The sequence below is a fragment of the Bacillus sp. KS1 genome (assembly GCF_020075515.1).
GTDB classification, from domain to species: domain Bacteria; phylum Bacillota; class Bacilli; order Bacillales; family Bacillaceae; genus Bacillus; species Bacillus velezensis.
In genome coordinates this window covers 171,966-287,308 of sequence record NZ_JACAWW010000019.1, presented here as the reverse complement: position 1 = coordinate 287,308, position 115,343 = coordinate 171,966, and the positions used below count along the sequence as shown (strand labels likewise).

Genomic DNA, 115,343 nt, shown 5'->3' with positions numbered 1-115,343 from the left:
CGGCTTAGGAGGCGACCACGGCTGAAACAGCTGATTGGACGGATAATATTGGTTCATATCAGCTTCCGGCAGCACATTTTCATGCTTTTCAGGGATTGGCGGCACATACGGAATTGACGGCTTCGGTTCTTCCGGTATGGTGTCTTCAATGTCCACAACTGATTTCGGTTTTTCTTTGGCATATGGATGCTCATGCTTATGCGCAGACGTTCCGAAGCCGGCCTTGGGTTCTTTTCTGACCGGAACGGCTTCTGAAGGCACCTTTATCTTCATTCCAGGCATAATTAAGTCTGGATTGCTAAGCTGATGATTCAGTTTTTTTAACTCTTCAAGATCAACTCCGTATTTTTCAGCTATTTTCCAGAGCGAATCGCCTTTTTGAACGATATGAATTTTCAACGTTTTCCCCTCCTATGCACAAAACGTGAACGGTACATTTGTCATTACAATACGTTTCTTCACACTATATGCCGGTGGACTGGGCATGATGATAAAAAATTTGGGAAGGAGGGGAAATTTTTATGATTACGTATGACTCAGCATTCTGTTCAAAGCACGAAGCGCTTCTGTCCGAACCGCTTCCGGAACTTTAATGACACCCTTCGGCTCGCCTTTTTCAAGCTGCTCAAGCGACCACAATAAATGCGGCAGGTCGATTCTGTTCATTGTCAGACACGGACACATATCGGGATTCAATGATTCAATCTGTTTATCCGGGTGCGAGTGAATGAGGCGCTGAACAAGATTCATTTCCGTGCCGATCGCCCACTTGCTTCCCGGTTCAGCCTGTTCAATCGTATCAATAATATATTTGGTAGACCCGCTGTCGTCACTGAGCGAGACCACTTCCCGCGAACATTCCGGATGAACGATAATGCGGATGCCGGAATCCCGCTGCCGCAGCTGAGAAATATTTTCCGCTGTAAACTTTTCGTGTACGGAGCAATGTCCTTTCCAAAGGATGACTTTAATGTTTTCCGGATGGTCAGTAAGCAATCGGTTCTGCCCCGGGTCCCATACAGCCATTTCTGTCAGCGGAATGCCGAGGTCATAGGCTGTATTTCTGCCTAAATGCTGATCCGGCAAAAATAAAATTCTTTCTTTTTGTTTAAAAGCCCATTTCAGCACACTCCGGGCATTCGAAGAGGTGACGGTCGCTCCACCGTGCCGACCGACGAATGCTTTAATTTCCGCCGTCGAGTTAACATATGTTAACGGAATGATGGTGTTACCGTACAGTTCTTGAAGCTCTTTCCATGCTTTGTCCGTCTGCTGAATATCTGCCATATCAGCCATCGAGCATCCGGCGCGCATGTCGGGCAATATGACGGTTTGGTTATCATCAGTCAGCATATCAGCGGTTTCCGCCATAAAATGCACGCCGCAAAACACAATATATTCCGCCTCTTTATTTTTTTCTGCCACTTGAGCAAGCTGCAGGGAGTCACCTGCCGTATCGGCGAATTGTATCACTTCGTCTTTTTGATAGTGATGCCCCGGAATGAACAGGCGCTTTCCGAAATCCCGTTTAATGGCGGCGACACGCTTTTCCATTTCTCCGGTGCTCATGTCTTTATAATGGCTCGGCATCATTTCGGCTGATGCAGTTAACACGTCAAAAATAGACATCTTAAAAATCCCCCTGTTCCGCAGCCTCAACATCCATGCTGATGTCGGCGCTTTTTACTGAATGAGTCAGAAATCCGAGTGAAATATATTGGACGCCCGTCCCTTTATAAGCGGGCAATGTGTCGAGCGTTATGCCTCCGGATGCTTCCGTTTTGATATGGCCCGGTGTCATGCCTGCAAAACGCCGGACGGACTCAGGCGGACAATTGTCAAACATAATAATGTCTGCGCCCGCTTCTATTGCCTCGAGCAGCTGCTGTTCGGATTCGATTTCGACTTCCACCGCAAGCATCTGCCCCGCCGTTTTTCTTGCCCGCTCCACGGCCGCCTTTATCGATCCGCAGGCGGCAATATGATTATCTTTAATCATGATGCCGTCATATAAGCCGAAGCGATGATTAAAGCCGCCTCCGACCCGAACGGCGTATTTTTCCAGCATTCTGAGCCCCGGTGTCGTTTTTCTCGTATCACAAAGCTTGATGGACGGATCATCAAGACGCCTTTTGGCCTCGTCCGTCATTGTCGCAATGCCTGACATTCTTTGTATGAGATTCAGAATGACCCGCTCCCCAGTAAGAAGAGCTGCCGCCCGGCCTTCCATTTCAGCGAGCACGTCTCCTTTTTTCATCCGTTCTCCGTCTTTTTTCAGAGGGCGGATGCGGATATCATCGTGTAAAAGCTTCCATCCTTCACGGATAACGTCTTCTCCGGCAAACACGCCGTCTGTTTTTGCGATGATCCGCGCTTTACATTGCTGATCAGAAAAAATCGCTTGTGACGTCGCATCACCCGTTCCGATATCTTCCTGAAAAAAATGAGTCAGCATTTGTTTCAGCTGCAGAATGTCCATAGTTCCCCAATCCTTTCGTTTTTTCTGATAACCGTTCCAGATGTTGAATGAATGATTTGTTTTCCGTGCCAATCTTTCTCCGTCCCGGGAAAATCAGTGCGAAAATGAGCGCCTCTGCTTTCTTCCCGAATAAGGGCTGAGGTGACAACAAATTGCGCAGTCTTCCATAGGCAGGATAGCTCGGCTTGTTCCATTGTGATATCCTTCACATTTATATGATGCACAGATACGTTGTTAAGCCAGGATGTCAGCGCCTGCAGGTTTTCTTTTTCCCTGACGATACCCGCTCCGGTTGTCATTTTGGCTTGAAGCATATGAATCGTTGTGTCCGGCACTTGTAAGATGACATCAGTTTTCTTCGGGGTTTTTTTATATCTTCCGTTTAACGGTGTTTGAATGATATGTTCAGCACATCGTTGCCCGCTTGCCAGGGCTTCCAGCAGTGAGTTGCTCGCAAGGCGGTTCGCCCCGTGCAAGCCTGTGCAGGCGGTCTCGCCTATGGCGTACAAATCAGGCACGGACGTTTTCCCCCATGTATCGGCTTTTACTCCGCCCATTAAAAAATGCATTCCGGGTGCTATGGGGATCCCGCTTTCAAGATCAACGCCGGCTGTTTGACAAATTTCTGTTATGGTCGGAAAACGTTTGTTAAAATCGGCTATTCGGCTGCAATTTATAAAAACAGGATTTTCTTTCATCATTTCTTCATAAATCGCCCGTGAAACCACATCCCGGGGCGCCAAATCCTCAAGCGCGTGTCTGCCAGCCATGATCCTGCGCCCGAAGCGATCCGCTAAATATCCGCCTTCTCCTCTCACTGCTTCAGAAATCAGACCGTAAACAGTCCCGTTTTTCACAAGGAGGGTCGGGTGGAACTGGGTGAACTCCATATCCGTGATCTCAGCTCCCGCGCGGAAGGCAAGAGCGATGCCGTCTCCCGTTATGGCGGAATCATTTGTGTGATATTGGTACAGACTGCCGCAGCCGCCTGAAGCAAGCACTACACAATCCGCTCTTCTGTAAGAAACGGCGCCTGAAGCATCCTTTACGGCAACGCCTGCGCATCGCCCGTGTTCAATCAGCAGATCAACAACCGTCTCGTGTTCAATGATCCGAATGCCGTCCCTCAGCTGCCGAACCAGAAACTCAACCAGCATCCGTCCGGTCGCATCTCCCCCGGCGTGCAGAATCCTCCTTTTGGAATGAGCGCCTTCCCTGCCGAGACAAAACGTTCCGTCCGACTTCGTATCAAAAGGGAAATGGCCTTCTATCAGCCTGTTTATCATGCTCTGTCCGCTTTGCAGCAAATGCCGCACGGCTGTCACGTCATTGTGTCCGCATCCCGCATACAGTGTATCGTTCACATGGGATTCTATCGAGTCATCTTTTGCGTATGAAACAGCAATCCCGCCTTGAGCATAATACGAATTGCTGTTCGTTACGTTTCTCTTTGTGATGACGGTTACTTGGTATGACGGAGGAAATGAGGAAGCACAGGCAAGGGCCGCCGTCCCCGTACCAATGACGATAATTGTTTTTTCAGACATACATCACCCTCCCATTATATTTACACCTGTCTTGACACCTATATTTACACAACGATAAAATAAACTCAAGCTTTTTTTAACATAAACGGATAGGAGACGGGCTGTATGATTTATCTTGATTACGCGGCGGGAACGCCTTTAAGCAAAGAAGCCGCGAAAGTCTTTCAGCATCTCAGCACAGAGGTATACGGCAATGCTAGCAGCCTTCATGACGCCGGAGGAAGAGCGGCGGACGTGCTTGAATATTGCAGACATTCTGCAGGAAAATTGATCGGCGGAGCGGCAGACGGCATTCACTTTACAAGCGGCGGAACGGAATCGAACATCTTGGCCGTCCAATCATTGCTGTACGGTCTGCCGAATCATAAAAAACATTTTATTACGACCGCAATGGAACACCACTCGATCCATAATGCCGCGGCGTTTTTAGCTGACCGGGGAATTGATGTCACCATCATATATCCCGACGAAAACGGCCTTATAACCGAGGACATACTGGCGGCTCATATCCGTCCTGACACGGGGCTCGTTTCCATACAGCACGCCAATTCAGAAACCGGCCTCATCCAGCCTGTGAATCGTCTGGCCGCTTTTCTTCACCAGAGAAACATTTTACTGCATTGCGATTGTGTTCAAAGTTTCGGCAAACTGCCGATTGATGCGGATCAGGCGGGAATCGACGCCCTTTCCGTCTCCGGTCATAAAGTATACGGCCCGAAAGGCACCGGGGCTGTTTACATTCGGCCCGGTGTCAGCTGGAATCCGGTTTATCCGCATACCGTGCATGAAAACGGGTTCAGGCCCGGTACGGTGAATGTGCCGGCCATCGGCGCTTTTACCGCTGCTGCGGAGTATGCAGTGAAACATATGGAGGAACACCGTGAGCATGCTGACAGGCTGAGGAATTATTTGTATGACCAAATTAGGCGTCAAGGCCTCCCCATTTCATTTTCAGAGGAAGAAACCGGCGGTGAATGCCTGCCCCACATTGTCGGGTGTTTTTTTCACTCCTTTGAAGGACAATATATTATGTTAGAATGTAATCGTAACGATATTTGCATCTCAACCGGGAGCGCATGTTCCGCCGGCAGCCACGGCCCTTCTTCAGCTATGAAGGCGCTGAGAAAAACCGAACGGGAAGCGCGGCAGTTTTTCCGGATCTCATTCGGAAACGAAACAACATGTGAACAGCTCGATATGCTGATACATACATTTACGGCGCTATGGGAGCAAAAGAAAGGAGAATCAGCAATTTGACAGAAGGAACGAAGCTTACAGGGGCGAAAAGACGCGACATGCTGCTTCATTGGCTGAAAGAAGCCGGCTCGCCATTAACAGGAGGCGAATTGGCCAAAAAAGCAAATGTCTCAAGACAGGTGATCGTGCAGGACATATCACTCTTGAAAGCAAAAAACGAGCCGATCATCGCGACGAGCCAAGGCTACTTATACATCAGCATGAATGCCGGCGGCGGAAATAACGCCGAACGGATTGTCGCCTGTCTGCACGGCCCGGAGCGGACGGAAGAAGAGCTTGAACTCATTGTCGATGAAGGCGTCACCATAAAGGACGTCATTATTGAACACCCCGTGTACGGCGATTTAACCGCCGCCATAAGAGTCAGCACACGGAAAGAAGTCAAACAATTCATGGATCACATTAACTCGACAAATGCCGCTTACCTTTCACAGCTGACCGGAGGCGTGCACCTTCATACGTTAAGCGCCCCGACAAAAGAGCGGATTGACCAAGCCTGCCAAGCGCTGAACGACGCGGGTATTTTAATAAAAGATTAAAAAAAAGCCCCCTGAAGGGCTTTTTTTATATCGAATAGGATTGATATGTTCCCAGAAGCTTGACCCGGCAGCCGAGGGCTTCCATCTCTTGAACGGCACCGGGAATGAGAACCTGATCCATCGCCTGTTCAATATCAATAATAAAGAAATAGTTGCCGAGACCGGTTTTTGTCGGGCGCGATTCGATCTTTGATAAATTCAGGTTTCTCCATGAAAAAGCGGACAGCACCCTGTGCAGCGCACCTGATTGGTCATCTTGGGGAAGCGTTACCATCATCGTCGTTTTCGGCCGTGAAGACAGTTTCGCATTCACTTCGAATGAGACGTCTTTTTCAGGTGAAAGAATGACAAATCTCGTGTGGTTGTCCTGATAATCCTGAATATCCCGCTTCACGATGCTCAATCCGTATGTAGCGGCGGCCATTTCATTTGCAATCACGCCGATCGGAAGGTCCGAATGCTCACTGACATACTTGGCAGCCGCACCTGTTGACTTCGCATACTCATAAGGAACGGACGAAAAATGCCGGTGAAGAAATTTGTGGCATTGCGCAATCGCATGGGAATGAGAATAAATTTTCTCAAGCTTTTTCCACTCATTTTCTCTCGAAGGGTGAACGAGCAGATGCTGGTGAATCGGCAGCGTCATTTCCCCCACGATCGCAAGAGGCTGCTCATGAATCAAATAGTCAATCGTTAAGTTAACCGAGCCCTCCAGCGCGTTTTCCAAAGGAACAAATGCAAGATCAACTTCTCCCGCAACCGCCGCATCCATGCATGCCGGTATTGTTTGATAAGGTGCTTGTGTCACGCTGTTTTGAAAGCAGGAACTGACTGCTAGATGTGTAAATGTGGCTTCTGGCCCTAAATAACCGACTTTCATGTCTCTTCTCTCCTTACGCGCCTGACCCTAAGATCTCAACTTTTTCTATAAAATCAAATTTTCTCAGTTTATTCATTAACGTATGAATGTTTTCTTCCATTGCGGACGTACTGATTGAGAGCGTGACATTCGCCCTGCCCTGAAGCGGAATCGTCTGGTGAATGGAAAGCACGTTGCTTCCTGAGTCAGCCACCGCCTGCAAAAGCTGGGATAACGCGCCTGACCGATCCTCCAAATGAAAGAAAAGTGTGATTATTTGTTCTTTAACCATCGTGTAAAAAGGGAAAACCGCATCTCGGTATTTGTAAAAAGCGCTTCTGCTTAAATCAACTTTCTGCACGGCATCTGCAACCGATTCAGCCTTTTTTCTGTCGAGCAGCTTTTTGACTTCAAGGGTTTTCCGCATCGCATCAGGCAGAACGTCTTCACGCACTAAATAAAATGTCTCTTCTTTCACCTGCACCCCTCCCTTTTACATCAGAGAGCCTGCAATGCAAGCTCTCCATTTTTTTAATCAATAAATTCAAATTCAAATTCCAGAAGCCGGATGATATCGCCGTCTTTAGCACCGCGTTCTCTGAGCGCTTCATCAACGCCCATACCGCGCATCTGTCTTGCAAAACGCTTGACGGATTCGTCACGGGAGAAGTCAGTCATTTTAAAGAGGCGTTCCAGACTGTCACCTGAAAGCACAAACGCACCGTCCGGATCACGGGTAATGTTAAATGGAATTTCTTCGTCTTCCATCGTGTACATTACGCGGTTTTCCGCCAGTTCTTCTTCATCATACAGCGGGAATTCAGGCGTTGTTTCCAGCTGGTTGGCGACTTCAAACAGAAGATCGCGGAGCCCTTCTCTCGTCACCGCGCTGATCGGGAAGACAGGATGGTCATCCTGAAGCTTTTCTTTAAACGCTTTAAGATTTTCAGCCGCTTCGGGCATGTCCATTTTATTCGCAACGATAATTTGCGGACGCTCCGTCAGCCGCAGATTATATTCACTGAGCTCCTGATTAATGGTCACATAATCCTCATACGGATCACGGCCTTCCATCGCTGACATGTCAATGACGTGAACGATGACGCGCGTCCGTTCGATATGGCGGAGAAATTGGTGGCCTAAGCCGACTCCTTCATGCGCTCCTTCAATCAAACCGGGCAGATCCGCCATGACGAAGCTTCTTCCGTCATCCGTTTCCACCATGCCCAGATTCGGAACAAGCGTTGTAAAATGATAATCGGCGATTTTCGGCTTTGCCGATGAAACGACAGACAGAAGCGTAGATTTTCCGACGCTCGGGAAGCCGACGAGACCTACGTCTGCAAGCACTTTCAGTTCAAGCACGATATAGCGCTCTTTTCCGGGCTCTCCGTGCTCTGACAGCTGCGGTGCCGGGTTGGCCGGTGTCGCAAAGCGGGTATTTCCGCGTCCGCCGCGTCCGCCTTTTGCGATGACGGCGCGCTGCCCGTGCTCTGTCAGATCGGCAATGACCTGTTTTGTATCGTCATCCGTTACGACTGTGCCGGGCGGAACTTTAACAACCATATCGTCCGCATTTCTGCCGTGCTGGTTTTTAGACATGCCGTGCTCGCCGCGTATCGCTTTGAAATGGCGCTGGTACCGGAAGTCCATGAGCGTGCGCAGTCCTTCATCAACCTCAAAAACGACGTCGCCTCCATTACCTCCGTCACCGCCGGCAGGCCCGCCTTTCGGCACATATTTTTCACGGCGGAACGCAACCATTCCGTTACCGCCGTCGCCGCCTTTTACATATACTTTCACCTGATCTACAAACATAATATCCTCCGTTCTAAACCGTAAAAAACCGCTAGTTCATTCCAATTTCGGCCACACATTCATGGCCGGTCAGCTCAAATTGCATGACATCAAAGTCCTCATACCGGGATTTGCGAAATTCATCAAACACATCTGCATTTGCAATCGTTCCATGAAAATCGAGATATACAATAAGCTGTCTGTCAGGGTGATCCGTCTGCAGCGATACGGTCAGATGATTTTCACTTTCATTGCTTACTGCCAGACCGAACAGATGAAACAGTTTTCTCATCAGGTTCGACAGCTTTTGATCATATGCCGATAAATCTTTAATTTCTCCGAGCACTTCGTATTCGAGTCTCATATAACGGGACTTCCAATTAAATGTCAGAAAGTCAAACGCCAAGTGCGGGGTTTTCAGGTTTGAGAGCTTTGATTCGTGCTTTGCATCTATGACCATTTCGTCAATAATTTCAACGACCCTGTCATACTTCTGCAAACTTAAGTTTCCTTTTATCAGCTGCAGCTTATTCATCCAATCATGACGGAAATGGCCCATTAATTGGATCAGCTCATTAATCAGAGCCGCATCGCTTACAGGTTCTTCTTGTTTCTTCGATACATCCTTCATTTTCGCACTCCCAATCGTTTAATTTCTTTTTAGGAGTCTTGATAAGTGTGTACTATGAATTATAACAGAGAAGGCTTTGTTAAAAAAACACTTGTTTTTCCTGGTTCATCATGTTCCTTTTTCGGATCGCATACAATGCGGATGCCAGGCAGAAACATTTTTGGTATCACTGCTTGGGGAACATATCCAGTGGGTATGGGAAGCTGATGTCCTCATTCAAGGCGGGGTTCACTCACGCATCCTCTGCTTTTCATTCTTGATGTTACTCCGCTTACTGCAAAAAAAACTCCAGTCAACGACCGGAGTTTTTTGTGTCATTATTGAGCTACAGGATATACGCTCACTTTTTTGCGGTCACGGCCGAAACGTTCGAATTTAACAGTTCCGTCGATTTTAGCAAAAAGAGTGTCATCTCCTCCGCGGCCCACGTTTTCACCTGGGTAGATTTTCGTTCCGCGTTGACGGTAAAGGATAGATCCGCCTGTTACGAATTGACCGTCTGCACGTTTAGCGCCTAAACGTTTAGATTCAGAGTCACGTCCGTTCTTTGTAGAACCTACACCTTTTTTAGAAGCGAAAAACTGAAGATCTAATCTAAGCATGTAACTCACCTCCTATATTTGGTTTGCAGTCAACCGTAAGTGTTCACTGTAATCCCGCTCGATCGTTTCAAGAGAAACAATCATGCCTTCAATCAGCAGCTGCGCTTTTTGCAAAGCTTCCTGATCAGCGGCTTCAGGGAATTCAAAGTAGAAATAACCCCCGTCCTCGCCTATATCAAGAATCGGTTCGAGAGGAGCCAGCGCGATAACCGCATTGACCGCTCCGAAAACGACAGCCGTGACCCCGGCGCATACGAGATCTCGTCCATGTTCAGCAAAATCGGCATGTCCCGTCATTTCAAAGGACAAAATGCCCCCGTCATTCCGGGATCTTCGAATTGTTGCCTCAATCATGCTTACGCGTTGATTTTTTCGATTGTCAATTTAGTATAAGGCTGACGATGACCTTGTTTTTTATGAACATTTTTCTTTGGCTTGTAACGGAAAACAGTGATTTTTTTCGCACGGCCTTGTTTTTCAACTTTAGCTGTAACTGTCGCGCCTGCAACTGTTGGGTTGCCGACTTTCACGCTGTCTCCGCCAACAAACAATACGTCTTCAAACGTCACTGTTTCACCTGCTTCAGCAGCAAGTTTTTCGATGTAAACAGTTTGACCTTCTTCAACTTTGATTTGTTTTCCGCCTGTTTTAATGATTGCGTACATTCTCTGCACCTCCTATTAGACTAAGACTCGCCAGCAACAGGGGGCTTTAAAGCTCTTATCACCTGTCCCGAGCGGTTGTAGCATTGGTGCTACATCCATAACATTAAAAAATATATCAGAACCAAAAGGATATGTCAATCTATTTCTAGTAAGGCAGCAGCAGGTCTTCCATAGAGGAATCTGTCCGTTTATCGGCAAAATACGCATGAAGCACTTCATTTTCATCGAGCTGGCTGAGCTTTTCTCCGGCTTTTTCAATGATAATGGGGTGCTTGCATCCCCGTTTGAATTCGGCCATGACATGCTTTACTTTGGCATCGGCAGCGACCGTCAAAGGATGCAGCATGGCGACATCGCGGTTTTTGCCGTAGTATCTCTCCAAAAGAAACCTCAGCTGAATATAATGCCGCTTCCGGTATTCATCCCATAAAGAAGCGGTGAGAAAGACGAACAGCACCCATGCGCTGACCTGAAGGGGGACGGCCAGCACAATCCAGCAGCAGAGCAAAAGCGCGGAAACGGCCGATGTCTGCAGGCTGAGAAGATGCGCTTTTTGAAAAGCCATTTGTTTGGAGAAGTATAAAAACACAAACTTTCCGCCGTCAAGCGGCCAGATCGGCAAAAGATTGATGAAAAGAATGGAGAGATTATAAAAGGTAAACATCTCAAATGTCTGCTCACTTGCAAAACCTGACATGAAAAAGAGCCAGGCTGCCGCCTGAAGCCACACATGCTGAAGCGGGCCCGCCAGGATGACCGCGAATTCCTCTTTAAGCGGCCGGTTTCCGTGCTCCTCCACCTCAACCGTCCCGCCGAAAGGGAGCAGAAAGATTCGTTTAATGCGCCACGAAAAAAACACAGCCAGAGCAGCATGCCCCAGCTCATGAACGGATACGACCAGCAAAAGACACAGCAGCGCTTTGATGTGCCCCGTCATAAGACCAAGCCCCATGATAATCCAAAGAAAAGGATGGACATGAACTTTGAAAAGGAGGCTGAGCCATTTATTCATCAAAAGTGATCACCTGGATCGGATCTATGAATCTATCGCCATCCTGGATCGCGAAATAGTACTGACCTTTACTTTTATCGTTGAGCTTGATCGAACCGATCTTTTTCCCTTTATCGACAAAGTCGTACAATGAAACGTTAACATCTTTTAGCCGGCCGTAAATGCTGCTTGTATTGTCGGCGTGCTGCACCTTCACCGTCAGTCCTGTTTTTTTATCTTTGCTCACTTCCATAATGTAGCCTTCTTTTACGCTGTCAATGGCTTCACTGGCGGTTTCGACGACGACGCCCTCTCCGTTATTTTGAAAGTCCTGCTGGATTTTCCCCGCGGCAGGAACGGCCATATCCTGACTGACCGCCACCTGACCGTCCTTCTTTTTCGTTCCCGGCGTAAGAAAAGCGAGCGGGTTTCCGAAGGAAGATACGAACCAATTGCTTACGGCAGCAAACTGAAATTCTTTTTGAAAGGTTTCTGCGATCGCCGGTTTGATCTGACTCAGCGGCTGTTTGTCAGTTTTATAGGCAATAGCGGAGATCAGTACGAGACAGGCGGCCAGCAGGCATTTTAAAATAATAGAATGAGCGCTGATCAATGGATGCCGTCCGTTAAATTCGGGCGGGTGTTCCGTTTGATATTCGTAGTCCGGTAGAAGCTTGTGCTTTTCCTGCTCCTTGACTGTCTGCCACGCGGGAAAATTCTGCGTTTGGGCGTTTTGAACGAAAGTCCGTTTTGATTCAGGCCGCTGTTTTCTTCTTTTGGCCAGTCTTTTTCTAATTTCATCAGCTCTGTGACTCATCGCCATCATCCTTTGCAATCGTTGGGTTTGTACATCCTATGTCTTGTCCATTGCAAATATGCGCTCTTGAAAAACAAAAAAGACCTGATAAGCTGGGCTTCATCAGATCTTTGTATTCTGGTATATATTATGAACGCACGCCGAAAAATGACTTGATTTTCGCCATCATCCCTTTTTGCTGCTCTTCAAGCACCTGCAAAGGAACGGATTCTCCTAAAATGCGCCGGGCGATATTGCGGTACGCAATGCTGGCGCGGTTTTTGGAATTCATGGCAATCGGTTCGCCGATATTTGAAGCCCTGATCACTTCATCATCGTCAGCAACGATTCCGAGGAGATCAATAGACAGATGATGAACAACTTCATCCACATCCATCGTGTCACCGTTTTTCATCAGATGATTTCTGATGCGGTTCACGATAAGGCGCGGCGGTTCAATATCTTCCTGCTCCAAAAGTCCGATAATGCGGTCAGCGTCCCGCACCGCTGATATTTCCGGCGTCGTCACAACAATCGCCTTATCAGCTCCGGAGACGGCATTTTTATAGCCTTGTTCAATTCCGGCCGGACAATCAATAATGACATAATCAAATTCCTGCTTAAGCTCCTGCACAAGCGATTTGATCTGCTCAGGGACAACAGCCGTCTTGTCGCTTGTCTGGGCAGCCGGCATTAAATGAAGCAGATCATCAAAACGTTTGTCTTTGACAAGCGCCTGATGCGTCTTGCATCTGCCTTCAATTACATCTACTAAGTCGTAAATAATTCTGTTTTCAAGACCCATTACGACATCAAGGTTGCGCAGTCCTATATCTGTGTCTACCAAACAGACGCGCTTCCCTAAAATGGCTAAGGCGGTACCGAGGTTTGCAGATGTTGTTGTTTTACCTACTCCGCCTTTTCCCGAAGTTATTACGATAGCCTCACCCAATTTCACATTCCTCCCTCAAGCCTTGTTAGATCAGGTCTTAAATGAGCCAATTGCTGAAGGCGTTCAATGACCATATTTCCGTCAGTATCTAAATAAGCACATTCCATGTCGTTCCCTTTTTGAATGTGGTCTGGGGAGCGATTTAACACGTGATTGATCCTCAATTGTGTCGGCATCATTTCGGATGCGGCGATCACAGCCCGGTTATTTCCGTTATAACCCGCGTGGGCAATCCCTTTTAATGAACCGAGAACAAATATATTTCCTCCGGCTCTGATCGTACCGCCGGGATTCACATCTCCGATTAAAAGCAAATCTCCCGTCACGTGAAGCACCTGGCCCGAACGGACGATTTTGGAAACAGAAACAATTTCCTGCTCCTCTTTCATCCGCTGCGCTTCTTCTTTGGCGATGACTTCACTGTCAATTGAATGCACGACTAAATCTTTCTTTGACGCGATCAGATCAGTCAGCTGCTCTGCCTGTTCCTGATACAGATACCGATGCCCGAGTTTAATATGAACACTGATTTTTTGGCCTTTGCCATCAGTATATTGTTCAATCGACAGCATGTTTTGAAGACCATCGAGAAGCTCATCAAAAGAACACGCATCATCCAGATGCAATGTTAAGCCGTTTTTTGTTCCTTTTATTGTTACATATTGCTGCTTTTTGGTCTTCATCAATGTTCACCTCAACAACATACTCTTTTCGTCAAAAAAAGATAAAATCCTTTTTACTCATCTCTTAATTCTTTCTTCAGACTTATATAAAACAGCCTGAAGGGCAGGACTAATATAATGGCTCCCGCAATATTCAGCAAAGCGGTCGGCAAGAACCGCTGAATGACAAAATCGTTAAACGTCATTGTGCCGCTGCGGATTAACGTCTGAATGCCGTAAACGTAAAATTCAAGCACACATACGCTCAGCACCGCGACCAGAATGACCATCAGGGCGTTTGTCTGCAGCACTTTAAACGCTTTGGCCGCCAGATAGCATAAACCGGCAAAACCAAACATATAAACGCCTAAAACACCCGTATAATTGATGTCATAAAGAAATCCGAAAATCAAACCGTAGATCACCGCATGCTTTTGGTTGATATAAGCGGACATAAAAATCAGCGCAAGCAAAAGAAAATGCGGAACGACCTGCTGCTCAACGGAAACGAAAGGAAAACGCACCAGATCGGTATAGATGCTTTCCGCACAAAAGACCAAAATCATAATCAAAGGGAGAAGGAAACGTTTCACGATCCTTCCTCCCCTGTTGCTACGCTTCGGTTCACGACGATGACATGGTCAAGATCGTACAGGTCGGCAGCCGGTTTCACGTAAGCGATTTTCGTCAGGCCGTAAGCATCTGATTCTACATCGGTCACTTCCCCGACCGTCAGCCCTTGAGGAAATACGCCGCCCGTTCCGGATGTCTCCACGAGGTCGCCTTTTTTCACTTCGCGTTTTTCATCCGGCTCAAGGATGGTCATTTTCAGGGTCTGTTTCTTTTTATCATACCCTTCAATTAAACCGTAGCCTTTGCTTCCCTTTTTGCCGGAGATTTTGGTGGCCACTCTGTTATTGCGGTCAACATCGCTCAGCAGCTGAACGGCGGATGTGAAACTGTTGAGTCCGCTGCTTTTGATCTTCCCGACCAGCGCACCCTTTTCGTTCGTGACAGCCATGTCTTTGGCAACTTTCTGCTTCGTTCCCTTATTAATCATGATCTGCTTGTACCATTGATCAGGGTTTCTGGCGATAACGGTCGCTAAAATCGGATCATAGTCGGAAATTGATTTGACATGCCCGAGTTCATCACGCAGCTTCTTGTTTTCATCTTTGAGTTCTTGGAGCTTCGCTTCATATTGTGTCTGTCCGTCCAGCTTTTGTCTTAAGCGTTCGTTTTCCTTGTACGTGTTTTTCAGGTCTTTTATGTCCCCGAAGAACCCTGCAAAATATTCGGCAGGCGTGTGAAAAATGTTTTGAAATACTCCCGTCGTATCACCGATCAGCTTTTCAGGCCAGGTGGTATTACGGCCGTTCTTCAGCGAGAATCCAATCATAGCCACCAATATGATAATACACAGAAGTAATAGCATTAACCGTTTGTTCGGCATCGTGATACACCTCTTCTATTTAACTCCTGATTATCTTGTTTTTCCTTTGAAAAGATGGATGTGCTCCAGTGCTTTTCCAGTGCCGATCGCAACACAATCCAGCGGATCTTCAGCGATAAGAACAGGCATTTTCGTTTCGTCGCTGATGACTTTGTCGAGATTGCGGAGCAGGGCGCCTCCCCCTGTTAATACAATACCTCTGTCCATAATATCAGCGGCCAGCTCAGGCGGTGTTTTTTCAAGCGTGCTCTTCACCGCGTCAACGATTGAGAGAACTGTATCACGCAGTGCATTTGCAATTTCCGTTCCCGTGATTTCGATCGTTTTCGGCAGACCTGTCAGAAGATCGCGGCCGCGGATTTCCATTGACGCATTTTCTTCACCGGTTTCTGCTGAACCGATTTCCATTTTAATAGCTTCCGCCGTACGGTCACCGATCATCAGATTATATGTTTTTCTGATATAGCTGATGATTGAGTCGTCCATTTCGTCACCGGCTACGCGGATTGACTGAGACGTAACAATGCCGCCTAAAGAAATGATCGCCACTTCAGTTGTTCCGCCGCCGATATCAACGACCATGCTGCCCGTCGGCTCCCATACCGGAAGATTCGCGCCGATTGCTGCCGCAAACGGTTCTTCAATCGGATAAGCGTCACGTGCGCCCGCTTGTCTTGTCGCGTCGATGACCGCCCGTTCTTCAACGGCCGTAATACCTGACGGCACACACACCATAACGTAAGGCTTTCTCGCAAACAATCCTTTATTTTTCACAGCCTGATTAATGTAGTATTTCATCATTGTCGCAGTTGTTTCATAGTCAGCGATAACGCCGTCTTTCATCGGACGGAGCGCGACCACGTTGCCCGGAGTTCTTCCGATCATGTTTTTCGCATCGTTACCGACCGCAACGATGGACTTCGTATCCGTTTGCAGAGCAACGACAGACGGCTCTCTCACTACGATTCCTTTTCCTTTAACAAACACAAGCGTATTCGCGGTTCCCAAATCTATACCAAGGTCTCTTGTACCAATTCCGAACATATGTATGTATCTTCCTTTCTTAAAGCAAAAATACCCTAAAGGGAAAAACTCATAAAATCTATTATATCTTAAATCAACGAAAAAAAAAGTGTTACAAATATCCTTTTTCCTTTAAACTCACAAATTTTTTGTCACCAATGACCAAATGATCCAGCAGCTCGATGCCGATTAAATTTCCGCACTCAAAAAGCCGCCTGGTTACCTCTATATCTTCCCTGCTCGGTGTAGGATCTCCTGAAGGATGATTGTGAACACAAATGAAGGACGCGGCGGATCGTTTGAAAGCTTCTTTAAACACCTCCCGCGGGTGGACAATAGATGAATTCAGACTTCCGATAAAAACGGTGCGTTTATGAATGACTTGATTTTTGGTATTTAAATATAAACAGACAAAATGCTCCTGGGATAAAAAGCGCATATCCTCCATCACATACTTCGCCCCGTCTTCCGGAGAGCGGATGACGCAATGCTCCCCGGCGGATGTCTTATGAATGCGGCTCCCCAGCTCAATTGCGGCAAGAATCTGAACGGCTTTCACCGTGCCGATTCCCGGAATGCTGGAAAGCTCCTGGGCAGAGGCGCCTTTTAACAGTCGCAGCCCGTCAAACGTCCGCAGCAGCCGGTGAGCGAGGTTCATGACGGACTCATGTTTCGTTCCCGTCCGCAGCAGGATGGCGAGCAATTCATTGTTAGAGAGGTGTTCGGCTCCGAAGTGCAGAAGCCGCTCTCTCGGTTTTTCTTTTTCGGGGAAATCTCTTAATTTTAACGGCAGATCACGGATGATCAACCCCTCCTTGTTCCCCTTCCCGGTTTGAACATCAAGCTTTTATATTAAATTCTTTCAAGGCTCTCATTGTTTTAGCGACAGGAAGCCCGACGACAGAATAAAAATCACCGTCTATTTTTTTCACTAAAAGCGCGCCTTTTCCTTGGATGCCGTATGCACCTGCTTTATCCATCGGTTCTTTTGTTTCAATGTAGAGCTGTATGTCGTCTTCACTGAGCGGCCAAAACGTCACTTCCGTCGTGTCACAGAACGTTTCTTTCCGGTCATGCGTCTGAATGCTGACCGCCGTAATGACTTGATGGCTTCGGCCGGAAAGCCTCCGCAGCATGTGTGCCGCTTCTTCTCTGTCATGCGGTTTGCCGAGGCATTCGCCGTCTATACACACCATCGTGTCAGCCCCGATAACGACTGCATCGGGATTTTCGGCCAATACAGCTCCGGCTTTTTGCTCGGCCAAACATTGGACGTTTTCTTCCGGCGAAAGGTTTCGATTTAATTTTTCTTCCGTGCGGCTTGCAATAATGCTGTAAGGAATCTGAAGAAGATTAAGGAGTTCTTTTCTTCGCGGAGATTGTGATGCGAGTATTAAGCGTTTTGTCATGATTGTCATCCTTTCAGGGTTTGCTTAAGAAAAAAAGATACTTGTCTATCCTACCAAATCAAACGGGCAACCACAATTTCAGAAAAATAACTTTTTGATGACAAAATAAAAAATCCCGCCGGATGACGGGAAATGAGATATTATTTTACAACACTTAAAAGCTCTTTTTGGGCTTTCCAGCCGGATTCCGAACCCGACGTTTCCAGTTCTTTCAGCGCTTGAAGCACGGCCTCTTTCTGCTTTTTGTCAGCGGCGTCTGCACCGTCTGCCGCTTTTGCCGCTTCAGCCACTTCCGTTTTTGAAAGATCTTTGCCGGTAATCGCTTTGGCGGAGAGTTCAGATGCTTGTTTAAAAGAGTCTTCCAGTCCTGAATCGACAGCAAAGCTGAGCTCTTTTCCGCCCCAAGCCTCAAAATCATGGTCTATCAGCGTCTGGCCCAATTGCTGTGATAAGCTTTTTTCTGCTGCAAGCCCGGCGATCACATAAGTGTACCCGTCTTCTTTTGCCAAAGAAACGGCCGAGTATCCTTTTTCAGTCAGCTGGTCAACAAGCGTCTTCGCTCCTTTTTCTGATGAAAATTTTCCGGCCTGCACCGCATATGTTTTATAATTTCCATCGGAAGCTTCCGCATCTCCTGTGCCGGCTGTTTCAGATTTGTCTTTAGAAACATCTCCCGCTTTTACCGTCTGCCCTTGTGAACCTTTGTCAGCTGACGCCGGAGCGGAGGCTTCTTTACTTCCCGACATGTTTAAGGCGACAAGGCCGAGCCCGGTGCCTAAAACAGCCGCAACGGCAATTGTCGTGACCGCTTTTTTAACTGGAGAAGACGGCTGCTTCTTTTTCGGAAAATGAGGGCCGGTTTTTTTCTTCTTGTATGGCGGCACGACTTTCGGGTCATCTTCAAATACCTCAGAATTCTTCTCATGATCCCAATTGAAATCTTCTTCTTTCGGATCTTCATGGGATGCGGCGGTCTCCTGCTCCGCCTTTTTTGTTTCTTCCCAATTTGAAAATGTGACGGTCTTCTCCCCGCCTTCTTTCACATCTTCTTGTCCATACATCGTTTCTTCTTGTCCGTTAATGGTTACTTTAAGGGCATTGTTTTTGGCTTTGCTGTGCTTTTTGCTCTTCCTTTTTTTCAACGTCTCTTCCCCCTTGCATTCGTCTTGGCCGTACCTTGAACTGATCATGGTTCACACTTTAGCATAGGCGTAAAAAAAAAGAACAAGACTTTTGTCGTCTTGTCCAAAAAACGTTCGCCAAATTTTTCAAGCCCCGCCTGAAGCGAGCTTGATGTAAAACGAAAACAGCTCTTCACCGTATAAATAACTCAAAGCGCTCCCGGCTGAGATGGCCGGCGCAAACGGAAATGGCTGCTTTTTACCAAGCCTGCCCCGGGCTGCGGCGCACATGCCGTATACGGCTCCGATCATAACGGAAAGAAAGAATGCAATGAGCACGAGCTTCACGCCGAGCGTCAGGCCAATCACCCCAAACAGTTTCACATCACCTGCGCCGATGCCTCCTTTACTGGCAAACATGATAAAAACAAGCAGAAAACATACGCAAACGGCTCCGGCAAACCCTGCATACCATGAATCCAGCGGAGAAAACATGCGGCCGGCGATGAAAAGCGGAAGAAAAAACAGCAGAACTTTGTCAGGAATCAGCATATATTGCAGATCCGTCATAGTAACAATCATGAGCAGAGACAGAAATAACAGCGCGACTAACAGTTCTTTTGAGAAACCGAAATGAATGCCTGCAGCCGTGAATAAACACGCCGTCCAGCATTCCGCCGCCGGATACATAACCGACAGCTTTGCACGGCAGTTTCTGCATCTGCCTCTTTGCAGAATATAGGAAACGACGGGCACAAGCTCCCCCCAGGAGAGCGGCAAGCGGCAAAACGAACAGGCTGAACGCGGCGAAACAACCGAGATTCGAAGCGGGATACGGCACGCTGCTGTATAAAAAAAAGAACCGAAAATCAAACCGAGAAAAAACAGAATCAAAAGCACTCAGACCACACCTTTACTATCAATCTGGCTCAGATTATAGCAAAGAAAAACACCATGACTGAAATGGCTGAAAATATATTTTCAGCATAAAAACACCCGGCAAAACCTGAAAAGGGTCTGCCGGGCATCCGAGGGGCTGTCAGATAAGCCGCTTTCTCATTTCTGAAATAAAATATAAGGAACCGGTAATGATGATGACATCATCCGCCCCGTCTTTTTGTTCTATCCATTCTTTCACACTGTCCGGGTTCTCATCGAAGCTCTTATCCGCAAGACTGCTTGCGTTATAAAGGGCTTCGGCGCTTGAAGCACGCGGAAAGTCAAATGATACAAAGTGAATAGAGTCCGCTTCGGTTTCAAGCTTTTTAATCATTTCCTGATACGGTTTGTCTTTTAATGCGCTGAATACAACATGGACGTTTTTATCGGCAAAGCGCTGCCTGATCGTTTCTGTCAGTGTGTCAACGCCTTCTTCGTTATGCGCGCCGTCCGCAAACACTAAAGGGCGGCTTTGAAGACGTTCAAACCGGCCCGGCCATGATGCTTTTATCAGTCCGTTTCGCATTGCTTCTTCAGAAATGGCTGCGGCTCCCAGACGATTCATCCATTCAGCGGCCAATATCGCCAATGCCGCATTCTGCCTTTGGTGAATGCCGATCAGCGACGTTTGAATGTTTTCATAGCATTTCGTTTCCGTTTCCAGCGAAAAGCTTTCACCGGACGGAAGCGCCGCTTCATTAAACAGTCTGCACGTTTTATATAGTGACTGATACGGAGCCTGCTTTTTTTCGGCTTCTGCTTCAATAACGCCGAGTGCTTCCGGCTGATTGACGCCCGTAATAACCGGAATAGAATTTTTAATGATACCGGCTTTCTGCCCGGCGATCTCCTCGATGGTATTGCCTAAAATCGCCATATGGTCATGTCCGATACTTGTAATGACCGACAGGAGCGGATTCACAATATTGGTTGAATCAAATGTGCCGCCGAGCCCCGCTTCAAAAATGACAAAATCGATATCAGTCCGCTTCGCAAAATATAAAAATGCACACGCTGTAATGATTTCAAATTCTGTCACCGTTCCGGCATCGGTCTTATCAAGCTCATCGACTATCGGTTTTATGTCATTAACGAGTGTTCTCCATTCCTCATCAGAAATCGGCGTGCCGTTGACGCTGATACGCTCATTAAACGTAATAATGTAAGGCGATGTGAACGTGCCGACCGTATAACCGGCTTCTTGAAGCACGGAACGGATAAAAGCGACGGTCGATCCTTTGCCGTTTGTGCCCGCCACATGAATAGCGCGAATGTTCTTTTCCGGGTGTTCCAGTTTTTCCATCAGCTTTTCCATACGGAGAAGGCCCGGCTTAACGCCGAACTTGAGTCTGCCGTGAATCCAGCTGATCGCTTCTTTGTACGTATTAAACAATGAAATCCCCTCTTTTATACGACAAGGCGGTTTCTTAGGAAACCGCCCCGCTGTTTTATCAGCCTTTCAGCTCTGCAATCCGCTGCCGGACAGCTTCGCGTTTTGCCGTGTAGTCTTTCTCTTTTCCGCGTTCTTCTTCAATGACATGTTCAGGAGCTTTTTTAATGAATCCTTCGTTGCCGAGTTTTTTCTGAACGCGTTCGACCTCTTTTGTCAGCTTGTCGAATTCTTTTTGCAGACGGGCGATCTCCTCATCAATGTTAATCAGCCCTTCAAGCGGCAGAATGACTTCCGCTCCGGTGACGACCGCTGTCATCGCTTTGTCTGCCGCAGTGATATCCGTCCCGATTTTCAGCGTGCTCGGATTCGTAAAGCGTTCAACGTAAGAACGGTTCTTTTCCAGGCGGCCGGCAATGTCTTCGGTAGCTGTTTTAATGTAAAGCTCAACCTGCTTGCTCATCGGCGTGTTGACTTCGCTCCGGATATTGCGGACAGAACGGATTAATTCAACGAGCAGTTTCATATCCGCCGCTGCCTCTTTATCCGTATGCTCCGGCACCGGAACCGGCCAAGAGCTGATCGTGATTGACTCGCCTTCATGAGGAAGGTGCTGCCAGATTTCTTCCGTTAAGAATGGCATAAACGGGTGAAGAAGACGCATCGTCTGGTCAAGCACGTATGCCAGAACAGAACGGGTTGTTTTCTTCGCCGCTTCATCTTCCCCGTACAGCGGAAGCTTCGCCATTTCGATATACCAGTCGCACACATCGTCCCAGATAAAGTTGTACAGGTGGCGTCCGACTTCACCGAATTCATAACGATCCGCAAGCTGTGTTACGTCTTCTATCGTTTCATTCAGTCTTGTGAGGATCCACTTATCAGCAACTGATTTTTCACCGGACAGATCAAGCTCGTCATACGTCATGCCGTCCATGTTCATTAATGCAAAACGGGAGGCGTTCCAAATTTTATTTGCGAAATTCCATGTGGATTCCACTTTTTCATAGCTGAAACGGAGATCCTGTCCCGGTGAACTTCCGGTTGCCAGGAAGTAGCGCAGTGAATCCGCTCCGTACTTGTCGATGACATCCATCGGGTCCACGCCGTTCCCAAGGGATTTACTCATTTTTCTGCCCTGCTCGTCACGGATTAAGCCGTGAATCAGCACGTCTTTAAACGGACGCTCGCCGGTAAACTCAAGGCCTTGGAAAATCATCCGGGATACCCAGAAGAAAATGATGTCATATCCCGTTACAAGAACATCGGTTGAGTAATACCGCTTAAAGTCTTCAGCGTTTTCATCAGGCCAGCCCATTGTAGAAAACGGCCAAAGCGCGGAGCTGAACCATGTATCAAGCACATCTGAATCCTGTTCCCAATTTTCGCTGTCTTCAGGCGCCTCAAGGCCGACGTACACTTCTTTTGTTTCTTTGTGATACCAAGCCGGGATGCGGTGGCCCCACCACAGCTGACGGGAAATACACCAATCACGGATATTTTCCATCCAGTGCAGGTACGTTTTCTCGAACCGGTCAGGAACGAAGTGAACTTTCTCTTCTTTTGACTGAAGGTCAACCGCAGCATCGGCCAGCGGCTGCATTTTGACAAACCATTGTGTGGACAGGTACGGCTCAACAACGGCGCCGCTTCTCTCACTGTGGCCGACAGAATGCATATGGTCTTCGATTTTAAAGAGAACGCCGGATTCCTGAAGATCTTTGACGAGTTTTTTGCGGCATTCAAACCGGTCCATGCCGTTATATTGCAGCGCTTTTTCATTCATTGTTCCGTCTTCATTCATGACGAGAATCCGCTCTAAATTGTGGCGGTTTCCGAGTTCAAAGTCATTCGGATCATGGGCAGGCGTGATTTTAACGGCGCCTGATCCGAATTCCATATCAACATAATCATCGCCGACGATCGGAATTTCGCGGTTTGTAATCGGCAGAATCACCGTTTTGCCGATTAAGTGCTTGTAGCGCTCATCTTCAGGATGAACCGCGACAGCCGTGTCGCCAAGCATCGTTTCCGGACGGGTGGTCGCGATTTCAATTGAGCCTGAACCGTCTGCTAACGGGTAGCGCAAATGATAAAACGCGCCCTGTACGTCTTTGTAAATCACTTCAATATCGGATAAAGCCGTTTTTGTGGCAGGGTCCCAGTTGATGATATATTCGCCTCTGTAAATCAAGCCTTTTTTGTACAGCTTGACGAATACTTCCCGCACGGCTTTGTTCAGCCCTTCATCAAGAGTGAAACGTTCACGTGAATAATCGAGTCCGAGTCCCATCTTGGCCCATTGGCTGCGGATGAAATCAGCATACTCTTCCTTCCACTTCCACGTTTCTTCCAGAAACTTTTCACGGCCGAGGTCATAACGGCTTGTGCCCTGTTCGCGGAGTTTCGCTTCGACTTTTGCCTGAGTGGCGATGCCGGCGTGATCCATGCCCGGAAGCCAGAGCACGTCATAGCCCTGCATGCGTTTCATACGCGTAACGATATCTTGCAGCGTCGTATCCCACGCATGTCCGAGGTGCAGCCTGCCCGTCACATTCGGCGGCGGAATGACGACAGAATACGGCTGTTTCGTTTGATCGCCGCCCGCTTCAAAATATTTTCCTTTCAGCCAAAAATCATAGCGGCCTTTTTCAATCGCAGACGGTTCATATTTTGTCGGCATTGTTTGTTCATTTGTATCCATGATAACCCTCCAGCATGTTTAGAAATGGCTGAGCAACTAAAAAAGAGCCTTCATCCTGATAAAGGACGAAAAGCTCTTTCGCGGTACCACCTTTTTTCATGAACAGATTTGTTCATGCACTTAAACGGATAACGGGTGCGGCCCGAATTTCTCTACTGTATGTTCAAGAAATTATGCTCCCGGGCGACCTTCCAATGAGACGGCATAAGAAGCCTTTCAGCACAGTAGCTTCTCTCTCTTCATGCGTCTTTCTTGTACTCTTCCCGTTCAAAGCAGGTGTATTTATATCAGCTCATGATCTTATTTATTATGTTCTTTATTATAGTAAAAGTGTTTTTGATTCGTCAATCATCTTTTCCAAAAACCGCTGCCGTCATACATAAATGGGCATGCACCCCGCCCTTTCCCTTACATACGATACATAGAAAGGCGAATGTGAGGAGGAATTGCCCGTGAGAAAAAAATTCAATTCTTATTCGCTCCCCCAGTGGGCCAGACAGGTCCGCCTTGTATCCGCGCAAGTCATAATCCCGATTACGATCTTTCAGGGGATCAGGACGATTTTCTTTCCGACGACTTTTGATGTCCTGCTGCTTGCCATCCTGCTGTTTTTAGCGTGCGCCCTGCATTTGGAATGGATATAAAAAAACGAGTCCCGTTATGAAGAGGACTCGTTTTCCGCTTTTATTTTTTTCTCCCGTTCAATCTGATGAACCTTCATGAGAAAAGGCTCAACATTTTTCATCTGCCAAAACGCTCTTAATAATTGCGTGCACTCTTCTTTTTCAGAGCCCCTTTGGCCGGTCTGATACCGTTTCAGCACTTTGTACATGGCGGACGGATAAGCCATATAGCTGAGAAACAGGCTGATTTCCGCTTCACGGAGCGGGAATGATTTGTGATACGTATAAAACCAGTCCAGACATTCCGGGCATGCTTTCGGATAGCTTCTGAACATTCTGGAGTAAAAGCCGAGCAGGTCGTTTTGCGGAGGGCCCAGCGCAGCTTTCTCGAAATTCGTGAAAAAGCCCGATCCCGCATCATTATACAGAAAGTGGCGGCTCGATAAGCTGCCGTGGTTGATCACCGCTCTCGTCTTGTCATGATCCTTTGCCGCGTCAAACCATTCTTCCAGACGTTCCAGAGCAAAATTGACGGCGGAAACCGTTTCTGTAAGATACGTAACAGCCTGCAGTTCAAAAGGTGAAAGATACCACTCTTTTTCCGCCCGTTCGGCGAATTGTTCATAGACAAGCTTATCATTTTCCCAATCTCTTTTCGTTGCTTCATAAAAGCCGCTGATATCTTCAGTCCGAATTTGGATGTCCCGCACAGTCGCAGAATGGAGCTTCGCGACCTCTTTAAAAAGGTAAACATGTTTTTGATCCCGTTCCTCTTCCTGATCGTACTGAAGCCAAGGCATTAAATAATAAGAATTCTCCGTCTGTCTTCCGGCAAAAAAATCGCCGGTATACGTGCGGCAGATCGGCACAAATGATCGGTAGCCTTTCTCCTCAATTTCAATCATAATATCCGTAAATTCACTGCTGCGGGCCGGCTTGAGCTGTTTCAAAGCAAAAATGCCGTAGTTTGAGTAGACCTTCCAAACATGCGGGCTGACAGGCTCAATATACTCAGCCGCCAGCCCGTATTCCTGAAGCACTGATTGGACTGCTTCCATTCCATTCACCACATTTTTACGGCCTCTTTGTGCTTACGCATGGCTGTTATTATATTCAGGTATATACAGAAGCTGACCTTCTTCAAGCTCGTCATCAAACGATAAAGCATTCGTTCTGATGAGCTGCTGGGATGTTATGTCATATCGTTCACACACCCGGTCGATAGTATCTTGCTGCTGTACGATACAAATTTTCATTCTTGAAAACTTTTCTTCTTCCCTTGTAAATAATTTTGTCAAGTAATGAGAGTTGTCATTTTCCTTCTGCTCGGTTCCCGGTGCCGCTTCTTCATTCTTTCTTTCAGGCTTAAGCGGCTCAGGCTGTTCAGCTTGCGCCGGCTCCTCAGGCGGCAGTTTGGAAAACTGAAAAGACAAATCGAGAGGCTTCCCGGTTTCCTCCTCCGGCGGCGCCATCTTCCTTACCTCAATTTCAAACCCTTCTTCATCCTGAGCCTCTTCTTCAAGCAGCTTAGGAGCGCTGTAAAACTCCTCTTCCTGCCGTTCCGGAACGAACTCGCGATAAACGGGCGCCTGCTCTTCTTGAAAAACCGCAGGCTCATCTTCGTCTTCTGACGCCTCATGATCGCTCTGACGGAGAAGCGGCTCGGCCTCTGGCTGCTCTTCTTTTTGAAGGAAGGGCTGTTCCGCAATTTTTGGTTTTTCCGCATGCGGAGTCAGAGTGAACGCAGGGAAAACCGGTTCTATATCATCTTTTGGCTCTTCCTGCACTTCTGCTGAATCATCCTCAAATGCAGGTTCATTCCTCACAGCCGACATGATTGCAGGCTCCTCAGCTTCTTCCGGCTCTTCTTCGTGTTGGAAGGAAACAGGAGGAGGAGGCTCAGTAAATGAAACAGGTTTCGGCACCTCTTCCTGCTCCCTCAGATTCGGGGCATTCTCCTGCTCTTCTTCTTCCCGCTCCCTCAGAATCGGGGCTGCTTCCTGCTCTTCTTCCTCCTGCTCTCTCAGAATCGGGGCTGCTTCCTGCTCTTCTTCCTCCTGCTCCCTCAGAATCGGGGCTGCTTCCTGCTCTTCTTCTTCCCGTTCCCTCAGAATCGGGGCTGCTTCCTGCTCTTCTTCTTCCCGTTCCCTCAGAATCGGGGCAGTTTCCTGCTCTTCTTCCCGCTCCCTCAGAATCGGGGCTGCTTCCTGCTCTTCTTCCTCCAGCCTAATTAAAGGCGGGATTTCTTCCTCGTTCTTCTCGGTTTCTTGTGCTGCTTCTTCTGATACAGTCAAAGGTATTTCAGGCTCATGGCGTATCATTAATTCTGGTTCGTTTTGGTCCTCAGAATGATGTCCGGCAAGATTGATCATTTCTTCTCTGGCAAATTCAGGCGCCACGTACAAAGGGATCTCCGGCTCTTTTAGCTCGGATTCCTCAAGCAGCCCTTCAATTGCCAAATCAGCTTGAATGGTTAAGATCCTTGAATCCGTCAGCTGATAATCAAAGGCATCGATAAATACGAAAACATCATTGAGGTGGCTCACTTTATTTTTCGGAATCGTAATGTCCACCGGGAAACAATGAATGAGCTCGGCCGTGCCATCCTCCCTCGCCCTCACTTCCTCTACATGCCTCAGTTCCCTATCAAGCTCTTCAAAATGACTGCTGTGATCTATGTTGTACTCGCCAGTAAGTTCTAATGATCCTTTAATTGAGACATAATCATTTACTTCCTGCACCCTGATGTCAGGGTCTAATGAAATCGAAAGTAATTCAGAAACTTCCTGTCCTTTTTGGAAACAGATTGATTCTTCAACAGAAAATTGCAATCGGTGATTATGCGGCAAGTTCATATCCTCCTTTCATCTAATCCATACAATTAGATGTCACTAAAGGTGTATGCCGCAATCCGGGGAAATATGATAATGGAGGCATTGAAAAAAGCCGATACAAGTCTTGCTTGCATCGGCTTTTCGGTATCAGCGGCTGATCGCCTGGAACACTTTCTCAGCGGCTTGAATGGTTTTTTCAATATCCTCCATTGTATGCGCAGTGGAGAGAAACAATCCTTCAAATTGAGACGGCGGCAGAAATACGCCTGCATCAGCCATCCCTTTATAATATTTGGCGAACAGCTTTAAATCAGAAGATTTGGCTGCTTCATAGTTAATGACAGGCTCATTTGTGAAAAAGAAGCCGATCATTGAACCCGCCCGGTTAAACGTGTGCGGAATGCCATGTGCTTCAGCTGCTTTTGAAATGCCTTCTTCAAGCATATCGCCTTTTTTCACAAATTCTTGGTAAGATTCAGGTGTGAGCTGCTGTAACGTCTCAAGTCCCGCTGTCATGGCAAGCGGATTTCCTGACAATGTTCCCGCCTGGTAGATCGGACCGCTCGGCGCGATTCGTTCCATAATGTCAGCTTTTCCTCCATACGCACCGACAGGAAGACCGCCGCCGATGACTTTGCCGAGACACGTTAAGTCAGGCGTCACGCCGAAATACCCTTGCGCACAGTTATAATCCACGCGAAAACCGGTCATGACCTCGTCAAAAATGAGCAGCGCGCCATACTGTTCCGTAATGTCGCGAAGTCCTTGTAAAAAGCCTTCCTGCGGCGGAACAACGCCCATATTGCCTGCTACCGGTTCAACAATGACCCCGGCAATATCTTCACCGTACTCCCGGAATGCGAGTGCAACGCTTTCCAAGTCGTTGTATGGAACGGTAATCGTATTCATTGCTATTCCTTCCGGCACGCCTGGGCTGTCCGGAAGGCCGAGTGTCGCCACTCCGGATCCCGCTTTGATCAGCAGCGAATCACCGTGGCCGTGGTAACAGCCTTCGAATTTCAAAATTTTGTTGCGGCCGGTATATCCTCTTGCAAGACGCAGGGCGCTCATTGTCGCCTCTGTGCCGGAGCTGACCATCCGCACGATTTCAACAGACGGCACACGGTCAATGACCAATTTGGCCAGTTCGTTTTCCACTTCAGTAGATGCCCCGAAACTTGTCCCGTTCTCGGCTACTTTTTTCAGGCTTTCAACGACCCGGTCGTTCGTGTGGCCCAAAATGAGCGGCCCCCAGCTCAGGACGTAGTCGATATATTCATTGCCGTCAATATCAAAAATTTTCGATCCTTTTCCGCGCTGCATAAAAATCGGGTCCATATCAACTGATTTAAACGCGCGCACCGGGCTGTTCACTCCGCCCGGCATCAGTTTCTGCGCTTCTTTAAAAGCGGCTTTTGATTTTTCATAGCTTCTCATCTGCCTCAGCTCCCGTCAAATGAAATCGTTACTCAGCAAGCCATTTTGCTGCGTCTTTTGCATGATACGTCATAATCAGATCGGCTCCTGCACGTTTCATGCTCGTTAAAATTTCCAGCACCATTTCTTTTTCTTTAATCCAGCCGTTTTGGGCTGCCGCTTTCACCATGGAATACTCCCCGCTCACATTATATGCGACCAGCGGCAGGTGATGGCGGTTTTTCACGTCACGCATAATATCTAAGTATGACATAGACGGTTTGACGATTAAAAAGTCAGCGCCTTCTGCCGCGTCTGATTCAGCCTCACGGAGCGCTTCCAAGCGGTTGGCCGGATCCATCTGATATGTTTTTCGGTCTCCGAACTGCGGCGTGCTGTCAGCCGCGTCACGGAACGGACCGTAAAATTCACTTGAATATTTCACGGCATAAGACATGATCGGAATATTCGTGAATCCTTCTTTGTCGAGCGCTTCCCTGATCACTGTGACAAAACCGTCCATCATATTTGAAGGAGCGATGATGTCTGCGCCGGCTTTGGCCTGGCTGACGGCTGTCTGCGCCAGCAGCTCAAGCGACTCGTCATTTAAGATTTCTCCGTCTCTCACGACGCCGCAATGGCCGTGATCCGTGTATTCACAGAGACACGTATCAGCGATTACGATCATTTCAGGATAATGCTTTTTAATTTCAGCAATCCCTTTCTGCACAATGCCGTGATCATGAAAAGCCTGGGTTCCGCAGGCGTCTTTTTCTTCCGGCACGCCGAAAACGATGACCGACTTAATGCCGAGCGATATCAGCTCAGCCATTTCATCCTTTAACAAATCGAGTGATACATGATAAACCCCCGGCATGGAAGGAACTTCTTTTTTTCCTTCGAGCCCTTCAACGACAAATAACGGGTAAATAAAATCTGAGGGGTGAAGACGTGTTTCTTTTACTAAATCTCTCATCGCAGCGTTCGCGCGCAAACGGCGGTGTCTGTTAAATGTTTGATTCATCATTATCAATCCTTTCCCGACATGCTGCACATGACGTCCAGCATGCCTTCAATCGTATAAGTGTCAGGCACATGGGATGAGATCCCGTATTCCAAGAGCGCTTTCTCTGTCAAAGGGCCGATGCTGATATAGCTCGCACCGCTGTTTTCCCACGCTTTTTCTCCGTCTCCGACCGCGTGCATAAACGTATGCACCGCCGATGAGCTGGTAAACGTAATAAAATCAAAATGAGAGCGGGATGCAGCCCGTCTCAGCTCGTCCATGCCTTTTTCATCCTGAATGGTATTGTATAACACCCATTCCCTTATTTGATAGCCAAGCGGCTCAAGCTCCGCTTTTATGACATCGCGTGATAAATTGCCCTTTATCACTGAAATGGGTTCGGCAGCTGATGCGTGCCGTTTTAAAGTATCAGCCAGACATTCCGCCACATACTCTTCAGGCATCGCATCCGTCCGGGCTCCCCGCTCTTTCAGGGCGCGCGCAGTCTTTTCACCGACGGCTGCGATTTTTTTCCGTCCCGAAAGCGCAAGACCGTGACGATCAAGATAGGAAAAAAAGAACCGGACACCGTTTACGCTTGTAAACACAAGCCATCCCGGCTCAGAAAGGTCTTCCCGGAGACTGTCCGCACATTCATCCGGGAGCGCTTCCTGAAAAGCGATCAACGAAGCGGAAACAGCCGTTCCGCCGAGCGCCTCCACTTTTTTTCGGAACGGTGCGGCCTGTCTTTTGTTCCGGGTGACAAGCACGGTTTTTCCTTGTAAAGGAAGGTCATTTGCCATCCTGATCGAGCTCCTGTTTTACACTGTCGATTAATGCTTTGGCTCCTTTTTCAGACATCATCGCCGCACAGCGTTTTCCGATTTCTTCCGGATCATGTCCCGCCGCTGTTTCTTTATAAATCGTCTTTCCGTCCGGAGACGCGACAAGACCGACGAATTCAACCTCATCCCGGTCATTGACGGACGCATACCCGGCTATCGGCACTTGGCAGCCGCCTTCCATCGCGTGTAAGAAAGCCCGTTCGGCTGCCACCGTGCGCTGCGTATACTCATCGGTAAATTGCGCAAGCAGCTTCAAAAGCTCCTCATCCGACTCTCTGCATTCAATGGCAAGAGCGCCTTGGCCGACCGCAGGCAGACAGCGGTCCGGTTCGAGAAATTCAGATACGACATCATCTTTCCAGCCCATTCTCGAAAGCCCCGCAGCCGCTAAAATAATAGCATCGTAATCTTCCGTTTCAAGCTTTTGAAGTCTCGTATCGATATTGCCTCTGATCCACTTAATTGTAAGGTCAGGGCGTTCAGCAAGAATCTGGGCGCTTCTTCTTAAACTGCTGGTGCCGATGATGCCCCCTTCTTTTATGTCGTCCAGCTTTTGATGCCCTTTTGAAATCAGCGCATCACGCGGATCCTCACGTTTCGGTATGCAGCCTATGACAAGACCCTCAGGCAAAACGGCGGGCATGTCTTTCATGCTGTGAACCGCCATATCAATCTCCTGATGCAGCAGCGCCTGTTCAATCTCTTTGACAAACAAACCTTTGCCGCCCACTTTTGACAGCGTAACATCGAGGATGCGGTCGCCTTTTGTGACAATCTCCCGGATTTCAAAGTCATAGGAAGGGTTCAATTCCTTCAATTTGTTAATCACCCATTTTGTCTGGGTCATAGCCAGTTTGCTCCGTCTGGAACCTACCTTAATCGTTCTCATTTTCTTTCCTCCCGAATCTGTTTGGGCGCGTGCGTTAACTGAACCAATGGAATTGCGACAGGCTTCCGAGCAGGAAGTAATTAATCATCAGCACGAGAAAACATGCTGAATTCCATAACGCCGCCACTTTTCCCTGCAGTTCCTTAATCATTCTGATATATAAATAGTAGCTGTATAAAAGCAGCACAATAAACGAACCGAGCACTTTTGAATCAAACCAGTACAGCGTTTCCAGCGACACATACGCCCAGATCACGCCTAATATCAGGCTCAACAGCAGCATCGGAACCCCGATGACATTTAAAACGTAAGCCATATAATCAAGTTTTGACAAATCTTCAATTCTCAACAGCCATTTTCCCCACTTTTTCTTCTTTAATAAAGAATATTGAAACTGATAAAGAAGCGAAAAAACAAAAGAAAGGGAAAAAGCGCCGTAAGACAGAATCGCCATTGTAATATGAATGACCAAAAGTTCTGAGACCAGCTGGCCGGAAAAAGCGGCCGAATGCTGATCCGTCGGTGAAAACGTATGGATCGCAATCATCGAGAAACCGATGACATTCGTGAAAAACACGATAAAATCAACGCGCAGAATCTGCGTGACCACAAGTGAGAGCGTGACAAGCACCCACGCATAAAAGTAAAGGGCCTCTGTAATATTCAAGACCGGAAATCTGCCCGTCTGCCACATGAAATAAGAAAGATAGACGGTTTGCAGAGTCCAGACAATAGAAAGCAACCAGAAGGCCATTTTCCCAGCCTTCCGGTTGTGTTGAAGAAAATCTATAAAGTAAAAAAGGACGCTTACTGCATAAATAACAATTGTCGCTTCATTAAGTCTTGCCATTGCTGTATCAATCATACAGCCCTCACTCACTTACAAGCGGACGTAAGCCCGTTTTTGCTTCTGCCTTTTGAAACGAATGAACCGTCTGGCGGTTATCCAGGCTTTTGTCCAGCTGGCGGCCGGCCTCTTCCTCAATATCGAAAATCTGCATAAACAGCTTCAGCTTTTCATCTGAATCCGCTTCAGCCGCAAGCTCTTTCGCTTTCAGAATCGGGTCGCGCAGCATTTGGTTAATGATGCTTTTCGTATGTTTGCTGAGAAGTTTTTTCTCTCTTACCGTCAGATGAGGCAGCTTGCGCTCAATGCTCTGCATCGTATCGGACTGGATGGACAGCGCCTTTTCACGCAGCGCCGAAATGACCGGCACAACGCCGAGCGTATTAAGCCACTGCTTAAACTCAACAATTGCCGCTTCAATAAACAGCTCGACTTTTTCAGCGGTTTCACGGCGTTCTTGTAAGTTGGCTTCAACGATTCCTTCAAGGTCATCAATATCATACAGAAAAACACCTTCAAGATCGTTCAGCGCCGGATCGAGATCTCTCGGCACAGCGATATCCACCATAAATAACGGACGGCCTTTCCGCTGTCTGCCCGCTCTCTCCATCATTTCTTTAGACACGACGAAATCACTTGCGCCTGTCGAACTGATTAAAATATCAGCTTCAGCAAGTGCATGTTCAAGCTGGTTTAAGCTGCGCGCTTCTCCGGAGAAACGGTCAGCAAGCGCTTTTGCCTTCAAAAACGTTCTGTTGATGACCGTTACTTTGCCGATACCCTGACCGTGCAGGTTTTCTGCGGCGAGCTCGCCCATTTTTCCCGCACCGAGAATCAAAATGTGCTTATTTGACAATGAGCCGAAGATTTTTTTCGCGAGTTCAACGGCGGCGTAACTGACGGAAACGGCATTGGCGCCGATATCGGTTTCGGCATGCGTGCGTTTGCCGACGGTCACCGCCTGTTTAAACAGCTCATTGAAAATGGTGCCGATCGTCTTTTCTGCCTGCGCCGTTTTAAAGCTCGAGCGGACCTGGCCGAGTATTTGCGTTTCTCCGATGACCATGGAATCCAAACCGCACGCCACACGGAATAAATGCTCGATCGCCGCGTCGCTCTCATAAAATTTCAGAAACGGAGACAGCTCTTCTTTCGGCAGCGAGAACCATTCGGATAAAAATGTCTTTATATAATAACGGCCGGTATGAAGCTGGTCGACCACCGCATATATTTCGGTGCGGTTGCAGGTTGACACGATAATGTTTTCAAGAACGCTTTTTTCTTCTTTTAAACGGAGCATCGCTTCTGCAAGCTCATCCGGCTGAAAACTTATTTTTTCACGTATTTCAATAGGGGCGGATTTATAATCTACTCCCACAACAAGAATATGCATCGCTTTCATGCACCCCCGTACATCGCAATTTATTTATAATCATTCTAACATAGAATTTATTATTTAGAATGATTATAACATAGTTTCTTCGGAAAAAATGTGAACAGATTTCAAAAATGTTGTGCTATAGTATAAAAAGCTCGTTTCCACTGTAATCATCATACTAAAAATCCTTTACTGCGGGTAGGTGACAGGATGAAAAAAACATCAATTTTATTACCGGGACTTCTGCTTGCCGCTTCATTATTCGCATGGCTTCAGAGCGGACAGGTTCACCTGTTTGCGAATCAGGGGGAATGGCCGGTGCTCCTTATGCTCTTGGGCGCCATGCTCTCGTACCAGGGCAAAAAGGAAGCGGCCGGGCCTCACGTCCTGATCGGCATGCTTCTTTTCGGCATAGGTTTACACTTTTTCGCCAAACCTGAGCTCTCATGGTGGCCGGGAGATTTTGAAATGATTCTCTTCGTCTTCGGATTCTCCTTATTTGCGGCAGCCAGAAAAGAATATGTATACGAAGCGGTTGCCATGATTGGTTTTTCCCTCTTTTTATACTTCTTTAAACAAATTACGGCGTGGCTGGAGTCCGTCCATATTCCGACGGAACACTTCAAAACATACTGGCCGTATGTTTTCATCGGAATCAGCCTTTTATTATTGTTTATCAAGCGGAACAAAACTATACGATAAAACCCAAAACGCACTGCGTTTTGGGTTTTTCATTACCGGCTGATCATTTTTTTAATGGCTCCCCATGCTTCATCTTTGCCTTTTTTCGTTTCAGAGGAAAATAAAATCAGCTCATCTTCAGGATCCATATCAAGCGTCTGTTTGACAACCTTTAAGTGCTTGTCCCATTTTCCTTTTGGAATCTTATCCGCTTTTGTCGCGATAACGATGACGGGAATGCCGTAATACTTCAGGAATTCATACATGTTCACGTCTTCAGCAGACGGCGCGTGCCTGAGGTCGACAATCTGCACGCAGGCTTTCAGCTCTTCACGGGTCGTCATATAGGTTTCAATCATTCTCCCCCATGCTTCCCGCTCGCTTTTGGAAACTTTCGCAAATCCGTACCCGGGAACGTCGACAAAATGCAATTCATCATTGATGATGTAAAAGTTTAGGGTCTGTGTTTTCCCCGGTTTTGATGACGTTCTGGCCAGGTTTTTCCGATTGATTAATGAATTGATAAAAGATGACTTTCCTACATTTGATCTTCCCGCCAGCGCGATTTCCGGAAGCCCTCCATTAGGGTACTGTTCGGGTTTGACCGCGCTGATCACGATTTCTGACTTTGTGACTTTCATTTCTTCTCTCCTACTAAGGCATGTTCCAAAACGTCATCCAGGTGAGAAACGAATATAAACTTCAGTCCTTCTCTGACGCTTTCTGGAATATCCTCTATATCTTTTTCGTTATCTTTAGGCGCAATAATAGTGGTCAGGCCCGCTCTGTGCGCGCCGAGCGCCTTTTCTTTCAGTCCGCCGATCGGAAGCACGCGGCCCCGCAGCGTGATTTCTCCCGTCATACCGACTTCGCGTTTTACCGCACGGTCCGTTAATGCTGAAACGAGCGCCGTGGCCATCGTAATTCCGGCAGAAGGGCCGTCTTTCGGCACCGCTCCTTCAGGGACATGGATATGAATGTCATACTTCTCATGGAATTTCGGGTCGATTCCGAACTGTTCCGCTTTCGAGCGGACATAACTGAAAGCGGCCTGCGCTGATTCCCGCATGACATCTCCAAGCTTCCCGGTCAAAATCAGCTTTCCTTTTCCCGGTGACAATGACACTTCGATTGACAGCGTATCTCCGCCGACCGTCGTATACGCAAGCCCCGTGACAACCCCGATTTGATCTTCGGTTTCCGCCTGTCCGTATCTGAATATCCGTTTTCCGAGATAGTCGGCCAGATTTTTCTCTGTAACGGTAATGCGTTTTCTTTCCTCAGACACAATGGCTTTTGCAGCCTTTCGACAAATGGCGGCAATCTGGCGTTCAAGCGTTCTCACGCCGGCTTCCCTCGTATAGTAGCGGATGATGTCCGTAATCGCCTGATCCCGAATCTGCAGGCTGCTCTTTGTGAGCCCGTGCTCTTTGATTTGTTTCGGAAGCAGGTGGTCTTTCACGATCTCCAGCTTTTCGTTTTCAGTGTAGCCTGACAGGCTGATAATCTCCATTCTGTCTCTGAGAGGTCCCGGTATGGAAGCAAGGTTATTCGCAGTCGCGATAAACAGCACTTTCGATAAATCGAACGTCTCTTCAATATAGTGGTCGCTGAATGTGCTGTTTTGTTCCGGATCCAGCACCTCAAGCATCGCCGAAGACGGATCGCCTCTGAAATCAGACGACATTTTGTCGATCTCATCCAGGAGAAAGACCGGATTTTGTTTACCGGCTTTTTTCATCCCCTGTATAATACGGCCCGGCATCGCTCCGACGTATGTGCGCCGGTGCCCGCGGATTTCAGACTCATCGCGCACTCCGCCCAGTGAAATTCTCACAAAACGGCGCCCCATGCTCGTACTGATTGATTTTGCAAGAGATGTTTTACCGACTCCCGGAGGTCCGGCCAGACAAAGAATCGGACCTTTCAGCGTTTTCGTCAGCTGTTTCACGGCCAAATACTCCAAAATCCGCTCTTTCACTTTCTCTAAGCCGTGGTGCTCTTTATCTAAGATTTCCCCGGCTTTTTTAATATCAAGTTTATCTTCTGTTTCATCCGACCACGGAAGGGCGATGAGCCAGTCAATATAGTTGCGGATAACAGAGCTTTCCGCTGAGCTTGACGGCACTTTTTCGTAACGGCTTAATTCCTTAAGCGCCGTTTCTTTGACACGCTCAGGCATGCCTGCTTCTTCTATCTTTTCCGTGAGCGACTGAACTTCGCCGGTTTTTCCTTCTTTGTCGCCAAGCTCCTTCTGAATGGCTTTCATCTGTTCACGCAAGTAGTATTCCTTTTGAGTGCGTTCCATCGAACGTTTGACGCGCTGACCGATTTTTTTCTCAATCTCCAGCACTTCTTTTTCATTATGAATGGAACGGATGACCTTATTCAGACGTTCTTTAATATCCGCCGTTTCTAAAATGTCCTGCTTGTCCTTTAATTTCAGCGGGAGATGAGAAGCGACGATATCCGCCATTCTGCCGGGCTCTTCAATATCAGTCACAGCCGCATACGTTTCTGCGGAGATTTTTTTAGAAATTTTTATGTACTGGTCAAAATGGTCCAGCAGCGTCCGCATAAGCGCTTCGTCTTCCACGTCTTTTGAATCATCCTCATGCATCAGCTGTATATCGACCGAAGTATAATCTTCGAGCTCGGTGTATTCAAGGATCTGCGCCCGCTGAATTCCTTCTACAAGCACTCTGATCGTACCGTTGGGCAGCTTCAGCATCTGTTTAATTTTTGTATAAGTGCCGACGGCGAAAATATCCTCTTCACCCGGTTCGTCTATCGAAATATCCTGCTGAGTGGCTAAAAAAATCATATGATCATGCATCATTGCCTGTTCAAGAGCCTGAACCGACTTGTCACGGCCTACATCTAAATGTAAAACCATTGTCGGGTATACCAATAAGCCTCTTAAAGGGAGGAGCGGGATGCTGCGTTTTGTATCTTCTGCCATGTGACTGACACCTCCGTGACTTTAGTATGAACCATTATAATACAACTTTTTCATCGTTGTACAATTCCGGGATCGGGCAAAATCGGCTTATCCGCCTGCCCTGTATATAAAACAGTCTCTTCGTAGTATACCCTTTCTTTCTGTTCTGAAAAAGGAAAAGATGTCCTCCATAAAAAAACCCCATTATAAAAATGGGGTTTATACGGATTCTTTATTCATTTGGATATCAAACGGTTTTTGTTCTGAAGGAGGGTCAACCAATATGACGTCCAGCACTTCCTGGAACGTTTTTACCGCTTTAATGGTGATTCCGTCTATTCGTTTCAGAATGGACTGCTGATTTTCATATGGGATAATGACCGTTTTTGCTCCGGCCTGTTTTGCGGCTTTAATTTTCGGAATGACGCCGCCGATCGGTTTGACAAGCCCCGTCAGGCTGATTTCTCCCGTCATCGCCACTGTATGGTCGATCGGGATGCGGTGAATCGCGGAAAAAATCCCCGCGGCCATCGCGATACCTGCTGAAGGTCCGTCAATCGGGCCTCCGCCCGGAAAATTGACGTGAATGTCATAGTCTGAAGGTTTGATGCCCATTGTGCGCAGAACCGTCAGAACATTTTCCACAGATCCCTTTGCCATGCTTTTGCGGCGGATCGACTTCGATTGGCTGCCGATGCTTTCTTCCTCTGCAATTCCCGTGATATTCAGGCTTCCTTTGTCCTGCGCAGGTGTGACATTCACTTCGATTTCCAGCAATGCGCCGCTGTTCGGCCCGTAGACAGCAAGTCCGTTCACGATGCCGACTTTCGGTTCATCGGCGATTTTCTGCTCATTTTTAGGTGTAAGCTGACTGGAATGAACAACCCATTCTATATCTTCTGTCGTAATTTCTTGTCTGTCCTCAGTCACCGCCATGCCGGCGGCGATCTGGATCATATTGACGGCTTCACGTCCGTTTCTCGTATATGCGGTCAGCACACTGAGAGCTTCGTCAGAAATCTCTTTCTGAATTTTGTCGGCTGCTTTTTTCGCAACGATTTTAAGTTCATCCTTTTCCAGCTCGCGGAAAAATACTTCAAGACAGCGCGAACGGATGGCCGGCGGAATTTCATTCGGCATTCTCGTTGTCGCTCCGATCAAACGGAAATCTGCCGGAAGCCCATTTTGAAAAATATCATGAATGTGATTCGGTATTTGCGTATTTTCTTCACTGTAATACGCACTGTCTAAAAATACTTTTCGATCTTCAAGCACCTTCAGCATTTTATTCATCTGAATCGGATGAAGCTCACCGATTTCATCAATAAACAATACCCCGCCGTGAGCATGGGTCACAGCCCCCTGTTTCGGCTGCGGAATGCCTGCTTGGCCCATCGCACCCGCTCCCTGATAAATCGGATCATGCACTGAACCGATAAGCGGATCGGCAATCCCCCGTTCATCAAACCGCGCGGTCGTCGCATCAAGTTCAACAAAAACAGCCTGCTTTTGAAACGGTGACTGTTTATGTTTTTTCGCTTCTTCCAATACCAGCCGCGCCGCAGCCGTTTTTCCGACTCCCGGAGGACCGTAAATAATGACGTGCTGCGGGTTCGGTCCGCAAAGCGCTGCTTTTAACGCTTTAATTCCGTCTTCCTGGCCGACAATGTCCTGAAAGCTTTTCGGCCGCACCTTTTCTGATAAAGGTTCTGATAAACTGATGGCGCGCATTTTGCGCAGCTGTTCCATTTCTTTTTTTGATTCTTTATCTATCGTCACTTTTTGTGTACGCTGGTTTTTGAGCAGATTCCAAAAATATAATCCGATGACTATCCCGAAAAACAGCTGTACAAATAATGCGATCCCTGTCCAACTCATGCTGGTCCCTCCTGAAAAAACGATTTATGTATCCAATTCATTCCTCTGTCCGCTAGTATCTCCCAGCAAAGCCCGGAATAAACATTTTCAGAAGGGTCAGGACAAGAAAAAAACCTCCTGATCAATTCGAGTCAGGAGGTTTTGTCATGTTATGCTGATGTTTTATCTTGGCCGACAACTGTGCCGTCTTTTAATACAAGACGCGGTGCTTCACCGTCTGCGACTGTCGCTCCGGTAATGACACATTTTTCAATATCATCGCGGGACGGCAGATCAAACATCACGTCAAGCATGATGCCTTCAATGATAGAACGCAGGCCGCGTGCGCCTGTTTTACGCTCGATCGCTTTTTTCGCAATTTCAGATAATGCCTCGTCTTCAAATTCAAGCTCGACATCATCAAGTTCTAACATTTTCTTGTATTGTTTGACGAGTGCGTTTTTCGGTTTAGTCAGAATTTCAACCAGTGCCGTTTCGTCAAGCTGCTCAAGACTTGCAATGACAGGAAGACGGCCGATGAATTCAGGAATCAGACCGAAACGGAGCAAGTCTTCCGGAAGAACTTTAGAAAGCAGTTCTTCTTTTTCCAGGTCTGCCGCTTTATTATCTGACCCGAAACCGATGACTTTTTGTCCGAGACGGCGTTTGATGATTTGTTCAATGCCGTCAAATGCACCGCCGCAAATGAACAGAATGTTCGTCGTATCGATCTGGATGAATTCCTGATGAGGATGTTTGCGTCCTCCTTGAGGCGGCACGCTTGCAACCGTTCCTTCAAGAATTTTCAGCAGCGCCTGCTGAACGCCTTCGCCTGATACGTCACGTGTAATGGACGGGTTTTCAGACTTTCGCGCTACTTTATCGATTTCATCGATATAAATAATGCCTTTTTCTGCTTTTTCCACATCATAGTCCGCTGCCTGAATCAGCTTGAGGAGGATGTTTTCTACGTCCTCACCGACATATCCGGCTTCAGTCAGAGATGTAGCGTCCGCGATCGCAAACGGCACGTTCAGAATACGGGCAAGCGTCTGGGCAAGAAGTGTTTTCCCGCTTCCAGTCGGTCCGATTAAAGAAATGTTACTTTTAGAAAGCTCAACATCATCCACTTTACTGTTGGAATTGATGCGTTTGTAATGGTTGTATACCGCAACCGCAAGTGATTTCTTCGCCTGATCCTGTCCGATGACATATTCATTCAGAATCTCACGGATTTCCTGCGGCTTCGGAACGTCTTTAAATTCGACTTCTTCTTCCGTACCAAGCTCTTCCTCTACGATTTCTGTACAGAGCTCAATACATTCGTCACATATATATACACCCGGTCCTGCAACCAGCTTACGAACCTGATCTTGCGTTTTTCCGCAGAACGAGCATTTCAATTGTCCTTTTTCCTCGTTGAATTTAAACATTCTTTCACCCCTTAATCTTGTCTCACTTTTTCTTTTACCTGAAGGGCAAAAGAAAACGGTTCTTGCTACGATCGAGTATGTATTGCATTTTACCATACTTTCCAGTAAGACGGTAACAATGTGTTTCGCACTTGCACATTCTATATGTATGACGAAAAACAGCCCGGCAATGACTATCTTGCCCCAAGAAAAAGAGTTATATCATAATTGTACAAAACAAGGCACGAATTAATCGCGCCCTGTTTTATTATGTCTATTATTATGAACCATATTAACGGTTTTCTACAAGAAAATCAATTGCTTTTCGAACTTTTAAATCTTCTTTCATCGCGTCAGTTGAACCGATTGCCTGCTTGATGTTTTCAACCGGCATGTTGTAAGCTTCAGCCATTTTAGTCAGCTCAGCTTCAACTTCTTCGTCTGTTACTTCAAGGTTTTCAACTTGAGCGATCGCTTCAAGAGTCAGGTTTGATTTTACGCGTTTTGCGGCATCTTCTTTCATTTGCTCTTTTAACGCGTTTTCGTCTTGGCCTGAGAATTGAGTGTAAAGCTCAAGGTTCATGCCTTGCATTTGCAGACGCTGTTCGAATTCTTTCAGCATGCGGTCAAGCTCAGTGTCGATCATCGCTTGAGGAACATCAGCTTCAGCGTTTTCAGATGCTTTCAGAACAAGCTCTTCACGCAATTTAGCGTCAGCTTCGTTTTCTTTTGCTTCTTCAAGGCGTTTTTTTGTTTTCTCAGTTAATTCAGCAAGCGTTTCAACTTCTTCGTCAATGTCTTTTGCGAATTCGTCGTTAAGCTCAGGAAGCTCTTTCGCTTTGATTTCATGAATTTTCACTTTGAAAACAGCTGGTTTTCCAGCAAGCTCTTCAGCGTGGTACTCTTCAGGGAATGTTACTTCAACATCCTTTTCAGCGCCTGCTTCAAGGCCTGTTAACTGTTCTTCGAAGCCCGGGATGAATGAACCTGATCCTACTTCAAGTGAGTAGTTCTCAGCTTTTCCGCCTTCAAACGCTTCGCCGTCAACGAAACCTTCGAAGTCAAGAACGACTGTATCGCCGTTTTCAACAGCGCCTTCTTCTTTCACGACAAGCTCAGCCTGACGCTCTTGAAGCGCTTTAAGTTCGTTTTGTACATCTTCGTCAGTAACGGCAGTGTCATCTTTTTCGATTCCTAAGCCTTTGTAGTCGCCAAGTTTCACTTCCGGTTTTACAGTCACTTTTGCAGTGAAAATCAAGCTTTCGCCTTTTTCGATTTTTTCAACATCGATTTCAGGGCGGTCTACAGGCTCAATGCCGGCTTCTTCAACCGCTTTAGGGTATTCTACAGGAAGTAAAATATCTAAAGCATCCTGGTAAAGAGCTTCAACGCCGAAACGCTGTTCGAATAAACCGCGGGGAACTTTCCCTTTGCGGAATCCAGGAATAGAAACCTGTTTTACTACTTTTTTAAATGCATCATCAAGAGCTGTTTTGAACGTATCCGCATCAACTTCAACCGTTAATACGCCTTCGTTGCCTTCTTGTTTTTCCCATTTTACAGACATGTGTTTCCCTCCAAAAATCTATTCAGGTTGTGTCGGTCTTCCATTCTAAAGCAATACGCGGCTTTGTCAAAGAAAAAACCGCTTTGAATCAGAATCATTATGTAATGAACTGGCAGCCTGTCCAACCGTAATTCTCATTTCAGTTAAACCGCTATACATAAATACAACCACTATATTATAACATAACGCCTACCGCTTTCAACTATATGGTGTGATTTACAAATAAGAAATTTCTTCAATATCCTTAATCATCGTGCAGGCTTCTTCAAGTTCGCGGCTGTCAAACTCGTACATCATATGAAGTTCCTCCGGCTCAATGTCAATACCGTGCATCTCGTAACCGACCTTATGAAGCGCCGCCGCCCATAAATCTGCGTTCAAAAACTTCGGCATAAAAGGGTGCAGGACGTACAGATGCCTTCTCCACAGCTCCTCGACGGCAGCGTATAATGTAGGGTTTTCATTGCCGAGCGTTTCATCAAGCACCCGGAGAACGCGATGCAAAATCGGAGCCGCATCAGGCTGAACCGTTTCACTCGGAACCGCGGTCATTGAATCGCCGAATTTTGTAATATGAACCGGCTTGCTGTAGTCATGCTCCGCCATCAGCGTCAAAATCATCGTCTTGATAAGCGGATGCGCGCCCGGATCTTGAAGAATCGTTTTTAAGAGACCCGTGTATTTTGCAATATTGCGGTCTTTGAGAGAATGAATCAGATTCATTTGTTCAGCGGGGCTGTTCAGCACTTTTTCCGCATCAAGAATGTCCTCGTATTCCTCCTCCCACGCTTCATCCTGCTGGTCGGGATCGGTCATTTTGCGGCTGAATTCGAGCAGCCGGTAGAATTGCTCCGCACTTTCTGCGGGCAGCTGGTTTTCTTCCAGCACAGCTTCAATTGTGCTTTTGACTTCTTCATATTGTTTCAGCTGAATTAAAATGGTCATGTACACCTGCAGTACGGTGAAATAATGGCCGTACCCTTCATTCAGCATTTTCTCGCAAACTTGTTTTGCTTCTTCCAATTCCCCGAGTTCCAGAAAACAAATCGCCATGCCTAAATGTACGTCGGACTCGGTATCGCCGTGGCTTACCGCCTCTGAGAACAGTTCGAGGGCCTCCTGATACTGTTTATCCTTCATGGCGGCCATCCCTTTATCAACCAAGCGTTCTTTCAGACGGGGGAAAGGAATGATATCAGCTTTTTTCTTGTCATGCGTCATACTTTATTTCCTTTCAGGCGCTATTTTTTTCAAGTGTATCAACACGCGTCAGGAAACACAAGAAAGGATGGCGCGCACGGTAAAAAAAGCCGCCGGACAGATGCCGGTCGGCTTTTTTCAGGCTTGAAGCCATGAACTTCTTTTCGATTCAAACTGCTGTATGTCGTCTTCCAGCAGAAGCGTTAATGAAATTTCATCATAGCCGTTTATCAGCATTTCCTTCCAGTGAGGATCGACTTCAAATGAAATCTCTTTTCCTTCACTGTCGTGAATGAGCTGGTTTTCCAAGTCAACCGTCATGTTAAGAGACTGATTTTCATATTGACCGGCGAGTTTTTTCCACTGATCATACGGCATACGGATGGGAAGCATACCGTTTTTAAAACAGTTTTGATGAAAAATATCGGCAAATGACGGAGCAATGATGATTTTGAAGCCGTAATCATCCAGCGCCCAAGGAGCGTGCTCACGGGATGATCCGCAGCCGAAATTCTCTCCGGCAATTAATATGGACGCGCCTTCATAGACTTTGCGATTTAATTCAAATTCAGGATCAGGCTCACCGTTCTCAAGGTATCTCCAATCAAAAAACGCGAATCTGCCGTATCCTGTTCTTTCAATTCTTTTCAAAAACTGTTTCGGAATAATCTGGTCCGTATCGACGTTGATCCGGTTTAAGACAGCCGCTTTTCCCGTATGCGTTTTTAAAGGTTCCATCTTTTCGCGCACTCCTTACACAACTGTTTTTTCTTGATAAAACTTTCTTACATCGACGAAATGCCCGTGAATGGCTGCCATTGCCGCCATCGCCGGACTGACAAGGTGTGTTCTCGCGCCTTTTCCCTGTCTGCCTTCGAAGTTGCGGTTGGAAGTGGAAGCGCATCGTTCCCCTTCAGGCACAACATCATTGTTCATACTGAGGCACATGCTGCAGCCTGATTCTCTCCATTCAAACCCGGCCTCGAGAAACACGCGGTGCAGCCCTTCTTCTTCGGCCTGCTGTTTCACGCTTTGAGAACCCGGCACCACAATGGCTCTGACGCTGTCGGCGACTTTTCGGCCTTTGATCATATCCGCAGCCTGGCGAAGATCGGTCATCCGCGAATTTGTACAGGAGCCGATAAACACATGCTCGACTTTAATATCTTCAATTTTTTGATTCGGTGAGATTCCCATGTATTCGTACGCGCGGATGGCTTCTTTTTTACCGTCTTCAGAATCAATCGTTTCCGGCGCCGGTATTTGGGCATCGACCGGGAGAACCATGCCGGGATTGACGCCCCATGTTACCATTGGAGAAATCTCGCTGCCGTCTAACACGATGGAATGATCGTATACGGCCCCCGGATCGGTTTTTAACGCTTTCCATTCTGCGGCGGCTTTTTCAAATTCTTCGCCTTTTGGCGCGTATTTACGGTTTTTACAATATTCAATCGTCGTGTCATCTGGAGCGATCAGTCCCGCCCGTGCTCCCGCTTCTATTGACATATTGCAGACGGTCATGCGTTCGTCCATAGACATGTTTCTGAATACTTCCCCGGTGTATTCAATGACATATCCGGTACCGAATCTCACCCCGTATTTTCCGATGACCGACAAGATGACATCCTTCGCGGTCACTCCTTTTTGGAGCGTTCCGTCAACGCGGATTTCAAGCGTTTTCGGCCGCTGCTGCCATAATGTCTGTGTGGAAAGAACATGTTCCACCTCACTTGTGCCGATACCGAAGGCAAGCGCTCCGAACGCGCCGTGAGTCGATGTATGGCTGTCTCCGCAAACGATCGTTTTCCCCGGTAGTGTCAGACCAAGCTCAGGTCCGACTACGTGAACGATCCCCTGGTCTGCGCTGTGAAGATCCGCAAGACGGACGCCGAACTCCTCGCAATTCCGTTCAAGCGCGGTTACTTGGCGCTTTGCGACTTCATCTTTAATGTCAAAACGGTTGACGGTCGGAATATTGTGGTCCATCGTCGCGAATGTGTTCTGCGGCCGTCTGACCTTTCTTCCCTTCTGCCTTAACCCTTCAAACGCCTGAGGAGACGTCACCTCATGAATTAGGTGCAGATCAATATAGAGAAGGTCGGGTTTTCCTTCACCGCTTTTTACAACATGCCGATCCCAAATCTTTTCGATGATTGTTCGAGGCATCATCTTTGTTTCCTCCCTCTACCTATGAACTAAGACCGCTTTCTTTAAAGCGTCACACTATAGATTTTGTATTCGAGCCGGCTAATGCGGCTTTTACTTTTTCAGTAATGTCATGCGTTCCGGCATATTGGCCGTCCCGGGCGATATCACGTGTACGACTGCCGTCTGCAAGCACCTTTGCGACCGCCTTTTCCACCGCCTGAGCTTCGTTTTCAAGCCCGAAAGATGTTCTCAAAAGCATCGCCGCTGATAAAATCGCCGCAAACGGATTGGCCATCCCTTTACCGGCGATGTCAGGCGCAGATCCATGCACGGGTTCAAACAAGTGAAGACCTGAACTTGATAAACTGGCTGACGGCAGCATGCCAAGTGAGCCTGTCAGCATGGAGGCTTCATCGCTTAAAATATCGCCGAACATATTCTCAGTTACGATGACGTCAAATTGGCTCGGAGCGTAGATGAGCTGCATCGCAGCATTATCGACAAGCATATGTTCAAGCGTCACGTCAGGAAATTCTTTTGCGATTTCATCCGCTGTTTCCCGCCACAGCCTGCTTGAAGAAAGCACATTCGCCTTATCAACGGACGTCACTTTTCCTTTTCTGCCGGCAGCCATCTTAAAAGCTTCTCTGACAACGCGTTCGATTTCTTCTTTCTTATAAAAAAGGGTATCGACCGCTTCCTTTTCTCCCGCTTCATTGACATACTGTCTGCTCGGTTCTCCGAAGTAGAGGCCGCCCGTCAGTTCCCTGACGATTACAAAGTCGACGCCGCTGATATATTCTTTTTTCAGCGGAGACGCCTCAGACAAGCTTTCAAATACGGTCACAGGACGCAGATTGGCAAACAGGCCGAGTTTTTTTCTGATGCCGAGCAGGCCCTTTTCCGGTCTGAGCTCCGGAGGATTTTGGTCCCATTTCGGTCCGCCGACTGCCCCGAGCAGGATGGCGTCGGATCTTTCACAAAGAGCCACCGTCTCCTCAGGAAGGGGGTTTTGATGGGCGTCAATGGCCGCTCCCCCGATCAGTCCGTTTTCAAATTCAAATTCATGTCCGAATTGTTCGGCAACGCTTTTCAATACATCTGCCGCTGATTCCGCCACTTCCGGTCCGATTCCGTCACCGGGAAGCAAAGCAATGCGTTTTTTCAAATCAAACGTTCTCCTTTCTATTACGAGCCGACCGCAGTCTGTCTCTTTAATCCGTCTATATTGCAATCCAGCACCAATTGCCGGTTCACGGCGTTCAAATATGCTTTTGCAGAAGCTTCCAAAACATCCTGCGCGATTCCCCGCCCTGATGATTCTTTTCCGTTCACGGTCACTCTGACGTAAACCTGAGCCAGCGCGTCTTCGCCTTTCCGGTTGGATTGGATGCGGTAGTCTGTCAGTTCAATATTTTTATCGATGCAGCGCCCGAGCGTATTATAAACGGCTTCTACGCTGCCCGCCCCCGTTGCCGCCTCTTGCATCAGCTGTTCGTTTTCCTGATTTTTTAAAGAGACTGTTGCAGTCGGCACCTGAGACGTCCCGTAATGCACTTGCAGAGACAAAAATTCATAGCCGATTTTTTTGTCCGTCACTTTTTCTTCTAAAATAAGAGAAATCAGGTCATCATCAGTGATTTCTTTTTTCTTTTCGGTCAGTTCTTTAAACATCGTAAAATATTTATTGATTTCATCACTATCAAACTGGAATCCAAGCGTATTCAGGCGGTCTTTGAACGCGTGGCGCCCGGAATGCTTTCCGAGTACGAGCGCATCAGCAGTCACGCCGACAAGTTCCGGTGAGATGATTTCATATGTTGATTTTTCTTTCAGGAAACCGTCTTGGTGAATACCCGACTCATGTGCGAAAGCGTTATCTCCGACGATCGCTTTGTTGCGGGGAACGGCCATGCCCGTCAGTTTGCTGACAAGATCACTCGTCCGCTTCAATTCATGAAGATTGAGAGATGAATCGGCTTGATGCGCGTCATTTCTGACATGAAGCGCAACGGCGATTTCCTCTAGCGCGGCGTTCCCGGCTCTTTCTCCTATGCCGTTAATGGCGCATTCAATTTGATCAGCGCCGTTCTCAATTGCCGAAAGTGAGTTGGCAACCGCCATTCCGAGATCATCGTGGCAATGGGCTGAGAGCTTTACCCGGCTGATATTCGGAACGTGTTCCTTCATATATTTAAAGATGTTTCCGTATTCAGCCGGCGTCAGGTAACCTACAGTGTCCGGCAGGTTGATGACGCTCGCGCCGGCATCAATCACTTTTTCCACGATTTCAGCCAGAAACGGGAGTTCGGTGCGGCATGCGTCTTCTGCTGACCATTGAACGATCGGAAAGCGTTCTTTTGCATACTTCACCATTTCAACCGCTTTTTCCTTAACCTCTTCCCGCGTCATTTTCAGCTTATGCTTCAGATGAATGTCAGAGGTGGCGATAAAGATGTGAATCCGCGGGCTGGCCCCGTCTTTCAGCGCTTCCCAGGCTGCGTCGATGTCACCTTTGACAGATCGGGCAAGCCCTGTTACCGAACAATTTTTAATCGTTCTTGCGATTTCCTGCACGGCTAAAAAATCACCTCGGGATGAAGCGGGAAATCCCGCTTCAATAATGTCCACCCCGAGTCTTTCAAGCTGCTTGGCTATCGCCAGTTTCTCCCGGGAATTGAGGTTGACCCCGGGGGATTGTTCACCGTCACGAAGGGTCGTGTCGAAAACATTAATTTTGCGCAACGGAGACCACCGCTTCCTTCTTTTTGCCTTGTTTAACAAACGGCATCATTCCACGAAGCTGTCTGCCGACCTTTTCAATCTGATGCTCGTTTTCGCTTGCATTGATCGCATTGAAGCGAGGACGGTTCACTTGGTTTTCCACGATCCATTCTTTCGCGAATGTACCGTTTTGAATATCCGTTAATACTTGTTTCATCGATTCTTTTACCTTCGCATCGACTACGCGAGGCCCTGATACAAAATCTCCCCATTGAGCCGTATCAGAGATAGAGTATCTCATACCCGCCAATCCTTCTTCATACATCAAGTCTACGATCAGCTTCAGTTCGTGCAGACACTCGAAGTATGCGAGTTCAGGCTGGTAGCCGGCTTCTGTCAGCGTTTCAAAACCCGCTTTGACAAGCGCCGTTAAACCTCCGCACAGAACAGCCTGCTCACCGAACAAATCCGTTTCCGTTTCTTCCTTAAATGTTGTTTCAAGAACGCCCGCACGCGCTCCGCCGATTCCTTTTGCATAAGCAAGAGCCGTATCTTTCGCTTCACCTGATACATCCTGATAGATGGCAAACAATGCCGGTACGCCTGCGCCTTGTTCATATGTTCTTCTGACAAGGTGTCCCGGCCCTTTAGGAGCGACAAGGAAGACATCTACATCAGCTGGAGGCACGATCTGATGGAAATGGACGTTAAATCCGTGTGCGAATACCAATGACTTGCCCGCCGTCAATTCATCTTTGATTTCAGCTTCATATACTTTTTGCTGCTGTTCATCCGGAAGAAGAACCATAATGATATCAGCCTGGGCAGCCGCTTCTCTTACCGAAAAGACTTTATGACCGTCTTCTTGGGCCTGTGTAAATGATTTGCCTTGTCTGACGCCGACAATGACATCAATTCCGCTTTCTTTTAAGTTCAGCGCGTGTGCATGACCTTGTGAACCGTAACCGATAATCGCTACTTTTTTACCCGCCAATACGTTCTCTTTGATATCACCGTTATAATATACTTTTACCATTTTAATCTCTCCCTTTTTTGTGTTATACAATTGAAATTGTTTTATTGGATGACGCCTTCTGCTGGGTTCCCCTTGCAAAAGCCGTTGTGCCCGTTCTCGCGATTTCTTTAATGCCGTAAGGTTTGAGAAGCTCTATGAGCGCTTCGATTTTATTAGATTCGCCGGTAACCTGAACGACGATGCTGTCTCTTGAGACATCAACGACGGAAGCTCTGAACGGCTCAATGATTCCATTGATTTCCGTTCTGGCCGACGGTGCGGAAACAACTTTAATCAGTGCAAGCTCACGCTGTACAATCGATTGGTTTGTAATATCCGTCACTTTCAGGACGTCAATTTGTTTGTTAAGCTGCTTTGTCAGCTGCTCTACGTCATTTTCGCCTTCCACATGGACGACAAATGTAATCCTTGAAACACCGCTTGTTTCCGTGTGGCCTACAGTGATGCTTTCGATATTATAGTGTCTTTTTGTAAACAGGCCGGTGATCCGGTTTAATACTCCCGAGCGATTGACCACCGTTAATGTGATAATGCGTTTCAAGGTTTCACCCCCACCATTTCATGAAGTCCTTTACCCGGCGCAATCATCGGGAATACTTTCTCGCTTTTGGCGACCCGGACGTCAATAACGGCCGGTTCTTTTGATGAAAGCGCCTTTTTAAGCTCTTCTTCCGCCTCTTCTTCCGATGAAATCCGGACGCCTTTAATGCCGTAGGCTTCTGACAATTTGACAAAGTCAGGCTGCGCCGAGAATTTGGATTCAGAATAGCGTTCTTCATAGAAGATTTCCTGCCACTGTCTGACCATGCCCAGACATTCGTTGTTCAAGATAACCACTTTGACAGGAAGATTCAGCTGCCGGATGACATCTAATTCCTGAAGGGTCATCTGAAAACCGCCGTCTCCGAGGATGGCAACGACCGTGGCGTTACGATCGGCCAGCTGCGCTCCGATAGCCGCCGGAAGCCCGAAGCCCATTGTGCCGAGCCCTCCCGAGGTCACCCACTTATCAGCCTTTCGGAAAGGATAAAACTGAGCCGCCCACATCTGGTGCTGGCCGACATCCGTCGCCACAATCGCCTCACCGTTTGTAAACTGGTGAATATACTCAATCAGCTTTTGGGGTTTCAAGCCCTCTTCTCTGTTGTCTGTATACCAAAGCGGATATTCTTCTTTCCATTCTGAAAGCTGCTGTTTCCATTCCTCTGTCTGTCCCTGTTTTCCGTTTTGCTTCAATAATTCCTGAAGGACGATTTTACTGTCGCCGACCACCGGAATCTGCGTTTCAATAATTTTCCCGATTTCAGCAGGATCAATATCGATATGCGCTACTTTGGCCGATTTTGCAAAATGCTGCAGATTTCCGGTCACACGATCATCGAACCGCGCTCCGATGCTGATCAGCAAGTCACAGTGGTAAAGCGCCATGTTCGCTGTGTATGTGCCGTGCATCCCCGCCATCCCCAGAAAGAGAGGATGGTCTGCCGGGAAACCGCCCAGACCGAGGAGCGTGTGCGCTACCGGAATTTGCTGCTGTTCGACATAATTTTTTAAATCTTCTGAAGCTTTACCGTGCAAAACACCCGCTCCGGCTAAAATAACCGGCTTTTTCGCACTGCTGACAGCTTCCACGAGCTTTCGGATCTGCAGATAGTTAGGCTCTTTTACCGGCTGATAACCCGGAAGGCTGATCTCGTAATCATATCTGAACTCTCCTTCAAATGCTGCGACATCCTTCGGTATATCAATTAACACCGGGCCCGGTCTTCCCGTCGTGGCGATATGGAACGCCTCTTTAATCACACGGGGGAGATCTTCCGGACGGCGGACTTGGTAACTGTGTTTCGTAATCGGCATCGTAATTCCTAAAATGTCGGCTTCCTGGAAAGCGTCGCTGCCGATGACCGAAGTGGCCACCTGGCCGGTAAACACTACGAGCGGCAATGAATCAATCATCGCATCCGCAAGACCGGTAACTAAATTTGTCGCTCCGGGCCCGGAGGTAGCAATCACAACCCCCGGCTTTCCGGAGACTCTCGCATACCCTTCTGCCGCATGAATCGCGCCTTGCTCGTGCCGGGGCAGGATGTGAACCAATCCTGATTGATAAAGCTTATCGTAAATCGGAAGAACGGCTCCCCCCGGATATCCGAAGATCATTTCGACTTTTTCTTTCTTTAATGATTCAATCAGCATCAGAGCCCCGTTCATTGTCTTTGTACAATCGGCAGACATAGTATCCGCCTGTACATTTGTGCCCATTTTCAGTTCCTCCTTTTCAATGTTCCCTTCTAAAATCCAATTCATAAAACGCAGCGCCGGCTGACGCAAATAAAAAAGCCTTCCCACCCACATTCAGCCAAGCATTTCATGCGATAGCCAAAAGGGGCGAAAAGGCTTTGCTCTCCGCGGTACCACCCTTGTTTACGGTCATATGCAGACCGTCTCATGGATAATGAATATCCGTTTTGATAACGAGTAAACATTGCGTTCACTCGGCCGAGTCCTACTCTTCATATTTCAGACCGGCACTCTGAGGGGAGTTCACTTTGATTTGTTTTACCGGCTCTCAGCGTTACCGGCTCTCTGTGAAAAACTTCAGCAAAGCTACTTATCCTCTTCTGCGCTTTTTATTATGGCAGCTCTTTTATTAAAAAAGAACCTTCTTTTGTTTGTTTTTTCAGTGTTTTATGATTTTTCTTTTTAGCGTGAATCATTTATTTATTTTTGTTTGAACTCATATTACGCCCGTTTGCAGACAGTGTCAACAGCATTTTTATAATTATTAGACAATTTAGATTAATCAATCTACTTTGTATACGCTTTCATTACTGGTACAAAGGGATCTGTAAATATTAAAAGTTTTTATCATTTTTTTATTAATCTCTCAAGATTACATGAAATTTTTCCGTTCATATACGAATATGTCACATTTTATTACACGTTTTTTCTCTGTCCTTCCGGCATGCTTGTCAGATATTCCGTTCGATTGAACAGGCTCTTTATACAGATATACGCATACACTGTTCTTATCTCGTAAGAAATGAGTGATGTCATGAATAAGATGTTATCAGGTATGCAGGGCCTGCCTCCTGGATTTCCGCCTTTACCGGTCTTACCGCCGCAGTCTTATTATCCCCCGGCCCCGATGCATACAGCACCATATCAAGGCGGCCCTTCTTTTCAGCAGGGATTCCCGTCATCCGGATACGGACAGCAAACCCCGCAAAGCACGCTGTCATTTGCCGGACAGCAATTCGTCCCATACCCTTATACATCCGGGTACTACGGCCAAACCTTCAGTGACGTCGGCGGAAGCCTCGGCGCAGGGGCCCATCCCGGCGCGCTCGGGGGCGGTTTCAGCGGCCATGCCGGGGGCTTCAGCGCTCCGAGCGGATTCAGATGATACAAAACCCGGTCTCACACGGCCGGTTTCTTTTCATATTCACAAAGTATAACGGTCATTCCATTGATTCATTTCCTGCTCCGTATCGTAATCAGCCCTTGAAACCTCTACAATGATTAAACCGCATTGAGTGATTAAAAATTGTTTCAGTTCCTCAAACAGCTCGTCTTTTCCGCAAAAGATCGTTTCTATATTGTGATTTTTATATGCAAATGCGTACTTCAAAAGCTAATTCCTCCTGCTGTCTTTCTATCATCAATCGACAAAACACATGATATAAATTAGATAATTTATCACTCAAGGGCGCCTTAAGTATCTTTATACATATATTTATTACGGTAAATATTACATTAAGTTTCATTTATATTAAAATTACTTTACAATTTTCATCAAATACGGAACTTTTGTTTCGTAAAATAAAAAATAAAATACAAAAAAACCTCAAACCCATTGTCAGGGCTTGAGGTTTTTTATACGTCCCAGGAGAGATTCGAACTCCCGACCGACGGCTTAGAAGGCCGTTGCTCTATCCGGCTGAGCTACTGGGACATGAAAAACAAATATCTGCTGATCATTTTACCATGATATCAGCGAATTGACAATATAGTCATCCGATAAAAAAGGCCAGCGGCATCAGTTTTCACTCTGATGTCACCAGCTCTTTTTTTGTACGTCCCAGGAGAGATTCGAACTCCCGACCGACGGCTTAGAAGGCCGTTGCTCTATCCAGCTGAGCTACTGGGACAGCTTTTGCTTTATGTATCAGCGACAAGATTTATTATATACAGGTTCAAATCATAAGTCAATATTTTTTTAAAAACTTTTGATGGGGAAGAATGAAATCTCCCCATCACTTTTTAAAAACTGATTGTATTCCCCAAGTCCTTCAATTCCCGACCCGTTTCGTCGTAAAATGTCACGGCGCCTTCTCTTTCTGTAAGAGTAAGAATGGCATAGCTTTTCACATTGCGGACTCTCGGAAGACGGATGCTGCCCGGATTAATCAAAAGCTTGCCCCGGAGCACTTCACTCCCGGCAATATGTGAATGGCCGAAGCAGACGATATCCGCCCCAAGCTCTTCCGCCCGGTAAAAAACAGTTAAAAGTGACTGTTTAATGCCGTGAAGATGCCCGTGAACGGCCAGAATTTTCTTTGAACCGGCGTCCAGAAGGAGTTCATCCTGAAACCCGCCGCCAAAGTCGCAATTGCCTTTTACCGTGTGATATGGCGTAAGCGCCGGATGTGCGGCGTCAAGCTCTGAATCACCGCAATGAATCATCAGATCCGCTTCGTCTTCGTGCCGCTTTGCAATCGTCTCCAGCTCGTCTTCAAGGCCGTGACTGTCACTTATTATCAGCACTTTCATTGCATACGCTCCCCCTTATGAATCAAGCAGCTTTGACAGTTTCTTGAGCGCCTCAGCCCTGTGGCTGATTTTGTTTTTCTCAGCGCTTGTCAGCTGGGCCATGGTTTTATCTTTATCTTTTACAATAAAAATGGGATCATAGCCGAACCCGTTATCCCCCTTGGGTCCTTCCGCAATATACCCTTCAACATGACCTTCGACCGTTTTTGTTTCCTGCCCCGGCATGCTGACGGCAAGGGCGCAGCGGAAACGGGCCGTGCGCTGCTCTTTTTCGATGCCTTTTAATTCTGACAGCACCTTGTCCATATTCGCCTTATCATCTTTTGCTTCTCCGGCATAACGGGCTGAATAAACGCCCGGTCTGCCTCCAAGGTTGTCCACCGATAAACCGGAGTCGTCTGCAATGACCATTTTGTTTACGGCTTTTGCCACGGCTTCCGCTTTTAAGATGGCGTTTTCTTCAAAGGTATGTCCGGTTTCTTCAATTTCTTCCGTAAATCCGATTTCCGCCAAAGAAGAGACGCTGTAGCCTTTCGGTTCGAGTATTTCCTTGAATTCTTTCACTTTTCCCTGATTGTGTGTCGCAATAATGGCTTCTTTCACGGTGATCAGGCCTCTCTTTCTTATTTCAGTTCAGGCAATGTTTCTCCCAGCACTTCTTTTTGCTTTTGAATAAGCGTCTGGATTCCTTTTTCAGCAAGGCTTAACAGTCCGTTTAAATCTTCGCGGGAGAATGTGGCTTCTTCGCCCGTCCCTTGAAGCTCTACAAAACGTCCGCTTCCCGTCATGATAATATTCATGTCGACTTCAGCCGCCGAATCCTCTTCATAATTCAGATCCAAAAGAAGGCCTTCTTCTTTATCCATCCCGACAGAAATGGCCGCGAGATAATCTGTCACAGGAGAGGTTTTGATAACGCCGCTTTTTACGAGTTTGCCGATCGCAATGGCCATTGCCAAGAAGGCGCCCGTAATGGAAGCCGTTCTTGTTCCGCCGTCAGCTTGAATGACGTCACAGTCGATCCAGATCGTCCGTTCGCCGAGCTTCTCCAAATCAACGACGGCCCGGAGCGCGCGCCCGATCAGCCGCTGAATTTCCATCGTTCTGCCAGAGACCTTTCCTTTTGAAGATTCTCTTATCGTTCTTTGATTCGTCGCGCGGGGAAGCATACTGTATTCCGCTGTGATCCAACCTTTTCCTCCGCCGCGTAAAAATGGCGGCACCCGGTCTTCCACAGATGCATTACAGATGACCTTCGTATTTCCCGCTGTAATTAAAACAGAGCCTTCCGGGTGAGTGATAAAATCCAAATCAAATGTGATAGGGCGCAGCTCATCGTGCTGTCTTCCGTCGTGTCTCATATTTTACCTCCGATTATATGTACATAAACCTTTTGTTCCGGATTGTGAATAAAGAAAGAGGCAGCCGGAACGCTAACCTCTTTTTTACTAGTATATCAAAAATCGCAAATTAAAAACTACCCGTATTCACTTGTGACGGCCTCGAAACAGGTTTTGAAAGGGATTCTCCTTTTTCATTCACCAGTTCTGATTTTCCGTTTACTTTTATAGAAACACTTTTGATCGACGGCTGTTCGGTTAACGTGAGAACGATGCTGTCCAGTACGCCCGATGATACCATTTTTGTTTTTTCGTCGGCGCTTCCGTAAATGGAGCTGTTAAAGTCCAGTGTAACCTGGCCGTCTTTCACTTTCGGCTTGCTGAGAAGTTTAACATCGTTATTAAAGTCCGTCAAAAGCCCGCTTGCTTTGCCCGGTCCGTCGGCGAGCTGTTCAACGGCAGCGGTGATGTCATTTGTTTCCGAATTGTCAATCCGCTTTGTGACAGGCACGTAGTATTCGCTCGTCTCTGTTTCCGCCAGATAATATACAGTCAGCGGGTGGGTGTCTGTCAGATCATTCACTCCGGCCGTTTCAATATTAATCCCGTCTTTTCTGCTTAAGTCGCCCGTAATCGGCGTGCCGCCCACAGGCATTTCTTTCAGCTCGTGCCCGTTGATTCTGATTTTGACTTTATCTATTGAGCTGAATTGGGTAAGCGTCCATGTAATCGATTGCAGGATTTTTTGTTCGTCTTCTTTTTTATAGTTTTTAAATTCCTTCGAAAAATCAGCGACGGCAGTGCCGTCTTTTTTAATATCGACATTTACCGTCGTATCCGCAGGGAGCACCGCTCTGAAGCCGTTCGGCAGGATTTCTGACACAGGCCCTCCCTGAACCAAATACTCAAGGGCCTGCTTTGCGGTTCCCTCACTGTTCGGAAGAGGCAGTGTCTGTGCTGCGACATAGCCGTTTTTATCAATCAGGTACAGCTCTCGCATGACTGTATTGGCCGGCTGGTCGGCTTTAGAAGTGCCGTTTTTCTCTGACTGCTTTGGTTTTGCCTGAATTCCCGCTTCATCCTTTACATATGAAATGTCTTGAGGCGGGTCAATTTCCCCGGCTGTTTTATCGGATTGAAACAAACCGCATCCAGATAACACAAAAGCCGAAGTAAGACATGTTGCAGCAATGACTGCAGGTCCTTTTTTCAGCATACTTTTCCCTCCTAAGGCTGTTTGTACTATGATGTATACGAGCCCTGTCCGGGAAATAGACCGGGAAGCGCAAAAAAACCCGCCGTAAACAGCGGGGTTTTTTTGATTTATTATCTGACCGGCTCTTGAAGGGAGATGCACTCGACATGGCCGATTTCGTGGCCGAACCAGTCTTCGGCAATTTTTGCGAAGCCGTTCCGCTCTCCAGTTGTAAGAAATTGATGCTCCGGTGCATGTTTCGATTGGTTTAACAAACCTTTATAAGACAAGATGGTGCTCACTTCTCTCGCCGTCTCGTCTCCGGAGGAAATGATTTTCACATGCTCTCCCATATAGTTCTGAATCGGATCTTTTAAAATCGGATAATGCGTACATCCTAAAATCAAGGTGTCAATTGATGTACCTTTTAAAGGCTCAAGCGATGCTTCAACCGCTTCCTCCGCTGATTCCTGAAGAAACCGTCCGCTTTCCACAAACGGCACGAGCAGCGGACAAGCCGTGTTCTCAACTTGAAGTTCTGCGTTTAACCCGAGCAGCGCCTGCTCATACGCTCTGCTTTTAATGGTATTGACCGTGCCGATGACGCCGATATGCTGGTTTTTCGTGACCTTTATCGCCGTTCTTGCACCCGGCTGAATGACGCCGACAACCGGAATATCCGTTTTGCGCTGAATATCCTCCAAGGCAATGGCCGTGGCCGTATTGCAGGCGATCACGAGCATTTTGATATGGTGGTTTTCCAGCAGGTAATCGGTCATTTCCCACGTGTATTGAAGAACTTCTTCTTCAGGACGCGGGCCGTACGGGCAGCGTTTTGTATCTCCCACATAGATGATATTTTCCTTCGGTAGCTGTCTCATGATTTCCTTAGCAACGGTTAACCCGCCAACCCCGGAATCAATGACTCCTATCGGCTGTTCCAACAAAATCGCCTCATTTTCTTTTCATTTCATGCTGCAGTTTCAATAATGATTTTTCGAAAGCGGCTGTTTCTTCTTCGGAAAATGTCGCAAACATATCCCGCAAATAAGCCTGTCTTTTCAAAATCACTTCTTGGATAATGCGCTCTCCTTCAGCGAGAAGATGAATTCTGACGACCCGTCTGTCAGCCGGGTCTTTGACCCGCTCGACAAGCTTATTTTTTTCCATGCGGTCTATCAGATCCGTCGTCGTGCTGCAAGCCAAATACATTTTGCCTGATAATTCGCCTATTGTCATATCCCCCAATTCATAAAGCCATTGAAGCCCCACGAATTGCGGCGGTGTAATTGCATATTGGTTAAGGATTTCTCTTCCTTTTTGTTTAATAATCGCAGCGATATGGCGGAGTGATTTTTCGATATCCGCAACATGCTCTACAGATTTTGATGTCATTTGTCCATCCCTCACTCAAGGATCTTTCTGGGCTATGCGCTCCGTGTCTATTTTCCTTCTTTTTTTAAGAAAATGCAAGACTGACGGAGAAAAAGGAAAACCGGGATTTTACCGCATGCCCATCAGCCCGGGCGCCAACGCAAATAACCGGCTCCTTCTCGAAAAGAAGGAAAACCGGCAAGAATCAGAGCTCTAGCTCACCCATTCTAAGAAGCTCGACAACAGCTTGCGAACGCCCTTTCACACCTAACTTCTGCATGGCATTTGAAATGTGATTCCGTACAGTTTTTTCACTGATAAATAGCTCGCTTGCAATTTCCTTTGTTGTCTTGTCTTGAACGAGCAATTCGAATACTTCTCTTTCTCTTTTGGTCAGCAGCGGCTTTGATTGAAAATCTTTCTCCTTCAAGTATTGTAACCCTCCTTGCTAAGGTGAGAGCGAATCTGAAACGAATGGGTTTATATAGTCAAGATATCATATGTAAAGGGCGCTTCGGAGGTGACGTCTCTTAGAGAAATAGTTATCCGTTCAGGCGAGCAGAATGCCTTTCTCCCGCTCCGTCCAGCTGACCGCTTTGCCGCTTTCCTTCGACACTTGAACCATAACGACGGAACCTGTAAAGCACGGGAGGCCCGACTCATTTTCTCCAAGGTAATGAAGGGTGACGGACGCATTTCCGGCAGCACTTGCTTTCACATAAATCCGCAGATTTTCATACGGCATCACCTGACGCATATAGTCGCACTGCTGGCTTGCGACGACGGTCATCGTTTCCGAGTTTTGCGCCGTCATGCCTCGCTGTTTAAAATAAGCGATCCGGGCTTCTTCAAAATAGATGAAAGGGGTTACATTATTCATATGGCCGAACATATCCGTTTCTGAAAAACGAACCGATACTTCAGTAAAGAAAGAAAACGACTGTCTCCATTCTTCAAACGGGATATCAATATATTGCGGTTGTTTCATCACCTTCAGCTCCTTATAAAAGAACCTCTCCCGTGCGGAAGAGGCTCTTTTTCTCTTTCTTATACTCTGTCGCTTCCGAAGAAATTACGGAATGCTTGTAAATTGGTATCTCTGTTCAAAGCAGCGATTGAAGTCGTAAGCGGAATGCCTTTCGGGCAGGATTGAACACAGTTTTGTGAATTCCCGCAATCTCCGAGGCCGCCGTCTGTCATTAAAGCTTCTAAACGTTCTGCTTTGTTCATCGCGCCCGTCGGATGAGCGTTAAACAGACGGACTTGCGACATCGGGGCAGGCCCCATGAATTTCGACTTGCTGTTGACGTTCGGGCAGGCTTCGAGGCAGACGCCGCATGTCATGCATTTAGACAATTCATATGCCCACTGGCGGCGTTTTTCCGGCATTCTCGGCCCCGGCCCCAAATCGTAAGTTCCGTCAATCGGCACCCATGCTTTCACTTTTTTCAGTGAATCAAACATTCTGCTGCGGTCAACCTGAAGGTCACGGACAACCGGGAATGTTTTCATCGGCTTCAGACGGATCGGCTGTTCCAGCTTATCAATCAGCGCCGTGCATGACTGGCGAGGTCTCCCATTGATGACCATGGAGCAGGCGCCGCATACTTCTTCAAGACAGTTCATGTCCCATGCGACCGGAGTGGTTTTCTCTCCTTTTGCATTCACGGGATTTCTGCGGATTTCCATCAGGGCGGAAATCACGTTCAGATTCGGGCGGTAATTGATTTCGAATTCTTCATCGTATGGCGCGCTTTCGGGCGTATCCTGACGTGTAATGATAAACCGTATCTTTTTCTCACTCATGATTATTTCGCCACCTTCTTCTTCGAGTAGTCGCGTTTACGGGGCGCAATCAGTGATACATCGACATCCTGATATTCAAATTCCGGAGCTTCAAACGGACCGGCATGTTTAGCCATCGTCGTTTTGAGCCACTCATCGTCATTTCTTTCAGGGAAATCCGGTTTATAGTGCGCTCCCCGGCTTTCATTTCGGTTATATGCGCCGAGCGTGATGACTCTGGCAAGCTGAAGCATATTGGAGAACTGGCGGGTGAACATCGCCCCTTGGTTGCTCCATTTTGTCGTATCGTTGATATTGATTTTCTTAAAGCGTTCCATCAGCTCTTGGATTTTGTCATCCGTTTTCAAAAGCTTGTCGTTGTGGCGGACCACCGTGACGTTGGCCGTCATCCATTCTCCGAGCTCACGGTGAAGCACGTAAGCATTTTCGTCGCCGTCCATCTTCATGATATCGGCCCATTTTTCTTCTTCTTTTTTCACATAGGAATCAAATAATGAAGAAGACAGGTCTTCCGCTGATGTTTCAAGTCCGGAAACATATTTCACCGCATTCGGTCCGGCCACCATTCCTCCGTAGATGGCGGAAAGCAGAGAGTTCGCCCCTAAACGGTTTCCTCCGTGCATTGAATAATCACATTCACCCGCTGCGAACAGTCCGCGGATGCTTGTCATCTGATCATAATCAACCCACAGTCCGCCCATTGAATAGTGAACGGCAGGGAAAATTTTCATCGGAAGCTTGCGCGGGTCATCACCCATGAATTTTTCATAGATTTCGATAATGCCGCCAAGCTTAACGTCAAGCTCTTTCGGATCTTTGTGCGACAGATCGAGATACACCATGTTTTCACCGTTGATGCCGAGTTTCTGATTCACGCACACGTCAAAGATTTCACGTGTCGCAATATCCCGCGGCACGAGGTTTCCGTAAGCCGGATATTTTTCCTCAAGGAAGTACCAAGGTTTTCCGTCTTTGTACGTCCAGACTCTTCCGCCCTCGCCGCGCGCCGATTCACTCATCAGACGCAGTTTATCGTCCCCCGGGATTGCTGTCGGGTGAATTTGGATAAATTCGCCGTTTGCATAATAAGCGCCCTGCTGATAAACGATTGATGCGGCAGATCCCGTGTTGATCATGCTGTTTGTTGATTTTCCGAATACGATTCCAGGTCCTCCCGTCGCCATAATAACGGCGTCAGAACGGAATGACTCGATTTGCATATTGGTCAGATTTTGGGCTACGATACCGCGGCACGTGCGCTCATCGTCAAGAACGGCGCCGAGGAATTCCCAGCCTTCGTATTTTGTGACGAGACCCGCCACTTCATATCTGCGCACCTGCTCGTCCAGTGCGTAAAGAAGCTGCTGACCCGTCGTCGCTCCCGCGTATGCGGTTCTGTGATGCTGTGTACCCCCGAAACGGCGGAAGTCCAAGAGCCCTTCCGGCGTTCTGTTAAACATAACCCCCATGCGGTCCAATAAGTGAATAATGGACGGCGCCGCTTCACACATCGCTTTTACAGGAGGCTGGTTTGCCAAAAAGTCGCCTCCGTATACCGTGTCATCAAAATGCTCAAACGGAGAGTCTCCTTCCCCTTTTGTGTTGACAGCTCCGTTTATCCCGCCCTGCGCGCAGACCGAGTGAGAGCGTTTGACCGGAACGATGGAAAACAATTTAACGGCCGTGCCTGATTCCGCTGCTTTAATTGTCGCCATGAGGCCGGCAAGACCCCCGCCGACTACGATAATGCTTGATTGACTCATGATAGCCCCTCTCCCTCTAGTAATCTAGTTCTCTTACACAAACGCAAAAATCGCTTTTAAACCTACGTATGAAAGCGCTAAAAATATAATCAGCGTCACGTAAGTCGAAATTCTTTGAGAACGCGGCGTGACCGTGATCCCCCATGTGACCGCAAAAGACCATAAGCCGTTTGAAAAGTGGAAAATGACCGATAAAACGCCTACAATGTAAAAACCGAGCATAAACGGCGAGCTCAGAATATTCGCCATCATATCGAAGTTGACTTCAGCGCCCATCTGCGCGGCAATCCGCGTCTGCCATACATGCCAGCTGACGAAAATAAGGGTGAGAATACCAGTGACACGCTGAAGCACAAACATCCAGTTTCTGAAATAACTGTAGTGGCCAGCGTTGTTTTTCACAGTAAATGCTATGTACACACCGTAAACCGCATGATAAATTAAAGGTAAGAAAATAATAAAAATTTCTAACGCATACCTGAACGGCAGACTGTCCATAAAGCCGGCCGCCTTGTTAAACGCATCCGCTCCCCTTGCGGCAAATTGGTTGACGACTAAATGCTGGATCAAAAAGATGCCGACCGGAATAACACCGAGCAAGGAATGCAATCTTCGAAAATAAAACTCTCTGTTCCCAGACATTACTTTACCCCCTGTTTGATTTAAGTGCGAAATGTACTAAAATCTCTGCCCCCACTTCGTTTCAATTGTAAGCACTTTATTAAAATTTATTGACAATTTCATTTTACTCCTCCCTCAAAAGGGCGTCAAGAAAACGTGTACATAAATTATAATTTTCGGAATTGATTATCTGGAGGGAAAATTTTATTTTCCTGCGATATCTTTCTCACATTTTTTCGCGTGTTTTATAGGATCATCCTGTAATCCTCCCCTATGTTTAAGCTATAATAAACGAAGGAGAGAGGGGAATACATAATATGAAGAATAATTATGAAGCAGCTTTAGAACCTTTAACTGAACTCGACGTCAGCGCATACGGCTACGAATTAATCCGGGAAATCGTGCTTCCGGATATCCTCGGCCCGGAGCATTCATCCATGATGTATTGGGCGGGAAAACGCCTCGCCCGCAAATTTCCTCTTCAATCGTGGGAAGAAATCCCCGCCTTTTTTGAAAAAGCCGGCTGGGGAACTTTGACAAACGCAGGATCAAAAAAACAAGAACTGGAATTCGAACTGGAAGGACCGCTAGTATCCAGCAGGCTCAAACATCAGAAAGAGCCTTGTTTTCAGCTTGAAGCCGGTTTTATAGCCGAACAGATTCAATTGATGAACGATCAGATTGCAGAATCTTATGAACAGGTAAAAAAGAGAGCGGATAAAGTCGTCCTGACCGTAAAATGGGATATGAAGGACCCTGTATAATTGAAAAAAGGCGGTGACTCCAAGTCCCGCCTTTTTGCCTGCCCGTTTATACGGCAGACGGCTGTTTAGAAAGCTCAAACGCATCATGAAGCGCTTCGACCGCTTTCACCATATCATTTTCGCTGACAACCGCTGATACTTTTATTTCAGATGTGCTCACCATTTTGACTTGTACATTTTTTTCCGCCAGTACGGCAAACATGTCCGCGGCGACGCCGGGATTTGAAACCATGCCCGACCCGACAATGGAGACTTTCGCCAGTTTTCTTTCGGTTTCAATTTTTTCATAGTCAAGCGCGTTTTTATATTCTTCAAGCACGGCGACCGTTTGCGCGGCATCTTCCGTTTTCACCGAGAAAGAAATATCCGCTTCCCCATCGTCCGACTGTGTCTGAATAATAATGTCAACGTTGATGTTTCGTTTTGCCAGCGCGGTGAAGATTGTTGAAAGTGTTGTCAATCCGCTTGCAAGGCCTGTAACGGACACCCTCGTGATCTGGTCTTCAAATGCAATTCCTCTGACGATTAAATTCTGCTCCATTGATGATTCCTCCTCAATTAATGTTCCAGCTTCATGTTCCGTGCTTGACCGCACTTCCAAAGGCACTTGGTAGTTTTTCGCGAACTCAACCGCCCGCGGGTGAAGAACACCCGCTCCTAGATTTGCAAGCTCCAGCATTTCATCATAAGAAATTCCCACCAGTTTTCTCGCTGACCGGACATACCGCGGATCTGTCGTAAATACGCCCGGAACATCTGTATAAATGTCGCATTTATCCGCTTCCAGCGCTGCTGCAAGAGCGACCGCCGTCGTATCGGAACCGCCCCGTCCGAGCGTCGTGATGCCTCCGTCTTCCGTTACGCCCTGAAAACCGGCAACGACTGTAATTTTGCCTTCTGCAAGCTGCGAACGAATCGCCGTGATATCAATATCCGTAATTCTCGCATTACCGTGAACGGCTTCCGTGCGGACACCCGCCTGCCAGCCCGTATAAGAGACGGCGTCATATCCTTTTTCCTGAAGCGCCATGGCCAAAAGCGAAATTGTGACCTGCTCTCCCGTAGACAAAAGCATATCCATCTCGCGTCTGCTTGGTTCAGATGTGATTTCAGCCGCGAGGTTAACGAGCGCGTCGGTTGATTTTCCCATTGCCGAAACGACGACTACGACATCATGGCCTTTTTGCTTTTCAGCAATGGCGCGATTTGCAGCATTTTGAATTTTTTCGGCAGAGCCGACGGAAGTGCCTCCGAATTTTTGTACGATAAGACCCATACTAGACCACCCTTTACATTTTGGTTCGTGCGGGTGAGGAGAAAAGAGCGTTTTGTCCACAATAAAAAAAGCAATGAGAGGAATAGCTCTCATTGCTTTTTCATATCATTACGATTGATTATGAACAACGAGATAGCCCTCCAAGAAAATGAATTCTTGACAGCCTTACATTTATTTAATGCAAGGCCAGCAAATCACACCGATGGGATGTGATACACTTCGGCGACGCTCCCCTTTCAGCCTTTTTCGCAGAATCCATCATTCTCCAAAGGCTTACTATTGAAGTTCGCACCTCTATCTTCACCATATAACACGATCTTATGAAATTAGTTCACATTCTAGCAGATTTTTCAGAAAAGCACAATACTATTTTTTTAATTTTTCAAACAGCAGCTGGGCCGCCGCGGCCGGCACACCCGCTTTTTTGATATCGTCAAGGCTTGCTTCCTTCATCTTTTTGACAGATCCGAAATGTTTTAAGAGCATTTTTTTGCGTTTTTCGCCGATTCCGGGGATATCATCCAGAACGGATTGAAAGACGCTTTTTCCCCGGATCTGTCTGTGAAAGCTGATCGCAAAACGGTGAACTTCGTCCTGAATACGCTGAAGCAGGTAAAACTCTTGGCTGTTCCGCTCCAGAAACACCGGTTCAAGCGGGTCGCCGATCAAAAGGTTGGATGTTCGGTGTTTATCATCTTTCGCCAATCCCGCTACCGGGACATCAAGGCCGAGTTCATTCTCGAGCACGTCGCGCGCCGCGTTAATCTGCCCTTTTCCGCCGTCAATGATGACTAAATCCGGCAGCGGAAGGTTTTCGCGGAGCACCCTCGTGTACCTTCTTCTGACGACTTCCCTCATTGAGCCGTAATCATCCGGCCCTGTTACGGTTTTAATTTTATATTTGCGGTATTCCTTTTTATTCGGTTTTCCGTCAATAAAGACAATCATGGCCGATACGGGGTTTGTGCCTTGAATATTGGAGTTGTCAAACGCTTCAATCCGATGCGGCGTGTAAATATTCAGCGCTTCGCCGAGCCGTTCGGCTGCACCGATTGACCGTTCCTCATCCCGCTCGATTAACGAGAATTTTTCCCGCAGGGCGATTTTCGCATTTTTGTGCGCAAGCAAAAGCAGCTCTTTTTTCGGGCCTTTTTTCGGCTGATGCACGGCGGTTTCCAACAGCTCGCTGATCATGTCCCTGTCAACGCTGTCAGGCACCAGAATTTCCTTAGGCAGAAAGTGATTGTTTTTGGAATAGAACTGGCCGATGAAGGTCAGAAATTCTTCATCCGCTTCCTGATACATCGGAAACATGCTGACGTCGCGTTCGATCAGTTTCCCTTGGCGTATGAAAAAGACTTGGACGCACATCCAGCCTTTATCGTAGGCATATGCAAACACATCGCGGTCCAGAAGGTCATTCATGGTCATTTTTTGCTTCTCCATCGTCGATTCAATGTGGGCAAGCTGGTCGCGGAATTCTTTAGCCCGTTCAAATTCAAGCTTTTCCGCCGCCTCTGCCATTTTCGCTTTGAGCTCTTTTTTGATTTCGTTATGCCCTCCCTTTAAAAAACGGGTGATGTCTTCAACAATCTCGCGGTTTGTCTCCTCAGATATATCCTTTACACATGGGGCGAGGCATTGTCCGAGATGATAATAGAGACAGACGCGGTCCGGAAGCTTTGAGCATTTCCTGAGCGGGTAAAGGCGATCCAGCAGTTTTTTCGTTTCCCGCGCCGCCTGCACATTCGGATACGGGCCGAAATAGCGTCCCTTGTCTTTTTTGACATTCCGGGTGACAATCAGCCGCGGATGGCGTTCATGGGTGATTTTAATAAAGGGATAGGTTTTATCATCTTTCAGCATGACATTGTATTTCGGATCGTATTTTTTAATCAGATTCATTTCCAAAATAAGCGCTTCAAGATTGGAGGAAGTCACGATATATTCAAAGTCCTCAATCTCCGTCACAAGCCGTTGGGTTTTTGCGTCATGAGAACCGGTGAAATAAGACCGCACCCTGTTTTTCAAGACTTTCGCTTTTCCCACGTAGATGACTGTTTTTTGACGGTCTTTCATTAAATAACAGCCCGGCTGATCGGGAAGGAGGGCCAGTTTTTCTTTCAGTTGTTTATTCATACGTTACCCTTCCTTACATTCATTTCTCGTGTCCATTCAGTGTATCACGAACATTTGTTTTTCTCCATTCTCAGCTTTTGGAAGATCAAAAAAGGCGATTCCCTTTCAAAGGAATCGCCCTGCCGTAACGGAAGCTTTCGGCTTACAGATGTTTGTTTACAAGCTCTTCAAGAGCTTCTTTCGGTTTGAAACCGACAGATGTTTCAACGACTTCTCCGTCTTTCAATACGAGAAGTGTCGGGATGCTCATGACGCCGTATTTACCGGCAGTTTCTTGGTTTTCATCCACGTCGATTTTAACGATTTTCAGTTTGTCTCCCATTTCTTGATCAAGCTCTTCAAGAACGGGCGCGATCATTTTACAAGGTCCGCACCAAGGAGCCCAGAAATCAGCCAATACGACACCTTCACTTGTTTCAGCTGAGAACGATTGATCAGTTGCTTTTACGATAGCCATTTTGTTATTCCTCCAATTGTCAAATGATGATTTTTAGTATAGCATCTCCCATTCGTTCATGCTAATTTAATGCTTATATTATTTTCTCCCGAACCCGCCGGAAATAATCTTTTTTATACAGTGTATTATAACCGGGCGGCGGGCGTTCAAAACTTAAGATGGGTCCGCAGGCAGCGTGATTAATACAACCGCCATCGGAGGAAGCTCCGCCTCAAGTTTTCCGCCCTTTTGAGCAAACCCGGAAAACGGCTTCGGTTTGACGTTTTCCGGACTGCTGAATGTATTATGGGCATTCATTTTTTCCGCGTGCAGAATCGTTCCCGAAGGCTTCCCTGTCTTTTTCATGCCCCGCAGTTCAATCTTCACATCAGCTTTGTGCAGATGATCGATATTGCAAATGCTGATATGTATGTCTCCGTTTTGCTGCTTGGACGCTGAAATGCTGACTTGCGGGAGCCGGCCGTCATTCCTTTCGTACCCGGCTGCTTTTGTTTCTGTCGCCAAAAGAGATGCGTCCTGATGCACCTTAAACATATCAAACACATGATACGTCGGCGTCAACAGCATTTCTTTCCCTTTTGTCAGGATCATTGCCTGAAGCACATTGACGGTTTGCGCGATATTGGCCATCTGTACGCGGTCTGCGTGCTGATGAAAAATGTGAAAATGCGTGGCTGCGACAAGGGCGTCGCGGATCGTATTCTGCTGATACAGAAAGCCCGGATTCGTGCCCGGCTCAGGATCAAGCCACGTGCCCCATTCATCAATGATCAGCCCGACTCTTTTTTCGGGATCGTACTGATCCATGATGGCACTGTGCCTTGTGATCAATTCATCCATATGCGCCGCTTTTTTCATCGTGATGAACCATTCATCTTCCGAAAACTCCGTCGCTGATCCTTTCCCCTTCCAGAAGTCGCCCGGTATTGTGTAATAATGAAGGCTCAGCCCGTCCATGAGATCAGCGGCTTTTTTCATTAAAGTTTCAGTCCAGCGGTAATCGTCGACATTCGCGCCGCCGGCAATTTTATAGATTTCATTACCGCTGTAATTGCGGACATAGGTTTGAAAGTTTCTGTAAAGGTCGGCATAATACTCAGGATGCATGTTTCCGCCGCAGCCCCAGTTCTCATTTCCTATTCCGAAATATTTCAGCTTCCACGGTTTTTCCCGCCCGTTTTCTTTTCTCCAGTCGGACATCGGCGTGCCCGCTTCAAACGTCATGTATTCAATCCAATCAGCCATTTCTTTAACCGTTCCGCTGCCGACGTTTCCGGCGATGTACGGTTCGCAGCCGAGCAGTTCACAAAGCATCATAAACTCGTGCGTGCCGAATTCATTGGAATCAATCGTCCCGCCCCAATGGGTATTCAGCATGGTTTTGCGTTTCCCTACGCCGTTTGCCCAATGGTATTCATCTGCAAAACAGCCGCCCGGCCATCTGAGGACGGGAATCTGAAGCTGTTTGAGGGCGTCGGCGACATCCGTCCTGACCCCGCCGGTATTCGGAATATCGGAATCTTTTCCGACCCAGATGCCCTCATATATGCCTCTTCCCAGGTGTTCCGCGAAATGTCCGTATATGTTTTTATTAATGGTTCCCCGTGTGATATCAGTTTGAATGACTGCCGTATTGTGAGACAAACTTGATCATTCCTTCCCCTTAATAAGAATGAAAGCACTAGAGACGATCTATCTGGGATGAATGCTGTATGGATAAGTTTGTAAGCGCTTTACAAAAGCTTATTACATTGGTTCGTACATGTCAATCTATTGTTTTATTAATCTGTAATTTGTCCGAACCAATTAACACAAACCAAAACCCTCTGACAAATCAGCCAGAGGGTTTTGATTATGAATGAATATTGGCATTTTTAAATTCCTGGGTCAGAAGCGGAACCACTTCGAACAAATCGCCGACAATTCCGTAGTCCGCTATTTTAAATATTTCTGCTTCCGGGTCTTTGTTAATGGCAACGATGACCTTACTGTTTGACATGCCCGCCAAGTGCTGAATCGCTCCGGAAATTCCGCAGGCGATATACAAATCCGGCGTGACGACTTTTCCCGTCTGGCCGATTTGAAGGGAATAATCGCAATAGTCCGCGTCACACGCGCCGCGTGAAGCGCCCACTGCTGCTCCGAGCACGTCGGCAAGTTCTTTTAACGGTTCAAATCCATCTTTGCTTTTTACACCGCGGCCGCCTGCTACGATAATTTTCGCTTCTGATAAATCCACGCCGTCCGCCGTTTTTTTGACTACTTCTTCAATGACCGTCCGCAAATCTGCCGGAGGTGCCGCAAGCTCTTCAATATCACCCGTGCGGCTCGCGTCTTTTTCTAATGCCTGAATGTTGTTCGGACGGATTGTCGCCAAAATGAACGGATCGGTTGAAATCACCTGTTCAAAGGCTTTGCCCGAATAAATCGGTCTTGTAAAAACGATGTTGTCTCCGGTAACGCTTACATCCGTGCTGTCTGAAATCAGCCCCGTTTCAAACCGGGCCGCAAGCTTAGGTGACAAATCTTTTCCCATAGAAGTGTGGCCGAAAATGACCGCATCAGGCTTTTCGTTTTCGATCAAATCCCCGAGAACCGCGGAATATCCGTCCGCCGTATACTGAGAAAGCCCCGGCGCATCGGCCGTAAATACTTTGTCGGCGCCGTACTGAATGAGTTCCGGTGCTGCATCAGCCGCGCCTTTTCCCATCAGCACGCCGATGACATCTCCTCCGCCGGAAATGGTTTTGCCTGCTGCTATGGCTTCAAAGGTGACGTTCCGTAAGGCGCCGTCACGAATTTCTCCGAGTACGATCACTTTTTTTCCCATTCTGACATCCCCCAGTTTCTTTAATATCGGTTTATACGACTTTGGCTTCTTTTCTCAGCAGTGACACAAGCTCTTTCGCCTGCTCAGCGGCTTCTCCTTCGATCAGTCTGCCCGCTTCTTTTTGCGGCGGCAGAAAACGTTCGATCGTTTTGAGCTTCGGTGCGGCTTCATCTTCATCAATGTCGAGATCATCGAGCTCAAGTTCTTCCAGCGGTTTTTTCTTCGCCTTCATAATGCCCGGAAGCGACGGATAGCGCGGCTCGTTTAAGCCTTGCTGTGCCGTGATGACTAAAGGAAGTGAGGTTTTAATGATTTCGGTATCCCCTTCATTGTCTTTCTCTGCCACAGCTTCATCGCCGCTGATTGTCAGTTTTGTGATCGTTGTGACGCAAGGAATGTTCAGCAGTTCGGCAAGCCTTGGAGCCACTTGGCCTGAACCGCCGTCAATCGCGACATTTCCGCCGAGAATCAGATCATATTCCCGGTCCTTGAAGTAATGATATAAGATAGTTGAAATGGAGTATTGGTCAGGATCGCTCAGGTCATCTTCAATATTGATTAACACCGCCTGGTCACAGCCCATCGCAAGGGCGGTTCTCAGTTCTTTCTCCGCATCTTCTCCGCCGACGGTTACGGCGGTAACGGTTCCGCCGTGCTCTTCCTTCAGCTGAATGGCTTCTTCAATGGCGTATTCATCATACGGATTAATGATAAATTCGGCCCCGTCCTCCTGAATCTTTCCTGCTTCAATGACGATTTTCTCTTCTGTGTCAAACGTCCGTTTCATCAGTACAAATAGATTCATAATCTTATCCCCTTTATCTTCGCCCACCGAATTGAGGCTTTCTTTTTTCGAGAAATGCCTGAATGCCTTCTTTTGCGTCATCTGATGCAAATGCTTCCCCAAAGCGCTTTGCTTCAAGCTTTAAGCCGCCGTCATAAGAATAGATCTTGTTTGAATAAAGGAGCTCAAGCAGATAAGCCATCGACTGCGGGCTTTTTTCCGCAAATTTGCCCGCGAGCGTTTTCGCTTTTTGCAGCAGCTCATCCTCATGTTCGGCGCCTATCGTGACAAGGCCGAGGCTGAGCGCTTCTTCTCCGGTCACAGGTTCTGAAGTGCCGATCATTTCAAGCGCTTTCGCCGTACCGACGTACCGGGGAAGCCGCTGCGTCCCGGCAAAGCCCGGGATAATGCCGAGATTCAGCTCGGGCAGGCCGAGCTTTGCATCCAATGTAGCGATTCTGATATGGCAGGCCATGGCTAGCTCAAGACCGCCTCCGAGCGCAGCGCCGTGAATCGCTGCGATAACGGGCTTCGGAAACCCTTCAATTCTTTCCATCAGCTGCTGGCCTTTATCCGCCATGGCAGAAGATTGCTCAAGATTTTCAAGCGACGTAAATTCCTTTATATCGGCGCCCGCCGAGAAAAATTTTCCCTCACCGCGAATAATGATACTTCTGACGCTGTCATCCGTTTCACACCGGTCGAACATACCGGACAACTCATCTAAAACCGCACCGGACAGCGCGTTGGCCGGCTGATGATTAATGGTGATCACCGCAACAGATTGTTCTACCGCCATCGAAAGGCTGTTCATCCGTCAACCCCCTTTAGTTTTGATGAATTCCTGACACCAACAGCTCCAATACCTTGTCTGACAAATCCGGAAGATCATATTTCTGATCGTTCATCACCCATGTTGTCACTGTTTCATCTATCGTCCCGAATATCATCTGCCGGGCGAGGCGGACGTCGAGATTGTCTTTCCATTCCCCCGACTTGATTCCTTCGGTCAAAATGGTGTCCAGCATGTTTAAATAACCTTTTAAAATATCATTGATTTTCAGGCGCAGCTTGATATTTGACTGTCTGAGCTCAAGCTGGGTCACAATCGCGAGGTGGCGGTCATTGCCGAGCAGTGTGAAATGCTGCTTAATAACGAGGGCGAGTTTTTCTTTTGCCGTCGTTTTTTCTTTCACTTCTTCTTCCATGCGTTCAATGAACTGGCCCATCTTTTCTTTAAAAAGAGAAATGAGTATATCCTCTTTGTTTTTGAAATATAAATAGATGGTGCCGTCCGCAACGCCGGCCTGCTTGGCGATTTTGGACACCTGTGATTGGTGATAGCCGTTTTCCGCTATGACTTCTACTGCTGCATCAATAATCTGCATATACTTTGGCCGTTTTTGGTTCAATGTCATCGTTCCTTCCTTCGATAAATGAATGACTATTCATTCATAACTTCATGATAAAAAGGAATCCGGATTTTGTCAAGTTTTTCTTTTAAGGCACCTTATTTTCACGGGAAGCATCTTCCTCTTCGACTAAACGCCTTCTTAATATTTTTCCGACGGCCGTTTTCGGAAGCTCTTTTCTGAATTCGTAAAGCTTCGGGACTTTGTACGGCGCAAGCCGCTCTCTTGCAAACGCATCAAGCTCATCGGCATCTGCCTCGGCGCCTTTTTTCAAAACGATAAATGCTTTCACTGTTTCCCCTCTGTAGGAATCAGGGACGCCCGCTACGACGATTTCCTGAACGGCTTCATGCTCATACAGCGCCTCTTCCACCTCTCGGGGGTAAATGTTGTATCCGCCGGCAATGATGATGTCTTTTTTCCTGTCGGCGATGTAGAAAAATCCTTCCTCATCCATATATCCCATATCTCCGGTAAACAGCCAGCCGTCTCTGATGACACGCGCCGTCTCCTCCTGCTTATTCCAGTATCCTTTCATGACCTGAGGGCCTTTTACGATCAGCTCGCCGTGTTCATACGGTTCCGCAAGCCCGCCTTTTTCTTCTGAATAGATTCCGGCGTCGGTATTGGGCCAGGGACAGCCGATGCTGCCGGGTTTGTTTTTTCCCCAGATGAAGTTTGAATGGGTAACCGGTGATGCTTCGGATAATCCGTAGCCTTCCACAAGCTTTCCTCCGGTCACTTTTTCAAATTTCTGTTTGACCTCAACCGGCAGCGCCGCTGAACCGCTCGGACAGTTTTCAATGGAGGACAGATCATATTTATTCAGCTCCGGATGATGCAACAGACCGATGTAAATCGTCGGCGCCCCGGGAAAAACCGTCGGCTTCAGCCTGTCGATTGTTTTCAGGGTATCCAAAGGATTGAATTTAGGAAGAAGGATCATTTCACATCCCTGCATAATGGAAAAATTGAGCACAGCGGTCAATCCGTACACATGAAAAAAAGGCACGATGCCGAGCACCTTTTCGGCTCCCTTTTTCATTTTGTACATCCAGGCGGCGCACATTTCTGTATTGGCCTGAATGTTCCGATGTGTGAGCATGACACCTTTCGGATAGCCGGTTGTTCCGCCCGTGTATTGAAGCACGGCGATGTCATGCGCAGGGTCAATATCAAATGGCTCCGCTTCCTCCGCTTTTTCGTTTTTTAAAATATCCGCTAATTTGTGAATTTGTTCGCAGCCGTCATAATCAATATGCACCTGCTGTTTTTGTGTGAGCGTATACAGCATATTTTTCGGAAACGGCAAAAAGTCTTTTATACTCGTTGTAATAATGCGTTCGACCAGTGATAACGTTTTCATTTTTATCACTTTCGGAAACAGCATATCGAGGGTGATGATCACGCGCGGCGCACTGTCTTTCAGCTGATACTCAAGCTCGTGTTCCGTGTAGAGAGGATTGGTCTGAACGACAATGCCCCCGGCAAACAATACGCCGTAAAAAGCGATGACCGACTGCGGACAATTGGGCAGCATAATGGCGGCTCTGTCCCCTTTTTTCAGGCCTGTTTTGCGTAAAAAAGCGGCTAGCTTTAACGAATCTGTGAGAACGTCTTGGAATGTGAGTTTTTTTCCGAGAAAATAAATGGCGGTATGGTTCGGGAATTGAGCTGCGGAGTTTGTCAGATTGGATGGCAGGGTTTGATCGGTAAATTCAAGCTCATGCGGAATCTCTTCGGGATATTGAGAAAGCCATGGCTTTTCAGACTGCATAATACCTCTCCCTTCTGTTTTCCTATACGCTATTATTATAGCAGAAGGGTGATTGGAATTGGAAAGCGTTTCATGTGAAATTTCGAGTTTCAGGAGGTGTTGAGTTTGCTGGAAACGCTGCATTTTGAAGAAGGAGTTCCTATCCTGCGCCAGCTGCCGAAGCCGTTTACGTCGGCCGCCTTTTTGCTTCATCCCTTTGTCCGGATGCCTGATGGGTGGGAAGAGCAAAAGCGCAAGCGGCCTTATGAACATATATATCCGAGTGATGAGGAGATCATCGCGATGGGCAGACCCGTTTCCTGGAAAACCGTCATGACCGTTTGCGGATTGCGTTCTGAAAAAGAGACGGCACTTCGGGATGAATATGCACATCCTGAATCCGCCAGGGTGTTTAATCGGCTTCATCCCGATCTGTACTTGCCGAGCGACGATATTACTTCACCATTTTTAATTCCGGGACTTTTGGATGTGTTCCGTTCAAAAGGCATAAAGCGCTGCACTTATTATGAGCCTGTCGAAGAGAAAGGCATATTTTCACTCAATCAAACGGCGGCTTCGGATGTATGCGGATTGCTGCGGGCTGACATGATCATTGCCGACGAAAAACGGCGCGCGACTTTTATGAGCATATATGATTCTTTTACGACACTCTTTCTCATGGAAGATCAAGACATGCCGTCTGTCATCCGCGCCATGAGTTGGGAAGCCGTCATTTGCTCTGATACGGCCTGCATAAACTGGTATTCTCAATAAAAAAGGCCGCCGATTCTAGTTCGGCAGCCTTTTTTCAGTATTAAGATGTCATGACCAGATAAATAAGTCCGATGAACAGAAAAATTCCCGCTGCCGACAGCAGCACTTTCGCAAGCTTCTCCATTTTTCCCCGTCCCCTTAAATCCCGGCGGCCACCACAAATGACAGGCCGACTGAGATGACAAATGAAATAAAGCCGACAGCTCTGTTATCTTTTTCAATTTCTTTATCAATTTTAAACCGGGGCGTCAGAAATTCAAAGATAAAATAGCTGATTAAAAGCATAATAAATCCGTATACGCCCCAGCCGATCATTTGCAAAAGCGAATTATGCTGGGCGATGCTGTGCTGAAAGACATTTGCGATACCGAGAATTTTCCCTCCGGTCGCCATTGCCACCGCAAGATTGCCTTTTTGGATTTCCACCCAGTTTTTATAGGATGTCACCAATTCAAACACGGTCAGAAAAATGACGAGACACAAGACGGCTACACTGTAATAAGCCGCGATTTCAACAAGCTCATTTTCCCAAAAAGCATTCATGACGTTTACTCCCTTTTTATTTTAGTTCGACAATCGTTACGCCTGATCCTCCTTCTCCCGCTTCCCCGAACCGCGAGCTTTTCACGCTGCGGTGGTTTTTCAGAAGATCCTGCACCCCTTTTCGGAGGGCGCCCGTGCCTTTTCCGTGAATGATGGACACTCTCGGATAGCCGGCAAGCACCGCGTCATCTAAATATTTTTCGACGCGGCTGAGGGCGTTTTCGTAACGCTCTCCCCTGAGGTCAAGTTCAAGGGATACGTGATAATCCTTCCCTTTTACGGCGGTGATTGCTTTTTCTTTTTTCGGTTCAGGAGCCGATTTGAGAAACTCAAGATCTTTTTCCTTCACCTTCATTTTGAGGATGCCGATTTGGACGTTCCATTCTTTCTCGCCGGTTTTCTCAAGCAGCGCCCCTTTTTGTCCGAATGTGAGCACCTTTACTTCGTCGCCCGGCTTGAGCTCGCGTTTTTTCTCTGTCTTTCTTTCCGGCTGCTTTGATTTTTCAAAAGCCGGCATCGCGTCTCCGAGACGTTTTTTGGCGTCAATCAGCTCGTGTTCCTTAAAGGATCTGTGTTCTTGCTTGATGGACCGGAGTTCGCGGATGATCTGTTCGGCTTCTTTTGCGGCGGCTTCCAGTTTTTCCGCAGCTTTCTGTTCGGCTTCTTCCATCATTTTATCTTTTTGGGCGTTCAGCTCAATGATTTGCTGCTGAAGCTCTTTGTGCAGTTTTTCTGCTTCTTTTCTGATTGATTCGGTTTCAGAAAGTTCTTCATCCGCTCTTTTTTTGCTTTTTTCAAGCGATGCGATCATCAGGTCGACTTCGTTATGTTCGGCGGTCATTTCTGACTTCGCCTGGCCGATGATATGCTCCGGAAGCCCAAGGCGTCTTGAGATTTCAAATGCGTTGCTTCGGCCCGGCACTCCGATCAGAAGCTTATAGGTAGGCGAAAGCGTTTCGATGTCAAATTCAACGCTGGCATTCATGACGCCTTGTCTGTTATATCCGTATGCTTTCAGTTCCGGATAATGGGTTGTCGCAAGCACTCTGGCGTTTGTCCGGTGAACTTCGTCAAGGATGCTCATGGCAAGCGCCGCTCCTTCCTGCGGATCTGTTCCGGCACCGAGTTCATCAAACAGCACAAGACTGTTTTCAGACACGTCTTTTAAAATATTGACGATATTGACCATGTGGGATGAGAACGTACTCAGACTTTGTTCGATCGACTGTTCATCGCCGATATCGGCAAACACATTGTCAAATACGGCTGCTTCCGATCCTTCATCAGCCGGTATGTGCAATCCTGCCTGCGCCATTATCGTCAGCAGCCCGAGTGTTTTTAACGTAACGGTTTTACCGCCCGTATTCGGTCCCGTGATAACGATCGTTGAGTAATCTCCGCCCAGTTCAATATCGTTGGCCACGACTTGATCTTGGGGCAGCAGCGGATGGCGCGCTTTTTTCAGCCGGATAAAACCGTCTCCGTTCATGAGTGGTTTTGTCGCCTTCATTGCTTTTGCGTATCTCGCTTTGGCGAAAATGAAATCCAGTGTCTGCAGCACTTCCACATTTTGAGCGATTTCTTGTGTGTGTTCAGCCGTATGCTCCGTCAGCATTCGGAGAATCCGTTCGATTTCCTGTTTTTCTTTTACTTTCGCCTGCTGAAGCGAGTTGTTCATATCTACGATCGCCTGCGGTTCAATAAACAGTGTCGCACCGGATGAAGATGTATCGTGGACAATTCCGCCGTAGCTTGATCTGTATTCCTGTTTGACCGGGATGACAAAGCGGTCATTCCGAATCGTAACGATGGTGTCAGACAGCATTTTAGAAGCGGAAGATGAACGCAGCATCGATTCAAGCCGGTCTCTGACTCTTGATTCAAGCGTCCTGAGCTGCGTGCGGATTCCCCTTAAAGCGGGAGACGCATGATCAAGCACTTCCCCATGGTCATCAATGCAGGAGTTAATCTCCCTTTCCAAATCGCCTAATGTAATCAGCTCTTCTGCATGGGCCTGTATCAGCGGAATGCCGACGCCGTCTTCTGTCATTTGGCTGATAAAATGCTTCATTTGTTTAACGGCATACAGCAGCCCGGACAATTCGGTGAATTCCGCCGGCGTCAGCACACTGCCGATTTCCGCCCGCCGTAAAGCGGATCTAATGTCGGTCAGGCCGCCGAACGGAGCATGGCCTCTCAAGCGCATGACCGCGGATGCTTCTTCGACTTCATCCAGCTGTTTTTGGATGTCGGCGAGATCCGTCAAAGGTTTCAGCTGCAGAAGCTTCTCCCTGCCGAGCGATGAGGCGGCATGTGCGGTAATCTGTTCTTTTACTTTATGAAATTCAAGTGATGATAACACTTTTTGCTGCACGGTTTTATGGTCCTCCTTACTTAATCATTGCGCGTCAGAAATGCTTTGACCTCATGTAACGGCCGGGCGTTTAACACATGTTTTGTCTCCGTCCAGCCTTTGCGCGCAGCGGTCACGCCCGTTTTCATATCATCGAGCATCTCGATATTATGGGCATCGGTATTAATGACCAAAGTCACACCTTTTTCATTTGCTTTGATCAGATGCTCAGTCCGTAAATCGAGGCGCGCGGGGTTTGCATTCAGTTCAAGCGCCGTATTTGTTTTGGCTGCGAGCTCAATCAGCATGTCGATGTCGACTTCATAGCCGGCCCGTCTGCCGATCAGGCGTCCCGTCGGGTGGGCGATAATGTCCACGTGCTTATTCGTCAGCGCCTGTTCAAGCCGTTTCATAATGACATGCTCCGGCTGGCTGAAGCTTGAATGAATAGATGCGATGACAAGATCCATTTCAGACAGAACGCTGTCATCATAATCAAGCGAACCGTCGGGGAGAATGTCCATTTCTACGCCTTTAAAAATATGAAAATTTTCAAATTCAGCGTTTAACGCGTCAATTTCTTCCGCCTGTTTTCTGAGCCGTTCGGCCGTTAACCCGTTGGCTACCTTTAAATATTGGGAATGGTCGGTGATCGCCATGTACTGGTAGCCTTTTTCCATACATGCTTCTGCCATTTCTCTGATGGAAAAAGCGCCGTCACTCCAGGCTGAATGCATGTGGAGATCGCCTTTTATCGCTTTATGCTCCACAAGGTCCGTTTCTTCCCGGTACGTGTCGACCTCCTGCCCGCTTTCTCTGAGCTCAGGAGGAATAAACGGCAGACCGAAGTGGGCGTAAAACGCTTCTTCGCTCGGGAATGTTTTGACGTCTCCCGTTTCTATGGTTTCTACTCCGTATTCACTGATCCGTTCACCGCGCTCTTTCGCCAGCTGGCGCATTTTAATGTTGTGGTCTTTAGAACCCGTAAAATGATGCAGTGTGGTGGCAAACTGTTCCTCTGTCACAAGCCGGAAATCCACACTCGTCTCGTATTCAAAGGTCAGGATAACCGATACTTTTGTATCCCCGCCCGCTATCACGTCTTTTACGTTCGGGAGGGAAAGAAGCTGTTCTCTGACAGCCTCCGGACGATCTGTAGCGATAATGTAATCCAGATCTTTTACGGTTTCCCGCGCTCTTCTGAGACTGCCGGCCCGGGAATATTTCTGAATATCCGTCAGCCGGGCCAAATGTTCTTCAATGACTGAAGCAATGCTGAGCGCATAGCCGATTGGAAACCGTTCGGGCTGTTTTCCGGCTTCTCCGAGAGCCTGAAGGATTTTCTCCTCCGTTTTTTTGCCGAAACCGGCGAGCCCCTGTACTTTTTGCTGCTCGCATGCTTCTTTCAGCGATTCCGCGTCATGAACGCCAAGCTCCTGGTACAGCTTGGCGATTTTTTTGCCGCCGAGGCCCGGAAGCTTCAAAAGAGGAACCAAGCCTTCCGGGACTTCTTTCTGCAATTGGAGAAGCGTGCCGGACACACCTTCCTGCATATATTCACGAATGACGCCGTAGGTGCCTTTTCCGATTCCGGATAAAGACATCATGTCGTCGATTTCCGACAGGCTGCGGTCATCCTGCTCAAGCGCCGCCGCCGCTTTTCGGAAGGCTGATATTTTAAACGGGTTGTCCCCTTTCAGTTCCATATAGACCGCAATCGTTTCAAGCAGCCTGATGATATCTTTTTTATGCATACTGTTAACCCCCAGTCGTTTCCTGCTTTTCATCATACAAATTTTTCTCTTCCGGCACAACTGACGCAGAGCTTGAAAAAAACTTCTCCGGTCAAGAGAAGTTTTTTATGCCCCGTACTGGGCCCACAGTTCTTGCAGGAGCCCCGACAGATACGGCGTATGATGTGTGATGATATTTGCAAGCGTCGATTGTGCGAGCATATCCTGAAGCGCGCTTACCGGCAGTACGGATGCGACGTATAACAGGATAAACGCAAATAAATAGACTTCCAGAAATCCAAGCACCCCGCCCAGCAGTTTGTTGATCTGTTTAATGACCGGAATGCCGGCGATGATATTAAGCGCCGCTCCGATAATCCGGAGCAGGATCTTTGCGATGATAAACAAAATGACAAACGCGATCGCGTTGTAATAAGCTGTCTCCACGTTTCCTTTAATAAAAGACAGAGCCGCCTGCCCGCCGGAAAAATCAGGGGCGGGTATAAAGCTCAGATGCGGGGCCAGGTTTTTGTAAAAAAGCGCCGCAAACGCAATCGAGAGGATGAAACTCGTCAAGTATATAAATTGGAGGATAAATCCTCTTTTTAATCCAAGCAATGTGCCCATTAAGAGCAGAACTAAGATGATGATATCTATCATATGGTGTTCATTCCTTTTCTTTAAGCTGCCGCTCCAGTATTTCATATTTTTCTTGCAGTTTCATATAATCATGCACGACATTGACCGCAGTCAATACAGCGAGCTTATTTATATCAAGATATGGATTTTTCTCGTTGATTTCTCTCATTTTATCATCAACCATTCCGGCCACATGGCGCATGTGCGCTTTGCTTTCTTCCCCGATAATGGTGAAGTGCTGGCCGTAAATGTTTACTGTCGTTTTGGTTTTTTTGCCGTCAGACAACGTTTCTCCTCCATTCCGCGAGAATCCTAGTTCCTATCATACCACGATTATCGTTTGAATGGAAAGACGAGCCTCGGGCTGTTATGATACACTGGTATATACAGTGAAAAGTGCCAAAAAAGGAGATTATATCGTGTCCCATTCTGTTATAAAAGTATCCGCTTCCGCTATGGAACAAATGAAACAATCCTATGCCGGCTCCCTTACTCCCGCCGTTCCGCAGGGCGCCGTCTTCCAGGCCAAGCCCCCGGGCTGTACCATTACAGCCTACCGCTCGGGCAAGGTTCTCTTTCAAGGAAAAAACGCCGGCACAGAAGCGGCCCGCTGGGGAACGGCTGAGGCGCCGAAGGCAAAGAAAACCGTCAAAAAAGCGGCCGACCCGGTTTACGCTCCCCCGGCGGGCATTGCCTCCATGTCAGTGATCGGCTCTGATGAAGTCGGAACAGGCGATTACTTCGGGCCGATAACGGTTGCCTGCGCTTACGCCGACAAAACAAAGCTTTCTTTAATGAAAGAACTCGGTGTGAAGGATTCGAAGGATTTAAAAGATCCGCAGATTATTGAAATCGCCAAACTGTTAATTAAAACCATTCCTTACAGCCTGCTTGTGTTGAAAAACGAAAAATACAATCAGATGCAGGAAAAAGGCATGAGCCAAGGAAAAATGAAGGCGCTCCTTCATAATCAGGCGATTTCCAATCTGCTGAGAAAAATGAACGGCGTTAAACCGGAAGCGATTCTGATTGACCAATTTGCAGAGCCCGGCATTTATTTTAAGCATCTTTCCGGACGGGATATCGTAAAAGAAAAAACGTTTTTCAGCACGAAAGCGGAAAGCATACATCTTTCCGTCGCCGCAGCCTCTATCATTGCGCGATATTCTTTCTTAATTGAAATGGATAAGCTTTCCCGTGAGGCTGGGATGACGATTCCAAAAGGCGCGGGGCCGCACGTCGATGAAGCTGCCGCCAAGCTGATCATCAATAAGGGAGAAGGTGCGCTCAGAACGTTCACCAAACTTCATTTTGCCAATACGCAAAAAGCGAAACGCCTTGTAGAACGGAAACGGTCATAATAAAAAAAGCTTGCAGAATGATCTGCAAGCTTTTTCTTTATCCTCTTAATACCGCCTGATACGTTTCTTCCAGCGCTTTCAGCACGTTTTCATGTACTTTTGTCACTTCTTCTTCTGTCAATGTTTGTTCAGGGTTAACATATTGGAGCGAGAAGGCGACGGATTTTTTGCCCTCTTCCATATGCTCACCTTCGTACACATCAAATACGGTGACTTCTTTCAGCAGCGCGCCGCCGGCTTCTTTGATCACGGCTTCGAGCTGTCCGCTTGTAACGGTTTTATCTGCCACAAGCGCAATGTCGCGCGTGACGGACGGGTACTTCGGAATCGGCGTATACACGACAGGTTCTGTTTCCTCGGTCAGAAGCGCGTGCAGATCTAGCTCGAACACATACGTTTCTTTGATATCCAGCTCTTTTTCCATTGCCGGATGCACCTGGCCGATAAATCCGGCAAGCGAACCGTTCAATAGAATGTTTGCCGTCCGGCCGGGATGCATGTTTTTGCGTTCTGACTGGACAAATTCAACCCGGTCTGACACATTCAATTGATGCAGCAGGCCTTCAACGATTCCTTTGGCGACGAAGAAATCAACCGGCTTTTTCTCACCCTGCCATAAATTTTTACGCCACAATCCGGTTACAGCTCCGGCAACCCGTTCTTTTTCAACCGGTTTTGTGTTTTCTTCTTTCGTCAGAAATACAGAACCTGTTTCATATAAAGCAACGGAATCAGTCTGTCTGGCCAGATTGTATGAAACGGCTTCAAGAAGATTCGGTACGAGACTGTGTCTGAGAATGCTTCTTTCTTCGCTCATCGGCAGAGCAAGCATCGTGTTGAATGATTTTTCGATCGCAAAAGCGGCCGCTTTTTTATCATTCGTTAATGAATAAGTGGTCGCTTGTGAAAGACCCGCTCCTTCAAGGAAACGTCTCACTTTCCGGCGTTTTGCCTGATACGGTGTCAAGCCGCCTGTCGTGCCGGCCGTTTCCGGAAGCGTGGACGGAATATTGTCATACCCGTACAATCTCGCCGCTTCTTCAATCAGGTCTTCTTCTATTCTAATATCTCCGCGGCGGGACGGCACTGTTACGACGAGAACGTCTTCAGCTTCACCGACTGCAAACCCGAGGCGCTTGTAAATGCTGATGATTTCTTCTTTAGCGATTGCCATGCCAAGCACGGCGTTCACTTTTTCAACAGACACGTGAATGTTGTTTGCTTCGATTTTCAGATGGTTTTCTTCAACCGTGCCTGAGAGCACTTCTCCGCCGGCATATGCCTGAATGAGACTGCAGGCCCGTTCAGCCGCCAGCAAAACGCGGGCCGGATCAATGCCTTTTTCATATCTGGCGCTCGCTTCGCTTCTCAGTCCGAGGTCTCTCGACGCTTTGCGGACGGTCTGTCCGTCGAAATAAGCGGCTTCCAGTAAAATCGCAGTGGTGTCTTCGCGGACTTCAGACTCAGCTCCGCCCATGACTCCCGCAACGGCTTGCGCTTTTTTTCCGTTTGTGATGACCAAATGGCTGCTTGACAGCTTGCGCTCTTGTTCATCCAGCGTCACGATGGTTTCGTTTTCCGCCGCTTTTCTGACGACGACCTCTTTTGAACCGAACCGGTCGTAATCGAAAGCGTGAAGCGGCTGTCCGTACTCAAGGAGGACGAAGTTTGTAATGTCCACGACGTTATTATGCGGGCGGATGCCTGCATTCATCAGCTTCGTCTGCATCCAAAGCGGTGACGGGCCGATTTTGACGTTTTTAATGATTTTTGCGGCATAATGCGGATTGGCCTGCGTATCTTCAATCTTGACGGAAACAGCATCCGCCGCTTTTTCTGCCGCTTTTTCATATGAAGCCTCCGGAAGCTTTACCTCTGCGCCAAGGATAGCCGCCACTTCATAAGCCACGCCAAGCATGTTCATCGCGTCGGCGCGGTTCGGCGTTAAGCCCAATTCTAAAATCGCATCATCAAGCTGAAGGGCCGCCATTGCGTCAGCTCCCGTTTCAGCATCATTCGGAAAAACGAAAATGCCTTCCGCATATTCTTTCGCCACGAGCTTGCTCTCAATGCCAAGCTCCTGAAGGGAACAGATCATGCCGTGAGACGCTTCGCCGCGCAGCTTGGCTTTTTTAATTTTGAAATTGCCGGGAAGCACGGCTCCGACCGTTGCAACGGCAACCTTCTGTCCTTTATCAACATTCGGGGCGCCGCAGATAATCTGCACGGGTTCCTCCGCACCGATATCAACAAGGCATTTGTTGAGCTTGTCGGCATTCGGGTGCTGTTCACGCTCAAGCACATGTCCGATGACAACGCCTTTTACGCCCTCCCCTTTATACTCGATACCCTCAACTTCAATACCGGCTCTCGTAATTTTTTCTGCAAGCACGGCCGGGTCGATTCCCTGCAAGTCAACGTAATCTTCTAACCATTTATAAGAAACAAACATGTGTATCCTCCTCTTACGCCTGTTTAAACTGCGAAATGAATCTGACATCATTGGTATAGAAATGGCGGATATCTTCAATGCCGTATTTCAGCATCGCGATACGTTCAACACCCATTCCGAAAGCAAAACCCTGGTATTCCTCAGGATTGAATCCGGCCATCTTCAGCACGTTCGGATGAACCATGCCGGCGCCGAGAATTTCGATCCAGCCTGTTTTTTTGCAGACGGAGCAGCCTTGTCCGCCGCACTTAAAGCAGGTCACATCCACCTCGACAGAAGGCTCTGTGAATGGGAAAAAGCTCGGACGGAGCCTGATTTCACGATCTTGGCCGAACATTTTTTTGGCGACCAATTCAAGCGTGCCTTTCAGATCGCTCATGCTGATTTCGCGGTCGACGACGAGACCCTCGATCTGCATGAACTGATGGGAATGTGTCGCGTCATCGTTGTCGCGGCGATACACTTTACCGGGACAAATGATTTTGACGGGGCCTTTTCCTTTATGCTTTTCCATCGTGCGCGTCTGCACCGGTGACGTCTGCGTTCTCATCAGCATTTCTTCTGTAATGTAAAAGCTGTCCTGCATGTCGCGGGCCGGATGTTCCTTCGGCAGGTTCAGCGCCTCAAAGTTGTAATAATCCGTTTCCACTTCAGGGCCTTCTTCGACGGTATATCCCATACCGATAAATAAATCTTCAATTTCTTCAATAACGACCGTCAGCGGATGGCGTCCGCCGATGTTTACCTGACTGCCCGGCAATGTGACGTCAATCGTCTGGCTGCTGAGTTTTTTATTCATCTCTTCTTGTTCAAGCTGTTCATTTTTTGCCGTAATGGCTGCTGCAATGCGCTCTCTCACTTCATTGGCGAGCGCTCCCATTTTCGGGCGCTCTTCGGCGGACAGTTTGCCCATGCCGCGGAGAACTTCTGTAATCGGCCCTTTTTTTCCGAGATATTGCACCCGAATGTCGTTAACTTCTTTTAATGAACCCGCCGCTTCTACTTTTTCTGCAGCTTCCAGTTCGAGCTGTTTAAGCTTCTCTTCCATCATGCATCCTCCTTTTATGTAAACCAAACCGTTCTATGCCTTTTTCAGAAAACAAAAAAACCCGCCCCTTGAGAGAAGGGACGAGTTGTGGCCGCGGTACCACCCTTTTTAAGGCAGACTTCATCTGCCGACAGCTTCATTGACATAACGGAAACGATCGTTCCGGTTCACCTTTACGCGCGTTTGGCGCGGTCCCGGTGACAACTCGAGAGGTGAAAATCAATTTTTGTGCTGCGATAAAAATGCTCTCAGTCAGCGGCATTTTCTCCCTGGAAGGCAGTGTGTGCAAAAATTGACGTCCTCTGTCACGGTTTTTACATTATTGCTATCTATTATAGTGAAATCCAAGGCTTTTCGCAACCTATCCTCTGAGATGATAAACGAGGATGGCGGCCGCCACCGCCACATTCAGCGATTCCGCCTGTCCGTACAGCGGAACGTACAGGTTGAGATCGGTTTTTTGCAGAAGGCCGGCGTCCACTCCCGCCCCCTCGTTCCCGACGATTAACGCGAACGATTCTTCAGGCTTCACGCTTTGATAAGCCGCACCGTTTTCAAGCGCCGTGCCGTAGATCGCGACGCCTTGTGATTTCAGCTCAGCGGTAAACTCATCAAGCGGACGTTTCAAAATGGGAATATGAAAATGAGAACCTTGTGCTGAACGCAGCGTTTTTCCATTGTACGGGTCTGCTGTTCCCTCACCAAGGACAACGGCGTCGATCCCCGCCGCATCTGCCGTTCTGATCATTGTTCCTAAATTCCCCGGGTCCTGCACGGCATCAATCAGAAGCAGCCGCTTCAGCTGATCAGGCTGCTTATCCGGCATATGGCAGACCGCGGCGATCCGCTGCGGCGTTTCCGTTTCCGTCACGGCTGAAAACGCGTCTTCGCTCAGCACGTAGCACGGAATGCTCATGTCCAGGTCGGCCGGGATGGCGCTCTCATCGTTTACGAGAATTTCTTTTACCGTTCCCTTTGATTTGAGCGCTTCTTCTGCCAGATGCTCTCCTTCTATCAGAAATGTATTCGTTTTAAGTCTCTCTTTTTTTGTGTGAAGTTTTTTCCAGTCCTTCACTTTTTGGTTTTTTGCAGAGTCGATTCGTTTCACTTTATGTCTGTGCTCTCCTTTTTTCATGCATGTTGTTATTATATCTTAAGAACAGCACATAATAAACCGCGTGCGCGGTAAGAATATGCGTATCACATTCAGAAAAAAGGAGCGGTTGTAATGGATCTTAATTTACGCAACGCCGTTATTGCCAATGTAACCGGCAATAACCAGGATCAGCTGGAGCATACTATCGTTGACGCCATCCAAAGCGGTGAAGAAAAAATGCTTCCGGGCCTCGGCGTCTTATTCGAAGTTCTTTGGCAGCATGCGTCGGACTCAGAAAAAAATGAAATGCTCAAAACACTTGAAGGCGGATTAAAACCTGCGCAATAAACATGAACCGGGTGATGGGACACCCGGTTTTTTTTGTATAATAATGGCGAGGGGGATCGCCATGCAGTTACAGCCGGAACTGGCAAAGAAATTGATTGCCGAAGTCAAACATATGTACAGCCGCGAAGTGATTATTGCCGATACAAAAGGAATGATCATCGCGGGCACGAACGAGGCGCGCGCCGGATGGTTTCATGAAGGCGCACTGATCTGCGCGCGCGAAAAACGGAATGTCATCATTACGAAAGAAGATGAAAAACGGCTCGAGGGCGTAAAAGCAGGACTGAACCTCCCCGTTTTTTCAGGCCATGAAGTGATCGGAGTATTCGGCCTGACAGGAGACCCTGACGATATCCTGCCTTTCGGAGAATTGCTCAGAAAAATGACGGAGCTGTTTATTAAAGAAACGCGCCATATGGAAGAAGCGCAGTGGCGTGCGAGAATGCTTGAATCCTTTATGGTTGATTGGCTGCAGCTGAAAGAATGGTCTCCGGGCTTTTTAGAAAAAGCAAAGCTCATCGGCGCAGACCTTCACGCATACCGCCGGATCATACTCATTCAAGGCCGTTATGAGCAATATAAAGCGGAGGAGCTCGGGCGGCTCTGGCAGTACGAATGCCCTGAAGACCTGTTTGTCCGCTGGGGAAATGAACGCATTCTCATTAATCATGAAGCAAATTCGGCTTCCAAAACACAGCTCATTAAAAAGATCGGCGCCGTTTTCGGGCAGCCTGTCACCGCCGGCATCGGACGGATCGTTCCGGGAGAGCGCCTCACGGAATCATACGAACAGGCGGATAAAGCACTTTCAGCCGGAATCGGTGACAAGCAGGCCGTCTTTGAAGAAGATTTAAAACTGGATATGTGTCTTGCCGATATCACACCCGGTACGAGGTCGGAATTTTCACGGCGGGTTCTCGAACATGTACTCGGCCGGGAAGAACTTCTGGATACGCTGCGCGCCTTTTTCGACCGGCAATTATCGTTAAAGCGCACCGCCGACGACATGCATATTCATATCAATACATTGCGCTACCGCCTTTCCAAACTGGAATCACTGACAAATATGAAGCTTGACCGCCCTGAAGACATAACGGCTTTTTATTTGGCGCTGCGCTTTTTAGATCAACATACAAAAAGCACGTAATCATATCATCATTTTTCATATGTTTCTCCATAGTGTGCGGAATCGTTTTTCTTTACAATTAAATGAAAACGTTTTTCTTATCAGGGAGGTTGGGAGAACATGATTTCACGAGAGGCAAAAGAAGCGTTCATCCGGACGGTCGGGAAGGAGAATTATGATGATTCAGCGGCGGGCCGTCTTGTGTATTCTTATGATGCGGCTCCTCAGCTGCAAGCCATGCCGGATGCGGTCATCGCCCCCCGCAGCGCGGATGACGTGTCCCGTATATTAACGATTTGCAGCAGGCATGACATTCCGATCGTGCCGAGGGGTTCAGGCACAAACTTATGCGGCGGCACATGTCCCACTGAAGGCGGGCTTGTGCTTTTATTCAAACATATGAACCGCATTCTGGAAATCGATGAAGAAAATTTGACGGCAACCGTCCAGCCGGGCGTGATCACGCAAGATATGATCCGTGCGGTTGAACAAAAAGGTTTATTTTATCCGCCTGATCCGAGCAGCATGAAAATATCGACGATCGGCGGGAATATTAATGAAAATTCCGGCGGGCTGCGCGGTTTGAAGTACGGCGTCACCCGGGATTATGTCCTCGGCCTTGAAGCCGTCTTGGCTTCAGGCGATATCATCCGCACAGGAGGAAAGCTGACAAAGGATGTCGCCGGTTATGATCTGACCCGGCTTTTCGTCGGATCAGAAGGGACGCTCGGCGTTGTGACGGAAGCGACTTTAAAGCTGGTTCCGAAGCCGGAAACGAAAAAAACGCTGCTTGCACTCTATGAACATATTGAAGCGGCCGCGGAATCTGTTTCTGCCATCATCGCTGAAAAAATCATTCCGGCGACACTCGAATTTCTGGATCAGCCGACACTGCAGGTCATTGAAGATTACGCCAAGATCGGGCTTCCGACCGACGCAAAAGCGGTGCTGCTGATCGAACAGGACGGTGACAGCGACACGGTCAGACGCGATATGGAAAAAATCGAAGCGATTTGTAAAAACGGAGCAGCCGTATCCGTCCAAACGGCTGAAACCGAGGAAGAGGCATTCGCGCTTACAGAGGCCAGACGGTCCGCATTATCAGCCCTTGCCCGGCTGAAACCGACAACGATTCTGGAAGATGCGACCGTGCCGAGATCACAAATTGCCAGCATGGTCAAAGCCATTAACGAGATTGCAGAAACATACGGCTTGTCCATCTGCACATTCGGCCATGCCGGAGACGGCAACCTCCATCCGACGTGCACCACCGATATCCGGAATACAGAGGAGATGGAACGTGTCGAAAAAGCTTTTGCCGCCATTTTTGAAAAAGCGATTGAGCTGGGCGGAACGATAACGGGTGAACACGGGGTCGGCATCGTAAAAGCGCCGTATTTAGAAATGAAGCTGAAAACAGAAGGCATCACCGCCATGAAAGCGATCAAACAAGCGCTTGATCCCCAAAATCTGCTGAATCCGGGAAAAATATTCGCCAATTCATCAAGGAAACGCGTGGTGGTGATGAAATGACCACGGCTAAAGAGCAGAAACAAATTCAAACAGAATTCAAAAACCGCATGGATGAAGGTGAATTGCTGAACTGTATGCGCTGCGGCTTCTGCCTTCCTTCCTGTCCGACCTATATCGAATCGGGATTTCAAGAATCCCATTCGCCGCGCGGCCGGATCGCCCTGATGAAAGCCGTCACTGACGGACTGATTGAGCCTGATGAAGATGTCGAGCGCTCACTTTCGCTGTGTCTCGGATGCCGGGCATGCGAGCCCGTTTGTCCGGCAGGGGTCAATTACGGACAGCTGCTTGAAGAAGCGAGGGATATCATTCATCAAAATAAAAAACATAAGCCGGGCGTGCGCCTCTTGCGGAAAGCCGCCTTCACCGGGCTTTTCCCTCATCAAAACCGCATGCAGACAGCCGTGAATCTTCTCGGAATATACCAAAGATCGGGACTGCAGACCGCCGTCAGAAAAACCGGTATGCTGCGCGTTTTGCCAGAGCATCTGCGCACAATGGAACAAGTGCTCCCGCCCGTCCCGAAACGGAAAGACATGAAGGAACGGCCGCGTTTTCTTCCTGCCGCGGGTCCCGTCCAAAAACGGGCCGCTTTTTTCTCGGGCTGCTTAATGGATACAATGTTTTTAGCGACTAATCATGCGACAACGGCGCTTTTACAGGCGGCCGGATGTGAAATCGCGGTTCCGGACGGCCAGGCGTGCTGCGGCGCGCTTCACGGGCACAGCGGAGAAAAAGAGATGGGAAAAGAACTGGCCAAGCGGAATATCGCGGCTTTTGAAGCGCTTGACGCTGATTATATCATTACAAACGCCGGCGGATGCGGCGCCTTTCTTCAGGAATATCCGCATTTACTGAAAGATGAACCTGAATGGGCGGAACGTGCCGGACAATTCGTCCGGAAGCTCAAAGACTTTTCATCCGTACTGGTTGATCTGAAGTTCCATCAAAAAAACCTGCGGGCACAGTCTCCTCATATCGTCACATATCAGGACTCCTGCCATCTCCGCAATGTGATGCATACGTCAGAGGAACCGCGCACGCTTTTGAAAAGCATTAAAGGGGCTGAGTACAGAGAAATGGAAAAGGCCGACAGCTGCTGCGGGTCGGCAGGAATTTATAATATAACAGAGTCAGAGATGTCTATGAAAATATTAGACAGCAAGATGAAAGCCGCCGGAAAAACGGAGGCGGCCGTCATCGTGACAGCCAATCCCGGATGCCTTCTGCAAATGCAGCTCGGCATTTTGCGCGAAGGATTAACAGGCCGTGTCCGCGCGGTTCATTTGGCGGATTACCTTTTGGAAGCGGCGGATTTGTCATAAGATGAAAGCAGAGAGACCGAACGGCTCTCTGCTTTTTTATGATGCTGCAATGTTCGGACGGCCGCGGATTTATCCGGGTATTGAAGCTTCCAGTCTGGCACTCGGATCACGCCATACATTCGCCCATTTTTTCACAGCCGCAATGATAATCACAAGCCCGAGAATGAGCATGATAATGGATAAAACGCCATTCAGCACGTTGTATCCCGCCGCTTCGGGGTTCAAATACACATACCGCACCATCCAATAACCCGCATAGTTGACGGTCACATACAAATAAGCGAGAGGAATCAGGCATGTCAGCATATAGCGCCGCTTATCCGCTATTTTTAATACGACGGTCGCACCGATAATTAAGCCGACAGACGCCATAAGCTGATTGGATACGCCGAACAGCGCCCAAATGGAACTGATGTCGCCCGAATACAGAAGATAGCCCCACAGCAGGCAGGCGAGCGCGCTTGAGAAAATCGAGCCCGGCAGCCAGTCTGTTTTTTTCAGCGGCTTATAGACCTCTCCGAAAAACTCTTGAATCAAGTACCGGGCGACACGGGTTCCCGCATCAATCGCCGTTAAAATAAACACCGCTTCAAACATAATGACGAATTGAAAAAAGTATGAAGCCAAATGACTGAAAAACGGAATCTCCGTAAAGATATACGTCATTCCGACGGCAAGCGTAACGGCTCCGCCCGTTCTTCCTTCCAGACTGAGCCCGATTTCTTTGCTCAATTCAGGCAGATGGACGACATTCATCCCGAGGGTGCGGAATATTTCAGGCGTGCTGTTAATGGCAAAATAGTCGGCGGGCTCAAGAGCGGCAGCTGCAATGAGCGCCATAATTCCGACGAGACATTCCACAAGCATCGCTCCGAAAGCAACCGGCTTTATATCACTCCATTTATCCAGCATTTTCGGCGTTGTGCCGGAACCGACAAATGCATGAAAGCCCGAAATGGCGCCGCAGGCAATCGTTATTGAAATAAACGGCCAGACAGGACCCGCGATCACCGGCCCTCCGCCGTGAATAAACTCCGTCACGGCCGGGAATTTAATGGCGGGATTAACGAAAAAGACGCCTGCGATCAAAGCGGCAAAAACCCCGATTTTCATAAAACTGCTTAAATAGTCACGCGGAGCCAGCAAAAGCCAAACCGGAAGCGCCGCGGCGAAAAACGCATAAACAGGAAGCGCCACTGCAAGCGTTTTCGCATCCAGTGTCAGCATGTCCCCGAGAGCCGTTGTCTGCAGCCGCGGCCCGATGACAACACCGGCCATTAACAAAAGAAACCCGACAGTTGATGCGAGTTTGAGATTGCCCGTTTTTTTATAATAGAGGCCGACCCCCATCGCGATCGGAATCGTAATCCCCACCGCAAACGTTCCCCACGGGTTTTTCTCAAGCGCGTGCAGCACAACCATGGACAGCCCCGCCATCGTGATCGTAATGATAAACAGCATGGAGAGACCCGTGCAAAAACCCGCCACCGGGCCGAGCTCTTCTTTGGCGACTTCAGAAAGCGTTTTCCCGTTTTTCCGCATTGATGCAAACAATACGACAATATCGTGCACGGCTCCTCCGATCACTGCCCCGATTAACAGCCATAAAAGCCCGGGCAGATAGCCGAACTGAGCTGCCAGAATCGGTCCGACAAGCGGGCCGGCAGCGGCGATTGCTGCGAAGTGGTGGCCGAATGACACCCACTTATTCGTCGGCACATAATCTTTCCCGTCCTCAAGCACATGGGCCGGAGTCGGTGTCTGATCATTGATTTTTAATACTTTGACCATCATAAAGGTACCGTAAAGCCGATAGGCGATCGCTAAAATACATATAGACGCTATGACGATTGTAATCGCATTCATTTAATCCCAGCCCCTTTTCTCTTTTTCTAAATATTATCACAATTATCAGATAACAGCAGATGATTTTTACGTAAAAAAAGCCGGCGGCTAAGCCCGGCTTTTCGGAACGCTATTTTCCTGATAAACGGATGACATTCCAGGACAGCGGCGTAAAATGAGCCGTTATTCCTTCGGCGTTTGCGGAAGACGTCCCGTTGGAGTGCGGAATGACTTCTTTTCTGTTTTTTTGATTGGTCGCTTTCATATTCTGATGCTCCAGCACGATATGCTCAATAATGCGGTAATCTTCAAACCCTCTCAGCTTTATCTCCGTTTCCATCAGTTCCTTGCTTTTGTTGACGGCAAAAATGGTCAGTGCTTCATCCTCTTCATGGTAAACGGCCGCGGCATCAACATACGGCACATCCGTAAAATCCGCTGAGTCGTATTTCGGGGAAGTGACCAGCAGCTTCATTGAAGTCCCTCTCCCGTAGACAGAGGCGTGCATGTAAGGGTAAAAGATCGGCTGTCTCCATGCTTCTCCGCCCTTTTCAGTCATAATAGGCGCAATTACGTTGACAAGCTGGGCGAGACAGGCGATCTTTAGTCTGTCCGCATGCTGCAGCATCGTAATCAGCAGTGAACCGATCAACAGCGCATCTTCAAAATTGTAGATGTCTTCGAGAATCGGCCGGGCCGTAATCCATGGCTCCACTTTTTTATCCGCTTCATTTGAGTGATACCACACATTCCATTCATCTAAAGAAAGGTGAATCGTTTTTTTGCTGCGTTTTTTCGCTTTCATATAATCACATACGGCTGTGACGGATTTAATAAAATGGTCTAAATCCATCGACTTCGCCAAATAGTTTTCAAGATCATTTTCATGGTTGCCGTAATACGTATGCAGTGAGATGTAATCCACATGCTCGTACGTATGCTCAAGCACCTCGGCCTCCCACTCGATGAAGGACGGCATGCCGCTGTTTGAGCTTCCGCAAGCCACCAATTCGATCGTCGGGTCCGTCCATTTCATCACCTTTGCCGTTTCAGCGGCGAGCCGTCCGTATTCATGCGCCGTTTTATGACCGATCTGCCAAGGGCCGTCCATCTCATTTCCTAAGCACCATGTTTTGATGCCGTAAGGTTTTTCATATCCGTGCGATTTTCGTAAGTCGCTCCAGTACGACCCTTCAGGATGGTTGCAGTATTCGACGAGGTTCCGGGCGGCATCGATCCCTCTCGTCCCGAGATTGACCGCCATATTCACTTCGGCGTTCACTTTTTTCGCCCACGTTAAAAATTCATTCGTCCCCACTTCGTTCGTTTCTGTCGTCTGCCATGCCAAATCAAGCCTCCGCGGGCGGTCCTTTACCGGCCCGACGCCGTCCTCCCAATTGTAGCCTGAGAGAAAATTCCCTCCCGGATAGCGGATGAACGGCACTTGCAATTCTTTGATTAACTCCTGCACGTCTGTTCTGAACCCGTCCTTGTCGGCTTTCGGGTGTCCGGGCTCATAAATGCCTTCATACACCGCCCGGCCCATATGTTCTATAAATGATCCGTACATCCGTTTGTCCACTTCACCGATGATATATTCTTTATCTGCTGTAATCCCCGCTTTTTTCATTATTTCCTCCCTCTCTCTATCCCTTCACTCCGCCTACTGTGAGGCCGGAAATGAAGTATTTTTGGAAAAACAAGAATATGATGATCACCGGCAGTATCGCAAAAACGGACCCGGAAATCAGCATGTCATAGTTGTTGCCGTACGGACTCAGCAGCCCTGAAAGTCCGATTGGAAGCGTAAACATTTCTTTCGACCGAAGCACGATCAGCGGCCATAAAAAGTTATTCCAGCTGTTTAAAGATTGAAGAATGATCATTGCCCCGAATGCCGGTTTCATGAGCGGCGCCATAATTCTGAAAAAAATGCCGAATTCGGTACAGCCGTCCATTCTCGCTGAATCAAGCAGATCCTTTGGAAGTCCGAGCGCATATTGCCGGAAAAAGAACACGGCGACAGGCGACACTATAAACGGCAGAATCACCCCCGTATAAGAATCGATCAAATGAAGACCCACCGTCAATTTGAACAACGGAAGCATCATCACTTCAAGAGGCACCATCATAATGATCAGTACAAGAACGAAAATAATATTTCTGCCTTTAAATTCGTAGACACCGAGTCCGTAGCCGATCAAAGAGGAAAAAAACAGCGTGAGAACCGTGGTGAGAACACCGAGCAGCAGGCTGTTAAAAAACCATTTGAAATAAATGCTCCCCCCGTTAAACAAATAGGTGTAGTTATCAAGGCTCATCACATCCGGATCAAGACGCAGATTCAGCCCGATGCGCATCAGCTCAGATGACGGCTTTAATGAACCGAGCAATAGGCAGATCATCGGAAAGATATACAACAGGCTCAGCATGATAAAAAACAAGGTAAACGCGACTCTGTACACGGAAAACATGTGATTGTTACGCAACGCTTATCCCTCCCCTTTAAACGAACCGGACAGTTTCAGTGAAACAAGGCTGACTAGTAAGATGACAAGCAAAAGGACAATTCCGATTGCGGCCCCGTACCCCATTTCGTTGTATGCAAGCCCCTGCTGATATAAATAACCGACAAGTGTGAGGCCGATATTGCCCGGGGAATTATTCTGCCAAAGCACATAGCTTTCCTCAAACATTCTGAAACCACCGATAATACTGATCGTTAACACATAAACGGACACCGGCTTTAAAAATGGAAGGGTAATATGACGGAACTTTTTCCACGTACTCGCCCCGTCAATTTCAGCCGCTTCATACAATTCTTTCGGCACGTTTTGCAATCCGGCCAGAAAGTATAGAATGTTAATGCCCATCCACCTCCATGACGCAAGCAGCACCATTAAAAACATGCCGGTACCTTTGTTGTTGAGCCAGTTTTGGGGTGATGCGCCAAGCTTCATCATCAGCTCGTTTGCAAGCGACGTATTCATTTCTCCGAACATCAGACGGAAAATAATCCCCGCTACGATCGTCGATGTTAAAGCCGGTACAAACAGAGCCGATTTAAATACATTTCTGAACCTGACGAGCTTCGAATTCAGAATCACCGCCAAAAGAAGCGGCACCGGAATCAGCACGATCAGCGTCCAGAAGGTATATTCCAATGTGTTAAACAGTGCGGTGTAAAAGGTTGGATTAAGAAGAGCGGTATAATTGGAAAACCCGACAAATGTAATTTCTCCCGGCAGTATCCGCTGAAAGCTCATGATAAACACGCTGATGATCGGATACAAAAAGAAAACGAGAAACGAAATGATAAATGGCGCCGTAAAAAGATAAGGCGCCGCTTTTTTTGAATACAGCACATTGCGCCGGCGCGGCTTCTCCCGGACTGCAGAAACGGTTTGCGCTGTCTCTGTCTTTACAGGTCTCATAAAAGCTCCCCCGCTTTCACTGTTAAATAGGGCGGCTTCTCCTATTTCTCTAATTGCTCTGCCGCCTCGTCTAAGGCTTCCTTAGGTGTTTTTTCCTGCGTCTTCAGCGCATCGAACAGCACTTGTCTGACAACGAGATCAGCCGCTTTAGAGAAGTCTTCATGCAGATAAATCGGATTGAACTCATCTTTTATTTCAAGGAGCGAGGAAAAAATTGACGTACCGTTCCGGAAGAAATCCGTGTACTTGTTTTTCTCCTTCAATTCTTTTGAATCCCACACGTCCCAGCGGAGCGGGTCAAAGCCGAGCACCGTCCAAAGCTTTATGTTCCCTTCCTTTGAACCTTTCGCAAAACCGAGAAATTCTTTCGCGAGATTCAGATGTTCAGCCTGCTTCGGCACGACGGTGGCTGTTCCGCCTAAACCCGCTGATCTGTCACCGCCTTCTTTCCAGGCCGGCATAGGGTAAATCGCCATTTTTCCTTTTAAATCAGGCATATAATCGATAAACCGTCCCATGTACCAAATAGGCATCAGCACTGAGGCTGCCCCGCCCTGATTCATAAAACCGTAGTATTCTTCGCTGTGATGGCCGCCGCCGGGAGCCGGCAGAAGGGTTTTATCATTTACCATGTCCTTTACATAATTCAGTGTGTCTGTATTCGTCTTGCTGTTCAGAATCAATTTTCCGTTTTTGCTGTAGTAGCCTGACCCTTGCTGCGAAATCATGGATAGGAATGTGGCGGAGTCGTTTGTTTCAACCGTTCCCATCGGTTTCCCAGATGCTTCACGCACTTTTTTCCCTGCCCGCCGGTAATCTTCCCATGTCTTAATGGAGGCGGGATCAACGCCCGCTTTTTTCATGATATCCATGTTGTAAAACATGACGGTCGTCCCCACATGTGTATCAAGGCCGTACAATTTTCCGTTTTTGCTGTACAAGGCCAGACGCGCTTCCACAAACTTATCGCGGTCTTTTTCAATCAGCGGCGTCAGATCGGCAAGCGGGATATCCTTCCCCTTCAGAAAGTTCGAGAACCGGCTTAATTCCACGTCGGCTATATCGGGAAGCCCCTCACCCGCGATCAGCGAAACCGATAAATTATCATGCATTTGTCCATAAGGATAAACAACGGTATTCAGCTTGATTTTGCGCTCCGGATATTTCTGATTCCATTCTTTGACCATTTCCTGATAAAACTGTTCGTGCAGACCGTTAAACGTCCAAAACGTCAGCTCCGTTTCTCCCGGCCGGCCGGCAGTCCGTTCTTGTGAACAGCCGGCGGTAAACACGAAGAGCATCATCAGCACCAAACATACAGCGGTCGTTTTTTTCATGTCATTACCCCTTCCACTTTAGGCCGTGCGGCTATTGATGCAAATGATGTGCAAAGAGCGCTGCATTTTCATTTATGATGGTTAAACCGGTATAACGGTCCCGCAATGTGTGCGCATGCTTAAGCGCATCGCTGACAAGCTCCTTTTCCACACCGATCTCATCGAAACAGGCGGGACCTCCCGCAGATGCGAGCCACCCGGCAATTGTCTTGCCGTCGGGAAGCCCTTCATATGCAGAATGAATCGCCTCGCGAAAGTGCGGCGGCAGTTCGGCAAGCTTTTCGTGACAAGCCAGTTCTTTGTAAATATCACTCAGCACCGCGCACGCACAGCCGACCTTCGCACCGTGGAGAATCGGAGGCTGTTTTGCCTTCAGCATTTCCATCTCAATCCAATGCGAGATGTGATGCTCTCCTCCTGAGGCGGGGCGGGAGTGGTCAAGCGCAAGCATGACAAGACCCGAAACGATCAGCGCTTCCATCAGTATCTGAATGCCGGCCTCCGTTCCCATGGCAATGTCAGCGCGGTGATCAATGCACTGCCAAAGCGCGTCTTTCACAAGCTTCGCCCCGGCTTCTGAGTACGGCTCACCCGCAAGCCTGCGGGAAATCTCCCAATCTGCCAGCGATGTTATTTTTCCGATCATATCTCCGAAGCCCGCGGCTGTCATTGAACGGGGCGCTTCTTTTAATACATTCGTATCGGCAAATAAGGCGATCGGCGCTTTCGTTTGAATCGTCGTTTTGATTCCGTTTAATATGAGCGGCGCTCCAGCCGATGTAAAACCGTCGACTGACGGAGCGGTGGGGAATGAGATAAACGGCAATCCGCGCTGGCAGGCGGCAAACCGTGTAATGTCGTGAATCGTTCCTGAACCGGCCGCAATGATGACATCCGTCTCTTCCGCAATATTGATCAGCGTATAGACCAGTGTCCTCTCATCAGCCGCGGCGGCCCCGGCTTCATGCTCCGGAATGATGACTTTTGACGCTTTGATCCCGCCTGCCCTCAATTCGTCCGCAAGCAGACGTCCCGCCGCCTCGTACGTGTTCCGGTCACAGACGATGACCGGCTGATTCCAGCATTTTTTTTGCAGAAATCTGAGAAGCTTTTCTTTTGCATTCGCCCCGATCACGATATCTTCTATTTGAATCGGTGAGCGGCTGGCCCCTTCCTTGTCAAACTCGGATTGAATGTCCTCAGGAGAACGTTTCATAAAAGGATTCCCTCCTTCGCTAATCCTGTCAGGTCTTTAATAGAATCAAGGACGATGTCAGGTTCATATAGACGGGGCTCCCCAAGTTTGGCCGACCCCGTCAGAACTAATACACTTTTCATTCCGTACAGCCTGCCCATTGCGATATCAGATTCGAGGCTGTCTCCGATAATGGCGCATTCCTCAGGGGGAAGTCCGAGCGCTTCACATGCCGCCTCAGCCATCAGCCAAGACGGTTTGCCGATGACAAGCTCCGTTTTTGCTCCGGCGGATGCTTCAATGGCCCCGATCATTCCCGCGACGTCCATGGCATGGCCGCCTTCATTCGGAAAGGAGCGGTCCCGGTTCGTGGCGATGATGCGCGCACCGGAGGAGGCCGCCTTAAAAGCGAGATTCAGATCTTCGTAGGTGACGGTTTCATGCAGGGAGATGACAAGCCAGTCAGCCGCCTGCGGGTTTTGCGCCAAGGCGACACCCGCTAAAGCGAGTTCATCAGTCAGCCCTTTCTCTCCTAACACCCACACCTTTGACAAAGGATAATGCTTCTTTAAAAATGATGCCGTCACACTGGAGGACAGCACGATGCTCCGTTCATCCGTGCGGATACCGGCACCCAGCAGTTTCTTTCGGCACATTGCTCTTGATAGATTGCCGCGGTTGCTTAAAAAGACAACGGCTTTGCCCAGTGACTGAAGGGTATGAACGGCTTCTTTTGCGCCGTCAATCAGCTCTCGCCCCCTGAATACGGTTCCGTCTAAATCAATCAGAAACCCGGCTGCGTCAAGTTTGGCCATAATAAGCATTCGCCCCGTGTTTTCTGTAAAAATGCTTATCATGCAGCACTCTGTCGATCGGACTGAGCTGTTTGTTCAGCATAAGCGAATGGTAGGCCATTTCCGCTACCGTTTCGAGCACAACGGCGTTATGCAGGGCATTCAGCGCGTCCGTTCCCCAGCAGAACGGGCCGTGGCTGTGGACAAGGACACCCGGATTTTGTTCATACGGTTCGTTTTGAAAGGTTTCGGCTATGACTTTGCCTGTATGATATTCGTAATCTTTCACAATTTCTTCTTCATACATTTCCCTCGTACAGGGTATAGCGCTTTCAAAGTAATCCGCGTGAGTCGTACCGAGAGCGGGTATGTCTCTTCCGGACTGTGCCCAGCTCGTCGCCCAGCGGGAATGCGTATGAACGATTCCGCCGATAGCCGGAAACGCTTTATACAGATAAAGATGGGTCGGCGTGTCAGAAGACGGTTTCAGCGAGCCTTCGAGAATGTCTCCGTCCTCATTCAGGACGACCAGTTTGTCAGCGGTCAGCTCACTGTAATCGACACCGCTCGGTTTAATGACGATTCTCCCGCTCTCTCTGTCAATGCCGCTGACATTCCCCCATGTAAACGTGACAAGGTTATGTTCCTCAAGCTTCAGGTTGGCGGCGAGCACTTCTTCTTTTAACGCTTCAAGCATGGCGGCTCCCTCCTTTCGCAAAATCACGGTTTTTAATGGCTTTCAGGCGTTTCATGACATTGTTTTCTTTGCCGAAGTAGTGTACGAGCTCTTTATATTCCGCATATAAGCTGTCATAAATCTCAGCTCTTTCCCGGTTCGGGGCATAAAAGCCGTCTTTTAATTTCCCCATATGCGCACATGCTTCAGCAATATTGGAGAATCCCCCGTTTTCCCGTCCCGCGGCGAGCGCTCCGAAAATCGCGGAGCCCAGTGCAGGCGCCTGCGGAGACCCGGATAATTTAATATCCATATTTGTGACGTCTGCATAAATCTGCATGACAAACGGATTTTTTTCGGCGATTCCTCCGGCTGCGTAAAGCTCTTCGACCGGAACGCCGTTTTCCCGGAACGTTTCGATAATCATCCTCGTTCCGAACGCTGTCGCTTCAATCAATGCCCTGTAGATTTCTTCCGGCTTCGTGTGCAGCGTCATGCCGAGCATCATGCCCGTCAAATCGGCGTCCACCAAGGTTGACCGGTTTCCGTTCCACCAGTCAAGCGCGAGAAGGCCGCTTTCCCCGGGAACAAGTTCAGCTGCTTTTTTGCTGAGCAGCTCGTGAATGTCTATGTGTTTATCCTCAGCTTCCTTCTCATAGTCTCTCGGAACGCACGTTTTGACGAACCATTCAAAGTGGTCGCCGACACAGGACTGCCCCGCTTCATATCCCGCATATCCGGGCAAGATGCCGTTATTGACGACCCCGCACATACCGGGGACGATATGTTCTTCGTCGCCGAGCAGCACATGGCAGGTAGACGTTCCCATGATCATCAGCATTTTCCCCGGCTCTGTAATACCGACCGCGGGCACTGACACGTGAGCGTCGACATTGGCGACGGCAACGGCCGTCCCCGGCAAAAGCCCGGTCAGCTCCGCCATTTTTTCGGTCAAACCTCCTGCTTTTTCCCCGACTGAATAAATGGAGCCGCTTAATTTATCCTTTGTAATCGTTTTCATTAACGGGTTGAGCCTTTCGAAAAAATGATCCGGCGGATACCCCGTATCCTCATTCCAGATTGCTTTGTAGCCGGCCGTGCAGTTGCTTCGCTTCAATGAACCGCACAATTGATAGACGATCCAGTCTGCCGCTTCCACAATCTGATCTGCCGCCTTGTATATATGCGGCGCTTCTTCCGCGATTTGCATGATTTTCGGGATCATCCATTCGGAAGAAATTTTACCGCCGTATCTTTTAAGGAATGTTTCATTTGTGTATTCGGCAATCGTGTTCAAACGGTCTGCATGTTTTTGAGCTGCATGATGCTTCCACAGCTTCACATAACTGTGGGGCTCCCGTTCAAATTCCTGAAGCATACAAAGCGGCTGCCCCGCGCCGTCTATCGGCAAAATCGTGCAGGCGGTAAAATCAATTCCTATGCCGATCACGTCTTTTGGATCAGCGCCCGCCTGCTCAAGCAGGTTCGGAATCGCCGTTTCCAGAACTTCGATATAATCGGCAGGATGCTGAAGCGCCCAGTCCCGAGGAAGTTTTTCACCCGTCTTCGGCAGCGTGCGGTCGATGACGGCATGAGTGTATTCTTTTACCGCAGACGCGATTTCTTCGCCCGTGCGGACATTGACAAGCACCGCCCGGCCGGACAATGTGCCGAAATCAACACCAATCGTATACGCCATATCAATTCCCTCCCAGCCGGTATAATACGTCATTCCATTTCAGCTCTTTTTTCAGCTCATGTATTTCGGTATTGCGGGAAATAAAGATGCTTTCAATGCCTGCCATCTCAGCCCAGTCAAGCATCTGTTCAGCCGTAAGCCGGAAGGACATACAGGTATGATGGGCGCCTCCCGCCAAAATCCATGCTTCCGCAGCTGTTTTCAGCGATGGCTCCGGCTTCCACAGCACCCGCGCCACAGGGAGATTCGGCATATCATGATCAATTTCCCTGCCTTCCGCTTCATTCAGAATGAGACGGAATCGCCCGCCGATATCAATGATGCTGGCGATGATGGCTGAACCGCCGATTCCGTTAAAGACCAGCCGGGCCGGATCTTCCTTCCCTCCGATTGAGAGAGGATGAACTTCGATTTTCGGCTGATCAAGGGCGATCGTCGGACATACTTCAAGCATATGTGATCCGAGAATCATCGCACGCCCCGGTTCAAAATGGTACGTATAATCTTCCATGAAGGAGGTTTGTTCTCCGTCCGCCATTATTTTCATCATTCGCACAAGGGCAGCCGTTTTCCAATCGCCTTCGCCGGCAAATCCGTACCCTTTTTCCATGAGACGCTGAACGGCAAGACCCGGAAGCTGCTTCATTCCGTGCAAAACTTCAAACGAGGTCGAAAACGCTGTATATCCGCCCCGTTCGAGAAAGGCCGTTAATCCGAGTTCAATTTTCGCCTGTTCTTTAATGGAAGCAACTTTTGCTTCATCCCGTTTTGTTTCGTCGCTGATGACATACAAGTTGTCGTATTCCTCATAAAGCGCCTCAATTTCTGCGTCGGTGACGTTGTTCATCACCTCGGTAAGATCGCCGATTCCGTACCCGTCAACCTGCCAGCCGAATTGAATGTGGGCGCCGACTTTGTCTCCGTCAGTAACCGCCACATTCCGCATATTATCGCCGAACCGGGCTACTTTAATATTCCTGCTTTCATTCCAAGCGGCAGCCGTGTTCATCCATTGCGAAATATCATGTTTGACTTCCTCATCATCCCAATAGCCTGCAATGACTTTTCTTGTCTGCCCCATTCTTGACTGGATATATCCGTATTCCCGGTCTCCGTGAGCGGATTGGTTGCTGTTCATAAAGTCCATATCAATCGTTTCCCACGGAATGTCGCGATGATACTGGGTATGCAGATGAAGCATCGGCTTTTGAAAAGCGGAAAGACCTTCAATCCACATTTTCGCAGGGGAAAATGTATGCATCCACGTCACAACCCCGGCACAGTTTTCTTGATACTGCGCTTCCCGCAAAACCTCTCTGATTGTTTCAGATGACGTGACAACCGGTTTATGCCTGATCTTGTATCTTGATGACACCCCGCTGAGGCCGTCACATATCCCCTTTGCGTGTTTATCAACAAGCTGCAGCGTTTCCTCTCCGTATAAGTGCTGGCTTCCCGTTACAAACCAAAATTCATATTCTTTGTTCTGAAGCACATTCATTTCCCCTTCCCATCAAAATAAAGCGCTTGCATTTTTAAAAAATATACGTATGAATATAAAATACAAAACTTCAATCCTTTTATTTGTACGAACAATTTTATTATAGTTAAGGAGGAATCAAACTGTCAATCTTTTATTGCAAGTAAAAAAGCCGGACACACATGCCCGGCTGCTCAATTAATAGGAAGGCCAGCCTGAACTCCAATCGATATCATTGATGAGCATCTTCGGAATTCCGCTGTTTTCGGCATCATACGCATGACGCACTAAAATATTCCCGTTCACAATGTCTTGACCGCCCGGGCCTTTCCAACGGTCATTGCCGGAGTCAAGAATCGTCCCTCCTCCTTCTGACATGCTTTTCCCGCTTTTATCGAGATATGGGCCGGTGATGCTTTTGCTTCTTCCATAAGCGATTTTGTACGTACTATTCACGCCTGAACAGCATTTATCAAACGACACCATTAAGTAATAGTAGCCGTTCTGGTAGGTGATCGCCGGCGCTTCCAAAGCTCCGCCGTTATTCGGTCTGGCAGCGATGGAATAAAGTGATCCCGTCGGTTTCATTGTATTTTTATCAAGCTTTGTCAGCTTAATGCCGCTCCAAAAAGAACCGAAGGCAAGCCAAGGGTTTCCGTCTTTATCAATTGTCAGCTCCGGATCAATTGCATTGTAGTTATTGGCGCTTGTTGAACGGATGACGAGCCCTTCGTCCTTCCAGTTTCCCGAACTGAGGCTTGTAGATGATGCAAGGCCGATCGCGGAGGTATTTTTGCCGAATGAAGAAACGGCATAATACAGCCAATACTTTCCGTTAAAATATTGAACATCGGGGGCCCATTGATTCAGCCCGTAATTCGGCACATAATTGCCCCACCATGACAGCGGGGAAGTAAAAATTGATTTCTGAACGGTCCATACGCCGCCGCTGCCCGCCTTTAAGACGCGAAGCCCCCTCTCCCCTTCCAAACCGGTTCCGAAAGCGTACCACGTGTTTCCTTCCTTCGCCATTGTCGGATCGTGAAGCAATTCATTTGATGCCCCCCAAAACGCGGCAGATGCCGGAGATGAAGACATCAGCAGCAGCCCGGCTGTAACGGCTGCGCACGAAAAGCGGATCATGCGTCTGAATCTGTTTTTCATTTGTAAACCCTCCCTTTTTAAAGCGCTTTCAAAAACGTGTTGTCAGATTTTTCTATGTCTTCTCTTATTGTAGACGCAGGGTTCATATTTGTACAGACAAAAAAAAGAATCTGCTTAAAAAAGCAGATTCTTCCGTATCTTTATTGATAAGTAATACGGTCAACCGTTTCCCGATCTAATTTTTTAATCACTTCTGTGATCAATTTTACCGTATTCTCATAATCATCCCGATGCAAAATAGCGGCATGAGTGTGAATGTAGCGCGTCGCGATCGTAATGGACAGCGCCGGCACTCCGTTTGCGGTTAAGTGAATGGAACCTGAATCCGTGCCCCCTCCGGCAATGGAATCGAACTGATACGGAATTCCCGCTTCTTCCGCCGTGTTCACGACAAGGTCGCGCAGACCTTTGTGAGATACCATTGACGCGTCATACAGAATAATTTGCGGCCCTTCGCCGATTTTGCTTTGCGCCTCTTTTTCAGAAATTCCCGGTGTATCTCCGGCAATTCCGACATCCACACCGAACGCGATATCAGGCTGGATCGTATGTGCCGCTGTTTTCGCCCCGCGCAGCCCGACTTCTTCTTGAACGGTTCCGACCCCGTATACTTCATTGGGATGATCACTGTTTTTCAGATTTTTTAATACATCGATGGCAATCGCACAGCCGATACGGTTGTCCCATGCTTTCGCCAATAAATGCTTTTCATTGTTCATCACTGTAAATTCAAAATACGGCACAATCTGGTCACCCGGAAGAACGCCCCATTCCATTGCTTCTTCACGGCTGGACGCCCCGATATCGATGAACATCTCTTTAATATCGGCGGCTTTTTTTCTGGCGTCAGGAGGCAGAATGTGAGGCGGTTTCGAACCGATGATCCCCGTGATGTCCCCTTTTTTTGTCACGACGGTGACGCGCTGGGCCAGCATGACCTGAGACCACCAGCCGCCGACGGTTTGAAAGCGGAGAAAGCCTTTATCAGTGATTTGCGTCACCATAAAACCGACTTCGTCTAAATGCCCTGAGATCATGATTTTCGGACCGTTTTCTTTGCCTGTTTTTTTGGCGATTAAGCTTCCCAGCCGGTCTGTTGTGACATCATCGGCAAATGGTTCTATGTATGATTTCATCACTTGTCTGACTTCTCTCTCATTTCCCGGTATCCCTTTTGCATCCGTTAACGCTTTCAGCATGGTGAGCGTTTCATCTAATTTTGTCATCAATAAACCTCCTTTTTTTCACTACCCTTCTTATTATACAAAACCAATGCTGAAGCATACGATTAATTCGCCTGAAAAACGGGTAAATGTTTTTATCTATTTCTTTTAAAAAAATGAAACCTTTTGTTTTGTTTTTCGTATTACATCAGATCATGACAAAGGTGAGGAGGTGCCTTCACACATATGGCCATTACAGTATTGAGGATTGTCTTGCTTGCACTTCTTATTTATTTTATTTACATGTGCGTCAAATTCTACGCAAACCCGAAAAGAAGGCTCAGACTGGCGCAATCAAAAGAGAATTTTTATTTTATTGACGAACAGAAAAACACGCGAAAAAATCTCCAGCTTACTTATAAAGGAGTGCTCTTTGAAGGAGAAAAGCATATCCCTTCCAAAGATCATCCGCTGTTTATCCATACAATATTTGTATGGACCGAAAATCCGGAAAAGCTGAACCGCTTTTCTGCAGGTGATTTTGAAGAAGTCGAAAAAAAGGTATTGGAGCGGTATCCGAATTGCAAGATTGATTGGGACCAGCCCATCAAAAAAGCGAAAAAAGCAGGCGAGCAATAAGCTCTCCTGCTTTTTATGTTTTATACATCAAATACATCAGCACAAGGGCGGTTTCAGTGAGAAAAAGCAGCGGCACCCCGTATAAAAAGGATTTGTGTTTCGTCTTATGCCTGAAGGCGCGCATGCCGATCCATACGCCGAGTGAGCCGAACATGGCGGCTGTGAGCCATATTCGTTTCTCTGATATTCTCCACCGGTGTGCCTTTGCTCTTCTTTTATCAGCGCCCATGATCCAAAAGCCGTATCCGTTTATCAATACGGCGTAAATGAAGAGAGCCATTGATTGTCACCCTTTACGTAAAAAAACCGCTCCCGGAAAGAGAGCGGCTTTTTCAACTTACTTGTCTAACTGAGCTTTAGCAGCATCAGCAAGCTGATTGAAAGCAGTAAGATCGTTTACAGCAAGATCAGCAAGCATTTTGCGGTTTACTTCGATGCCTGAAAGCTTAAGACCGTGCATTAAACGGCTGTAAGAAAGACCGTTCATACGTGCAGCAGCGTTGATACGAGTGATCCAAAGCTTACGGAAATCACGTTTTTTCTGACGGCGGTCACGGAATGCATAGTTTCCTGATTTCATGACCTGCTGGTTTGCTACTTTGTATAATGTATGTTTTGAACCGAAATAACCTTTTGCTAATTTAAGAACCTTTTTACGACGCTTACGTGTAACAGTTCCGCCTTTTACTCTTGGCATTAGATTTCCCTCCTAATTGTTCCTTGTCCGATTACTTGATGTTGGCAAGCTGTTGTTTGATGCGTTTGAAGTCTCCTGCGCTTACAATAGCACCCTTGCGAAGCTTACGCTTTTGCTTTTGGGATTTGTTGGCGAATAAGTGACTTGTGTATGCATGAGAACGTTTTAACTTCCCAGAACCTGTCTTTTTAAAACGTTTAGCAGATCCGCGGTGAGTTTTCATTTTTGGCATGGGATTTCCTCCTTATTGCTTTTCGTTTTTCGGCGCGAGCATTAAGAACATGCTGCGGCCGTCCATTTTTGGTTTTGTTTCGACTGTCGCAACTTCCGCACATGCTTCAGAGAAACGGTCCAATACGCGCTGGCCGATTTCTTTATGAGTGATTGCGCGCCCTTTAAAGCGGATAGAAGCTTTCACTTTATCGCCTTTTTCAAGGAATTTAATCGCATTGCGCAATTTCGTGTTAAAGTCATGCTCATCGATCGTCGGACTTAATCTAACTTCTTTTAAGTTAATGATTTTTTGATTTTTGCGTGCTTCTTTGTCCTTTTTCTGCTGCTCGAATCTGAACTTACCGTAGTCCATGATGCGGCAGACAGGCGGTTTTGCATTTGCTGCAACTAACACAAGGTCAAGATTTGCGCGGCCGGCGATTTCAAGTGCTTCCTGACGGGACTTGATGCCGAGCTGATCGCCATTTTGTCCGATCAGACGAACTTCACGTGCACGGATACCCTCATTAACCAATTGATCTTTGCTAATAATGAGCCACCTCCATAGTTTCTTCGAATTGATTCACAACGCTTTTTGACTGCATTCTGCAGGCAAACAAAAAGTGCGGGCATGACAACACACCCACACTACGAACATCTGCATAAATAAAAATGTACGGTCAACCTGCCAACTACATGAATGTGTCAATCAGGTGAGAAGCGGGTGCCTCTGCTTGTGATTTATATTCAATTCAATAACTATTCTACACAATACCGGATCATTAGTCAAGAATGACTTCTCCGGATCAACTTTTTCATTTTAACACGATGCCAGTGTGAGCGCAAGGAAAAATGTGAAATTTCGTTCTTTGCCGCCCGCAGATGCTGCCGGACAATAAAAAACCCGGGTCTATGACCCGGGTTTATCCTCCGATGAGCTGAACGAATACCGGAATGACCAGCACCGTCACCACTCCTACGACGACAACCGCGATACTTGCCATTGCCGCTTCTACTTCCCCCATCTCAATACCGACCGCAACACCGAGTGCGTGTCCTGATGTGCCGAGAGCCAGTCCCTTAGAGATTGGGTGCTTTACTTTAAACAGTTTTAAGAATAGAGCGCCAAGAGCATAGACGATAACGGCGTTGAAAATAACGGCGAAAGCGGTGATGTCGGTGATGCCGCCGATCCCTTTTGACAGCGGAAGGGCAATTGCCGTTGTCGCCGCCTGCGGAAGCATGCTTTTCATAACGGCCGCGTCAAGATGAATGCCTTTTGCGATCAAATAGACAATCGTGACTGAGCAGATAGAGCCGACAATGATAGAAGACATGATCTGCCACCAGTATTTTTTCAGTTTGTCACGCTGTTTGTATAAAGGGATGGCAAAAGCGATCGTCGCGGGCTCCAGGAAGAATTTAATAATGTCTCCTCCGCTTTTATAATCTTCATATGAAAAACCGCCGAGCTTCAGAAAAAGGATTCCAAGCACCATCGCGACAAACAGCGGGGTGAAGAGGAAAAAGCCTCTCGTTTTTTTAAATAAATACGTGCCGATGCCAAAGGCCGCAAGTGAAACGACAATACCGAAATATGGACTCATCCGATTTCCCTCCTAATGCTGCACAAGTTCTTTTTCCTGATTGGAACGGCGCACCGTTTGTTTTTCAGGAGCAGTCTTCTGACGTTTTTGGCTGACAGACAAGATCAGCTGAGAAAAAAGGCCCGTCGCCCCTAACAGAATGATGGTGGCGAGTAAGATGACGAGTGCGATCTGCACGCCGTACTGCTGCATGACGCCAAGTGAATTCATCACGGAGATGCCCGACGGGACAAATAAAAATCCGATCAGTGACGTTAATGATGTTCCCAGCGTTTCTACTTGTTCAAGCTTAATCACTTTCAGGCATAAGAGGACAAATAATAACACCAAACCTACTACGGAAGCGGGTATAGGAATGGGGACAATCGCTGCAATCCCATTAGATATGAGCATAATTACGGCAAAAATAAATGCTTGTGTCAGAAATCCGTACACTTTTTTCGCACTCATTTTCTTCACCTCTTTCTCTTTGTTAGGTCCATTATAAAAGAGAAATCGGTTTTTAAAGCGCTTTCATAATAAACGGCTGAATATTCATTCTGAAATGCAAAAAACGGCTGCTGAAATGCAAAAGCCGCCTCATATAATATGAAGCAGCTTTTTTAAGTCCTTGGCGTATGTACGGCTGACGGGAATTTTAGAGCCGTCTTTCAAGATAAGATTGTACGTCGAATTAAACCACGGATGAATTTCCGTAATATGCTCCGTATTCACGATGAACGCGCGGTGCACTCTCAAGAAACCCGTATCAGGCAGTTTTTTCTCAATGACAGCCAAAGTTTCATGAACGGAATAAGACGCGGCAAACGTTTTGACGGAAACGTGTCCGTCCTCCATGCCGGCGAAAATAATGTCCCTTGTATCTAAAATGACAATAGATTCACCGGCTGATACAGCCAGTTTATGCGCTCCGGCTGCGGACGGCTGCTCTGAGACGGCGCCTGCCCTGTCCTGCTTCACTCTTTTAAACTTTCTGATCGTCTGGCGCACTCTTTCTTCATCAAAAGGCTTCGTTAAATAATCGAGCGCGTCGACTTCAAAGGCTTTTAAAGCAAATTGGTCATACGCCGTCGCAAAAACGACGGCCGGCGGATTTTTCATGTTTTTCAGCCGTTTGGCAATGTCAAATCCGTTTTCTCCTGACAAATCAACGTCCAAAAACAGCAGATCCGGTTTTTGATCCATCATACTGTCAAAAGCGGATTCAATATTTTCTGCTTCGTTTATGTCACTTACTTCATTCGTCCGTTTCAGCAAATAAGCTAATTCATCTCTTGCCAGCATTTCATCATCAACGATTAACACCTTCAGCATGTTCTTCTCCTTTAGTCATCAGTTTCAAAGGCAGCTCAAATGATACGTCCGTACCTTTGCCGGCCTCACTTTCCAATCGCAGGGCTGCTTTGGGGCCGAACAGCCCGATCAGCCGCTGATTTAAATTGTAAAGCGCGGTTCCCGTCCCTTCTTTAGACGGGAGCGGACGGTTTCCGAGCACGGACAGCAATTCCGGATCAATTCCCCGCCCGTTATCTCCAACCCGCATTAAAACCGATTGACCGGCGGATACCACGCTGACATTGACGGCACAGCTGTCCTGCTTTCTTGAAAATGCATGGCGGAGCGCATTTTCGACGAGGATCTGCAGCACAAAAGGAGGAATTTCGATGTCCTCCAAACCGCGTTCGATTTCAAGGCTGATTTTATATTTCCCGGGAAAACGGGCCTGCTCCAATGATAAATATGCCTGCAGATGGTTTAGTTCTTTAGAAAGCGGGATGAGCAGCTGCCTTGCCCCCTGCAGATTGGAACGGAAATAGACGCTGAGCTGCAGCAGAAGCTTTCGGGTTTTTTCCACATCCGTACGGCAAAGAGCAGAAATCGTATTGATCGCATTAAACAGAAAATGCGGATTGACCTGTGCCTGAAGCGCCTTTATTTCTGCGTCTTTCAGCAATTTGCTCTGCAGTTCCGCCTCGCCGAGTTCAAGCTGGGTGGAAAACAGCATGGCGAGTCCTTCTGCAAGCTCTTCTTCAACCCGGCTTAAACCTGACGGGCTTTTAAAGTACATTTTCAGCGTCCCGATCGTTTTGCCGTTTGACGTCAGCGGCAATACAATCGCCGCATGCAGCGGACAAGGATCGTGCGTGCATTCAATTTCTTCCTTTGATGTCGCTTTCATAATATGACCCGTTTTAATGACGCGCTTTGACAATCCGGTGATCAGGCTTTCAGACGGAATATGATGGTCGGCACCCGCGCCGACGTGCGCCAAAATCTTTTCGTTATCCGTAAGCGATACCGCGTCCGTTCCTGTTTGCCTGTGGATGATGGCGGCGACGCTTTTGCATGAGCTTTCATTCAGCCCCTGGCGGAAAAACGGAAGCGTCTGATCGGCAATCATCAGCACCCTATGGGTTTCAAGGGCTCTCGCCCGTTCTTCCTTCCTGATAATCGACTGAATGATCGAAAGAAAAATAAAAGTCCCTGACCCGTTTACCAATATCATCGGGATGCCGATGATGCTCACAAGCGTCCAAGCATCAGAAAACGGCTTGGCCATCAAGAGGATGAGCAGCATTTGCAGTGATTCCATCCCGAGTCCGACAAGCGCGGCCACCCGCGGTGTCGGCATCGCATAGCGTTTTCTGAAATACCGTCCGATCCAGCCGGACAAAATGCCCGCTAAAACGGATGAGACGGCACAGCTGACAGCGGTCGCGCCGCCGAGTGATAAACGATGCAGGCCGGCCAGTATGCCGACGCCGATCCCCACATACGGGCCGCCTAAGAGTCCGCCGATTTCAACGCCCATAATTCTTGTATTGGCAATTGAACCGGACGGATTAATTTGAAACACCCAGTCATTATTCATGATTGTATTCCGCTGAATTTCTATTCCCGTATAGTTGCTGATGATACTGAACAGCGAGAAAATTGAAATCAGCACCGCTTTGCCTTTATAGCTCTCAGGCTGCTGGAGCGCCTGTCTGAACAATCTGGTATGAGCCAGAACAAATCCCAATATGACGATAATTCCGACTCTTTCCAGCATCATGATGATCAAATGCAGCATACTTTTCACCTGTTCTTTCAAATTTTATTTTATCACGTTTTAGAGCCTGAGACAGAATCTGACACAAACCTGCCTGTTTTTTTCAAATCATCTGAAAACAAATCTTTCACAGTCTATATATCTATTGTAGAATAAACGGGAGCCTTGCGGCAGAGAGTTTCAGAATATAACAAAGAGGAGAAGATCATGAAAGCCGTATTTTTTGATTTGGACGATACACTGTTATGGGATGAAAAAAGCGTCAGAACAACATTCAGAGAAACATGTTTACAAGCGGAAAAAAAATATGGCCTTGACCCGCATACATTTGAGGAAGCGGTTCGGAAAGCGGCACGGGAATTGTATATGTCATACGAAACCTATCCTTATACGGTCATGATCGGCATTAATCCGTTTGAAGGATTATGGGCGAATTTTTCCGAGCCGGTCAGCGAAGGATTTAAACAGCTGAATCGGATTGCGCCGGAATACAGACGAAACGCCTGGACGAACGGCTTAAAAAGCGTCGGTATAGACGATGCGGCTTACGGCGAATATTTGGCGGAGTTTTTCGCGGCGGAACGCAGACAGCGTCCGTACGTGTATGATGAAACGTTTGCGGTGCTTGATAAGCTGAAAGGTGTTTATGAATTGCTTCTGCTGACAAACGGCGATCCCAGCCTGCAGAAAGAAAAACTCGCCGGCGTTCCTGAGCTCGCGCCTTATTTTAATGAAATCGTCATCTCAGGTGCTTTCGGAAAAGGGAAACCCGACGCCTCCATATTCGAACATTGCCTCGGCCTCCTGAACCTGAAAAAAGAAGACGCCATTATGGTCGGAGATAACCTCAATACTGATATATTGGGAGCGAAACGGGCAGGTATTACAACAGTCTGGGTAAACCGGACACAAAAGAAAAATGATACGGACATTGCGCCTGATTACGTGATCAGCGATCTTCACGAGCTGTTTGCGATTATAGAGAAACAAAAAGAATGCTAATTTTATACGCAAAAAACCCCATTCTGAATGAACGGGGTTTTTTGTATTTTCGATTATTTTTTCGCTTCGGCTACAGCCTTTTTCACAAAATCGTCCAATGAGACGGTTTCTGATTTCTGCTCGCCGTATTTCCGGACATTTACCGCGCCGTTTTCCGCTTCTTGGTCACCGACCACAAGCATGTACGGGATTTTTTGCATTTGCGCTTCACGGATTTTATAGCCGATTTTTTCGTCCCGGCTGTCAAGCTCGACACGCAGGCCTTCACGCTGCAGGCGCTCCTGCACTTTTTTCGCATAGTCAAGATGCACGGACGGTGATACAGGAATGACTTGGAATTGCACCGGCGCAAGCCATGTCGGAAGGGCGCCTTTGTGCTCTTCGATTAAGAAAGCAACGAAACGCTCCATCGTTGACACGACGCCGCGGTGAATAACGACAGGACGGTGCTGTTTGCCGTCTTCCCCGACGTAAGTGAGATCAAAGCGTTCCGGAAGAAGGAAGTCAAGCTGTACAGTTGACAATGTCTCTTCTTTGCCGATCGCCGTTTTCACCTGCACGTCAAGCTTAGGGCCGTAAAACGCCGCTTCGCCTTCCGCTTCATAATAGTCATGGTCGATTTCGTCCATTGCCGCCTTCAGCATGGATTGCGCTTTGTTCCACATCTCATCATCATCAAAATATTTTTCCGTATCTTCAGGATCGCGGTAAGACAGGCGGAATGTGTAATCACTCAGGCCGAAGTCTTCGTATACGTCTTGAATCAAACGGACCGTGCGGATGAATTCTTCTTTAATCTGGTCAGGGCGGACGAAAATGTGCGCGTCATTTAACGTCATGCCGCGTACGCGCTGAAGACCTGAAAGCGCCCCGGACATTTCATATCGATGCATCGTTCCGAGCTCTGCGATGCGGATCGGAAGCTCGCGGTAGCTGTGAATGTCCTGTTTGTAAATCATCATATGGTGAGGACAGTTCATCGGACGGAGCACGAGTGTTTCATTGTCCATTTCCATTGGCGGGAACATGCCGTCCTGATAATGTTCCCAGTGGCCCGATGTTTCGTACAGGTCTTTGCTTCCGAGAACAGGCGTATACACGTGCTCATAACCGAGGCTCAGCTCTTTATCTACAATATAGCGCTCGATCACGCGGCGGATGGTCGCGCCTTTCGGCAGCCAGAGCGGCAGGCCTTGTCCGACTTTTTGAGAGTTGGCGAACAATTTTAATTCTTTGCCCAGTTTTCGGTGGTCACGCTCTTTCGCTTCTTCAAGCATCCGCAAATGCTCTTTCAAGTCATCCTTTTTAAAGAAGGCCGTGCCGTAAATGCGCTGAAGCATTTGGTTTTTGCTGTCGCCGCGCCAGTATGCGCCCGCAAGGCTCAGCAGCTTAAATTCTTTAATTTTGCCTGTAGACGGCACGTGCACGCCGCGGCACAGGTCAAAAAATTCGCCCTGCTCATAAATGGAGACCGTTTCGTCTTCCGGGATGGCATCCAGCAGTTCAAGCTTCAGATTATCGCCGATTTCCGCAAACATGGCTTTTGCTTCATCACGGCTCACTTCTTTTCGGATGATCGGCAGATTTTCACCGACGATGCGTTTCATTTCTTTTTCAATCTTCGGAAGGTCATCCGGCGTCAGCGCCTGCTCCATTTCAACGTCATAATAGAACCCGTTTTCAATGACGGGGCCGACTCCGAATTTCACATCTTTATAAATGCGTTTTATCGCCTGGGCCAATAAATGCGCCGTGCTGTGCCGCATGATGTTCAAACCTTCTTCTGTGCCTTCTGTAATGATTTCTACGGCACCGTCCTCTTGAATCGGCGTTCTTAAATCAATTTCCTGTCCGTTCAGTTTTCCGGCTAAAGACTTTTTCTTTAATCCCGGGCTGATGGATGCCGCGATATCTTCTGTTGTGGTTCCTTTCGGAAATTCCTTTACCGCTCCGTCCGGAAATGTGATGTTGATCATATCTGACATCTTCGTCACTCCTTTTTTTATGCAAATCAAAAACCCCGCCCCCTATGAAAGGGACGAGGTTAAATAAACGGAATCGTGGTTCCACCCTTTTTTCCGCGCGGCCGATTGTTTCGGCACCTGCGGCTCTAAACTCTGTAACGGGAGTTCCCGTCAGCTATTACTGGCGCTTCTTCCGGCGTTCACAGCTGAAGTTCAAAGGCGGTAAAGACAATGATCCATAGCTGGAAAGCTTTCAGCCTGGGCTCTCCTCTCTTATAAAGCCGGTATCAATGCTTCATGTCCTTATCAATACGTGTAGCAATCATTAATCTTTTATGTATTATAAAATGTCTGCGAGAAAAATGCAACTCGGTTTTCCGTCTGATTTCGCACAGACAGCCCTGCCGCTTACGCAAGGCCGTCCGTGCGGCTATCCTTCCGTCTTCTCGGCTGCAAACGCGCCCAGCGGAAAAAGGCGCACCCTCTCCTGAAACACGTTTTGAATCGTTCTGGACATCATATGCTCCGGTTTGTCCGTATACAGTTCTACCGTCTCAGGCGCAATGGAGATCAGAGGCGCAAGGAGATGGGAATCTATATACATCGGGTGCTCCCGCACAAACCGTCTGTCTATGTATTTTTTCTGTTCCCGTTCTGACAAATAGCGCAGCTCCCACAGCGTAAAAGCCCGGTCATGTACGATGCGGACTTTCTTCATCCGCGGCGGATTGGATGTCACATAATCTCTCAGAGACTGGATAAAGTTTTGATATTCCTGTTCCATCCGGTATTCATCTATCGCGGCCTCCGCGTATTCTCTGAGCCGCTCATAATACCTGCCGAGCCGGAACGTCTGAAACGAACGCACGGAAAAAACACCCGCATCAAGTGAAATCGTCCGGAGCGCATCTGAAATAAACTGTGTGCGCGGCTCTTTCTTCGGCTCGAACGGATGATCATCCAACTCTCCTTCCATAATGCTGTGTGCAAGCTGAAGGATTTGCTGCTGTTCATCCTGATCGGTGAAGCAGTATGCATCCTCAATAAGCGAAAGCATATGCTCGTCTTCTTTGCATTCCAAAAAAAACCTGACAAGTATCGGCTCAATAAAGCGCTGAACGCAAAAAGCCGTTTCAGACCTTGCGATTCCGACTTTTTTTATGCCTTCACGGACAATAAAATGTCTCCGGTCGTCCGATTGCTGAATGAGATGTAAAAAAGCGGCGGTATCGTGGTCATCTTCAAAGATCACTTCAAGCATATTTGTCCCCCCTTACGGCATCTGTTACAAGTATATGGGGGATGTTTTTAAAATAGACGTAAAGGTTAGCTTTCACCGCCGAACAAATGGCGCACCTTCTTTTTAAATATAACGGGAAGCGATAAAAATACGATGTAAAGACAGATCACGCAGAGTACGGTCAGCACATTGCCGGACATAAAGCTCGCGCCGAGCACATTCAGGACGATCGTCCCCGGAATAATGCCCGCTGCGGTCGCCAAAAAATACGTCATCGGCCTGACTTTCGATAGGC

At 47.8% G+C, this 115,343-nt stretch carries 111 protein-coding genes, 2 tRNA genes, 1 riboswitch and 4 other annotated features (2 of these 118 cut by a window edge); of the genes, 14 read left to right on the top strand and 99 right to left on the bottom strand.

Going from position 1 to position 115,343, the window contains the following annotated elements:
• From safA to nadB, 4 genes are all read right to left on the bottom strand, one after another.
• A protein-coding gene (safA, locus tag HWY38_RS15105; protein WP_060387079.1) for a SafA/ExsA family spore coat assembly protein crosses the window boundary here: on the bottom strand, positions 1 to 399 show its 5' end (the start). Its footprint begins 807 nt before the window's first position; only the first 399 of its 1,206 coding nucleotides appear in the window; it begins with the start codon at positions 397 to 399; its stop codon lies off the left edge, out of view.
• Positions 400 to 525: 126 nt separating this feature from the next.
• Complete coding sequence (gene nadA, locus HWY38_RS15100; RefSeq protein ID WP_072588434.1) at positions 526 to 1,629, bottom strand: quinolinate synthase NadA; 1,104 nt, start codon at positions 1,627 to 1,629, stop codon at positions 526 to 528.
• A 1-nt stretch (position 1,630) separates the two neighbouring features.
• The gene (gene nadC / locus HWY38_RS15095; protein WP_003152672.1) at positions 1,631 to 2,479 is read right to left on the bottom strand and encodes a carboxylating nicotinate-nucleotide diphosphorylase; all 849 of its coding nucleotides are present in this window, start codon (positions 2,477 to 2,479) and stop codon (positions 1,631 to 1,633) included.
• On the bottom strand, positions 2,461 to 4,026 hold the full coding sequence (gene nadB / locus HWY38_RS15090; protein ID WP_088037429.1) for an L-aspartate oxidase: 1,566 nt from the start codon (positions 4,024 to 4,026) through the stop codon (positions 2,461 to 2,463). Before nadB ends, nadC begins: the two co-directional genes overlap by 19 nt.
• Before the next feature lie 105 nt (positions 4,027 to 4,131).
• Here nadB and HWY38_RS15085 point away from each other — a divergent pair, with 105 nt between their 5' ends.
• Together HWY38_RS15085 and HWY38_RS15080 are read left to right on the top strand one after the other, a co-directional pair.
• A complete protein-coding gene (locus HWY38_RS15085; RefSeq protein WP_188155675.1) occupies positions 4,132 to 5,283 on the top strand; it encodes an IscS subfamily cysteine desulfurase in 1,152 nt (383 codons plus the stop codon).
• A complete protein-coding gene (locus HWY38_RS15080) occupies positions 5,280 to 5,822 on the top strand; it encodes a transcription repressor NadR (protein ID WP_032873821.1) in 543 nt (180 codons plus the stop codon). Before HWY38_RS15085 ends, HWY38_RS15080 begins: the two co-directional genes overlap by 4 nt.
• A gap of 25 nt (positions 5,823 to 5,847) precedes the next feature.
• On the opposite strand, the gene pheA is transcribed toward HWY38_RS15080, so the two are convergent.
• The 20 genes from pheA to HWY38_RS14980 form a co-directional block, all read right to left on the bottom strand.
• Positions 5,848 to 6,705 (bottom strand): prephenate dehydratase, encoded by an 858-nt coding sequence (pheA, locus tag HWY38_RS15075; protein WP_003152668.1) that lies wholly within the window; start codon positions 6,703 to 6,705, stop codon positions 5,848 to 5,850.
• A gap of 13 nt (positions 6,706 to 6,718) precedes the next feature.
• Positions 6,719 to 7,162 carry a transcriptional regulator ThrR gene (thrR, locus tag HWY38_RS15070; RefSeq protein WP_007408173.1) on the bottom strand — a complete coding sequence of 148 codons (444 nt, stop codon included), beginning with the start codon at positions 7,160 to 7,162 and terminating at the stop codon, positions 6,719 to 6,721.
• Between the two features lie 53 nt (positions 7,163 to 7,215).
• Positions 7,216 to 8,502: a GTPase ObgE gene (obgE, locus tag HWY38_RS15065; RefSeq protein ID WP_007408172.1), complete on the bottom strand. Its 1,287-nt coding sequence runs from the start codon at positions 8,500 to 8,502 to the stop codon at positions 7,216 to 7,218.
• A 31-nt stretch (positions 8,503 to 8,533) separates the two neighbouring features.
• A complete protein-coding gene (locus HWY38_RS15060) occupies positions 8,534 to 9,112 on the bottom strand; it encodes a sporulation initiation phosphotransferase B (RefSeq protein ID WP_003152664.1) in 579 nt (192 codons plus the stop codon).
• Between the two features lie 317 nt (positions 9,113 to 9,429).
• Positions 9,430 to 9,714: a 50S ribosomal protein L27 gene (rpmA, locus tag HWY38_RS15055; protein WP_003152662.1), complete on the bottom strand. Its 285-nt coding sequence runs from the start codon at positions 9,712 to 9,714 to the stop codon at positions 9,430 to 9,432.
• A gap of 12 nt (positions 9,715 to 9,726) precedes the next feature.
• Positions 9,727 to 10,068, bottom strand: a complete 342-nt coding sequence (locus tag HWY38_RS15050; RefSeq protein WP_012118103.1) for a ribosomal-processing cysteine protease Prp — start codon at positions 10,066 to 10,068, stop codon at positions 9,727 to 9,729.
• Between the two features lie 2 nt (positions 10,069 to 10,070).
• Positions 10,071 to 10,379 carry a 50S ribosomal protein L21 gene (rplU, locus tag HWY38_RS15045; RefSeq protein ID WP_003152660.1) on the bottom strand — a complete coding sequence of 103 codons (309 nt, stop codon included), beginning with the start codon at positions 10,377 to 10,379 and terminating at the stop codon, positions 10,071 to 10,073.
• 13 nt (positions 10,380 to 10,392) lie between these two features.
• Positions 10,393 to 10,466 (bottom strand) — a sequence feature (ribosomal protein L21 leader region).
• Positions 10,467 to 10,524: 58 nt separating this feature from the next.
• On the bottom strand, positions 10,525 to 11,391 hold the full coding sequence (locus tag HWY38_RS15040) for a M50 family metallopeptidase (protein ID WP_007612866.1): 867 nt from the start codon (positions 11,389 to 11,391) through the stop codon (positions 10,525 to 10,527).
• On the bottom strand, positions 11,384 to 12,187 hold the full coding sequence (locus tag HWY38_RS15035) for a M23 family metallopeptidase (protein WP_224182136.1): 804 nt from the start codon (positions 12,185 to 12,187) through the stop codon (positions 11,384 to 11,386). Before HWY38_RS15035 ends, HWY38_RS15040 begins: the two co-directional genes overlap by 8 nt.
• 127 nt (positions 12,188 to 12,314) lie before the next feature.
• On the bottom strand, positions 12,315 to 13,118 hold the full coding sequence (minD, locus tag HWY38_RS15030) for a septum site-determining protein MinD (RefSeq protein WP_016938784.1): 804 nt from the start codon (positions 13,116 to 13,118) through the stop codon (positions 12,315 to 12,317).
• A 2-nt stretch (positions 13,119 to 13,120) separates the two neighbouring features.
• Positions 13,121 to 13,801 (bottom strand): septum site-determining protein MinC, encoded by a 681-nt coding sequence (gene minC / locus HWY38_RS15025; protein ID WP_003152653.1) that lies wholly within the window; start codon positions 13,799 to 13,801, stop codon positions 13,121 to 13,123.
• 53 nt (positions 13,802 to 13,854) lie between these two features.
• Positions 13,855 to 14,373, bottom strand: coding sequence for a rod shape-determining protein MreD (gene mreD / locus HWY38_RS15020; RefSeq protein WP_224182135.1), 519 nt, complete (start codon positions 14,371 to 14,373; stop codon positions 13,855 to 13,857).
• Positions 14,370 to 15,233: a rod shape-determining protein MreC gene (gene mreC / locus HWY38_RS15015; RefSeq protein WP_007408166.1), complete on the bottom strand. Its 864-nt coding sequence runs from the start codon at positions 15,231 to 15,233 to the stop codon at positions 14,370 to 14,372. The genes mreD and mreC overlap by 4 nt, the downstream gene beginning before the upstream one ends.
• Positions 15,234 to 15,263: 30 nt before the next feature.
• Positions 15,264 to 16,277: a cell shape-determining protein MreB gene (mreB, locus tag HWY38_RS15010; protein ID WP_003152647.1), complete on the bottom strand. Its 1,014-nt coding sequence runs from the start codon at positions 16,275 to 16,277 to the stop codon at positions 15,264 to 15,266.
• A gap of 91 nt (positions 16,278 to 16,368) precedes the next feature.
• Positions 16,369 to 17,064 carry a RadC family protein gene (radC, locus tag HWY38_RS15005; RefSeq protein WP_007408165.1) on the bottom strand — a complete coding sequence of 232 codons (696 nt, stop codon included), beginning with the start codon at positions 17,062 to 17,064 and terminating at the stop codon, positions 16,369 to 16,371.
• Positions 17,065 to 17,095: 31 nt separating this feature from the next.
• Positions 17,096 to 17,665, bottom strand: a complete 570-nt coding sequence (locus HWY38_RS15000) for a Maf family protein (protein ID WP_012118105.1) — start codon at positions 17,663 to 17,665, stop codon at positions 17,096 to 17,098.
• A 140-nt stretch (positions 17,666 to 17,805) separates the two neighbouring features.
• Positions 17,806 to 18,807 (bottom strand): SPOR domain-containing protein, encoded by a 1,002-nt coding sequence (locus tag HWY38_RS14995; RefSeq protein WP_224182134.1) that lies wholly within the window; start codon positions 18,805 to 18,807, stop codon positions 17,806 to 17,808.
• Between the two features lie 126 nt (positions 18,808 to 18,933).
• Positions 18,934 to 19,686: a prepilin peptidase gene (locus tag HWY38_RS14990; protein WP_224182133.1), complete on the bottom strand. Its 753-nt coding sequence runs from the start codon at positions 19,684 to 19,686 to the stop codon at positions 18,934 to 18,936.
• Between the two features lie 139 nt (positions 19,687 to 19,825).
• On the bottom strand, positions 19,826 to 21,118 hold the full coding sequence (locus HWY38_RS14985) for a bifunctional folylpolyglutamate synthase/dihydrofolate synthase (protein WP_224182132.1): 1,293 nt from the start codon (positions 21,116 to 21,118) through the stop codon (positions 19,826 to 19,828).
• A gap of 58 nt (positions 21,119 to 21,176) precedes the next feature.
• Positions 21,177 to 23,819 carry a valine--tRNA ligase gene (locus tag HWY38_RS14980; RefSeq protein ID WP_224182131.1) on the bottom strand — a complete coding sequence of 881 codons (2,643 nt, stop codon included), beginning with the start codon at positions 23,817 to 23,819 and terminating at the stop codon, positions 21,177 to 21,179.
• A gap of 58 nt (positions 23,820 to 23,877) precedes the next feature.
• Positions 23,878 to 24,099: a binding site (T-box leader), on the bottom strand.
• Between the two features lie 172 nt (positions 24,100 to 24,271).
• Between HWY38_RS14980 and HWY38_RS14975 the strand changes: the two genes are divergently transcribed.
• A complete protein-coding gene (locus HWY38_RS14975; protein ID WP_007612879.1) occupies positions 24,272 to 24,463 on the top strand; it encodes a hypothetical protein in 192 nt (63 codons plus the stop codon).
• Positions 24,464 to 24,477: 14 nt separating this feature from the next.
• On the opposite strand, the gene ysxE is transcribed toward HWY38_RS14975, so the two are convergent.
• From ysxE to hemA, 8 genes are all read right to left on the bottom strand, one after another.
• Positions 24,478 to 25,500, bottom strand: a complete 1,023-nt coding sequence (gene ysxE, locus HWY38_RS14970; protein WP_224182216.1) for a spore coat protein YsxE — start codon at positions 25,498 to 25,500, stop codon at positions 24,478 to 24,480.
• A gap of 33 nt (positions 25,501 to 25,533) precedes the next feature.
• Positions 25,534 to 27,291, bottom strand: coding sequence for a LysM peptidoglycan-binding domain-containing protein (locus tag HWY38_RS14965; protein WP_224182130.1), 1,758 nt, complete (start codon positions 27,289 to 27,291; stop codon positions 25,534 to 25,536).
• A gap of 132 nt (positions 27,292 to 27,423) precedes the next feature.
• The gene (hemL, locus tag HWY38_RS14960; protein ID WP_038459388.1) at positions 27,424 to 28,713 is read right to left on the bottom strand and encodes a glutamate-1-semialdehyde 2,1-aminomutase; all 1,290 of its coding nucleotides are present in this window, start codon (positions 28,711 to 28,713) and stop codon (positions 27,424 to 27,426) included.
• Between the two features lie 28 nt (positions 28,714 to 28,741).
• Positions 28,742 to 29,716 (bottom strand): porphobilinogen synthase, encoded by a 975-nt coding sequence (hemB, locus tag HWY38_RS14955; RefSeq protein WP_029326045.1) that lies wholly within the window; start codon positions 29,714 to 29,716, stop codon positions 28,742 to 28,744.
• Between the two features lie 5 nt (positions 29,717 to 29,721).
• Entirely contained in the window at positions 29,722 to 30,501 is a 780-nt protein-coding gene (locus HWY38_RS14950; RefSeq protein ID WP_224182129.1) for a uroporphyrinogen-III synthase, read from the bottom strand.
• Positions 30,491 to 31,432, bottom strand: a complete 942-nt coding sequence (hemC, locus tag HWY38_RS14945; protein ID WP_224182128.1) for a hydroxymethylbilane synthase — start codon at positions 31,430 to 31,432, stop codon at positions 30,491 to 30,493. The genes HWY38_RS14950 and hemC overlap by 11 nt, the downstream gene beginning before the upstream one ends.
• Positions 31,433 to 31,466: 34 nt before the next feature.
• The gene (locus HWY38_RS14940) at positions 31,467 to 32,297 is read right to left on the bottom strand and encodes a cytochrome c biogenesis protein (protein ID WP_007408154.1); all 831 of its coding nucleotides are present in this window, start codon (positions 32,295 to 32,297) and stop codon (positions 31,467 to 31,469) included.
• A gap of 7 nt (positions 32,298 to 32,304) precedes the next feature.
• Complete coding sequence (gene hemA / locus HWY38_RS14935) at positions 32,305 to 33,672, bottom strand: glutamyl-tRNA reductase (protein WP_003152628.1); 1,368 nt, start codon at positions 33,670 to 33,672, stop codon at positions 32,305 to 32,307.
• A 195-nt stretch (positions 33,673 to 33,867) separates the two neighbouring features.
• On the opposite strand from hemA, the gene HWY38_RS14930 reads away from it, so the two are divergent.
• Positions 33,868 to 34,359: a hypothetical protein gene (locus HWY38_RS14930; RefSeq protein ID WP_032873795.1), complete on the top strand. Its 492-nt coding sequence runs from the start codon at positions 33,868 to 33,870 to the stop codon at positions 34,357 to 34,359.
• Positions 34,360 to 34,391: 32 nt separating this feature from the next.
• Here HWY38_RS14930 and yihA read toward each other — a convergent pair whose 3' ends face one another.
• The 13 genes from yihA to ilvB all read right to left on the bottom strand — a co-directional run bounded on the left by yihA (position 34,392) and on the right by ilvB (position 51,488).
• Positions 34,392 to 34,979 (bottom strand): ribosome biogenesis GTP-binding protein YihA/YsxC, encoded by a 588-nt coding sequence (gene yihA / locus HWY38_RS14925; RefSeq protein ID WP_007612895.1) that lies wholly within the window; start codon positions 34,977 to 34,979, stop codon positions 34,392 to 34,394.
• Positions 34,976 to 37,300: an endopeptidase La gene (gene lon / locus HWY38_RS14920; protein ID WP_052827698.1), complete on the bottom strand. Its 2,325-nt coding sequence runs from the start codon at positions 37,298 to 37,300 to the stop codon at positions 34,976 to 34,978. The genes yihA and lon overlap by 4 nt, the downstream gene beginning before the upstream one ends.
• Before the next feature lie 198 nt (positions 37,301 to 37,498).
• Positions 37,499 to 39,157, bottom strand: coding sequence for an ATP-dependent protease LonB (lonB, locus tag HWY38_RS14915; RefSeq protein ID WP_224182127.1), 1,659 nt, complete (start codon positions 39,155 to 39,157; stop codon positions 37,499 to 37,501).
• Positions 39,158 to 39,306: 149 nt separating this feature from the next.
• A complete protein-coding gene (clpX, locus tag HWY38_RS14910; protein ID WP_007408149.1) occupies positions 39,307 to 40,569 on the bottom strand; it encodes an ATP-dependent protease ATP-binding subunit ClpX in 1,263 nt (420 codons plus the stop codon).
• A 271-nt stretch (positions 40,570 to 40,840) separates the two neighbouring features.
• Positions 40,841 to 42,115, bottom strand: coding sequence for a trigger factor (tig, locus tag HWY38_RS14905; protein WP_224182126.1), 1,275 nt, complete (start codon positions 42,113 to 42,115; stop codon positions 40,841 to 40,843).
• 216 nt (positions 42,116 to 42,331) lie between these two features.
• Entirely contained in the window at positions 42,332 to 43,336 is a 1,005-nt protein-coding gene (ddcA, locus tag HWY38_RS14900) for a DNA damage checkpoint antagonist DdcA (RefSeq protein ID WP_012118117.1), read from the bottom strand.
• 117 nt (positions 43,337 to 43,453) lie between these two features.
• Positions 43,454 to 44,053, bottom strand: coding sequence for a 3-isopropylmalate dehydratase small subunit (gene leuD / locus HWY38_RS14895; RefSeq protein ID WP_007408146.1), 600 nt, complete (start codon positions 44,051 to 44,053; stop codon positions 43,454 to 43,456).
• A gap of 15 nt (positions 44,054 to 44,068) precedes the next feature.
• Complete coding sequence (leuC, locus tag HWY38_RS14890) at positions 44,069 to 45,487, bottom strand: 3-isopropylmalate dehydratase large subunit (RefSeq protein WP_165409501.1); 1,419 nt, start codon at positions 45,485 to 45,487, stop codon at positions 44,069 to 44,071.
• A 49-nt stretch (positions 45,488 to 45,536) separates the two neighbouring features.
• Complete coding sequence (leuB, locus tag HWY38_RS14885) at positions 45,537 to 46,634, bottom strand: 3-isopropylmalate dehydrogenase (RefSeq protein ID WP_014418560.1); 1,098 nt, start codon at positions 46,632 to 46,634, stop codon at positions 45,537 to 45,539.
• Between the two features lie 20 nt (positions 46,635 to 46,654).
• Positions 46,655 to 48,211 carry a 2-isopropylmalate synthase gene (locus HWY38_RS14880; RefSeq protein ID WP_007612906.1) on the bottom strand — a complete coding sequence of 519 codons (1,557 nt, stop codon included), beginning with the start codon at positions 48,209 to 48,211 and terminating at the stop codon, positions 46,655 to 46,657.
• On the bottom strand, positions 48,198 to 49,226 hold the full coding sequence (gene ilvC / locus HWY38_RS14875) for a ketol-acid reductoisomerase (RefSeq protein WP_224182125.1): 1,029 nt from the start codon (positions 49,224 to 49,226) through the stop codon (positions 48,198 to 48,200). Before ilvC ends, HWY38_RS14880 begins: the two co-directional genes overlap by 14 nt.
• 22 nt (positions 49,227 to 49,248) lie before the next feature.
• Positions 49,249 to 49,767 (bottom strand): acetolactate synthase small subunit, encoded by a 519-nt coding sequence (gene ilvN / locus HWY38_RS14870; protein WP_003152598.1) that lies wholly within the window; start codon positions 49,765 to 49,767, stop codon positions 49,249 to 49,251.
• Positions 49,764 to 51,488: an acetolactate synthase large subunit gene (gene ilvB / locus HWY38_RS14865; RefSeq protein ID WP_224182124.1), complete on the bottom strand. Its 1,725-nt coding sequence runs from the start codon at positions 51,486 to 51,488 to the stop codon at positions 49,764 to 49,766. Before ilvB ends, ilvN begins: the two co-directional genes overlap by 4 nt.
• 119 nt (positions 51,489 to 51,607) lie before the next feature.
• Positions 51,608 to 51,859 (bottom strand) — a binding site (T-box leader).
• A gap of 422 nt (positions 51,860 to 52,281) precedes the next feature.
• On the opposite strand from ilvB, the gene HWY38_RS14860 reads away from it, so the two are divergent.
• Positions 52,282 to 52,632, top strand: a complete 351-nt coding sequence (locus HWY38_RS14860) for a hypothetical protein (protein WP_020954258.1) — start codon at positions 52,282 to 52,284, stop codon at positions 52,630 to 52,632.
• Between the two features lie 39 nt (positions 52,633 to 52,671).
• On the opposite strand, the gene HWY38_RS14855 is transcribed toward HWY38_RS14860, so the two are convergent.
• The 14 genes from HWY38_RS14855 to sdhC all read right to left on the bottom strand — a co-directional run bounded on the left by HWY38_RS14855 (position 52,672) and on the right by sdhC (position 62,119).
• Complete coding sequence (locus HWY38_RS14855) at positions 52,672 to 52,857, bottom strand: hypothetical protein (protein WP_190664469.1); 186 nt, start codon at positions 52,855 to 52,857, stop codon at positions 52,672 to 52,674.
• A gap of 250 nt (positions 52,858 to 53,107) precedes the next feature.
• Positions 53,108 to 53,181 (bottom strand) — tRNA-Arg (locus HWY38_RS14850).
• Between the two features lie 122 nt (positions 53,182 to 53,303).
• Positions 53,304 to 53,377 (bottom strand) — tRNA-Arg (locus tag HWY38_RS14845).
• A 112-nt stretch (positions 53,378 to 53,489) separates the two neighbouring features.
• Entirely contained in the window at positions 53,490 to 53,999 is a 510-nt protein-coding gene (locus tag HWY38_RS14840; RefSeq protein ID WP_038459402.1) for a YfcE family phosphodiesterase, read from the bottom strand.
• A gap of 15 nt (positions 54,000 to 54,014) precedes the next feature.
• Positions 54,015 to 54,611 carry an XTP/dITP diphosphatase gene (locus HWY38_RS14835; protein ID WP_153014829.1) on the bottom strand — a complete coding sequence of 199 codons (597 nt, stop codon included), beginning with the start codon at positions 54,609 to 54,611 and terminating at the stop codon, positions 54,015 to 54,017.
• A gap of 11 nt (positions 54,612 to 54,622) precedes the next feature.
• Positions 54,623 to 55,360: a ribonuclease PH gene (gene rph, locus HWY38_RS14830; RefSeq protein WP_007612934.1), complete on the bottom strand. Its 738-nt coding sequence runs from the start codon at positions 55,358 to 55,360 to the stop codon at positions 54,623 to 54,625.
• A gap of 109 nt (positions 55,361 to 55,469) precedes the next feature.
• A complete protein-coding gene (locus HWY38_RS14825) occupies positions 55,470 to 56,555 on the bottom strand; it encodes a GerMN domain-containing protein (protein WP_014418573.1) in 1,086 nt (361 codons plus the stop codon).
• Positions 56,556 to 56,665: 110 nt separating this feature from the next.
• Positions 56,666 to 57,481: a glutamate racemase gene (gene racE / locus HWY38_RS14820; RefSeq protein ID WP_224182123.1), complete on the bottom strand. Its 816-nt coding sequence runs from the start codon at positions 57,479 to 57,481 to the stop codon at positions 56,666 to 56,668.
• Between the two features lie 7 nt (positions 57,482 to 57,488).
• Entirely contained in the window at positions 57,489 to 57,929 is a 441-nt protein-coding gene (locus HWY38_RS14815; RefSeq protein ID WP_003152580.1) for a MarR family winged helix-turn-helix transcriptional regulator, read from the bottom strand.
• A gap of 184 nt (positions 57,930 to 58,113) precedes the next feature.
• The gene (gene gerE / locus HWY38_RS14810) at positions 58,114 to 58,338 is read right to left on the bottom strand and encodes a spore germination transcription factor GerE (RefSeq protein WP_003152579.1); all 225 of its coding nucleotides are present in this window, start codon (positions 58,336 to 58,338) and stop codon (positions 58,114 to 58,116) included.
• Positions 58,339 to 58,458: 120 nt separating this feature from the next.
• Positions 58,459 to 58,896, bottom strand: a complete 438-nt coding sequence (locus HWY38_RS14805) for an acyl-CoA thioesterase (RefSeq protein WP_007612938.1) — start codon at positions 58,894 to 58,896, stop codon at positions 58,459 to 58,461.
• 59 nt (positions 58,897 to 58,955) lie between these two features.
• Positions 58,956 to 59,714 carry a succinate dehydrogenase iron-sulfur subunit gene (sdhB, locus tag HWY38_RS14800; RefSeq protein WP_003152575.1) on the bottom strand — a complete coding sequence of 253 codons (759 nt, stop codon included), beginning with the start codon at positions 59,712 to 59,714 and terminating at the stop codon, positions 58,956 to 58,958.
• 2 nt (positions 59,715 to 59,716) lie between these two features.
• Positions 59,717 to 61,477, bottom strand: coding sequence for a succinate dehydrogenase flavoprotein subunit (gene sdhA / locus HWY38_RS14795; protein ID WP_003152573.1), 1,761 nt, complete (start codon positions 61,475 to 61,477; stop codon positions 59,717 to 59,719).
• Positions 61,478 to 61,510: 33 nt separating this feature from the next.
• The gene (gene sdhC / locus HWY38_RS14790) at positions 61,511 to 62,119 is read right to left on the bottom strand and encodes a succinate dehydrogenase cytochrome B558 (RefSeq protein ID WP_224182122.1); all 609 of its coding nucleotides are present in this window, start codon (positions 62,117 to 62,119) and stop codon (positions 61,511 to 61,513) included.
• A 296-nt stretch (positions 62,120 to 62,415) separates the two neighbouring features.
• Between sdhC and HWY38_RS14785 the strand changes: the two genes are divergently transcribed.
• Positions 62,416 to 62,862 carry a YslB family protein gene (locus HWY38_RS14785; protein ID WP_007612940.1) on the top strand — a complete coding sequence of 149 codons (447 nt, stop codon included), beginning with the start codon at positions 62,416 to 62,418 and terminating at the stop codon, positions 62,860 to 62,862.
• Positions 62,863 to 62,908: 46 nt separating this feature from the next.
• Here the strand turns inward: HWY38_RS14785 and HWY38_RS14780 are convergent, their stop codons facing one another.
• The 9 genes from HWY38_RS14780 to HWY38_RS14740 form a co-directional block, all read right to left on the bottom strand.
• Positions 62,909 to 64,138: an aspartate kinase gene (locus HWY38_RS14780; protein ID WP_224182121.1), complete on the bottom strand. Its 1,230-nt coding sequence runs from the start codon at positions 64,136 to 64,138 to the stop codon at positions 62,909 to 62,911.
• A 125-nt stretch (positions 64,139 to 64,263) separates the two neighbouring features.
• A riboswitch (Lysine riboswitch) is annotated at positions 64,264 to 64,443 on the bottom strand.
• Positions 64,444 to 64,504: 61 nt separating this feature from the next.
• Positions 64,505 to 66,277, bottom strand: a complete 1,773-nt coding sequence (uvrC, locus tag HWY38_RS14775) for an excinuclease ABC subunit UvrC (protein WP_224182120.1) — start codon at positions 66,275 to 66,277, stop codon at positions 64,505 to 64,507.
• Positions 66,278 to 66,419: 142 nt separating this feature from the next.
• Positions 66,420 to 66,734 carry a thioredoxin gene (gene trxA / locus HWY38_RS14770; RefSeq protein WP_003152560.1) on the bottom strand — a complete coding sequence of 105 codons (315 nt, stop codon included), beginning with the start codon at positions 66,732 to 66,734 and terminating at the stop codon, positions 66,420 to 66,422.
• Between the two features lie 153 nt (positions 66,735 to 66,887).
• Entirely contained in the window at positions 66,888 to 68,378 is a 1,491-nt protein-coding gene (locus HWY38_RS14765) for an alpha-N-arabinofuranosidase (protein ID WP_224182119.1), read from the bottom strand.
• 208 nt (positions 68,379 to 68,586) lie between these two features.
• A complete protein-coding gene (locus tag HWY38_RS14760; protein ID WP_224182118.1) occupies positions 68,587 to 69,564 on the bottom strand; it encodes an electron transfer flavoprotein subunit alpha/FixB family protein in 978 nt (325 codons plus the stop codon).
• Between the two features lie 31 nt (positions 69,565 to 69,595).
• Positions 69,596 to 70,369, bottom strand: coding sequence for an electron transfer flavoprotein subunit beta/FixA family protein (locus HWY38_RS14755; protein WP_007612949.1), 774 nt, complete (start codon positions 70,367 to 70,369; stop codon positions 69,596 to 69,598).
• A 13-nt stretch (positions 70,370 to 70,382) separates the two neighbouring features.
• Entirely contained in the window at positions 70,383 to 71,162 is a 780-nt protein-coding gene (locus tag HWY38_RS14750; protein WP_224182117.1) for an enoyl-CoA hydratase, read from the bottom strand.
• 13 nt (positions 71,163 to 71,175) lie between these two features.
• Positions 71,176 to 71,760, bottom strand: a complete 585-nt coding sequence (locus tag HWY38_RS14745; RefSeq protein WP_007408119.1) for a TetR/AcrR family transcriptional regulator — start codon at positions 71,758 to 71,760, stop codon at positions 71,176 to 71,178.
• Positions 71,761 to 71,848: 88 nt separating this feature from the next.
• A complete protein-coding gene (locus HWY38_RS14740; RefSeq protein ID WP_038459415.1) occupies positions 71,849 to 73,537 on the bottom strand; it encodes an AMP-binding protein in 1,689 nt (562 codons plus the stop codon).
• A gap of 105 nt (positions 73,538 to 73,642) precedes the next feature.
• Between HWY38_RS14740 and HWY38_RS14735 the strand changes: the two genes are divergently transcribed.
• Complete coding sequence (locus tag HWY38_RS14735) at positions 73,643 to 74,290, top strand: DUF2711 domain-containing protein (protein ID WP_263433342.1); 648 nt, start codon at positions 73,643 to 73,645, stop codon at positions 74,288 to 74,290.
• 138 nt (positions 74,291 to 74,428) lie between these two features.
• On the opposite strand, the gene HWY38_RS14730 is transcribed toward HWY38_RS14735, so the two are convergent.
• The 5 genes from HWY38_RS14730 to zapA form a co-directional block, all read right to left on the bottom strand.
• Positions 74,429 to 74,833, bottom strand: a complete 405-nt coding sequence (locus HWY38_RS14730; RefSeq protein ID WP_003152541.1) for a DUF350 domain-containing protein — start codon at positions 74,831 to 74,833, stop codon at positions 74,429 to 74,431.
• Between the two features lie 16 nt (positions 74,834 to 74,849).
• On the bottom strand, positions 74,850 to 77,207 hold the full coding sequence (locus HWY38_RS14725; protein WP_224182115.1) for an endonuclease MutS2: 2,358 nt from the start codon (positions 77,205 to 77,207) through the stop codon (positions 74,850 to 74,852).
• A gap of 20 nt (positions 77,208 to 77,227) precedes the next feature.
• A complete protein-coding gene (gene polX / locus HWY38_RS14720) occupies positions 77,228 to 78,940 on the bottom strand; it encodes a DNA polymerase/3'-5' exonuclease PolX (protein WP_060657393.1) in 1,713 nt (570 codons plus the stop codon).
• Positions 78,941 to 79,045: 105 nt separating this feature from the next.
• Positions 79,046 to 79,579: a CvpA family protein gene (locus HWY38_RS14715; RefSeq protein ID WP_003152534.1), complete on the bottom strand. Its 534-nt coding sequence runs from the start codon at positions 79,577 to 79,579 to the stop codon at positions 79,046 to 79,048.
• Between the two features lie 7 nt (positions 79,580 to 79,586).
• Positions 79,587 to 79,844: a cell division protein ZapA gene (gene zapA / locus HWY38_RS14710; RefSeq protein ID WP_003152533.1), complete on the bottom strand. Its 258-nt coding sequence runs from the start codon at positions 79,842 to 79,844 to the stop codon at positions 79,587 to 79,589.
• A 133-nt stretch (positions 79,845 to 79,977) separates the two neighbouring features.
• Between zapA and rnhC the strand changes: the two genes are divergently transcribed.
• Complete coding sequence (gene rnhC / locus HWY38_RS14705) at positions 79,978 to 80,919, top strand: ribonuclease HIII (protein ID WP_003152532.1); 942 nt, start codon at positions 79,978 to 79,980, stop codon at positions 80,917 to 80,919.
• A 37-nt stretch (positions 80,920 to 80,956) separates the two neighbouring features.
• On the opposite strand, the gene pheT is transcribed toward rnhC, so the two are convergent.
• The 3 genes from pheT to HWY38_RS14690 form a co-directional block, all read right to left on the bottom strand.
• On the bottom strand, positions 80,957 to 83,371 hold the full coding sequence (gene pheT, locus HWY38_RS14700) for a phenylalanine--tRNA ligase subunit beta (RefSeq protein ID WP_014305542.1): 2,415 nt from the start codon (positions 83,369 to 83,371) through the stop codon (positions 80,957 to 80,959).
• Between the two features lie 13 nt (positions 83,372 to 83,384).
• Positions 83,385 to 84,419: a phenylalanine--tRNA ligase subunit alpha gene (pheS, locus tag HWY38_RS14695; RefSeq protein ID WP_224182114.1), complete on the bottom strand. Its 1,035-nt coding sequence runs from the start codon at positions 84,417 to 84,419 to the stop codon at positions 83,385 to 83,387.
• Positions 84,420 to 84,780: 361 nt separating this feature from the next.
• Positions 84,781 to 85,527, bottom strand: a complete 747-nt coding sequence (locus tag HWY38_RS14690; RefSeq protein WP_007408111.1) for a TrmH family RNA methyltransferase — start codon at positions 85,525 to 85,527, stop codon at positions 84,781 to 84,783.
• A gap of 120 nt (positions 85,528 to 85,647) precedes the next feature.
• Between HWY38_RS14690 and sspI the strand changes: the two genes are divergently transcribed.
• The 4 genes from sspI (at position 85,648) to HWY38_RS14670 (ending at position 89,847) form a co-directional block, all read left to right on the top strand.
• Positions 85,648 to 85,863 (top strand): small acid-soluble spore protein SspI, encoded by a 216-nt coding sequence (sspI, locus tag HWY38_RS14685; RefSeq protein WP_003152527.1) that lies wholly within the window; start codon positions 85,648 to 85,650, stop codon positions 85,861 to 85,863.
• Between the two features lie 61 nt (positions 85,864 to 85,924).
• Positions 85,925 to 87,010 carry a CdaR family transcriptional regulator gene (locus HWY38_RS14680; RefSeq protein ID WP_029326040.1) on the top strand — a complete coding sequence of 362 codons (1,086 nt, stop codon included), beginning with the start codon at positions 85,925 to 85,927 and terminating at the stop codon, positions 87,008 to 87,010.
• A gap of 99 nt (positions 87,011 to 87,109) precedes the next feature.
• The gene (gene glcD, locus HWY38_RS14675) at positions 87,110 to 88,522 is read left to right on the top strand and encodes a glycolate oxidase subunit GlcD (protein WP_224182113.1); all 1,413 of its coding nucleotides are present in this window, start codon (positions 87,110 to 87,112) and stop codon (positions 88,520 to 88,522) included.
• Entirely contained in the window at positions 88,519 to 89,847 is a 1,329-nt protein-coding gene (locus HWY38_RS14670) for a (Fe-S)-binding protein (RefSeq protein ID WP_224182112.1), read from the top strand. The genes glcD and HWY38_RS14670 overlap by 4 nt, the downstream gene beginning before the upstream one ends.
• A 69-nt stretch (positions 89,848 to 89,916) precedes the next feature.
• Here HWY38_RS14670 and cstA read toward each other — a convergent pair whose 3' ends face one another.
• The 12 genes from cstA to HWY38_RS14610 all read right to left on the bottom strand — a co-directional run bounded on the left by cstA (position 89,917) and on the right by HWY38_RS14610 (position 104,697).
• Positions 89,917 to 91,713, bottom strand: coding sequence for a carbon starvation protein CstA (gene cstA / locus HWY38_RS14665; RefSeq protein ID WP_012118141.1), 1,797 nt, complete (start codon positions 91,711 to 91,713; stop codon positions 89,917 to 89,919).
• A 109-nt stretch (positions 91,714 to 91,822) separates the two neighbouring features.
• Positions 91,823 to 93,322, bottom strand: coding sequence for an alpha-N-arabinofuranosidase (locus tag HWY38_RS14660; protein ID WP_224182111.1), 1,500 nt, complete (start codon positions 93,320 to 93,322; stop codon positions 91,823 to 91,825).
• A gap of 16 nt (positions 93,323 to 93,338) precedes the next feature.
• A complete protein-coding gene (locus HWY38_RS14655; protein ID WP_007612991.1) occupies positions 93,339 to 94,166 on the bottom strand; it encodes a carbohydrate ABC transporter permease in 828 nt (275 codons plus the stop codon).
• An 18-nt stretch (positions 94,167 to 94,184) separates the two neighbouring features.
• A complete protein-coding gene (locus HWY38_RS14650; protein ID WP_007612994.1) occupies positions 94,185 to 95,126 on the bottom strand; it encodes a carbohydrate ABC transporter permease in 942 nt (313 codons plus the stop codon).
• Between the two features lie 41 nt (positions 95,127 to 95,167).
• Positions 95,168 to 96,463, bottom strand: a complete 1,296-nt coding sequence (locus HWY38_RS14645; protein WP_224182110.1) for an ABC transporter substrate-binding protein — start codon at positions 96,461 to 96,463, stop codon at positions 95,168 to 95,170.
• 31 nt (positions 96,464 to 96,494) lie between these two features.
• A complete protein-coding gene (locus tag HWY38_RS14640) occupies positions 96,495 to 97,679 on the bottom strand; it encodes a sn-glycerol-1-phosphate dehydrogenase (protein ID WP_224182109.1) in 1,185 nt (394 codons plus the stop codon).
• The gene (locus HWY38_RS14635) at positions 97,676 to 98,482 is read right to left on the bottom strand and encodes an HAD-IIA family hydrolase (protein ID WP_396021785.1); all 807 of its coding nucleotides are present in this window, start codon (positions 98,480 to 98,482) and stop codon (positions 97,676 to 97,678) included. Before HWY38_RS14635 ends, HWY38_RS14640 begins: the two co-directional genes overlap by 4 nt.
• Positions 98,460 to 99,149, bottom strand: coding sequence for an L-ribulose-5-phosphate 4-epimerase (gene araD / locus HWY38_RS14630; RefSeq protein WP_003152509.1), 690 nt, complete (start codon positions 99,147 to 99,149; stop codon positions 98,460 to 98,462). The genes HWY38_RS14635 and araD overlap by 23 nt, the downstream gene beginning before the upstream one ends.
• Positions 99,142 to 100,827 (bottom strand): ribulokinase, encoded by a 1,686-nt coding sequence (gene araB / locus HWY38_RS14625; protein WP_224182108.1) that lies wholly within the window; start codon positions 100,825 to 100,827, stop codon positions 99,142 to 99,144. The genes araD and araB overlap by 8 nt, the downstream gene beginning before the upstream one ends.
• A gap of 1 nt (position 100,828) precedes the next feature.
• Positions 100,829 to 102,322, bottom strand: coding sequence for an L-arabinose isomerase (gene araA / locus HWY38_RS14620; protein ID WP_224182107.1), 1,494 nt, complete (start codon positions 102,320 to 102,322; stop codon positions 100,829 to 100,831).
• A gap of 183 nt (positions 102,323 to 102,505) precedes the next feature.
• On the bottom strand, positions 102,506 to 103,471 hold the full coding sequence (locus HWY38_RS14615) for a glycoside hydrolase family 43 protein (protein WP_015387871.1): 966 nt from the start codon (positions 103,469 to 103,471) through the stop codon (positions 102,506 to 102,508).
• A 140-nt stretch (positions 103,472 to 103,611) separates the two neighbouring features.
• The gene (locus HWY38_RS14610) at positions 103,612 to 104,697 is read right to left on the bottom strand and encodes a M42 family metallopeptidase (protein WP_007408096.1); all 1,086 of its coding nucleotides are present in this window, start codon (positions 104,695 to 104,697) and stop codon (positions 103,612 to 103,614) included.
• Between the two features lie 183 nt (positions 104,698 to 104,880).
• Between HWY38_RS14610 and HWY38_RS14605 the strand changes: the two genes are divergently transcribed.
• The gene (locus HWY38_RS14605) at positions 104,881 to 105,273 is read left to right on the top strand and encodes a sigma-w pathway protein ysdB (protein WP_224182106.1); all 393 of its coding nucleotides are present in this window, start codon (positions 104,881 to 104,883) and stop codon (positions 105,271 to 105,273) included.
• Between the two features lie 13 nt (positions 105,274 to 105,286).
• Here HWY38_RS14605 and HWY38_RS14600 read toward each other — a convergent pair whose 3' ends face one another.
• From HWY38_RS14600 to HWY38_RS14565, 8 genes are all read right to left on the bottom strand, one after another.
• Positions 105,287 to 105,553 (bottom strand): DUF1294 domain-containing protein, encoded by a 267-nt coding sequence (locus HWY38_RS14600; RefSeq protein ID WP_224182105.1) that lies wholly within the window; start codon positions 105,551 to 105,553, stop codon positions 105,287 to 105,289.
• Positions 105,554 to 105,610: 57 nt separating this feature from the next.
• Positions 105,611 to 105,970 (bottom strand): 50S ribosomal protein L20, encoded by a 360-nt coding sequence (gene rplT, locus HWY38_RS14595; RefSeq protein WP_003152495.1) that lies wholly within the window; start codon positions 105,968 to 105,970, stop codon positions 105,611 to 105,613.
• 31 nt (positions 105,971 to 106,001) lie between these two features.
• Positions 106,002 to 106,202 carry a 50S ribosomal protein L35 gene (rpmI, locus tag HWY38_RS14590; RefSeq protein ID WP_003152493.1) on the bottom strand — a complete coding sequence of 67 codons (201 nt, stop codon included), beginning with the start codon at positions 106,200 to 106,202 and terminating at the stop codon, positions 106,002 to 106,004.
• Between the two features lie 12 nt (positions 106,203 to 106,214).
• Positions 106,215 to 106,736, bottom strand: a complete 522-nt coding sequence (gene infC / locus HWY38_RS14585) for a translation initiation factor IF-3 (protein ID WP_071543361.1) — start codon at positions 106,734 to 106,736, stop codon at positions 106,215 to 106,217.
• 58 nt (positions 106,737 to 106,794) lie between these two features.
• Positions 106,795 to 106,925: a sequence feature (ribosomal protein L20 leader region), on the bottom strand.
• Between the two features lie 181 nt (positions 106,926 to 107,106).
• Positions 107,107 to 107,790: an antiholin-like protein LrgB gene (gene lrgB, locus HWY38_RS14580; protein ID WP_007408093.1), complete on the bottom strand. Its 684-nt coding sequence runs from the start codon at positions 107,788 to 107,790 to the stop codon at positions 107,107 to 107,109.
• 12 nt (positions 107,791 to 107,802) lie between these two features.
• Complete coding sequence (gene lrgA / locus HWY38_RS14575; protein ID WP_007613022.1) at positions 107,803 to 108,240, bottom strand: antiholin-like murein hydrolase modulator LrgA; 438 nt, start codon at positions 108,238 to 108,240, stop codon at positions 107,803 to 107,805.
• 129 nt (positions 108,241 to 108,369) lie between these two features.
• Positions 108,370 to 109,104 carry a LytR/AlgR family response regulator transcription factor gene (locus HWY38_RS14570; protein ID WP_224182104.1) on the bottom strand — a complete coding sequence of 245 codons (735 nt, stop codon included), beginning with the start codon at positions 109,102 to 109,104 and terminating at the stop codon, positions 108,370 to 108,372.
• Positions 109,082 to 110,863, bottom strand: coding sequence for a sensor histidine kinase (locus HWY38_RS14565; RefSeq protein ID WP_007408090.1), 1,782 nt, complete (start codon positions 110,861 to 110,863; stop codon positions 109,082 to 109,084). The genes HWY38_RS14570 and HWY38_RS14565 overlap by 23 nt, the downstream gene beginning before the upstream one ends.
• Positions 110,864 to 111,049: 186 nt before the next feature.
• Here HWY38_RS14565 and HWY38_RS14560 point away from each other — a divergent pair, with 186 nt between their 5' ends.
• The gene (locus HWY38_RS14560; protein ID WP_224182103.1) at positions 111,050 to 111,844 is read left to right on the top strand and encodes an HAD family hydrolase; all 795 of its coding nucleotides are present in this window, start codon (positions 111,050 to 111,052) and stop codon (positions 111,842 to 111,844) included.
• 53 nt (positions 111,845 to 111,897) lie between these two features.
• On the opposite strand, the gene thrS is transcribed toward HWY38_RS14560, so the two are convergent.
• The 3 genes from thrS to HWY38_RS14545 form a co-directional block, all read right to left on the bottom strand.
• Positions 111,898 to 113,829: a threonine--tRNA ligase gene (gene thrS / locus HWY38_RS14555; protein ID WP_224182102.1), complete on the bottom strand. Its 1,932-nt coding sequence runs from the start codon at positions 113,827 to 113,829 to the stop codon at positions 111,898 to 111,900.
• Between the two features lie 409 nt (positions 113,830 to 114,238).
• Positions 114,239 to 115,069 carry a putative sporulation protein YtxC gene (ytxC, locus tag HWY38_RS14550; RefSeq protein ID WP_015240356.1) on the bottom strand — a complete coding sequence of 277 codons (831 nt, stop codon included), beginning with the start codon at positions 115,067 to 115,069 and terminating at the stop codon, positions 114,239 to 114,241.
• Positions 115,070 to 115,134: 65 nt separating this feature from the next.
• Positions 115,135 to 115,343, bottom strand: partial view of a TVP38/TMEM64 family protein gene (locus tag HWY38_RS14545; RefSeq protein WP_224182101.1) — the final stretch only. 433 nt of this gene lie beyond the right edge of the window; 209 of the gene's 642 nt are visible here — the last part of the coding sequence; its start codon lies beyond the right edge, outside the window — the gene reads right to left on this strand; it ends in the stop codon at positions 115,135 to 115,137.

Excerpts from the sequence above, each read along its gene's own strand:
- nadA (WP_072588434.1), bottom strand. The coding sequence starts at position 1,629 with ATGTCTATTTTTGACGTGTTAACTGCATCAGCCGAAATGATGCCGAGC.
- nadC (WP_003152672.1), bottom strand. The coding sequence starts at position 2,479 with ATGGACATTCTGCAGCTGAAACAAATGCTGACTCATTTTTTTCAGGAA.
- nadB (WP_088037429.1), bottom strand. The coding sequence starts at position 4,026 with ATGTCTGAAAAAACAATTATCGTCATTGGTACGGGGACGGCGGCCCTT.
- HWY38_RS15085 (WP_188155675.1), top strand. The coding sequence starts at position 4,132 with ATGATTTATCTTGATTACGCGGCGGGAACGCCTTTAAGCAAAGAAGCC.
- pheA (WP_003152668.1), bottom strand. The coding sequence starts at position 6,705 with ATGAAAGTCGGTTATTTAGGGCCAGAAGCCACATTTACACATCTAGCA.
- obgE (WP_007408172.1), bottom strand. The coding sequence starts at position 8,502 with ATGTTTGTAGATCAGGTGAAAGTATATGTAAAAGGCGGCGACGGCGGT.
- HWY38_RS15060 (WP_003152664.1), bottom strand. The coding sequence starts at position 9,112 with ATGAAGGATGTATCGAAGAAACAAGAAGAACCTGTAAGCGATGCGGCT.
- rpmA (WP_003152662.1), bottom strand. The coding sequence starts at position 9,714 with ATGCTTAGATTAGATCTTCAGTTTTTCGCTTCTAAAAAAGGTGTAGGT.
- HWY38_RS15050 (WP_012118103.1), bottom strand. The coding sequence starts at position 10,068 with ATGATTGAGGCAACAATTCGAAGATCCCGGAATGACGGGGGCATTTTG.
- rplU (WP_003152660.1), bottom strand. The coding sequence starts at position 10,379 with ATGTACGCAATCATTAAAACAGGCGGAAAACAAATCAAAGTTGAAGAA.
- HWY38_RS15040 (WP_007612866.1), bottom strand. The coding sequence starts at position 11,391 with ATGAATAAATGGCTCAGCCTCCTTTTCAAAGTTCATGTCCATCCTTTT.
- HWY38_RS15035 (WP_224182136.1), bottom strand. The coding sequence starts at position 12,187 with ATGAGTCACAGAGCTGATGAAATTAGAAAAAGACTGGCCAAAAGAAGA.
- minC (WP_003152653.1), bottom strand. The coding sequence starts at position 13,801 with ATGAAGACCAAAAAGCAGCAATATGTAACAATAAAAGGAACAAAAAAC.
- mreC (WP_007408166.1), bottom strand. The coding sequence starts at position 15,233 with ATGCCGAACAAACGGTTAATGCTATTACTTCTGTGTATTATCATATTG.
- mreB (WP_003152647.1), bottom strand. The coding sequence starts at position 16,277 with ATGTTCGGAATTGGTACAAGAGACCTTGGTATAGATTTGGGAACCGCG.
- HWY38_RS15000 (WP_012118105.1), bottom strand. The coding sequence starts at position 17,665 with ATGACAAAACGCTTAATACTCGCATCACAATCTCCGCGAAGAAAAGAA.
- HWY38_RS14980 (WP_224182131.1), bottom strand. The coding sequence starts at position 23,819 with ATGGATACAAATGAACAAACAATGCCGACAAAATATGAACCGTCTGCG.
- ysxE (WP_224182216.1), bottom strand. The coding sequence starts at position 25,500 with ATGGAAGCAGTCCAATCAGTGCTTCAGGAATACGGGCTGGCGGCTGAG.
- hemL (WP_038459388.1), bottom strand. The coding sequence starts at position 28,713 with ATGAGAAGCTATGAAAAATCAAAAGCCGCTTTTAAAGAAGCGCAGAAA.
- hemB (WP_029326045.1), bottom strand. The coding sequence starts at position 29,716 with ATGAATCAAACATTTAACAGACACCGCCGTTTGCGCGCGAACGCTGCG.
- HWY38_RS14950 (WP_224182129.1), bottom strand. The coding sequence starts at position 30,501 with ATGGCAAATGACCTTCCTTTACAAGGAAAAACCGTGCTTGTCACCCGG.
- hemC (WP_224182128.1), bottom strand. The coding sequence starts at position 31,432 with ATGAGAACGATTAAGGTAGGTTCCAGACGGAGCAAACTGGCTATGACC.
- HWY38_RS14940 (WP_007408154.1), bottom strand. The coding sequence starts at position 32,297 with ATGATTGATACAGCAATGGCAAGACTTAATGAAGCGACAATTGTTATT.
- hemA (WP_003152628.1), bottom strand. The coding sequence starts at position 33,672 with ATGCATATTCTTGTTGTGGGAGTAGATTATAAATCCGCCCCTATTGAA.
- HWY38_RS14930 (WP_032873795.1), top strand. The coding sequence starts at position 33,868 with ATGAAAAAAACATCAATTTTATTACCGGGACTTCTGCTTGCCGCTTCA.
- yihA (WP_007612895.1), bottom strand. The coding sequence starts at position 34,979 with ATGAAAGTCACAAAGTCAGAAATCGTGATCAGCGCGGTCAAACCCGAA.
- lon (WP_052827698.1), bottom strand. The coding sequence starts at position 37,300 with ATGGCAGAAGATACAAAACGCAGCATCCCGCTCCTCCCTTTAAGAGGC.
- lonB (WP_224182127.1), bottom strand. The coding sequence starts at position 39,157 with ATGAGTTGGACAGGGATCGCATTATTTGTACAGCTGTTTTTCGGGATA.
- clpX (WP_007408149.1), bottom strand. The coding sequence starts at position 40,569 with ATGTTTAAATTCAACGAGGAAAAAGGACAATTGAAATGCTCGTTCTGC.
- tig (WP_224182126.1), bottom strand. The coding sequence starts at position 42,115 with ATGTCTGTAAAATGGGAAAAACAAGAAGGCAACGAAGGCGTATTAACG.
- ddcA (WP_012118117.1), bottom strand. The coding sequence starts at position 43,336 with ATGACGCATGACAAGAAAAAAGCTGATATCATTCCTTTCCCCCGTCTG.
- leuD (WP_007408146.1), bottom strand. The coding sequence starts at position 44,053 with ATGGAACCTTTAAAAACGCATACGGGAAAAGCGGCTGTCTTAAACCGG.
- leuC (WP_165409501.1), bottom strand. The coding sequence starts at position 45,487 with ATGATGCCTCGAACAATCATCGAAAAGATTTGGGATCGGCATGTTGTA.
- ilvC (WP_224182125.1), bottom strand. The coding sequence starts at position 49,226 with ATGGTAAAAGTATATTATAACGGTGATATCAAAGAGAACGTATTGGCG.
- ilvB (WP_224182124.1), bottom strand. The coding sequence starts at position 51,488 with ATGGGCACAAATGTACAGGCGGATACTATGTCTGCCGATTGTACAAAG.
- HWY38_RS14860 (WP_020954258.1), top strand. The coding sequence starts at position 52,282 with ATGAATAAGATGTTATCAGGTATGCAGGGCCTGCCTCCTGGATTTCCG.
- HWY38_RS14840 (WP_038459402.1), bottom strand. The coding sequence starts at position 53,999 with ATGAAAGTGCTGATAATAAGTGACAGTCACGGCCTTGAAGACGAGCTG.
- rph (WP_007612934.1), bottom strand. The coding sequence starts at position 55,360 with ATGAGACACGACGGAAGACAGCACGATGAGCTGCGCCCTATCACATTT.
- HWY38_RS14825 (WP_014418573.1), bottom strand. The coding sequence starts at position 56,555 with ATGCTGAAAAAAGGACCTGCAGTCATTGCTGCAACATGTCTTACTTCG.
- HWY38_RS14815 (WP_003152580.1), bottom strand. The coding sequence starts at position 57,929 with ATGACATCAAAATCTGTAGAGCATGTTGCGGATATCGAAAAATCACTC.
- HWY38_RS14805 (WP_007612938.1), bottom strand. The coding sequence starts at position 58,896 with ATGAAACAACCGCAATATATTGATATCCCGTTTGAAGAATGGAGACAG.
- sdhB (WP_003152575.1), bottom strand. The coding sequence starts at position 59,714 with ATGAGTGAGAAAAAGATACGGTTTATCATTACACGTCAGGATACGCCC.
- sdhA (WP_003152573.1), bottom strand. The coding sequence starts at position 61,477 with ATGAGTCAATCAAGCATTATCGTAGTCGGCGGGGGTCTTGCCGGCCTC.
- sdhC (WP_224182122.1), bottom strand. The coding sequence starts at position 62,119 with ATGTCTGGGAACAGAGAGTTTTATTTTCGAAGATTGCATTCCTTGCTC.
- HWY38_RS14785 (WP_007612940.1), top strand. The coding sequence starts at position 62,416 with ATGAAGAATAATTATGAAGCAGCTTTAGAACCTTTAACTGAACTCGAC.
- HWY38_RS14780 (WP_224182121.1), bottom strand. The coding sequence starts at position 64,138 with ATGGGTCTTATCGTACAAAAATTCGGAGGCACTTCCGTCGGCTCTGCC.
- uvrC (WP_224182120.1), bottom strand. The coding sequence starts at position 66,277 with ATGAATAAACAACTGAAAGAAAAACTGGCCCTCCTTCCCGATCAGCCG.
- trxA (WP_003152560.1), bottom strand. The coding sequence starts at position 66,734 with ATGGCTATCGTAAAAGCAACTGATCAATCGTTCTCAGCTGAAACAAGT.
- HWY38_RS14760 (WP_224182118.1), bottom strand. The coding sequence starts at position 69,564 with ATGGGAAAAAAAGTGATCGTACTCGGAGAAATTCGTGACGGCGCCTTA.
- HWY38_RS14755 (WP_007612949.1), bottom strand. The coding sequence starts at position 70,369 with ATGAATCTATTTGTACTGATGAAACGGACGTTTGACACAGAAGAGAAA.
- HWY38_RS14750 (WP_224182117.1), bottom strand. The coding sequence starts at position 71,162 with ATGAACAGCCTTTCGATGGCGGTAGAACAATCTGTTGCGGTGATCACC.
- HWY38_RS14740 (WP_038459415.1), bottom strand. The coding sequence starts at position 73,537 with ATGCAGTCTGAAAAGCCATGGCTTTCTCAATATCCCGAAGAGATTCCG.
- HWY38_RS14730 (WP_003152541.1), bottom strand. The coding sequence starts at position 74,833 with ATGAATGCTTTTTGGGAAAATGAGCTTGTTGAAATCGCGGCTTATTAC.
- polX (WP_060657393.1), bottom strand. The coding sequence starts at position 78,940 with ATGCATAAAAAAGATATCATCAGGCTGCTTGAAACGATTGCGGTCTAT.
- HWY38_RS14715 (WP_003152534.1), bottom strand. The coding sequence starts at position 79,579 with ATGATAGATATCATCATCTTAGTTCTGCTCTTAATGGGCACATTGCTT.
- pheT (WP_014305542.1), bottom strand. The coding sequence starts at position 83,371 with ATGTTTGTTTCTTATAAATGGTTAGAAGATTACGTTGACTTGCAGGGA.
- pheS (WP_224182114.1), bottom strand. The coding sequence starts at position 84,419 with ATGGAAGAGAAGCTTAAACAGCTCGAACTGGAAGCTGCAGAAAAAGTA.
- sspI (WP_003152527.1), top strand. The coding sequence starts at position 85,648 with ATGGATCTTAATTTACGCAACGCCGTTATTGCCAATGTAACCGGCAAT.
- HWY38_RS14680 (WP_029326040.1), top strand. The coding sequence starts at position 85,925 with ATGCAGTTACAGCCGGAACTGGCAAAGAAATTGATTGCCGAAGTCAAA.
- glcD (WP_224182113.1), top strand. The coding sequence starts at position 87,110 with ATGATTTCACGAGAGGCAAAAGAAGCGTTCATCCGGACGGTCGGGAAG.
- HWY38_RS14670 (WP_224182112.1), top strand. The coding sequence starts at position 88,519 with ATGACCACGGCTAAAGAGCAGAAACAAATTCAAACAGAATTCAAAAAC.
- cstA (WP_012118141.1), bottom strand. The coding sequence starts at position 91,713 with ATGAATGCGATTACAATCGTCATAGCGTCTATATGTATTTTAGCGATC.
- HWY38_RS14660 (WP_224182111.1), bottom strand. The coding sequence starts at position 93,322 with ATGAAAAAAGCGGGGATTACAGCAGATAAAGAATATATCATCGGTGAA.
- HWY38_RS14655 (WP_007612991.1), bottom strand. The coding sequence starts at position 94,166 with ATGTTTTCCGTGTACAGAGTCGCGTTTACCTTGTTTTTTATCATGCTG.
- HWY38_RS14650 (WP_007612994.1), bottom strand. The coding sequence starts at position 95,126 with ATGAGACCTGTAAAGACAGAGACAGCGCAAACCGTTTCTGCAGTCCGG.
- HWY38_RS14645 (WP_224182110.1), bottom strand. The coding sequence starts at position 96,463 with ATGAAAAAAACGACCGCTGTATGTTTGGTGCTGATGATGCTCTTCGTG.
- HWY38_RS14640 (WP_224182109.1), bottom strand. The coding sequence starts at position 97,679 with ATGAAACGTTCTCCTGAGGACATTCAATCCGAGTTTGACAAGGAAGGG.
- HWY38_RS14635 (WP_396021785.1), bottom strand. The coding sequence starts at position 98,482 with ATGCTTATTATGGCCAAACTTGACGCAGCCGGGTTTCTGATTGATTTA.
- araD (WP_003152509.1), bottom strand. The coding sequence starts at position 99,149 with ATGCTTGAAGCGTTAAAAGAAGAAGTGCTCGCCGCCAACCTGAAGCTT.
- araB (WP_224182108.1), bottom strand. The coding sequence starts at position 100,827 with ATGGCGTATACGATTGGTGTTGATTTCGGCACATTGTCCGGCCGGGCG.
- HWY38_RS14615 (WP_015387871.1), bottom strand. The coding sequence starts at position 103,471 with ATGAAAAACAGATTCAGACGCATGATCCGCTTTTCGTGCGCAGCCGTT.
- HWY38_RS14610 (WP_007408096.1), bottom strand. The coding sequence starts at position 104,697 with ATGACAAAATTAGATGAAACGCTCACCATGCTGAAAGCGTTAACGGAT.
- HWY38_RS14605 (WP_224182106.1), top strand. The coding sequence starts at position 104,881 with ATGGCCATTACAGTATTGAGGATTGTCTTGCTTGCACTTCTTATTTAT.
- HWY38_RS14600 (WP_224182105.1), bottom strand. The coding sequence starts at position 105,553 with ATGGCTCTCTTCATTTACGCCGTATTGATAAACGGATACGGCTTTTGG.
- rplT (WP_003152495.1), bottom strand. The coding sequence starts at position 105,970 with ATGCCAAGAGTAAAAGGCGGAACTGTTACACGTAAGCGTCGTAAAAAG.
- rpmI (WP_003152493.1), bottom strand. The coding sequence starts at position 106,202 with ATGCCAAAAATGAAAACTCACCGCGGATCTGCTAAACGTTTTAAAAAG.
- lrgB (WP_007408093.1), bottom strand. The coding sequence starts at position 107,790 with ATGAGTCCATATTTCGGTATTGTCGTTTCACTTGCGGCCTTTGGCATC.
- lrgA (WP_007613022.1), bottom strand. The coding sequence starts at position 108,240 with ATGAGTGCGAAAAAAGTGTACGGATTTCTGACACAAGCATTTATTTTT.
- HWY38_RS14570 (WP_224182104.1), bottom strand. The coding sequence starts at position 109,104 with ATGCTGAAGGTGTTAATCGTTGATGATGAAATGCTGGCAAGAGATGAA.
- HWY38_RS14565 (WP_007408090.1), bottom strand. The coding sequence starts at position 110,863 with ATGCTGCATTTGATCATCATGATGCTGGAAAGAGTCGGAATTATCGTC.
- HWY38_RS14560 (WP_224182103.1), top strand. The coding sequence starts at position 111,050 with ATGAAAGCCGTATTTTTTGATTTGGACGATACACTGTTATGGGATGAA.
- thrS (WP_224182102.1), bottom strand. The coding sequence starts at position 113,829 with ATGTCAGATATGATCAACATCACATTTCCGGACGGAGCGGTAAAGGAA.
- ytxC (WP_015240356.1), bottom strand. The coding sequence starts at position 115,069 with ATGCTTGAAGTGATCTTTGAAGATGACCACGATACCGCCGCTTTTTTA.